Genomic DNA, 115343 nt, shown 5'->3' with positions numbered 1-115343 from the left:
AGTTTCAGGTCGCGCCTGTCAGGGCTTGTAGTGCTCCGTGACTTGAGCCGTTTGATCATCAGGCACCACTTGCGTGGTTCGCTGATCCTGATTCGCCTCCTGGCTCAGCCGCAGGCTTTCGTAGTAATAGCGCATGCGTTCTGCGCCACCCTCAGCCAATGCGACCGTCGAGCCCAACATCATCAAACTTGCAACGATCAGGGTTGTACATTTCATGGTGTGCCTCCCACTACAGATTTCGGGTGCCCTTTCATCCATGAAGCAATGTTGAAAGGGCATTATCCGCCGAATCCGTTATTTGGGAATTGCCACCGGTTACAACGTCCAGTCCAGACTCAAGGTGACTGTGCGCGGGTCGCCCCAATAGTTGCCGTTATAGAACCCGACGTTCTCGTAGTACTTCTTGTCGAACAGATTGTTGACGTTCAACGAGGCCGACAGGTGCTTGTCGAACTCGTAGCGCGACATCAGGTTGACCAGGGTGTAGTCGTCCTGACGGATATTGGTGCGCTCGGTGATGATGTTTCCCGCAGCGTTACGTCCGACTGGGCGGCTCGCGGCGCGGTAGATGTCGCTCTGCCAATTCACCGCACCGCCTACGGTCAGTGCCTGCCAGTCGCCCGGCAAGTGATAAGCCGTGGAGAGCCGGAACATGTTCAGCGGCGCGGTGGTGTTGGTTCGGTTTTTCTCGCCATTGACCGAGTGGGTGTAGGTGTACCCGGCTGTCATGTTCCAGCCCGTCATGACTTCGCCCGACAGTTCGGCTTCGAAGCCACGGACCTTGGTGCCTTTGCCGCTGGCCTTGAAGAACTCCTCACCGGTCACCGGGTCCGGCGGCACCGAGTCGTCCAGCTCGGCGACGTTGTCCTGATCGCTCCAGAACAGCGCCGTGGCGAGGTTCAATTGCTCCTGGAGCAAACTGCCCTTGAGCCCCAGCTCATAGTTACTGCCGACCACCGGTTCCAGGTATTTGTGGTTGGCGTCTCGATTGGACTGCGGCTTGAAAATATCCGTGTAACTGACGTAGGCGGTGTACTCCGGGGTCAGGTCGTAGAGGAGGCCCGCGTAGGGCGTCCACATGTCATTGTGTTGCTGGCTGGTTTTTTCCGATCCGGTCAGTTGCAGACTGTCGTCGTCATAACTGTTGGCTGTTTTCGAGGATTTCCAGCTGCCATAACGGCTGCCGAGCACCGCGTGCAAATCGTCCGTCAGGCTCAGGCGAGTGGCCAGGTAGCCCGCTTTCTGGCGCGTACTGTCTGTCGAGCCCGTCACGCCCGTGACGGTATCGGGGAATTTCCCGATGTTGCCCATGTACTTCCAGTCGGGCACGTTTTCGTAATCGTCAGCGCGGGGCCCGTCGACGGTGTAGGGGTTTTTTTCACTACGCTCTGCCTCGCCATAGCCAATCATCAGCTCATGTTCACGCCCCAACAATGAATAGGGCCCGGCGACGTTGAAGTCATAGGCTTTCATTTTCTGCGTGCCGATCATGTGGCTGACGTTGGCGATCATGCCGCTGCGATCAGGCTCGGGAAAACCGCCACCGGCGTAGTAGATCTTGCCGTCGGTGTCGCTTTCGCGGTGGGTATACGCGGCTTTGAGGTGCCAGCCAGCACCCAGTTGATGGTCCAGGTTGGCGAACGCCGTCTTGTCCTTGATCGGCCACGAACTCCAGGACGTCGCCATGTTGGTCGACCGTCCGAGGTTGGCCTTGCTGCCATCGGCGTTCCAGTAGGGCACCGTGCCCCAGGACGTGCCCTGGACGTGCTTGTTCTGATAGTCATAACCCACGGCGAGCACCGTGTCGTCGGTCAGGTCCGCTTCGAGAATCCCGTACCCGACTTCCCGTTGCTGCTGGTACTTGTCGCGGAACGAATCACTGTCGCGGTAGGCCAGCACGCTGCGCCCACGCAGGCGACCATCGAACGCCAGCGGACCGCCGACATCCACGTAACTGTAGTAATCGTCATAGCTGCCGGCGCTGACGCCGGTCTTGGCTGCCCATTGTGCCGTCGGCCGTTTGCGCACCATGTTGATGGTCGCAGACGGGTCGCCCGCGCCGGTGGTCAGGCCGGTCGCGCCGCGGACCACTTCGATGCGGTCATAGATGATGGTGTCGGAATCGGACTTCATGTAACTGAAGGTATTCAACATCCCGTCCACCTGGAAGTTGGTGATCGAGTAGCCGCGGGAGGAGTAGTTGACCCGGTCGGAGTCGTTGTGCTGAACCACGATACCGGTGGTCTGGCTCATGGCTTCGGACAGCGTGCCGAGTTTGAAATCGTCCATCTGCTGACGCGTCACCACGGATACCGATTGCGGTGTTTCCTTGATCGACAGGTTCAAGCGGGTGGCGCTGCTCATGGCACCGGTGGTGTAGGAATGGGTGTTTTCGGTGGTGTTGCCCAGCCCCTGTGCGGTGATGCTGGTGGAGGTCAATTCGAGGGTGCCGGTGACGGGTTCCTTTTCCGGATCGGTTTCAGCCAGCAGCTCCGGGCTCAGTGCAAGGCTGCACAGGCCGAGGGTAAAAGTCATGGAACGGGTGATGGGCGCGAACATCGCAGCCGACTCCTTGTCGTTGAGGGAAAATTTCCGTTTGCTCAAAGACGAAGGAGGGCGGTGAGATTTAGTCTTAAACGAGAATAAATATCATTTTAAGGGGCGACTGTTGGAGCAAAGCTTGCTCGCGATAGGGGCGGCACATTCAGCTACGTTGTCGGCTGACCCTATGCAATCGCGAGCAAGCGCTGCTCCCACAGGTGTTTTTCACAAGTATTGCTGGGTTATTTCTGCACGACTTCCGCCACTTTGGGCTTCATCAGGCTGAAGTCGATCAAGGCACGCTGTTGACGCTCGTAAGGGTTACCGATCATCAACGGACGAGCCTTGAAGCTGTCGCTGACCAGACTCTTGGTGCGATCCAGTTCATCGAAATTCAAACCAGCCATGTCCGCCCAGGTGTGGATCAGGTGTGAGCTGCTATATGGACGGCTCAAATCCTGGGCAAAGTTCCAGTCGTGGGTTTCCCGCCATTTTGGCGAGGCCCAGGCCATGAACGGGATGGTGTACATCGGCGCCGTCGGTTTGCTTTCGTTACGACCCAAGGTGTTGTGGCCAGCGGAGTCGAATACGTCTTCACCGTGGTCCGAAAGATAAAGCAAGAAGCCGTTCGGATCGGTTTTGGCGTAATCCTTGATCAGGCTCGACACCACGAAATCGTTGTACAGCACCGCGTTGTCGTAGCTGTTGTACGTCGGTACCTGATCATCGCGGACACCGGCCGGGACGCCCTGGCGGTCCTTGAACTTGTCGAAGGTCGACGGATAACGGTACTGGTAGCTCATGTGCGTACCGAGCAGATGCACGACGATCAGCTTGCGCGGCGCAGTATCGGTCAGTGCCTTGTTGAACGGTGCGATCACATCGCCATCGTACTGCGCGGCATTCTGGTTACGGTTGTTGTTCAGGTACACCTGTTCGTCGGCCTGCTCGGAGAAGGTCGTCAACATGGTGTTGCGCTTGGTCATGGTCTGCTGGTTGGTGATCCAGAAGGTCTTGTAACCCGCCTGTTTCATCATACTGACCAGCGATGGCGTCGACAGGTAAAGCGCCGGATTTTCTTCGTCGGCGAAGGTCAGTACCTGTTGCAGCGCCTCGATGGTGTACGGGCGCGGGGTAATGACGTTATCGAAAACCGCGAGCTGATCCTTGAGTTTGTCCAGTTCCGGGGTGGTTTCCCGCGGGTAACCGTACAGGCTCATGCGCTGGCGGTTGGTGGACTCGCCGATGACCAGCACCAGCGTCGAGGGCTGGTTGGCCGACGCGTCGGTGAGGTTTTTCAGCGGCGGGATTTTGCTGGCACTGTGCAACATGTCCTGCATGCCCGCCAGGGTGTCGAGGTAGCGGTGATACGCCACCGCCATTTGCCACGGCACTGCAGGCTCAATGCGGGTTTCGAATTTTTCGAAGCCTTCGGCCAGGCTGCCGGTACGCATCGTCTGCTTGACCAGCGGATACCCGATCACGGCAACAACGATGACGGTTGCGGCGATCCACGCGCGGCCACGGGGCATGTATACCGGGCGCAGACGGGTCCAGAGGAAGTACGCGAACAACGTGTGGGCAAGGAACGCCGCGACCATCCACCAGGCGAAATACTGGGTCATGTACTCGCCAGCTTCAGAAATGTTCGACTCGAACATGATGAAGATGACGCTTTGGGAAAATTCCTGCTGGTAGATGAAGAAGTAACCCAGACTCGCCATGGAGCAAGCCCACAGCACCACACCGATTACTGCCGCCACTACCCGGGTTTGACGGGGGAACAGCAACATCGGCGCAAGCCAGATCGCACTCATCACAAAGGCCTGACGGAAACCGGTGAAACCGGAAGTGCCCGTGAGTTGGATCAGTAGTTGCGTAATACCGGAGAAGTACCAGAAGAAAACAAACAGCCAGAGAAATCCGGCCCAATCAAAACCTTTCGCAGTCGGGTTGCTGCGTTCAAACGTCGCCATTCAGCGCTCCAGCCTATTAGTTCGGGGTCGCTGGCACACAGAGGCGTCAGCGAATGACGGCCACACAGAGCTCAGCGGGCGGCCACAATAAACTGAAGTATCGCTAAAAGGGTGTGAAAAGTTTGTGAGTTAGCTCGATCAGGGACAGCAGTGGCGGTGTTCGTGGACCGCACACGCTGGCTTGGCATCCAGTTCGGATGCCTGAAGCCTGGTTCCCGGTTAATTCTGTAACGCTTTCTTGGTAGTCGTTGGCAGGCGATATTCTGTCGGTAGCGCCTGCTGCAAGCGTTCTTGCAGGTGAGCGACTTCGCGCATGAGCAGCTCGCGTTCTTCACGCAGCTGGCGCAGTTCGTCGCGACGAATCGTCACGTAAAGTGTTTGGGGAGGACGTGCGGTCATTACTGTGTCCATTGCTCACCTCGCGAATGGCATGCATCAACTGTGAATTGGCCGTTTCACGAACGGCGCAAAACACTATCGGCAGCAATTTTGATTTCTTTTGCGCGGGAAGGGAACTTTTTTATTTTTTACGGTCGGTGTGTCTTCTCGACGTTTCCCGACGTTATCAGTCTGGATCGGGCACAATGCCCGGAAACTTCATGCCATCGCTCTGGACTAAGCTTCATTGGTCGCGTTGGGCTATAACCTTTGACACACATTATTTGCAGTAAGGAGCATCAGCACATGCAACTCGGGATTATTGGACTGGGCCGCATGGGCGGTAATATTGCGCGGCGCCTGATGCTCAATGGGCATACCACCGTTGTTTACGACCGCAATACCGCCTTTGTCGACAACCTGGCGGCCGAGGGCTCCAAGGGCGTCATCGACCTGCCAGCACTGGTGGCGGGTCTGGCCAAGCCGCGTGCGGTCTGGATCATGCTGCCGGCCGGCGCGCCGACCGAAGATACCATCGAGACCCTGAGCAACTTGCTCGAAGCCGGCGACACCATCATTGATGGCGGCAACACCTTCTATAAGGACGATATCCGCCGGGCGAAAACCTTGTCGGAGAAAGGTCTGCACTACATCGACGTTGGTACCTCCGGCGGCGTCTGGGGCCTGGAACGCGGTTACTGCATGATGATCGGCGGTGAAGCCGAGGTGGTTAAACGCCTTGATCCGCTGTTTGAGAGCCTCGCACCTGGCTTGGGCGACATCCCGCGTACCAAGGACCGCAAGTCCGATGACGACCGTGCCGAGCGCGGTTACATCCATGCCGGCCCTGCAGGTTCCGGGCATTTCGTGAAGATGATCCACAACGGCATCGAGTACGGAATGATGCAGGCCTTCGCCGAAGGCTTCGACATTCTCAAGACCAAAGGCAGCGAAAACCTGCCGGAAGACCAGCGTTTCGACCTGAACGTCGCCGATATTGCTGAAGTCTGGCGTCGTGGCAGCGTGGTGTCGTCCTGGTTGCTCGACCTGACTGCCGATGCGCTGGCCAGCGATCCGAAGCTAGACGGCTATTCCGGTTCGGTTGCCGACAGCGGTGAAGGTCGCTGGACCATCGAAGCGGCCATGGAGCAATCGGTGCCCGTGCCGGTGCTGTCGAACTCGCTGTTCTCGCGCTACCGTTCCCGCGGCCAAGGCACTTTTGGCGACAAGATCCTGTCGGCTCAGCGCTTCGGTTTTGGCGGCCACGTAGAGACTTCGAAAAAATGACCCACACGATCCGCAAGAAATCCAAGGCTGAACCAGCACCACCGACCACGCTGTTCCTGTTCGGTGCCCATGGCGATCTGGTCAAGCGTCTGCTGATGCCGGCGCTGTATAACCTGAGTCGCGATGGCCTGCTGGGGGATGGATTGCGGATCATCGGCGTTGACCACAACGCCATCAGTGACGAGGCCTTTGCGCAGAAGCTCGAAGATTTCATTCGAACCGAAGCGGCCACCAAAGTCGGCAAGGGCGATGACGCCCTTGATCCGGCGCTGTGGGCCAAGCTGGCCAAAGGCATCAGCTACGTCCAGGGCGACTTCCTGGACGACAGCACCTATCAAGCCCTGGCGGCGAAAATTGCCGACAGCGGCACCGGCAACGCGGTGTTCTACCTGGCCACCGCGCCACGTTTTTTCAGCGAAGTGGTGCGCAGGCTCGGCGCGGCGAAACTGCTGGAAGAAACCCCCGACGCCTTCCGGCGTGTGGTGATCGAAAAGCCTTTCGGCTCCGACCTGCACACCGCGCAAGCGTTGAACACCTGCCTGCTCAAAGTGATGTCGGAAAACCAGATCTATCGGATCGATCACTACCTGGGCAAGGAAACCGTCCAGAACATTCTGATCAGCCGCTTTTCCAATAGCCTGTTCGAAGCGTTCTGGAACAATCACTACATCGACCACGTACAAATCACCGCCGCCGAGACCGTTGGCGTGGAGACCCGTGGCAGTTTTTATGAACACACCGGCGCCCTGCGTGACATGGTGCCCAATCACCTGTTCCAGTTGTTGGCGATGGTGGCCATGGAGCCGCCGGCGGCGTTCGGAGCCGATGCGGTCCGTGGCGAGAAAGCCAAGGTCGTCGGCGCCATTCGCCCCTGGTCGGTGGAAGACGCCCGCGCCAACTCGGTGCGTGGCCAGTACAGCGCGGGCGAGGTCGACGGCAAGTCGTTGCCCGGTTATCGCCAGGAAGGCAATGTTGCGCCTGACAGCACCACCGAAACGTACGTGGCACTCAAGGTCATGATCGACAACTGGCGTTGGGTGGGTGTGCCGTTCTACCTGCGAACCGGCAAGCGCATGAGCGTACGCGACACCGAGATCGTCATTTGCTTCAAACCTGCGCCTTATGCGCAGTTTCGCGATACCGAAGTCGACGAGCTTCAGCCGACCTACCTGCGCATCCAGATTCAGCCCAATGAAGGAATGTGGTTCGACCTGTTGGCCAAGCGTCCCGGTCAGGCGCTCAACATGGCCAACATCGAGCTGGGTTTTGCCTACAAGGACTTCTTCGAGATGCAGCCGTCGACCGGCTACGAAACGCTGATCTACGATTGCCTGACCGGCGATCAGACCTTGTTCCAGCGTGCGGACAACATCGAAAACGGCTGGCGTGCCGTGCAACCGTTCCTGGATGCCTGGCAACAGGATGCCAGCGTGCAGAGCTACCCTGCAGGTGAAGACGGTCCGCCGGCAGCCGAAGATTTGCTGGTCCGCGACGGTCGCGTCTGGCACAGCCTGGGATGAGTGACGCAACGCAATCTCCCATCCGGTTCCTGCTGTGTGACATGGACGGCACGTTGCTGTTGCCCGATCACAGCTTGAGTCAGCGCACCATTGATGCCGTCCGTTCGTTGCGCGAGGCCGGCATCTTTTTCAGTCTCGCCACCGGGCGCCCGCCCAAGGCCATGTTGCAGCAGATCGAAGCCCTGGGCGTCGATCTGCCGACAGCGGCGTTCAATGGCGGCACCCTGGTCAATCCGGATGGCAGTATTCTGGCCGCCTACCATTTGCCGGCGACGGCCGCCTTGACGGCGTTGGCGCTGTTTGCCGATCGGCCGGACATCGAAATCTGGGTGTTCAGTGGCGGTGACTGGTTGTTGAAGGACCCGAACGGACCGATGGTGCCTCACGAGCAAAGCGGATTGGGCTATCCGCCCGTGGTGGTCGACAGTTTTGAACCTTATCTGGAACACATCGACAAGATCGTCGCCACCAGCAACAACACGGATCTGCTGATCGAACTGGAAGCGCTGTTGTTGCCCGAGGTCGAAGGCCAGGCGCAGGTCTCGCGTTCGCAACCGATTTATCTGGACGTGACCGCCATGCAAGCCAACAAGGGCGCAGCGTTGGTGACATTGGCCAGGCATTTGGGCGTGCCGCTTGAACAGACAGCGGCGATGGGCGATGGCGGCAATGATCCTGCAATGTTCCAGCGCGCGGGCTTGTCGATCGCCATGGGCCAGGCGCAAGAAACGGTGCAGCGCCAGGCTGATGTCATCACCGGGAGCAACACCGAAGACGGTGCGGCCCAGGCGATCGAGCGCTACATTCTCCTTCGTTAACCCTTGAACCCATGAAGCCCGGAGTTCCCCTGTGAGCGGTGTTTACAACCAGTAACTCACCGCGTACCAGCCCAGCGTACCCATCACCACCGTGTACGGCAGCGCCATCCACACCATCCGCCCATACGACAGGCGAATCAGCGGTGCAATCGCTGACGTCAGCAAAAACAGAAACGCCGCCTGACCATTGGGCGTCGCCACGCTTGGCAGGTTGGTGCCGGTGTTGATCGCAATGGCCAATGTCTCGAAATGCTCGCGGGTCATGTGACCGGAAATGAACGCCTGCTTCACTTCGGTGATGTAGATCGTCGCGACGAATACGTTATCGCTGATGGCCGACAGCAAGCCGTTGGCGATAAACAGCATGCCCGGTTGCTGGTCGGCCGGCAGCGCCAGCACCCACTGGATCAGCGGCGTGAACAATTGCTGGTCATGTATCACCGCTACTACGGCGAAGAACACCACCAGCAGCGCCGTGAAGGGCATGGCGTCCTTGAAGGCATTGCCGATGCGGTGCTCGTCGGTGATGCCGGTGAAGGCCGTGATCAGCACGATCACCGCCAAGCCGATCAGGCCGACTTCGGCAATGTGAAACGCCAGGCCGGCGATCAGAATCAGCGCTGCCAATCCCTGAACGATCAGCGCTGCACGCTGGCGTGAGGTGCGTTCGGCATTGTCCTGTGCGGCGTAATCGGCCAGCACCGCCCGCACGTTGTCCGGCAAGAGCGTGCCGTAGCCGAACCAGCGCAGTTTCTCCAGCAGCACACAGGTCACGAGGCCTGCCGCCAGCACCGGCAATGAAACCGGGGCGACCTTCAGAAAGAACTCGGCAAAGTGCCAACCCATTTCGTGGCCGATCAGCAGGTTCTGCGGCTCACCGACCAGCGTGCACACGCCACCCAGCGCAGTGCCCACCGCGCCGTGCATCAGCAGGCTGCGCAAAAACGCGCGGAATTGTTCGAGGTCTTCGTGATGCAGTTTCGGCAGGTGACGGTCGTCACTGTATTCGCTGTCCTGGCGAGGATCATTGCCTGAGGCCACACGGTGATACACCGAGTAAAAACCGACGGCGGCACTGATGATCACCGCCGTTACGGTCAGGGCATCCAGAAATGCCGACAGGAATGCCGACAGAAAACAGAACATCAGCGCCAACGCGGGCTTGGAGCGAACGCCCAGTAACAACCGTGAGAACAGAAACAGCAGCAGGTCTTTCATGAAGTAGATGCCGGCCACCATGAACATCAGCAGCAGGATCACCGGAAAGTTGTGCACCAGTTCGTCATACAGCGCTTGGGGCGTGGTCATCTTCAGCAGCAGCGCTTCGATGAGCAGCAGGCCGCCAGGCATCAGCGGATAGCACTTGAGCGCCATCGCCAAGGTGAAAATGAACTCCAGCACCAGCAGCCAACCTGCGGCAACCGGGCCCACCGTCCACAACACCAGTGCGTTAAGCACCAGAAAGCCGACGATGCTCGCCTTGTACCAGCGGGGCGAGTGCCCAAGAAAATTGTGCGCGAACGCCTGGGCCATTGAACCGGACATCGGCTGCTCCTTGTTTTAAGAAGCGCGCAACTTGCCGTAAGAAGAACGGAATATCAAGGGTAGGAAAAGTCTATCTCGCTAGTTCAAGTAGCGCGCCACGATGGCCCGGTAGTTTCCGTCCAGGGAATACCCCCCTACGACAATCGAGCCATCAGGTTGCGCGGCCAGTGAAGTGGCGGTGTCGAGGCTACGGCCGAAGCGGGTACGGACCCAGCCCATGCCGTCGCCGAAGCTGTCATCCAGTTGGCTGTCTGGCAGATGCCGAGCCAGAATAAAATCCGCCTCGACCCCGCCGATTGTCGCTCCGACGGTCAACACGCGACCATCGGGAACGGCGTGAGCGGCAATCCATTGGCAACCGCTGTGGCCTATGTCCAGCAATCGAGGGTGGCCGCCATTGCAATGGCTGACCGGGTGGCCATTGCCTTGTAGTTTCATCGACAGACAGCGCATGGGATCGCGCCGGCTACCCACGCAATACAGATCGCCAGTTGCCTGTTGGACGATATGACTGACTTGCGTGCTGCGTCCCTCCGAATTGAAACTCATGAACCCCTCGACGGCAAAAGACTCGTCGAGTCGCCCGTCAGGAAGATAACGGGCAACCAGTCCTTCTTCGGGAAAGTTGATCGCGCCACCCACCAGAATCCGTCCGTCCTGTTGCAGTAGCAGGCTGCTGAGCCAGGTATTCATCAGCAAGTGCCTGACCACCACAAAACCGCGACCGTTGAACGTGGCGTCCAGCGAGCCGTCGGTGTTTAGGCGGATCAGCATGCCGGCGTGATCGGCCAGTTCGAAATGATGATTGGCAACTACCAGGATCCGACCGTCCTCCTGCACCTGCACGTCACAGGCTTCAGCGCCCGGCACTCCCGGCGGCAGCCAGGCGTCGCGCAACCCCACGGAAAGATTGCCCGGCAGTTGCACAATGCAGCGTCCATTGTCACCAAACGCCTGAACTGGCGTGCCGTGCTGATCAAAGAGGGCGAGGGCAGGGAGGGTTCGGTTGGCGTTAAGGTAGTGAAGGCCGGCCAGCAAAACATGCCCATTGGGCAAGACCAGGACTTTGCCGGCCATGGCCTCGAATCCGTACTCGAACTGACCAATGACGCTGCCCTGTTTGCCAAACGTCAGGTCGGCAGACCCGTCCTCAAGCAGGCGCGCCAGACCAAAACGGCTACCGCTGGACATCGTGACTTTCGCGGCGACCAATATTCTGCCGCATGCATCAATCGCGACGCCGTTGGCCATGCTTGAGAGGCTACCGGCAAAGTACACCTGTGTTTTGCCTGCCCCGCCAAAGGATGTATCGAGACTTCCGGCGTCGCTGATGGGGGGTGGGTAGGCAAAAGCGGTCTGGCTTGACATGCACGCGTCTCCTTGCGAGTCATCAGGGTCCAGTAGTTGGGCGGCGACTTTGTAAGGAAAACATTCAACGCCTGAATGATCCGGCGCACAACTGACAGAACTAACAAGTGGAGGGTCGCTGTGTGCCAGAACAGTGTCTTTTCGAACCAGTGGCAAGCGTGCCAAGTAGTTGAAGTGTTAAAGCACAAGTAAAGAAGTGCGGCGAAATACAGGTAAGCGTTTGAACGTGCTAACTAATTACGCAAAAAAAAGCGGATTGCTGTAAAGCAATCCGCCTTTTTGTAATGTTTAGTGCGGCATTGACCAGGACTGCAGCGTGTAACCTTCCTGGCTCAACTCTTCACGCGCTTGTTTGAGCACGCGTTCAAGTTGCGCCGGGTCGGTGTAGGCGCTGCTGGGGATCTGCTTGCGACCTATACTGGAATTGGTGCGGTCGATGACGGTCAGGCTGAGTTCGCCGTTACCGTCTTGCAGGGCCCAGGCGACGCATTGAAAAGGCTGGAATGCGCGGTCGGCAATCAAAAGAGCTTCGTTGATACGGAGCGGGGCGGTCATGGGATTCTCTCTCTTATGCCCAATCAAGTGATAGGCCGACGGTTGGGCGTCCCGTGCGGCTGGTTACTTGTACTGATGTCCTCAACCGGGGTATGGGTCACACACAACACGCAGAAATTTCGATTTTCTTTTAAAAAGTCCGATAGTCGACCGTTATTGAAAGCTTAATGAAAGGTTGAACTCGTTAGGTAACTAACAGAGTCGTTACTTATAACTGAATAAGCGATAACCCTATAGTCAAACGGTACAAGGCCCCGTCAAATTATTGCTAATGTTACAGCCAGGTCCGCCAAATGACTGTTTTTCCTAATAATTCAACAAATTTGGCGTCAAGGAACAGTCATGATCGAAACGCCTGCCTCACGACGTTTGTTAGTAGTAGATCCCTGCGACGATTGCCATCGTCTATTGCCGGGTTTGCGATCTCTGGGCTGGGAGGTCGACAGCTGCACGCTGGAGAATGCCGGCGACAAAACCTGTGATGTCGGACTGCTGCGTTTGCAACCTTTTCACCTCGATCATCCCGAGGCTGTTAAAGAGTTGATCAGTCGCAGTGGTGCCGAGTGGATCGCCGTGCTCAATCAAGAGGTCCTGCGTTTACAGAATGTAGGGGACTTCGTCTGTGAGTGGTTTTTCGACTTTCATACGTTGCCGTTTGATGTGTCACGGGTCCAGGTGACCCTGGGACGTGCATTCGGTATGGCGCGGCTTCGTGGACAGGGAACGGTGCACATTGATCAGCCTGAACATGAGTTGTTGGGCGACAGCAAACCTATCCGGGAACTTCGCAAATTATTGAGCAAGTTGGCGCCTACGGAATCCCCGGTATTGATTCGTGGCGAGAGCGGGACGGGTAAGGAATTGGTTGCCCGGACGCTGCACCGACAATCCCAACGGCACAGCAAACCTTTTGTCGCGATCAATTGCGGCGCGATTCCTGAACATTTGATCCAGTCAGAATTGTTCGGCCATGAGAAGGGCGCGTTCACCGGTGCCCATCAACGCAAGATCGGGCGTATCGAAGCGGCCAACGGTGGCACTTTGTTTCTTGATGAAATCGGTGATCTGCCGCTTGAGCTGCAAGCCAACCTGTTGCGCTTCCTGCAGGAAAAACATATCGAGCATGTCGGCGGCAGCCAACAGATTCCAGTCGATGTGCGGGTACTGGCGGCGACTCACGTCGACCTCGAAGCCGCGATCGAAAAGAAACGTTTTCGCGAAGATTTGTATTACCGCCTGAACGTGCTGCAAGTCGTCACTGCGCCCCTGCGTGAGCGCCACGGCGACCTGTCGATGCTGGCCAACCATTTCTCCCACTTCTACAGCCATGAAACCGGCCGTCGTCCTCGCAGCTTCAGCGACGACGCATTGATCGCCATGGGCAAGCACGACTGGCCCGGCAACGTTCGCGAGCTGGCCAACCGTGTTCGCCGCGGCCTGGTATTGGCCGAAGGCCGGCAGATCGAGGCGCGAGACCTGGGGCTGATCAGCCAGCATGCCCAGGTTGTACCCATGGGCACGCTGGAAGACTACAAAACCCGCGCCGAACGCCAGGCGCTGTGTGATGTGCTCAATCGCCATAGCGATAATTTGAGCATCGCCGCCAAAGTTCTGGGGATATCCAGGCCTACGTTCTACCGTTTATTGCACAAGCACCAGATTCGTTAATCACAGCATAAAGATCGCAGCCTCGTTTCACTCGACAGCTCCTACACGGCGGCCACATTTAAATGTGATTCGCTGTAGGAGTGGTCGCCACGTCATCGACGCCGCGCTGTCCCGCAAAAAACCGGGTGCTCGCTGCATTGTTAAAATCAATGGTTTAACGTTCGTTCTATAAGAGCACGCTCGCGATGACGGCCTCACAGCCGACTCATATCTCCCAGATACACCCGGATCAAACTGTAGGAGTGAGCCTGCTCGCGATGGCGGCCTGATCGGCGGTGAAATTCTTGCAGGTGTACATATCCATTCCTGGGGTCACGGCAGCTATTGGTTTCGCTCTTACAGCGAGTCACTTTGAAGAGCCCCAAGTAACAAAACGCTCTTGCCCCTTTCGTACGGTACCTCGCCCAGGCTCGGCATACCCTCGCTCCGGTCCTGCTCCGTGGGCCCGCCGCAATCTTTTGATCTTTCCTCTTGATCCAAACCCAAAAAAAGCCCCGTTGCCATCTCCATGGCACGGGGCTTTTCTGTCACTGCAGATCAGAAGTAGTAAGGGAATTTCAGGCTGAAGGAAAAGTCCGGAGAGTCCTCGGTCAAGCCAATCGCCAGGTTGGGCACGATCGTCAGTTTATCGGTAGCGGCCAGAGTCATGCCGATGTTGAAGTTGGCTGAGTTGTAATCGCTGTTGCTGATTGACTGCCAATCGCCACCGTCCGGTTTGATCTTGCTCTTGCGGGCGAACTGATCGGTAAACGAGAAGGACATACTCATCTTCTCGTTCAAGGCGAATGCAATACCGGCGCCGATTTGCCAGGAATCGCCCAGTTTCACATCGCCTTTGACCTTGGAGCCGACCTGCGGGCTGATGTCGCTGAAAGAGTCCTGCATGTTGTAGGTGTACGCCAGGCTGCCGAACAGCACGGCCGGGTCAAAGGTCTTGACCAGCGAGATACCGGGAGTGATCGCCCAGACGCCGTTACCGGTAGGCAAGTCTTCAGGTACCGCGAGGTTGTCGTTGGTCGGATCACTGATCAGCTTGATGCCGTAAGGGTCTTTGCCGGTTGGCGCTTTGATGCGCAGCGTCGCGACCGCGTCGGGCAGGCTGGCCGACTCATCCAGGAACTTGTAAGCCACGCCAACGTTGACATCGCCAATGGTGGGGTCGCGGGTGACGGATGCGTCAGACGTGACCGGTCCGGCGCCACCTGCGCCTCCCGAGGAGTAAGTCGATTCGCGATAAACCACGGGGACGTTAATGTCGAACTGCCAACGTTGCGCCACGTTGTAACGGGCGGTCAGGTCCAGCGTCCAGTTATCCGCCTTGATGCGGTCGAGGTTGATATTGCCGAGGAAAATCGAGTCCAGTGCCAGGAAGCCGTTGAGCGTTAGTGCCCGGGTATCGTAGTGGGTGTAGGTCAGGCCGGTCTCGACGCTGAACTTGCCGCCACCAAAGAAGCCGCTGGCTTCGTCATACAGGTTGGAAACGCTGGGCGCTGGCTCCGAGTCATCTTTGAGCGACTGGCCATATGAACTGCCCGTGGTTCCCGGCGCGCCGGCCGCCACCGACTGACCACCCCCCCTGGCCGGATCGGCGGGGGATTTGGTCAGACGTTTGGGCGCCGGGCTGGCAGGTGTTTCTTCGACTTGGCGAACCCGTTGCTCAAGTACCATCAACGCGTTCTGTTGTGCTTCGTAACGCTGTTTCAACTCCATGAGTTCTTGTTTTAGGATTTCGACCTGGGGGTCCGGCGCTGCATACAGCAGTGAGGCTGGAGCCAGGCTACTCAAACAAACAATTGCGTTGAACGTCAACGATCGGTGCATGGGTTAGCCGTCCCTTCTGACTACTTCTGATGAGACTGAGCGTAGATCAGAATCCGGCAGTGCGAAGACCTTTGAGCTGGTCCAGATTGCCGGTCAAAGACCTGCCTGTAGCCACGTTGTCACGCAGTACTACATTGAGGGACGTCAGGTTGCGTACCTGATTACTACTGCCGAGCAACGTTGTGTTCTGCAACAGTCCGCCCTGAGCCAGGCGTTGAACGGTACTGCCCTGATTGTTGTTGGCCACAATGTTCATTTGCACACCGGTACCGGTTGAGGAAACGCTCATCGAGCCCGCGCCATTGTTGCCGGTTAACGTAGTGCCCGAGTCCAATACTTGCCCCTGCGGTTGCACCGTCGGCGCCTCGTTCCCCTTGGTGACATTCAGATCGACATTGTTGTAGGCAATATTGTTGTCGCCGGCTGCACGCACTACTTGAGTCACACCTTCGGTGGTATTCAGGCCAGCGCCGCCGGTGACGGTACCGGTACCGGTACCTGGCGTTGTGCTTGCGCTACTGCCCGTACTGGCAGTGCTGGCAACTTGCGAAGAGTTTGAGTTGGTGCTTTTTTCGTCGATCATCGACACATAAAATTGTGGCTTGATGGTCGATGCTTTTACTTGCATGGAGGACATTGCCCCGATGACTTCGCCTTTTGCATTTTCCCAAGTACTGGACATGGTGATGCCGAAACTGACAATCCGTCCCGGCATGACATAGCGGCCTCGCAGGTTCGCCAGTTCCTGATCCTTCAATTCAATCGGTTTGAACGTTTGTGCCTGGGTTGGCAGGCTGGCAGCCAGGCAGACGACGGCCAGCCAGATTGACGTATTCATTGGATGCTCCCGGAGCTTCATGCTCCCTTGTTATTAGAAGAAGTCGCTTTTTATAAACCCGAAATCCATCAGGTCTGCGTCTCGCACCGGGCTGAAGGTGTCAATGCGGTTCTTGGCAGTGAGCGGTACGGGGGGATCCAGTAGCGCATTGGACTTGTCATAGCCCTGACCGATAACGGCAAAGATGATGCCGTTCCAGCCTTTGACAAAGTCATCGACTTTGAAACGTTTGTGTCCGAGTACCGGGTCGCCGATGTATACCCAGCCATCATGGACACGTTGCATGACCACGAAGTGTTTGTAGCCGCGTATATCCAGGAGGACCACAACCGGAATCTTGATGTCGGTCAGCGTTTCCGGCGCTACACGGTAGCCACGGGCCCGCATGCCAATACTTTCTACGTAACGCTTCATATCAAGCATGGAGAAACCCTGGACCCGAACAAGATTCTGATCGGACTGTGCCAGCATGCCTGTAATGATCTGTTCTTCATCGACGTCCAGCCAATAGGCTTGACGCAAGATGGTAGCTAGCGCAGCTGCGCCGCAACTGAAGTCGGTTTTCTGTTGCACCAGATCCTCGAATTTGCGCTCGCGCACACTCTGGATTGGCTTGTAGATCACTGCGCCTCCAGGCAGAACGGCAAGCGGCATTTGTGCAGCCTCGATCACGCCGGCTACGCAAAGCAGAAATGCCAAGGCGATAATGCGCATGGTAGGACGCCTTCTGGTTGTGTTGAAAAAGGCCCCCAGAAGGGGGCCTCCACAGACAACAATTAGAACGACTGGTTGGAGATGGCCAGCGAGTTGCTTTGTTGGTTGCCCACACCAGCAGCTACGTTGACGCCCAGGTTGCCGCTGCCGCCGTTAACCGAACCACTCAGGGTTGCGGTGTTGGTCACAGGGTTAGCCCAGCCAGTTGGAGTCAGCACTTGATACGAGTAAGTATTGCTCAAATCAAATGAACTGCTTTCGCTGTAGCTTTTTGCTTTTTCGTACTCGGATTGGGCGGCTTTGCTGCCCGATTTTTCGTACGCAGAAGCAGCCGCTTTGTCGTAGGACTTGTCGTACGATTTTTCGAACGAGGAACTGTTCGAGTTCGAGTGCGACGTGTTGACAGAAGCGTCAAGCGTTGCGTCGAGCGATGCATTCAGCGATGCGCTGGATTCAGAGCTGTGGCTACGTTCGCGGCGGCCTTCAGTCCAGGTAGCGCTTCTGGCCGCTTCTGCAGCTGCGTCCAGGGTGGCGCTCAAGGTAGCGCTCAGAGAAGCGCTTGAAGAGCCGTTCGAGTTACTGTTGTGAGAGCCACTGGCATTTGCGCTGCTGGAACCGCTGGCTGCGAAAGCCTTGGAACCGGCCAGGTCGAAGCTCGAAGACGAGCTTTTGCTGCCGCTGGCGTTGGATGCATAGCCGGCAGAAGAACTACCACTCGCCGAATTGGTGACGGTGATGGTATCCAGACGGTAAGTCCGATCCGCATTGTTGTTCACTGTCAGGCCAGGACCTTGCTGGTCGGCAGTGGCGGTAGCGGTTGCATTGCCCAGTGGAGCATTGGCATTAGCAATGGCCATGGTGTTTTTCTGTTGGTTCAGGTCGCCGCCGGCAATGTTGACACCCATGTTGCCGCTGCCGCCGTTACCCGATGCGCTCATCACAGCAGAGGATTGGCTACCGAAGTTGTTGACGACGTTGTTGTTGCTGGTTTGAGTAACAGTCGATGTTGCGGCGGCAGTGCCGAACACGAAACTGTTATCGAGGCTGGAGTCCGACGCAGCGTTGGCGATGGCCGCCGCGTTGTCTTGTTGGTTGCCATTACCTGCCGCCACGTTGACGCCGACGTTGCCGCTGGTGCCTGTCGCCGAGCTGTTCATTTCAGCGTTGTTGATGGTCCCTTCGTTGCGGATGCGGTTATCGGTGCTGCTTTGGTTATCCCAAGCATTGGCCGTTGCATACACAGGGATCATTGTTGGTGGTGGTGGAGTTTGTGGGCCGCCGCCACCACCGTGGTGATGGCCATTGTTATGGCCGTTGTTGTGACCATTGTTATGGCCATTATTGTCGTTTTGCCCAGCGTGTACAGCAACAGCCATGACCGCAGCAATTGCGAAAACCAGAGGCTTTAGTGCCATCGAAGGTTTCATGGTGATTCTCCGTACTTATATTAAGGTTAAGTGTTGTTTTTTTACCCTTTTTGGGTCAATCCGCGACCCGTATGCTCAGGGTGTTTCCCATGCGATTTCCCACCCCGGCACTCTGATTCAACTGAATAACCCCGCGACTACCGGTGAAGGCCTGGTCACTCGTAGAGACCTGGCGATAGCCTGTTGCAGAGACAGTTGGATCGGAGTTGTTGATCAACGCTACGTTCTGTTGAAGAAGGACGCTGTCGTCGATCGTTTGCGGCTGAGCACTGACGCTGATGCGCAATGCGTTTGCTTGTTGCGTGCCGGCCCCGGCGCTCTGGTTAACGCCCAGCGCGCCGTTGCCGTTACTGAAAGAGTTGCCCCCGATGCTGGACGTCGCATCCATCAAGGGGCTGCTTGGGGTGCCCAGGGCTTGGCGAATCTGGGTGGTGGCGCTAGCACCGTGACCGATAGCGATGGCCCGGGCGTTGGCTTGTTGCTGCTGATCGCCGGCCGCCTGGTTGACGGTGAGGTTGCCTTGATATCGAGAACCCGAGTCGTCGATGTCGGCTTTGTTGATCACCGGAGATTGGGCAAAGGTTGATGCACTGCAAAACATAGCGAGAACGAGCAGTGTGCGATTCATCCTAACGGTCTCCCGTTATGATTTTCAGCGTACCCAAGCCTTGCGCCATGCTTGAGTTGACCATGTTGGCGATACCACCTCCCGAGTTGCCCGAACGTCCGGCGGGTTGGTTCGACAGCTGGTTCTGCGTGGAAATGTTCGCGCCCAGGTTATTGGTGTTCTGCGTGACCATGCGGGAAATGCTGGCGCCACTGGCAACGTTGGCGAAGTCGCCGTCACTCAACTCGTTAGTTTGTTTGAGGATCTGCTGCGACGGGTTGGCGTTGACGGTTGTTGGATTCGGATCGGGAATAAGAGGCGGGGTGACCGCATTACGGGTCTGGACATCACGCTTGATGGTAATGATGCCGTTATCCGCCTGCACTGGAAGGCAGACACTTGAGCCGAGTGCGCATCCGATCAACAACAGACCAAACGCGCGTTTATCAAATATCCCCACGGCGGCAATTCCTTCTGTAAGTGAAACACTGCCCTTATCAGCGTTGCGGGGAAGAGAGCAGAAGGTGTGCCGCTTTTTGTTTTTCTATTAAAAACAGAGGGTTGGGGTTTTTCTTCGGGGTTAGCAGAAATATTTTGTAATATCGGTGAGACAGAGGCACGCGAAAACGCCGTCCATGTTGGCGGGAATGCTTGCTACAGGCGCTGATGAGAAGGTGTATCAGTCACGTAACACTTTCGCCTTGGTGTCCCCAAGACGCTTTAGCGCGAGGGTTTGCGCCGAAGGAAGTGTTTCAGGAATGGACACTTTTGACAGGGGCAGACAGCCCCTTTCAGATATCCAGCAGGCGGATTACTGACTCAAACGCCGCATCCTTGCGCTGTTGCCAGTCACCTTGAAGTATTTGGCAAGGCTGGCGATGCAGTTCAAGCCATTGGAGGCTCGCCTGGAAAAACGCACGGCGTTCGTCCAGCTGCGGTTGGCATCGCTGTCCGTCGTCGTGCCAGTCGACGGTTTCAGGGCTTAACAGCAAATGCAGGTCGTAGCGCCGGGCCAGCAAGGCTTGCTCGATCCAGGCCGGGCAATCGCCAAACAAGGTTCGGCTCCAAAGGATGTTGCTCAACAGATGGGTGTCCAGAATCAACAGGGAAGGGCGCCTGGCGCGCGCCTCATCTTCCCAGGTCAGTTGGCCTTGTGCGATGGGTGTGATGTCGTCGTAGCAGGTATCGCGGGCTTCACGGTCGATGAAATGCCGCACGTATTCACCGACCAACAGCCCGCCAAAGCGCGCCTGGATTTCGCTAGACAGCCAGCTTTTTCCGCTCGATTCAGGCCCGGTCAGGACCAGAACCTTCATGCTCGCAATGCCAGGTCGGCGCGCCATTCGCGCCAGCCTTGAATGGCGATCACAGCGAAAAGACCGTAGAGCCCGGCAGTCAGGTACATGCCTTTGTAGATGAACAGCCCGACGAAAATCACGTCTAGCACGAGCCACAGTGGCCAGCATTGCACGCGTTTCTGTGCCATCCACCATTGGGCCACCAGACTGAAACCAGTCAATGCGGCATCCAGCCAGGGTTGTGCGGCATCGGTCCAGTGCGCCATGGCGGCTCCCAATGCCAGGCTGCCAACAGCGCCCAGCGCCAGACTCAAGGCAATGGTGGAAGCCTCAAGCTGGCTGACCCGCCGTCCCTGCCGCGCCTCACCCCCGCGAGTCCATTGCCACCAGCCATAGAGTTGCAGCGCCGCGTAAATAATCTGCAGCAGCATGTCGGAGTAGAGCTTCACTTCGAAAAATACCCAGCTGTACAGCAACACCATCACCAGGCCGATCGGCCAGCACCAGGGATTCTGTTTGACCGTCAACCAAACGGCGATGACACCGAGGGCGGCGGCAAACAGTTCTAGCCCGGACATGGCGATTCCTTGGGGAGTTGGCGAGGGGAGCGGATTGTACCGGCAGGTGCGGCCAAGTAGAACCGCCCTGCACGTAAGTAAATGCTAACTTTCTCGGATGTACTTTGGTCCCCTGCGCCGAAACCTGGCCCCTGTGGCGAGGGGATTTATCCCCGTTCGGCGACGCAGTCGTCGCAGAACCGGTGCACGCGGTATGCCTGATTTATCTAGGTCGCCTGATTTTGGGGTTGCTTCGCAACCCAACGGGGATAAATCCCCTCACCACAGGGGCCGGGTTTTGCCAGCTGCCACAGGAGCCAGGCTCGGCAGCTGGTTAAGGGGGCCGGTTTTGCCCTGAGGCCTACACCCGAAACTGCTTCAACAAGCTGTTCAGTTCGACACTCAACGCCTTCAACCGAACACTCGCCACGCTCGACTGTTCGGCCGCGAGTGCGGTGCTGTGGGACAAGCCGGCCGCCTGGGTCACGTTCTGATTGATGTCTTCCACCACGTGCGCCTGCTGCAAGGTGGCGCTGGCAATTGAGGCATTGAGCCCGTTCAGGTTGCGTAACGCCTGACCAATCGCACTCAGACTGGCTCCAGCAAGACCCGCCTGTTCGATGGTCAGTTGCGAAGCGCGGCTGCTGTCGCCGATCACTTTGACCGCCGCTTCCGAATGATTTTGCAGGCGCTCGATCATCGACTGAATCTCGGCCGTGGATTTTTGCGTGCGCTGAGCCAGCAGCCGCACTTCATCGGCGACCACTGCAAATCCGCGACCTTGCTCGCCCGCTCGCGCTGCCTCAATGGCCGCGTTGAGGGCCAGCAGGTTGGTCTGCTCGGCAATCGACCGGATCACCTCCAGCACCGAACCGATCTGCGTGCTTTCGGCCGCCAGGGTGCGTATCACGTCCACCGCCTGATCGATGGTGTCCGACAGCTTGTCGATCTGCTGCAGGCTGCTATCGATGTTGATCTGGCCTTGCTGCGCCTGGGACTCGGCATCGCGCATTTCGCTCGCGGCGTGTTCGGCGTTTTTGGCCACGTCCTGAACCCCATAGGTCACTTCATTGATGGCGGTGGCCACCAGTTCCATCTGCTGGGATTGCTGTTGGCTGCGCTGTTGCGCCTGGGCGGCGTCGTTCCCCAGTTCACTTGAGGAGTCGCCCAAGGCGCTTGCAGAGACCTGCAACTGGCTGATCACCAGGCGCAGTTTGGCGGTAAACGCGTTGAAATGCCGCGCCAGTTGCGTGACCTCATCCTGGCCATGCGTGTCGAGGCTGCGGGTCAGGTCGCTCTCGCCGCTGGCGATATTGGCCATGGCGTTGACGGTTTCCTGCAACGGTCGAACGATGCTGCGTGCAATCAGCATCACCAGCGCCGCCATGATCAATGCAATCAACACTCCCAACGCCAAGGCCTTCCAGACTTGTACGTAGAACTCGTCCTGCATGTCATCGATATAGATGCCTGAACCGATCACCCAGCCCCAGGGTTCGAACAACTTGACGTAGGAGGTCTTTTCCACTGGCTCGCTGGCACCCGGTTTAGGCCAGCGATAGTTGATGCTGCCGGCGCCCTTGGATTTAGCCACGGCGACCATTTCATTAAACAATGCAAAACCGTCCGGATCGCGGATGGCGGCCAGGTTCTGCCCGTCGAGTTTCGGATTGGCCGGGTGCATGACCATGACCGGGGTCAGGTCGTTGATCCAGAAGTAATCGTTCTGGTCGTAACGCAAACCGCGAACGGCCGTTAGTGCCTGTTTCTGCGCCGCGTCGCGGGTCAGCGTTCCGGCGGTTTCCAGCTCATGGTAATAGCTCAGGATCCCGCTGGCAGTCTGCACCACGTGCTGGGTCTTCTGCGCTTTGGCTTGGTACAGGTCTTCGTGAATCTGCTTGAGCATCAACACGCCTAACGTCATCAACATCATGACGGCCACGATCAGGATCAGCCAAAGACGGCGGCTGATCGACATATTGCGCAAGCTGTTCATAACGCTGTCACTCCGGTTTTGTTCTTGTCATGAAGGATCGCCAGCATCCCGTCACGCTTGATGAGTCTTCTGTAGCGGCTCAAGCCCAATACTCGGCAGCGTAAAAGGGACTTGTCTGATAGGATTTCGGCCCCGCGCGGAAAAACCTGAATCCAGCTTGAATTTTCACGAGATTCTCACGGTTTCGTCTGGAGACTTTTGCGCGGGGTCAACAGCCAGGCTGATTGCAAAAACGTTCTGAAAAAATATTAACGGGGCATGCCCGCGTGCATCGCTTCTTGGGGGATTGATGGATCTTTGGACCGCCTTTCAGGCATTGATACTTGGCGTTGTAGAAGGGCTGACGGAGTTTCTGCCCATTTCCAGTACCGGCCACCAGATTATTGTGGCCGACTTGCTCAACTTCGGTGGTGAGCGGGCCATGGCCTTCAACATCATTATTCAGCTCGGGGCAATCCTGGCGGTGGTGTGGGAGTTTCGCCGCAAGATCCTCGACGTGGTCATCGGGCTGCCGACCCAGCCCAGCGCTCGACGGTTTACCGCCAACCTGTTGATTGCGTTCATGCCGGCGGTGGTATTGGGCGTGATCTTCGCTGACATGATCAAAGAATATCTGTTCAACCCGATCACCGTGGCGACGGCACTGGTTATCGGCGGGGTCATCATGTTGTGGGCCGAGCGCCGCGAGCATGAAGTGCACGCCGAGACGGTCGACGAGATCACCTGGAAAGACGCCCTGAAAGTCGGTTTTGCCCAGTGCCTGGCGATGATTCCGGGTACTTCGCGCTCCGGATCGACCATTATCGGTGGCTTGCTGTTCGGGCTTTCCCGCAAGACTGCGACGGAGTTCTCGTTCTTCCTGGCGATGCCGACCATGGTCGGTGCGGCCGTTTACTCGGGGTACAAATACCGGCACTTGTTCGTGCCTGCGGATTTCCCGGTGTTTGCCGTCGGCTTCGTCACTGCGTTCATCTTCGCGATGATTGCCGTGCGTGGCTTGCTCAAGTTCATCGCCAGCCACAGCTATGCGGTGTTCGCCTGGTATCGCATTGCATTCGGTCTGCTGATCCTCGCCACCTGGCAATTCGGCTGGGTTGACTGGAGCGCAGCCAAGCCATGAATGACAGCAGCGCACGCAACCGCCCGGAAGGTAACTCTGGGGGCAAGATCCAGAACCTGCGGCTGAAATGGCTGGTATTTGCGATCGTGTGCGCGCTGCCGTTGGTGGGCTCGCTGTCGATGTGGTTGCAGGGGATCTCGCTGATTCCCCTGTCGGCCTACGGGATCGTCAGCGTGCTGGCGTTCTTCCTTTATTGGAGCGACAAGCGCAAGGCGCGCACCGCCCGTTGGCGCACGCCCGAGAACGTCCTGCACGCGGTAGAGCTTGCAGGCGGTTGGCCGGGCGCCTTGGTGGCGCAGCAAGTGTTTCGCCACAAAACCCGCAAGATTTCCTACCAGGTCCTGTTCTGGGCCATCGTGTTGCTGCATCAGGTGTTCTGGATTGACCAGTTGTTCCTCGGCGCTCATGTGTTTGCGCTCTTCTAAGCGTAAGCGCGTGCACTAAAGCAGCAGGCCGATCTGGGTGCGTTTGGGCAACTTGCTCACCACCAGTTGGTGGGAACGTTGCAGCAAGCCTTGCAGCTCATCGGCGCCCAGCGGGTAGGGCGTCTCCATGATGATCCATTGGGCCCGCGCCAGATAAGGTGCCGGGTGTATGCCCGGTCGATCGCAGTGGCCCAGAAACAGATCTTTATCGACCTTGAAGGCCAGCGAGTCTCCTCTCAAGCCCTGCAGGGCAAACATCTTGTTTCCCGCAATCGAAAACACCCGCACGCCACCCCATTTGTAGTCCTCCCGCGCACCGGGCAGGGCGAGGCAAAATCGTGCGACATCCTCTTCGCTCATCCGTCGAGCTTTCATATCAGTCGGTCCCCACACGCGTCGAATGATTCGATCAAATGGTCCATCCAGGCGCGAACGGCCGGCATTACACCGCGTCGATGAGGGTAGACCGCCTGTAGCCAGCCGCCGGGCAGCGACCAGCCTGGCAGCAGTCGAACCAGCGAGCCCTCTTCGAGTTCCTGTTCGCAAAACATCATCGGTAGCAGGGTAAAACCCTGGCCCGCGAGGGTGCAGGCCTTGCGCACGATGAAATCGTCGATGCCCAGGCGCGGTTCCAGAGTGAGTTCGTAGCTTTTGCCGTGTTCGTCAAGCAGTCGGATATGCATCATGCGGTCGGCTTCGAGGGCTCCCAGAACTGGTAGGCTTTTCAGATCTTCAGGGTGGTTGATCTCACGTCCCAGCAGGAACTCAGGGCTGGCCACCAGCGCCGTTTGCGCCTGGCGCAGGCGCCGGGTGACCAGCTGCGGGTCTTCATCGCCCAGTTCGCGCACGCGCAAAGCCACGTCAATGCCTTCGGTCACCAGGTCGACGCGGCGGTTCAGCAGCATGACTTCGAGCTGCACCTGGGGAAATCGCTCAAGGAAGCTGCTGATCACCCCGGGCAGGATTTCGTGCGCCAGGCCGACCGGGCACGACACCCGCAGGCGTCCCCGAGGTTCACTGGACATACTGGCCACGGCTTCGTCGGCCATTTCGGCCTCCAGCAACATCGCCTGACAGTGGCGCAGGTAGCGCTCACCCACGGCAGTCAGATTGAGCTGGCGGGTGGTGCGTTGCAGCAATCGCGCGCCCAGGCGTTCTTCCAGCTCGGCTATACGCCGTGACAGCCGCGACTTGGGAATCCCCAGCAAACGTCCCGCAGCGGCGAAGCCACCGGCTTCGACTACTTTGGCAAAATAGTAGAGATCGTTGAGGTCTTGCATGGTGATATCCGATTGTTCTATCAGTGAGACGAATAATCGCATTATCGACGACTACTCGGCTATTGGTTTCATCGGTAGGATTCTCTCCATCAGGTCGCCCTTGGCGATCCTCACCTTGGAGATCTTCTTATGAAACTTTTGCATATCGATTCGAGCATTCTGGGTGACAACTCGGCTTCCCGTCAGTTGAGCAGCGAAGTCGTCAAAGCCTGGCAAGTGGCCGACCCCAGCGCCGTGGTGACCTACCGTGACCTGGCCGCTGATGCCATCAGCCATTTTTCTTCCACCACACTGGTTGCCGCCGGTACGACTGCCGAACTGCGCAACGCCGCACAACAGCACGAAGCTGACCTGAGCGCGCAGACGCTGGCTGAATTCCTCGCCGCCGATGCTGTGGTCGTTGCTGCACCGATGTACAACTTCACGATTCCGACCCAACTGAAGGCCTGGATCGACCGCATCGCTGTTGCCGGTCAGACCTTTCGTTACACCGAAGCCGGTCCTGAAGGTCTTTGTGGCGGCAAGAAACTGGTCATCGTCTCGACATCCGGTGGTTTACACGCCGGTCAAGCGAGCGGTGTCGCTCACGAAGAATACTTGAAGCTGGTGTTCGGCTTCCTCGGCATCACCGATATCGAGTTCGTCCGCGCCGAAGGCCTGGCCTATGGTGACGAAGTGCGCACCAAAGCGATGAACGATGCGCACACGCACATCAGCCAGCAGTTGTTCGCGGCCGCGTAAGGCTTGCGTAAAGACGCCAAAACAGCTTGAGGCAACACCCTGAAAACTCTGTATTCTGGTAGCGCAAGCTCCAGGTACGGAGTTTTTTGTTTCCGGCTATGTCGGGTAATTGTCGGACATGGCCTGGCTTATGCAATCAAGCAGTATCGTCTTTGATCAAGTAACAGGTGGCGTTCCATGGTGCGTCTTTGTGCAGCATTACTGATCTGCCTGCTCAGCAGCCTGAATTCAGTGCACGCCGCGCCTGCGCCTCATCCCCACTGGAGCGTCGGCTTCCACGAGATGAGTTTTCTCGATCCGCTGGACCTGCAACCCATGCGGGCCATTGCGTTCTATCCCTCCAGCGACAAGGAGCACACCAGCAAGCTTGAGGGCTACAGCGTCGAAGCAGGCGAAGATACGCGGGTCGCCATTGGCCGTTTCCCGATGCTGATGCTTTCCCACGGTAATACGGGCACTCCGCTGGCCTTGCATGACCTCATGACTTCATTGGCGCGCAAGGGTTTTGTGGTGGTGGCAGTGATCCATCCCGGTGACAACTCCAAAGATCACAGCCGCCTGGGCACGTTGAGTAACCTTTATGGCCGGCCGATCCAGATATCCGAAGCGATCACCGCAACCCTCGGCGATCCCATGCTGGCGCCGTTCGTCAATGCCGATCAGGTGGGTGTAATTGGCTATTCGGCGGGCGGCGAGACAGCGTTGATCCTCTCCGGTGCAACCCCTGATCTGGATCGCCTGCGCCGTTATTGCCAGGAACGTCCGGACGATCGCGATGCCTGCAACACCAAGGGCGAACTGATTGTTGATCGTGACGATTTGCAACCGGTAGCCGATCCCCGTGTGCATGCCTTGCTGCTGATGGCGCCACTGAGCCTCAAGTTCGGTCGCCATACCCTGGCCGATGTGCACGTGCCTGTGCTGCTTTACAGCGGTGACGGCGACAAACTGGTGGCCTTCGACAAAAATGCCGCAGCGCTGGCGCGCAAACTGCCGATTGCACCGGACTTCAAGTTGCTGGCAGGGGCAGGGCACTTCGTGTTCATGGCGCCCTGCAATGAAGAACAGATCCAGGCCATGCCGGCACTGTGTACCGATGCTGATGGCGTGGATCGTGAGGACATTCACCGCAACATGATTTCCGAGGCGGGGCGGTTCTTCTCCCATGCGCTGGGCAAATCGACCCGTGCCGGTATGCAAACAGCCGATCAATAAGCGACCACGGCCCGCATGACTTTGTACCGAAGAAACTGTAGGTTTTGGGTCAAGCAAATTAATGCGCAGCGTTTCAGTATGAGTGTCAATCAGGCCATCGCGCGGCGTTTCAACAGGAGCGTCAAGCCCAGACCGGTCACCGACAGCAATGCAGCGGTAAAGAAAATCCACGAATAGCCCAGATTCAGCGCTACCGCCCCCATCAGCGGCCCGGCAATCGCCAGTGCCAGATCAAAAAACACCGCATACGCACTCAGCCCCGCACCGCGACTGGTGTTCGGCACCTGCTTGATCGCCTCCACGCCCAGCGCCGGGTACACCAGCGACAGGCCGAACCCGGTCAAACCGGCGCCTAACAGGGCATAACCGGTTGAGGGGGCCAGCCACAGCAGCGTCAGACCCGCCGTTTCGATGCACATGCAGGCAATCGCCGAGGTGAACCCACCAAAACGGTTGATGCTCGAAATAAACAGTATCCGCGCCAGAATGAAACAGACACCAAACACGGTCAGGCAATACGCCGCACCGGCCCAGCCTCGGTTAACGTAATACAGGGCAATAAAGGTCGTCAGCGTGCCGTATCCGATGGACGCCAGGCTCAGGCTCGCACCGTACGGCGCAATTCGCCCGAAGACTGCCCAAAACGGCAGACGCTCGCCACGAATGACGGGCACAGAAGGTTTGTTGCGAATCAGCAACAGTGCGCCCGCGGCCATTAACGACAAGGCGATCCCCAGGCTGGCAAACCCCAGCTCGCTGACCATCACCACGCCCAGCGGTGCGCCAATGGCGATGGCGCCATAGGACGCGATTCCGTTCCAGGAAATCGAACGGGCGGTGTGTTCCGCGCCGACCTGTCCCATGCACCAGCTGATGGTGCCGACGCCGATCAAGCCTTGAGCGATACCCAGCAACAAACGACCGACGATCAGGATCAGAAGGCTCAGGAGCGGCATGCTTTGCAGCAGCGTTGACAGCAGGGTCAGCGCGCCGCTCAACACAATCCCCGACAAGCCGTAGACGATCGCCCGTTTGGTGCCGACGGTGTCCGACATGCGCCCGGCCATGGGCCGGCTGAGGAGGGTGGCGAGGTATTGGCAACCGATGGTCAACCCCGCCACGATGGCGCTGAACCCCAGTTGATCGTGGACATAACCGGGCAACACTGCGATCGGCAGGCCGATGCAGAGGAATGCAATAAAGGTATAGAAAACGATAGAGACGATCTGCAGGGTGATCGCTATGGAGCTTTGTGGTGGCAGTTGCTGCACAGACATGAGGTCTCGTTCGCGGGCGGCGGTGGGAGAACTGCATCATGGCGCGGGCGTATAATAAAAGAAAGCAGGCTAACGAAAATCAAAAGATCACAGCCTTCGGCAGCTCCTACCCTGAGATGCGTACCCTGTAGGAGCTGCCGAAGGCTGCGATCTTTTGATCTTCAGGCAATAAAAAGCCCCGTCACATGGACAGGGCTTTTTAGGCTGGCAGTCGCTTAAAACACAACACCCTGGCTACGCAAGTAGTCGTCATAGGTCCCGCTGAAGTCGATCACGCCGCTTGGGCTCAACTCGATGATGCGGGTGGCCAGGGACGATACGAACTCACGGTCGTGGCTGACGAAGATCAGCGTGCCCGGGTAGTTCTCCAGCGCCAGGTTCAGTGCCTCGATGGATTCCATGTCCAAGTGGTTGGTCGGTTCATCCATGATCAGCACGTTCGGCTTTTGCAGGATCAGCTTGCCGAACAGCATGCGACCTTGTTCACCACCGGAGATCACTTTGACCGACTTGAGGATCTCGTCGTTGGAGAACAGCATGCGACCGAGGGTGCCACGAACGATTTGCTCGCCGCCCTGGGTCCATTGGCCCATCCAGTCGAACAGGTTGCAGTCGTCTTCGAAGTCGTGTGCGTGGTCCTGGGCGTAGTAGCCCAGTTCCGCGGCGTCGGTCCACTTGACGGTGCCGGCATCCGGGGTCAGTTCGTTGACCAGGGTGCGCAGCAGGGTGGTTTTACCGATACCGTTCGGGCCGATGATCGCCACGCGCTCGCCCGCTTCAACCTGGAAGCTGAAATCCTTGAACAGCGGCTTGCCGTCGAAGCCTTTGGCCATGCGCTCGACGATGACCGCCTGACGGTGCAGCTTCTTGGTTTGTTCGAAACGGATGAACGGGCTCACACGGCTCGAAGGCTTGACCTCGGCCAACTGGATCTTGTCGATCGCCTTGGCGCGGGAGGTCGCTTGCTTGGCTTTCGAGGCGTTGGCCGAGAAACGGCTGACGAACGATTGCAGTTCCGAAATCTGTGCTTTCTTCTTGGCGTTGTCCGACAGCAATTGCTCGCGGGACTGAGTCGCCACGGTCATGTACTCGTCGTAGTTGCCCGGGAACAGACGCAGTTCGCCGTAATCCAGGTCAGCCATGTGGGTGCACACGCTGTTCAGGAAGTGACGGTCGTGGGAGATGATGATCATCAGGCTGGAGCGCTGGGTCAGGATGTTTTCCAGCCAGCGGATGGTGTTGATGTCCAGGTGGTTGGTCGGTTCGTCGAGCAACAGCACTTCAGGATCGGAGAACAGTGCCTGAGCCAGCAATACGCGCAGTTTCCAGCCAGGAGACACTTCGCTCATCGGGCCGAAGTGCTGCTCGATGCCGATACCCAGACCCAGCAGCAGTTCACCGGCACGGGATTCGGCGGTGTAGCCGTCCATTTCGGCGAACTCGGTTTCAAGCTCAGCTACGGCCATGCCGTCTTCTTCGGTCATTTCCGGCAGCGAGTAGATGCGGTCGCGCTCGGCCTTCACCTTCCACAGCTCTTCGTGACCCATGATCACGGTGTCGATCACGGTGAATTCTTCGTAGGCGAACTGGTCCTGGCGCAATTTACCCAGACGCACGTTCGGCTCGAGCATGACCTGGCCACCGGATGGCTCGAGATCGCCACCGAGGATTTTCATGAAGGTCGACTTGCCGCAACCGTTGGCGCCGATCAGGCCGTAACGGTTGCCCGCGCCGAATTTGACCGAAACGTTTTCGAATAGCGGCTTGGCGCCGAACTGCATCGTGATGTTAGCTGTAGAGATCAAAGGTTTTTCCTGCGAAGCATTCAGAGTAGCTAGGGTTGCGGCAGTACCGATTCAGTACCCGTTTCCGTTATTCAAACCACGGGACATACATCCCGGTCAGAAGCGGAAGGTCCATCTGGCAATAAGTGGACAGCAGCATATGGAGCGCTTGGCCCGAGTCTAAGTGCGCTGAGGCGGGGTTCATTCCCGTCATCAACCAAGGGGGGCGCGTAATGTTTGGCGGCGATTGTACTGGTCTGGCTCTTTAAACGATAGGGCGTTGAGGCCGCACGGGTATTTTGGCGGTATCAGCGGACATATTTTCACATCTCAATGCTAACAACTGGTTACAAGGCGTGGCTAAAATGCCCTGTCAGCCTATGCCGACAGGTATGGACTACGTTTGTTCACTTCTGGCGTGTGACGATTCCGTGAAACTCATTATTGCTGCCATCTACGTGCTATCGATTGCCTACGTGCATCTGCGCGGGCGGGTGCGCCACAAGTTGGGGCGCCAGCTGAGCGATCATTCAACGTTTCTGGCGCCGGTCAATTGCTTCCTTTACCTGTGTTCGAAAATCCCCAACAAACCTTACCTCAATCCGGCCGATTTCCCTGATCTGAGTCCTTTGCAGGCGCATTGGGAAGAGATTCGCGAAGAAGGGCGCAACCTGATCAAGGCTGGGGAGATCAAGCGCTCCCAACAATACGACGATGTGGGTTTCAACTCATTCTTCAAGACTGGCTGGAAACGCTTCTACCTCAAATGGTATGGCGACAGTCATCCTTCAGCGATGAAACTCTGTCCCCGCACGACCGAACTGGTACAGAGCATCGGTTCGATCAAGGCTGCGATGTTCGCGGAGCTGCCACCGGGCGCGAAACTGGTTCGCCATCGCGATCCCTACGCCGGGTCGTACCGTTATCACCTGGGACTGGAAACACCCAATGATGCGGGTTGCTACATCAATGTCGACGGTCAGAACTACCACTGGCGCGATGGCGAAGCGGTGATGTTTGACGAGACGTTCATTCATTACGCCGAAAACACCACCCAGCAGAACCGCATTATCTTGTTCTGCGATGTCGAGCGGCCAATGAGGTATCGCTGGGCCGCTGCGTTCAATGGCTGGTTCAGCCGTCATGTGATGTCGGCCGCGGGCGCGCCGAATGATGCGGGCGACAAAACGGGCGGGATCAACCGGTTGTTTGCCCGGATCTACAAGATTCGACTTCGAGGCAAGGCGCTGAAGAAGCGCAACCGCAAGCTGTATTACCTGGAGAAGTGGGCGGTACTGGGTGGGTTGTTGGCGGTGTTTGTCTTGATCTGACTGATGTGTTGCAGCCCTTGGCCTCATCGCGAGCAAGCTCGGCTCCCACAGCTGACCGGGTTTTAACAGTAGACACCCGTCACCTGTGGGAGTCGAGCTTGCTCGCGATGGCGTCAGTCACATCACCCACAACCTGATAGAGATGCTTGAATTAATCAGCCACTGGAACGCTTCGTGGCTTTTTTCGCCGTAGCGGTCTTCGCGGCAGGTTTTGATTTCGCCGCAGGCTTGGCCGCCGCTTTCCCACCCAGGCTCCGTTTTAGCAACTCGGTCAAATCGATCACATCCGCTGTCTTGCGCTCTTCCTCGCCCGTCGCCGTTTCCACATCCTCGATCTTGCCTTCATTGGCTTTCTTCTCGACCAACGACATGATCTTGTCCTCGAAGCTGTCGCGATAATCCTCGGGCGACCAGTCACCGCTCATGTCCTGCACCAGGCGCTTGGCCATGTCGAGTTCACCTTTGGCCAGTTTCGGCTCAGTGACTTCGCTGCCCAATTCAAGGGTGTCGAGGCTGCGTACTTCTTCCGGCCAGCGCAACATCACCAACACCATCGCCGATTCAAGCGGCATCAGCGCCGCCAGATGCTGACGGGTGTGCAGGACCACGTGAGCGAGCGCCACTTTGTTGGTTTTGCTGAGGGTCTCGCGCAGCAATGCGTAGACCTTGCCACCGCGTTTATCGGGCGCCAGGTAGTAGGGCGTGTCGATGTTCTGCAGTGGAATCTGGTCGCTGTCGACAAAGGAAAAAATGTCGATGGTCTGCGTGGACAACGGGTGCGCGGACTTGATTTCTTCTTCGCTCAAGACCACATAACGGCCCTTTTCGTATTGCACGCCTTTGACAATGTGCTCCTTGGTCACTTCCTTGCCCGTGACCTTATTAATGCGTTTGTAGCCCACGGGATCCATGCTGCGACTGTCGAGCCAGTCGAAATCCACCCCCTGGGAAGACGTCGCCGAGACCAGCGCTACAGGGATATGCACCAGACCGAAACTGATTGCGCCTTTCCAGATTGCCCGTGCCATGGTCGTCTACTCATGAGTGATGTTCAGGTGACCCGTGACGCTGAGCAAAAGTTTCAGCGCGTTGAAGCCCGGCCGGTGTACGGATCAATCACACCGTCAACTCGTGTTACATGTTCTGAAAGAGGTTTTAGTTAACAAAACAGAACCCCGGGCGTAGCGTGACATCGAAGACCCTATCTACGAACACGTCGAGAGGTTCACCTCAATGAACACGATTGCGTTTGGCGCCACGTTGCTGTTGTTGAGCGGCGTGCTGGGCAATATGGCCCAGGCCGACGTCGCATTGTCCTCGTCACCGCTGCTGTTGGCCCAAAGCCCTACGGGTACGTCCAGCAATCCTTACAACAGCCCGATTCGCCGGGCGAACCCCAATAGCATGCAAGGCACACAGCCTGCCGCACCGGTCATTCGCGGGCCCAACACCGTGCCCGTGCCGCGTACTCCGACACTGGATAACGGTGGTATCGGTAATGGTTATCCGAATAGAACCGTGCCCGGCAGCCCACCCAAATTCATACCCAACCCACCGCATCGGGATGCCGATACCAGCAATCGCTGAACGGCCGGGCTGAGGTATTGCCAGTTTTTTTTACGACATAAGGAATTGTGCATGTTGCGAAAAACCCTCCTGGCGACATTTTGCGCCAGCGCGATACTCACCACCGCATCGCCTGTCATGGCGGCGCCGACCCAGGAACTGAAGAGCGAGCAAGGCACACTCGAAGTCACGACCATCACTCAAGGGCTGGATCATCCCTGGGCACTGGCCTTTCTTCCGGATCGGCAAGGCATGCTGGTGACCGAGCGACCCGGCAACCTGCGGGTCGTCAGCGCCGATGGCAAACTTTCGTCCCCTATTAATGGCGTTCCGAAAGTCTGGGCCAAGGGGCAGGGCGGCTTGCTGGATGTGGTGCTGTCACCTGACTTCAAGCAAGACCGCACGGTCTACCTGTCGTATGCAGAAGGCGGGGGTGAGGGTGACAAGGCCGGGACGGCGGTTGGTCGCGGTCAACTCTCCGAGGACCTGACTACCCTGAAGAACTTCAAAGTGATCTTCCGCCAGGAGCCAAAGCTGTCGGTGGGCAACCACTTTGGTTCGCGACTGGTGTTCGACCGTGACGGTTATTTGTTCATCACCCTGGGTGAGAACAACGACCGGGCAACGGCCCAGGACCTCGATAAACTGCAAGGCAAAGTGGTGCGAATCTACCCGGATGGCAAGGTGCCGGACGACAACCCCTTTGTCGGGCAATCTGGCGTTCGCCCGGAAATCTGGTCCTATGGCCAGCGCAATCCGCAAGGCGCTGCGCTCAATCCCTGGACGGGCGTCCTGTGGGAGAACGAGCATGGGCCACGGGGCGGTGACGAGATCAACATCATCGAGCGCGGCAAGAATTACGGCTGGCCGATGGCAACCCACGGCATCAACTATTCAGGCCAGCCGATTCCGGAATCCAAGGGCAAGGCCACTGAAGGCACCGTGGCGCCGCACCATGTCTGGGAAAAATCCCCGGGTCTCAGCGGTATGGCGTTCTACGACGCCGACCGTTTCAAGGTCTGGCAGCACAACGTGTTTATCGGAGCGCTGGTGACTCAGGAGCTGATCCGGCTGCAATTCGATGGCGACCGGGTCGTTCACGAAGAACGGTTGATGGGGGAGCTTAACAAGCGCATTCGTGATGTGCGGCAGGGGCCCGACGGTTATCTGTACGTACTGACCGATGAAAGCGATGGAGCGCTGTATAAGGTTGGATTGATGTAACCCTGCATAACGAACTTTGTAGCAGCAGGCGTCCGGCTGAGGTGTGGCGAGGGGATTTATCCCCGCTGGGTCGCGCAGCGGCCCCAAAACTATACGACTGCTTCGCAATCGAACGGGGATAAATCCCCTCGCCACAGGCTTCGCTAGCTGCTACTAGGTTTTGCGTTTAACCGAGATTGAATTGGCCATTGACTTGCCATTAGCGGGCAGCTAATTTCCGTACATGACTTTTACCGTATTGCGTTGCCAGCCAAGCATTATTACCGCCATTCCTTATTTGGCGGGCTAGCTCACGACTGCAGCACCCAACCCGCCCTAGAGGCGGGTTTTTACTTTCTGTCTCCTGGGTTTTGAATCAACACGGTCGGTGTAGGAACTGCCGCTCCTACGTCGGCCTGTGTACCACAGGAGATAACAATGAACAGCACTCCCTGCCAGCAAACCCTGCTTGAGCGCTACGTAAAAAAGATCCTCGCCGCGCCCGTCTACGAGCTGGCTGTGCGAACACCCTTGCAAGTTGCCCCGGCTTTATCCGCAGCGCTGGGCAATCAGGTCCTGCTCAAGCGGGAGGACCTGCAACCGACCTTCTCCTTCAAGATTCGCGGTGCCTATAACAAGCTGGTGCAGTTGAGTGATGAGCAAAAGGCTCGGGGAGTGATCACCGCCTCTGCCGGCAATCATGCTCAGGGCGTTGCACTGGCGGCGCTTGAGCTGGGGATCGCCGCAACCATCGTGATGCCCTGCAAGACTCCGGAGTTGAAGGTGCTTGGCGTGCGCAGTCGAGCGGCGGAAGTGGTGTTGCACGGGGAAAGTTTTCCATTTGCCCTGGCCCACGCGTTGCAATTGGCGGAGGAAACCGGGCGCACCTTCGTTTCACCCTTCGACGACCCGGACGTGATTGCCGGGCAGGGCACGGTTGCCATGGAGATCCTTCGCCAGCATCAGGGTCCGCTGGACGCGATATTCGTTCCGGTAGGCGGTGGAGGGTTGATCGCCGGGATCGCGGCGTATGTGAAATACCTGCGACCCGAAGTGCGCATCATCGGCGTCGAATCCGAACATTCTGCGTGTTTGGCCGCGGCATTAAGCGCGGGCACACGTGTGGTGCTACCGAGCGTCGGCACCTTTGCCGATGGTGTGGCCGTGGCGCAGATCGGCGCTTATGGATTCGAGGTTTGCCGGTTTTGTGTCGATGAAGTCATCACCGTCAGCAACGATGAACTCTGCGCCGCGATCAAGAACATCTACGACGATACCCGCTCGATCACCGAACCTTCCGGTGCGCTGGCGGTGGCCGGTATCAAGAAGTACGTGGCGCAGACACGAGCAAAAGGAAAGACGCTGATCGCCATCGACTCCGGCGCCAACATCAATTTTGACAGTTTGCGGCATGTGGCCGAACGCGCCGCGTTGAACGGCGCGCCGGCCTGAGGCGACCTTTACTCTTGAACGGCTTTTTCGACTTTGCTCGATGCAGACCAGACCCGATAGCGGACGTCGACGTCTTCAGGCACGTAGAGCACGATAGGCAGCTTGCTGTTGTACCGCAGGAGGAATCCATCGCCTACGACCGGTACAAAGTCTTGTTTCGACTTGCCATCCGGACAGGCCATCATCGTGCTCATCGGGCCGATGACTTTTTCGAGTCGGTAAAACGGATAACCCCATCCTTCGAGATTCTTCTCCTCAAGAATGCCGCCCAGGCGCTGACGATTGCAGTCCACCGTCAGCGTCTTGCCGGCGAGGATTTCAACCTGGAAGTTCTCTTCCTGAGGGTGGGACGGGAGATGAATGACCTGCCGGGTGAAACCCTGTTCAGGTTTCGGGAACGGCGCGACTTCTTCGAGTTTGGCAGCGTGTACAACGGTGGACAGCCCGGCAATTATTAGCCCGACGGTCGTGTTAAAGGTCACAGAACCCATGATGCCTCCTTGCTTGTGAGTGGGGTGAGCGGATACTGGATGTATTCCCCGCATTCTTGCTTTCGTCGCCGTTTATAGCAAACCTGTTATGAGAGGGTTGCGTTCTGCATGTGCCCAAACTGGGTTTCTTGCAAATTGCATGAGGCTTTTTTCAGTCGGGTTGCTAACGCATTGATTTGCCGATGAGCTGCACGGCGAACTTCAAGGCATGAATTATGCTGTATCTACTCCTAAGCCGACCGTGCAGTTTATTGAGTCGGTGTCGAGTTTGATTGGCTATCTCAAAATTAAGGAGAGGGTCGCCATGTTTTTGTCTGCCTTGGAACTTCGTAACATTATTGAAAGCAGCTTTCTGCCGAGACGCTGCCAATGCACGCTGACACCCGATCTTTCGATGACCATAAAAGTTTATTCCGACGGTGCAACGGATCAGCTCGATCTGTGCAAAACCGGGATAGACGCCAAGCAACTCAATGGGAGCCGGGAGATCAATGACCTGATCGCGGGGTTGCGTTCGGACATTGACCATCGAACGCATCTTCAGACACTCCATCCCGATCGAAAAGCCCTGTAGTTGCTCGCCGTAGAATCCCACACCTCAATGTCTGGCCTGGCAACCAGGCCAGACATTGCTTCAATTCTGATAGCTGCACGCATCGGATAATTTGCGATAGGTGATTTCTGCGGGTTTGCCCGTGTTGTCGATGTATTTCATTTCCGCCGTCACCACTTTGCAGTCCAGTGTCGAAGGTTCGGTCAAGGCGACCACCTTGGACACGTGCAATGGCATTCCATAGTGATAGGGCACGGCTTGCGTCTGCGCGGAGTCGCTGGCGTTTGCGATTCCGGTAAATGCCGTAAAGGCGAGGGAAGAAGCGAGCAGTACAGTGCGCACGTTCATGAACTTTCTCCAATGCAGAAGGCTGTCAACTCGACGAGACGATCGTCGGGCCTGCCGCACTGGGCGTCAGAGAAGTCTGAGGGCGTGCGGTCCAGTAAAGTTTTGGACCGCAGTGTTAAGGGATGGTTAACCTGCTTGAGCGCCGCCTGTCGGCTGGTAGAGAGGGATAGATATTCAACATTGCTACCGCCTGATAATCCGCTATCGCGAGCAGGCTCACTCCTACAAGGGTTTGAGGTTATATCGAGCTTTTGGCCGACACGCAACGAATGTGGGAGCGAGCTTGCTCGCGATGAGGCCATGGCTTCATCAAAGATCCAGTTGATGCCGATACGGCAGATCCGGCCCCGTCTTGCTGCAGGTCAACGCCGCCGCTTGCACTGCAAATTTCAGCATCGCCTCAATCTGCTCACGCGGCAGCCGCTGCACCCCTTCCACCGAATCCATCTGCTGCTCGGTCAGCCACGCAATCAACGCGGCCTGAAAGGTATCGCCTGCGCCCACCGTGTCAGCAATGTCCACCGGGCGCGCCGCCACCGACCATGAACCGTGCTGCCGACTGAACACCGTCGCGCCTTCGCCTCCGCGCGTCAGGAACACCAGCTGGCAGCGATGTTCCAGCCAGCCCTCAATCACCCGTTGTGGTTCTTGTTCGGGGTACAACAGGCTCAGGTCTTCGTCGCTGACCTTGATCAGGTCGGCAAGCTCGACCAACGTCGCGATGCGCGAACGCCACAGCTCAATGTCGGGCTCAGGATTCAGCCGCACGTTCGGGTCCAGGCTGATCAGACGCTTGCCACTTTCACGCTGCACCAGCGCCAGCAGCGTGTCGGCAATCGGCTGCACCACCAGCGAGAACGAGCCAACGTGCAAGCCCTTCACCTCAGATCCCAAGGGCGGCAAATGTTCCAGTTTCAATTGTCGATCCGCACAGCCTTCACCCCGAAAGCTGTAGTGAGGCGAGCCGTTTGCACCCACGGCCACCATCGCCAGGGTGGTCGGTGCGGCGAAATCCACCAAAAATTCCGGGCGCACCCCTTCGTCTCGCAGTACTTGCTGCAGGCGCCTGCCCAGATAGTCGGTGGACAACCCAGCAAACAGCGCGGCTTCCACGCCTAAACGGCGCAAGCCTACTGCCACGTTGAACGGCGAGCCGCCAGCGATGGCCTTGAAATTAACCTTGGAAGCCGGACCGCTGGCATCGTCTTCGCTGAAGAAATCGAACAGCGCTTCACCACACACCAGATACATAATTGTTCGCTCTTTAAAGTGTTGCGACATGCCGTTGATAGCGCTCATAAGCCTGCTCGAACGCTGCCACATTGGCGGCAATCGGCAGGGTTTCGCTGGCCAGGTCGAGCTTTACACAGCGCTCGCACAGATCCGCCAGGCTGTCCTCGTGTCCAGTTGCCCAGGACGTGCACCAAGCCGCCTGAATCGCCGCGCCGAGCGCTGCGGCTTCACTGTGCTCGGTGCAGATCACTGGCGTGTTCATGATATCGGCGACCATCTGCCGCCAAACCGGGCTTTTCGAGCCGCCGCCGATCAGGCAGATGCGCAGGCTTTTTAAGCCATTGTGGCGTAACAGGTCCAGCCCGTAACGCAAACCAAAGGTGGTGCCTTCGACAACGGCGCGACACAGATTGGCCTGGGTCAGGTTGGTCATGGTCAGCCCCAGCAGGCTACCGGTGGCATGGGGCAGGGCGGGCACCCGTTCGCCGTTGAGAAACGGCAGCATGCAAATGCCATCGGCGCCGATCGGAGCTTGTGCAATTTTTTCGTTGAACTGCTCGATAGTCAGGTCGAACAGCTCACGAATCACCCCAGTGGCGTTGGTCAGGTTCATGGTGCAAATCAGTGGCAACCACCCACCGGTCGAGGAGCAGAACGTCGCCACCGACGCATCCTTGCTGACTTTCGGCTGATCGGCGTAAGCGTAAACCGTCCCCGAAGACCCCAGGCTCATGGTGATGGTGCCGGGCTTGATGTTGCCGGTGCCAATGGCGCCCATCATGTTGTCACCGCCACCACTGGAAACTGTTGCGTTCGGATTGATGCCCAAGCGCTCTGCGATGCTCCCAAGGACGGTACCGACCGCTTCATGAGCGTCTATCAACTCCGGAAGTGCGGCTTGCAAACGTCCGGTGGGATCAATGTCGCGCAGCAGCTGCAAATCCCACTGACGGGTGCGCACGTTAAAATAGCCGGTGCCGGATGCGTCGCCGTATTCGCTGCAACTGCGGCCAGTGAGCCAGTAATTAAGGTAGTCATGGGGCAACAGGATGCGTGCGATTCGGGCGAATATCTGTGGGTGCTGTTCCTTGGTCCAGAGCAGTTTGGAAACGGTGTAGCCGGGTGCGATGACGATGCCGAGACGTTCCAGGGAGCCTTCTTCACCGCCCAGATGAGCCAGCAGGCGTTCATTCTGCGGGGTGGATTCGGTGTCACACCACAACTTGGCCGGACGCAGTACCTGACCTTGATCGTCGAGCAGGACCAGGCCGTGTTGCTGCCCGGAAACACCGATGCCGAGGATGTCCTGACCGTCGACATTGGCCGCGAGCAGCGCACGGCGAGTCGCCAGGCAAAAGGCCTCGGTCCATTCATTTGTGTCTTGTTCACGCCGGCCATTGGCGCCGCTGATCAGCGTGTGCGGAGCGGCTCCCTGGCCTATGACCTGACCACTGACAGCGTCGAGGATGATGGCTTTGGTGCCTTGGGTGCCGCAGTCGATGCCCAGGAACAGGTGTTGGTTTGCCATGGGAGATCCTTGGGTCTTCGAGTCGATAGGAATACACATTCGATGTCAGTGGTGCCTGTCAGAAAGCTATCGCCAGCAGGCTAGCTCCCACACTGGGTTGTGGCGTTCGCAATGCCCCTGTGGGAGCTAGCTTGCTAGCGATGGCGGCAGCCGGTTCACCGCCGCACTCAATCCAAAATCCGCTCCAACGTCCGCGACACCCCCACCTCGCGCAAACTGTTGCAGCACCATTCAAACGCCGCCACAAATTCGGGAGAGTTCGGAATCGCCGTGCCAAAAATCTCCTCGACCGCCAACAACCGCTGCGTGATCAGCGCATCCTCCGCCACCAGCGCCTGGCAATACACCGCCCGCGGATCGGGGATTGAAAACGTCTCCCCATGCTCATCGACACCCTTCAGATACAACGCCCAGGCCGCCACCACCAACGCTGCACGCCGTGTGTCCCGACCATCGGCAATCAACCGATTGATGGTCGGCACGGTGAACTTGGGAAACTTCGACGAGCCATCCGAACAGACCCGCTCCAGTTGGTCGGCAATCGCCTGATTGGAGAACCGCTTAACCAGCGTGTTCTTGTAATCGGTCAAGTCAATTCCCGGCACGGGTGAGAGTTGCGGCGTCACGTCCAGGTCCATGTAGGCACGCATGTAACGCACAAACAGCGGATCGTTCATGGTTTCGTGAACGAAGCGGTAGCCCTTCAGAAACCCGAGATACGTCAGCGCCAGGTGGCTGCCGTTGAGCAGTTTGATTTTCATCTCTTCATAAGGCGTCACGTCGTCAGTGAACTGCACGCCGACCTTCTCCCAGGCCGGGCGTCCGTTGACGAACCGGTCTTCCAGTACCCACTGCACAAAGGGTTCACAGACCACCGGCCAGGCGTCGTCCACCGCGTGTTTGTCAGCCAGTTGCAGGCGATGTTCGGTGCTGGTCATCGGCGTGATGCGGTCGACCATGGCATTGGGGAAGCTCACGTTGTCAGCGATCCAGTCGCGCAGATCAGCATCACGCAATTCGGCGAACGCCAGCAGGGCTTTACGGGTGACGGCGCCGTTGTGCGGCAGGTTATCGCAGGACATCAAGGTGAACGCCGGGATGCCGGCGGCCCGCCGTCGGGCCAGCGCGGCGCAGAGGAAGCCGAACACGGTTTTCGGATTGTCCGGGTTCGCCAGATCATGCTGGATCTGCGGCAGATGGGCCATGAACTCGCCGTTACTGTCATCGATGCAGTAACCGCCTTCGGTGATGGTCAGCGAGACAATACGAATCTGCGGGTTCGCGAGTTTGGCGATCAGTGCCTCGGCGCCATCTTCAGCCAACAACATGTCGCGTATCGCGCCGATGACCCGGACTTCAGTGTCGTCGGTGTCGCCCAGTTCAAACAGTGTGAACAGGCAATCCTGCTCCTTGAGGTCATCCCGGGCGCGACGGTCTTCGGCACGCAGGCCTATCCCGCAAATCGCCCAGTCCAGACCTTCGCCGGTGTTCATCAGCGCGTCGGTGTAATACGCCTGGTGCGCACGGTGAAAACCACCGACGCCGATATGCGCGATACCCTGGCGAGTGTCGCTGAGCGTGTAGGAAGGCAAGACCACCTCAGGAGCGAGGCGATGCATATTCTGTTTATTGAGTTTCATCACAGGCTCTCTAAGATCAGGCCGCTGCACGCAACGGGCGCGTCAACGCCACGCCGTTGGCATCGAACAAATGGCAGTGTTGAGCATCCAGGTGCAGGCTCAGGGCCTCGCCATAACGGCTGGCCAGGTCGCCGCGAACGCGCATCGTCAGTGCTTCACCCGAGGAGGTGACGACGTGGCAGAAGGTGTCGCTGCCCAGGCGTTCGCTGACGTCGGCGGTGACGTTGAGTGTGCAATCACCGGTTTGCGCCAGTTCCAGATGTTCTGGGCGAATGCCCAGGGTCACGGCGCCACCGACGCTCAGGTTCGCGCCGGACAGTGGCAAGGTAATACGCGTGCCCGCGTCCAGCAGCACTTCGCAGCCCTGGCCGTCGGTGCGGGTGATCTTGCCTTTCAGGAAGCCCATTTTCGGCGTGCCGAGAAAGCCTGCGACAAACAGGTTGGCGGGCTGGTGATAGAGGTCCAGTGGCGAGCCCACTTGCTCGATCTTGCCGCCATTGAGCACAACGACTTTGTCAGCCATGGTCATGGCTTCGACCTGGTCGTGGGTGACGTAGATCATCGTCGCTTGCAGGTCTTTATGCAGTCGCAACAACTCCAGACGCATCTGCACCCGCAGTGCGGCGTCGAGGTTGGACAGCGGTTCGTCGAACAGAAAAATCTTCGGGTTGCGCACGATGGCCCGGCCGATGGCCACGCGTTGACGCTGCCCGCCAGACAATTGTTTAGGCTTGCGTTCCAGCATCGGCCCGAGTTCGAGGATGCGGGCGGCTTCACCGACTTTCTTCTCTACCTCGGCTTTAGATACACCGGCCAGGTCCAGGGCAAACGACATGTTTTTGCGCACGCTCATGTGCGGGTACAGGGCGTAAGTCTGGAACACCATCGCGAGGTCGCGCTTGGCAGGGCTGACTTCGGTGATGTCACGGCCATCCAGTTCGATGGTGCCGCCGCTGACTTCTTCCAGACCCGCAATCAGGCGCAACAGGGTGGATTTGCCGCAACCCGACGGGCCGACGAACACCACGAATTCCTTGTCGTTCACTTCCAGGTCGATGCCCTTGATGATGGAAAAGCCTTCGAAGCCTTTTTGCAGATTCTTGATTTTCAGGTTGGCCATGATGATGGGCCTCCGCAGTATTGTTATTCGTTTGAGCCGGGCGAGCTTTTTTGTAGGAGTGAGCCTGCTCGCGATAGCGGAGTGTCATTCAACAATGATGTCGACTGACACGGCCTCATCGCGAGCAGGCTCGCTCCTACAGGGAATGGCATTGGGTTCGGGATGTTCATTTCACAGCGCCAAACGACAGGCCGCGCACCAGTTGTTTCTGGCTGATCCAGCCAAAAATCAGGATCGGCGCGCAGGCCAGCGTCGAGACTGCCGACAACTTGGCCCAAAACAGACCTTCGGGGCTCGAGTACGAGGCAATCAGCGCGGTCAGTGGCGCGGCTTTCGACGAGGTCAGGTTCAACGACCAGAACGCCTCGTTCCAGCACAGGATCAGCGACAGCAGTACCGTGGACGCCAGGCCGCCCTTGGCGATCGGCAGCAGCACGCGGACCATTTCCTGCCACAGCGTGGCCCCGTCCAGACGCGCGGCTTCGAGGATGTCTTTGGGGATGTCTTTGAAGTAGGTGTAAATCATCCAGACCACGATCGGCAGATTGATCAGCGTGTAAATGATGATCAACGCGATGCGCGTATCCAGTAGCCCGAGGCTCTTGGCCAGCAGGTAGATCGGCATCAGCACGCCCACCGGTGGCAGCATTTTGGTGGAGAGCATCCACAGCAACGTGCCTTTGGTGCGTTGGGTTTCGTAGAACGCCATGGAATAGGCCGCAGGCACCGCGATCAACAGGCACAGGGCGGTGGCGCTGAAAGAAATCACCACCGAGTTCCAGGCAAAGCTGAAGTAATCGCTGCGCTCATTGATGTGCAGGTAGTTCTCCAGCGTCGGCGTGAAAATGAACTGCGGAGGCGTGGCGAAGGCGTCGATTTCGGTTTTGAAACTGGTCAGCACCACCCAGAAGATCGGGAAGAAAATCAGGATCGCGATGGCCCAGGCCAGGGTGCCGAGCAGCAGGCTTTGCAGGCGACGGGATTGTTGAAGAGTCATGGCAGGCCTCAGGCTTTGTCTGTCAGGTTTTTGCCGATCATGCGCACCAGGATGATCGCCGCGATGTTGGCAATCACCACCGCGATCAATCCGCCCGCCGATGCCATGCCGACGTCGAACTGCACCAGCGCCTGGTTGTAGATCAGGTACGCGAGGTTGGTCGAGGCATAGCCGGGTCCACCGTTGGTGGTGGTGAAGATTTCGGCGAACACCGAGAGCAGGAAGATGGTTTCGATCATCACCACCACCGCAATCGGCCGAGCGAGGTGCGGCAGCGTCAGGTGCCAGAAAATCGCGATCGGCCCGGCACCGTCCAGGCGTGCGGCTTCTTTCTGTTCCTGGTCGAGGGACTGCATGGCGGTCATCAGGATCAGGATCGCAAAGGGCAGCCATTGCCAGGACACGATGATGATGATCGACAGCAGCGGGTAGTGCGCCAGCCAGTCCACCGGTTGCGCGCCGAACAGTTTCCAGACGTAGGCAAGAATCCCCGAGACCGGATGGAAAATCAGGTTCTTCCAGATCAGGGCGCCAACGGTGGGCATGATGAAGAACGGCGAGATCAGCATGACCCGAACGATGCCGCGACCGAGAAACTCACTGGCCTCCAGCAACGCACTGATCAGTACGCCGAGTACGACGCTGATCAGCAGCACACTGCCCACCAGCAGCAAAGTATTGGTGGCCCCGGGCATGAACCCCGAGTCGGTCAGGAAATAGGTGAAGTTCTCCAGCCCCACGAACTCGTTTTCGCCCGGATTGAGCAGGTTGTAGCGAATCACCGAGAAATAGACGGTCATGCCCAGCGGCACGATCATCCAGAGCAGCAACAAGGCTACGGAAGGGCTGACCAGTAACCAGCCGGGATTGGCCAGCCGGCTTTTACGCACCGGCTGGGGAATGTCCATGTGAGCTTTGGCAGTTGAAATATTCATGGCATTAGAACCAGTTAAGAACAGGTGCATGACGATCAAATGTCGGAGCAGGCTTTTGTGGCGAGGGAGCTTGCTCCCGCTGGGTTGCGAAGCGACCCCATAACTTTTGCGACTGCTTCGCAGCCGAGCGGGAGCAAGCTCCCTCGCCACAATCACCATCCCAAGGGGAGTGTGCGGATTACTTGGGATAACCGGCGCGCTTCATCTCTCGTTCAGTAGTCTGCTGGGCGGCGGCCAGGGCCTGATCGACCGTGGTCTGACCGATGAGCGCTGCCGAGAACGACTTGCCCACCTGGGTGCCGATGCCCTGGAACTCGGGAATCGTCACCAACTGAATACCGATGTAAGGCACAGGCTTGAGCGTCGGCTTTCTTGGGTCCGCCGCTTTCAGCGACTCCAGCGTCACCTTGGCGAACGGCGCGGCGCTCATGTACGCCTCGCTGTAGGTCGAGGCCCGAGTGCCTGGTGGCACGTTGGCGATGCCGTCGGTTTTGGCGACCAGTTCACCGTATTCCCTGGACGTGGCCCAGGCGCTGAAGGTTTTCGCCGCGTCTTTCGCCTTGGAACTGGTCGGAATCGCCAGCGCCCAGGAATAGAGCCAGGCCGAGCCTTTGTCCGTCACCTGATGCGGGGCATAGGTAAAGCCGACGTGGTCTCTGACTTTGCTCTGGGTCTTGTCGGTGACGAACGAACCGGCAACGCTGGCATCGACCCAGATCGCGCATTTGCCGCTGTTGAACAGCGCAAGGTTTTCGTTGAAACCGTTGCTCGACGCGCCCGGCGGGCCGGATTTTTTCATGATGTCAACGTAGAAATTCAGCGCGTTTTTCCACTCCGGTCCGGTGAATTCCGGCTGCCACTTTTCGTCGAACCAGCGCGCACCGTAGGCGTTGGCCAGGGTGGTGATCTGGGCCATGTTCTCGCCCCAACCGGCTTTGCCGCGCAGGCAGATGCCGTACTGTTCTTTGTCTTTGTTGGTGAGTTTGCTGGCGAACTCACCGATCTGCTCCCAGGTCGGACGCTCGGGCATGGTCAGGCCGGCATCCTTGAACAGGTCGGTGCGGTAATAAGTGATGGAGCTTTCAGCGTAAAACGGCAGGGCATACAACGAACCCTTGACCGAGAGGCCTTCACGCACGGAAGGAAACACGTCGTCGAGCGCATACGCGGCGGGCAAATCCTTCATCGGCTCCAACCAGCCCTTGGCGCCCCAGAGTGCGGCTTCGTACATGCCAATAGTCAGAACGTCGAACTGACCGCCCTGGGTCGCAATGTCCGTGGTCAGGCGTTGGCGCAGGACGTTTTCTTCAAGCACCACCCAATTGAGCTTGATCTCCGGATGCTCGGCTTCGAAGGTTTTCGAGAGCTTTTGCATGCGGATCATGTCGCTGTTGTTGACGGTGGCGATGGTCAGGGTCTGGGCGCCAAGGCTGACGCTGCTGAAGGTCAGGCAGGCGAGGGCAAGCAGAGCTTTTGCAGAAGGTTGCATCGTGCACTCCTTTTCTGCACCCGAGGGGGGACAGAAGGACAGTTATTGTTTTTGTGTCTGCCGGAGACCGGAAGAATGTGCACTGATTACAACGTTCAATCGAGCGCGTGACAAATTGTTCATCGCACTCAAACCGATACTATTTTGCACTGACAGGCGGTTGCGAAGATGCCACGTCGGATACTTCTGTAGCAGCTGCCGAAGGCTGCGTTCGAGTGCGCAGCGCTCGCCGAATGTGGGTCATACGGCGAATCCAGAGTTTAAAAAACGGAAACGATGGCGCCTGCTGCGCAGGTGAACGCAGCCTTCGGCAGCGGCTACAGGGGAAAGCGTCAGTGCTGGTTTTGCTCAGTCAAACGCTGCACCGCCAACCGCCGATAATGCGAAGGCGTCATGCCCTTGAGCTGTTGAAAGCGTCGATTGAAATTGGAGATATTGTTGAAACCCGACTCAAAGCAGACATCGGTCACCGGCTTGTCGCCGTCCGCCAGCAATTCGCAGGATTTGCTGATGCGCAAGCGGTTGACGAACTCGATGAAGCAGCGCCCGGTGGCTTGCTTGAACACACGGCTGAAATACGTCGGCTTCATCCCCAGGTGCGCGGCGACTTCTTCCAGGGGCAGTTCCCGTGCGTAATGGGCAAAGATGTAATCGACCGCGCGGTTGGTGCGGTCAACGTTATGCTCATCGGCCAGTTGCGATGTGGTAGCGCCGGACAGCAATTGGTAATCGTCCGAAGCGGCCAGCAACTCCAGCAAAATGAAAAAATGCCCGAGACGGGTCACGCCTTGGGTGTCGGCGATACGCTGCATCAGGCTCATCGCCTGGCGGATCGTGCGCTGGCAGCGGAATTCGATACCGTACTGCGCACGCTCAAGCAGTGGCGCCAGGGCCTTGAGCTCGGCGAAGACCAGGTGACCACTGTCGAACAATTCATCCGTGAAATTCACCAGCATGTCGCGCTTGGGCACCACCTCGTCTTCGGCGACCTGGCTGATCCAGTTATGGGGCAGGTTGGGGCCAGTAAGAAACAGGGTTTGCGGGTAAAAATTGCCGATGTAATCGCCGATGAACACCTTGCCGGAGCTGGCAACGATCAGGTGCAGTTCGTATTCCTTGTGGAAATGCCAGCGCACTAAAGGGCAGGGGAAGCCATGCTGGCGATAGATGATGGACAGACCGTTGTGGTCGTCCATCAACTCGTAGGAGGGGTCGGTAACTCTGGCTGCTCGGCTCATGTCAGGGCGCTTTTATTGTTCTCGCACGCTGATCATGCCTCGTTACGGGTGGTTCGTGCCACCCGTAGGAAGGGTCTGACGGTTTTTTGCTTCAATCCACTGCGCCATGTATTGCGTGCTCTTGTGGTGATGGTGGCGCAGCATGCTCCCGGTGAAATTGTCCCTTCTGATCGTGTTCATTTGCTGCTGACAGGCCTGGAGGTGGGTGATCAGCGCCGGGCCATGATCGGTCTTGAGGTAGCGGCGCGACAGCAGTTCCACGCCTGCGGCCTGTGCGTCAAGCCAGGTTTTTTCGTCCTTGTAGAGTTGTACTGCGCTGTCTGCAAATTGCTGTGCGGTGCGGGTTATCGCGCCTGGCCAGGGTTCTTCGCCGTGCATGCCTTCTGCACCGACGGGCGTGGTGACATTGGGCGTGCCGCAGAGCATGGCGTCCACCAATTTGCCTTTGATGCCCGCACCGAATCGTAGCGGCGCGACGCACACCCGCGCCGCCGACATGACTTGCAAGGCATCTTCAGCCCAGTTCATGACATGAAACCCTTGCGCGGCATTGTGTAACGCCGTCGCTTTGGGCGGTGTATAGGCGCCGTAGATGTGGAGTTGGGCAGTGGGCAATTGCTGACGAATCAACGGCCAGATCACCGTTTTAAGCCAGAGAACAGCATCCCAGTTCGGCGCATGGCGGAAGTTACCAATGCTCAGGAAATTCGCCCGCTCTTCGAAGGGTAGGAATGACTGAGGCGGCAAATCGACCATCAACGGGCACCAGTGCAGCAAGTTGCGAGGCACGTTGAACTGCTCAACCAGTAACTCGATTTCCACTTCGGAAATCATCAGCGTCAAGTCACAACGATAAATCGCTGCCAGTTCCCGTTTGGCCAGATCCGTATCGGCCATGTGCTCAAACTCTTCACGCAACGCGGGCGCGAACAGTTCGTTGAAATCGTGGTTATCGTCGCTGACCTTCAACCGGTCCTTGAGTCGTTGGTGCCGGGCGTGTCGCAGACTCTGCAGGTCCGAGGTTTCGAGCACGCGCAAGGCATCGGGGCACTGTTGCTCAACGCGCCAGCCAAACTGTTCTTCCATCATGAATTGATCGAACAGCACGATGTCCGGGGCCAGTTCGCTGACAAAGGTGTCAAAACTGCTGTTGTTCAACTCGATCGGCACTTGGCGAATGCCCAGTGCCGTCAGGTCTGCCGGATGTTCGCCCGCGCCGGCGGGACTGCTGAACGTGATATCCCAGCCTTGCTGCAAGAACGCCTCGAGGATTTGCATGACATGACCGCTGGCCGCCGAAGAACGGGGCTCGGGCCAGACGTAACCAATGACCAGGACTTTGGTTGCGTGGGGATGACTCATGAGGCATTCCTTGAACAGGAGGGAAATGTTAGGCGGGCAATTAGACCATAGGTGATAGAAATCAGGCGCGGACCTAATGGTCAGTACGCCACACGGCTGACGCCCCCGAGTAGGGGCGTCGCGGTCATGTATAACGCGCAATGAGCGTCTAAAAACGCCTTAGAAGCTTGGCGTTTTTGGAGCGTTTATCATTTCGCTCCATGCTGGATCAGTTGGACTCATCCATCGGGCAATGGGAGGGGAGGCCTTCCAGTCGGTCGCAATGATCATCTTTCCTTCGGACGCCCAGGAAGACATCTTGTCTTCAAAGGCCTTCATGTAATTTTTTGCATGGCAACTGATGCCAGCCCATGGATCAACGACCCAGGCGTCCTTGAACGCTGCCTCACTAAAGTTGATGGTAGAAGTAATAGGTCCTTTTTGCGGTACGCCGACCACTGCAAAGGTATGACCGGGCATTCTCCAAGTTGAGGCGGTGCCGCCGCTGTCCTGAACAATTCTAATAGCGGTGGCCGCCATATGGTCACAGTTTCCGGCGCCAGTTTTGACCACCATGTCAACGGCGTCGGGCGCGGTAAGTCTGGAGTATTGCCAAACAACAACTGGCTGTGTCAGCGCCTGCCGATGTATATCATTTAGATCACCTCGGTTCACCTGATTAAACGGCCCAAGACCGGTAGCGGCGATTTGAGCGTCTACTTGTTGCTTTGCCCCATTCGCATAGAGCCGGTTTTTATCGTACGGCGAGGCGCTTTCAAAAAAAGGTGGTTTTCTAATGGGTTCGATTTTTATGGCAGGAATGATCACTTCAAGGTCAAGCGGTGCCTCACTTTTTACAGCCGTTAAAATAAGTTCGCGTTTCTGCATCTCGGTCATTTTGTCCGTAAGTTTTCTGAAATTGTCAATGTCGTTACTGTCCCAGCCAAGTGATTCCAATTCTTTGTATAAAGAGCTCAGAGGGGGAAGTGCAATAAAATCATTGTTAGGTACCTTGCCGGCCGCACGAATAAACGGGTCTTTGATAGTGTGGTATGACTTTATGAGGGTGGCACCTAGACCGCCGTCACTCGGTGATATATTAGTAAAGGTGCCGCCAATACTTCCATTTTTGTTGTACTTTGTGTAGTAGAAAAGCCCGGTGTCTGCTTCTGCGACCAAGTAGCTGGACTTGCCAAATAAGGTTCCTGAAACATCTACGATGAAAGCTCTCAACTCTCGCGCATCGTCTTGCCCGTGAATGATTCCGTCAATTTTTACCACGCGGGTGGCGGCGTTGAGTTCTTCGTCGACAATCTTTCCGGCAAAACCGAAGTGTTCGTTTGGGATGATGCTGCCTGTGGTGGTCTTTTTAAATTGCAAGGGTACCGTCAATGGGTCCGGGATGCAGTTTTGAAAGGTGTTATCACATTTATATATGCGTCGTTCATGAATTATCCGCGGCTGTACACCTTGCTCTCCCTTGGATGGATAGAGGCGTTTGTGTTCAATTGCCTGAACCCTTTTTTCTTCGACAGTCATGAGGTTTTTGTCAAGCGTTTTTGAAAAGCAGTTTCCTGTGCGCTTGCCCTTTCCCCCTATGCTGCAAACCACATCGAATCCCTCGAGATCCTTGAAGTAAGCCGGAGAGGTGATGTCGTTCAGTTCGTCGGGATGTTGGGGATCAAATCGATAAACTTTATCACCCACCACGACATCGGTTCCCGATGAGCGCTTGATGGTGTGCGGTTCATCGGTGAACAGTTTTAAATTGGTGTAGGCCTTGGAACCGTCACCGAAGGTCGTGGGTTCAAGCGTCATCGCACTGTCAGGTTTGAAATTATCAAGAGGCGGGCCATATGCGCGATTATTCGTTACATCAAAGGCGTACCATTGTCCATTTTTGAACTTGGCAGTGACTTTAGTGGTTTGTCCCGCGACTGTCGCTGCGTCACAGACTCCTTCGGCGATATCGGCGTGTTTTAACACGTCGGCGTGGCTAATGGCTTTCGTACAGCCATACAGTTTCTTGATTTGATCAACACCCTTTTCGGCAGCCTTATAGGCAAGGGAACCTAATTTGCAAGCGGCATTTTTCCCAAATTTGGCAAAGTCGGCGATACCGTCAAAAGGATTCGCGGAGGTTACCAGGGTGCTGCCGCTGATCATGGTAAGTTTCAGGATTTTAGGTACGAAGTTACCACTTGATTTTAGGATTTGAGCGCCCTTGCCAACCGCTTTAGCGCCAGGAATAACGAACCCGGCAACATCCAGCGTACAGTCCAATGCAGCGCTATTTCCATCGCCTTTTACAATGTTTTCAATGCATGATTTAAAAGGTACCAAACCAAGGAAGAAGTCCGCCACTTTGTCCTTTAATATGGCCTCTTCTTCGGAGGCAGTCGAACCCTTCGCCAAGTCATGCAACGCTTCTCGTCCGGTAATGAAGTGTTGGTTTACAGCCATCGAGGCCATATTGTTGGTAGTCGAACTGGGCGAAAATGCATTAGGCACGGTATTGAAATCAAAGTTCTCAGGACGGGTTTTGGACAGTCGCGTGCGGGGCATTAATTGTTCAATGATAACGTCGGATGTTATTCCGTCTCGAGGCGCTGCACCTGTCTTGTATGCCTCCCAATCGAACGGGTGCGGTCTTCCACGCTCCGCCCGTTCTTCACCCGTCTCCAATGGCACTGTAAAGGTGCCGCCCAGAATTAGTTTATGGGGCAAGTCTGTTCGTTTTGAGATTTTTATCGCAGAGGGGAAAACTTCATAATAATTAACGGCTCCCTGATGCTCAGATCGTATCAATAAACCGTGACGGCCTTTGGCAGGCTCTTTTTGTTCGAGTATTTGCGGTAGGTCGTGGTTGAAGTCGATTTCACTGCGCAGTGTGTAGAAAGTATTTGTCCCGTATTCGAGGCTTTGTCGATCCTGCAGGGGTAACTGAGAGATTAGATGCTCGAATACCGATTTAGAGCCAGCGATCAGTCCGTCAAAAAAGCCGGTAAATTCTTCTTCGAATACCGATTCGACATTTTTTAGCTTTGAGATATTGTGTTCAATTGCAGTGATGTTTACTTTCGCATCTATCGAGTCGTAGATGCCGGGGGTTAGGTTTCCGGTCATGTAGCGATCAAGCATGGAATAATGCGTTTTTCTAACCGAGTCCGGGATGCTCTTCTTTTTCAGGGCAATGTTTTCGAAAGGGATATCCTTCCCGAACACCCGAGTCAGCTCAGCAAGAGCAATTGCTTTTCTTGTGGGGGGCGGGGCAGACAGAAAGTGCTGAGCTCGACCCAGTTCCTCTCGTACTTCCTGAAACTTTTCCCTGGCAATGGCGAGTTGCTGGTCTGAGTAAGTATCGTTGTCGGCTTTTACAATCACTCCGTAAGCGATTGCCCAATCGATAAGAGGATTGACAGACGCCATTTCCACCGCGACTTCCTGACCCGTGGAAATGGGTGATGTGTCGCCGTATAGCATCACCTGCTCAAACGTCATCCTGGATGTCGACCCCCGGGACAATTGCTCAAGGCGATTGACTGCGATCTGTAGCATCGCCCAGGTATGGGTACCGCAGACGAGATTGTCAGGGAAGTTGCGCACTAGAAACTCAGGCGCGATGTTCGACAGCAAATGACGCGCAGCGAATGGCGCTACCTTGGCGCAGGCTTTGCCACTGGCGAGGATATGAGTTTCAAGTTCGGCGATAACCGCTGACGGTTTAAGTCCCCAGTTGGTTTCTTTTGCAAGGTTATAGCCAGCGACATGATTACGTTTGCTGCCCTCCGGGGGATTCAGGTCGAGTACAAGGGCGGCCATGAGCCATTCCGCGTCACTGGTTGGGGTCGATATGGCGCCGAGTGCTGATTCCAGCGTTTTACCGAAAGCTTTTCCGTTTGTGCTGTCTAGGGCGAGATCCAACGCTGTATCCAGGGAGCTGCTCGAGATTGTTTGATGGTGCAAAAGGTAGTCGAGCAGTCCTGTATACCCGGTATTGTTCAGAAAACTGGCGGTCTGAGTGATGATCGTGTTTTGTTGGGCAGGGGTTAACGGGCGTGGATAGTCACTTGCGCCCCAATAGTTACCGCGGGGTTTTTCGACAAAGCCAAAACTCAGGACGTTAATCAGGTTGACGACGTCTGCCTTGGTTGTTGGCTCGGTCCAGCCGCTGGCACTGATGAGTCGTTGCGCGCTGATCGTTGTTCTTGCTTCAACAGGGTACCGGGCATAAAACGTTGAGTCTCGATGCACTGCGATCGGAACTGTTTCCAGGTTGATAGGCGAGCTGTCGGTTTTATCCTGGATGTACGCGTTCAACGCCGTCACAAGAGCGTGATGGTTGTAAACATCGCCCACACGTTTTTTCTGGCTATCAAGAACGTCCTCGGACCTCAACTCGGACGGTCTGAGTGGGTCGTCGTTCTTGATCTCGGGAAATGCCTTCGTCCGGTTCAGTTCTTCAGCACGGTTTTGGGCATCGACTTTGTCTAAGCACCGGGTCTCACCGTAGAAATCAGCGACCAGTGCAAAGGGGGCCTTGGAGCTTTGAGCGTTGTACCGCACGCCCTGAGCCAGTGGATCTAGTACTGTGGCTGCAGTCAATATAGGCGCTGCTACGTTGGCCCAACCGGAGTTATCAGTCAGAGTGAACAGCCGGCGTACGCCCTTGGATACTACGGAAATAGTGCTGTATTCAACGTCCACCCTCACTGTTGATAGATCGAGGCCTTTGCTGGTGGCCCAATCGTTAAAAAAGGGATTCTGTAAGGCTTTGATAAAGTTCAACCAGCACCGGCCGAAAGTGGAATGCCCGGGAACAACGATGTTTAAGTCGGCGCCCTGGTCAGAAGTGTCGGTCGATTCCACCAATGCCGCGGCATAGCGCGTCGCCAACTCACTATCACCGTTAGCCCGCGAAGCGTCCGCCCATCCAGCATCTCGTCTGCTGCGCAACAACTGAATGGTATGTTTTGCCGCATCATGCTGTGCATCGACAGGCAGTTCATTATCGATTTCCTCATCGACATCGATGTCGGAGACCGGCGGTTCATCCATTGTTTTCAGGTAGTTGGTAACAAGTAATTCTGGCGAGGGAGGGGACTCGTCGGCCTTGCGAGTTTGTGACAAGTCCTCTTTTGCCGAAGGCTGCGGCGCAGCCTGGACATATTTTTTTACTGAGTGCGAGGAACCAAGGATGACCTCTTTAGGCTGGTCGGATCGACCTTTGGCATGCGTATCCTCCAGGGCCGCTTCAATGAGCGTTGCATAAGCCTTATCGGGATTTTTTGTGCTGGGTTGCTGTAGAACGAAGGCCACTCTTTCTATCAGCTTCGCGTCCGTGAGCAAGTTATCTTCGGTGGATTCATACATCAGGCCAAGGATGAAGTCCGATACAAGCGAGTCCTCTGACTCGATGCGTGTGTCCAGAATGTTTTCTATCGAATCGTCAATCCGTTGCTGGTGCAGCGCCGGACTTTCGGGCAGAACTGGGAGATCGTCGGCTGTCTCATCGGGCTTGGGTTCGTTATCCTCGGTTTGTTTGAATTCGTTATAAAGTGCCGAGGCTGCTGCGAAAGCGACCGTAGCGGCACCTTTTGGATGGTTTCCTACTACCTGGGCTGTTGCGGCGAGGGGCGCAAGTGCGTAGTTGCCGTAGGTTGCAAGCACCGACGAAAGCTCGCCGAGCTTACTCTTCAACAAAGGAGCTGTTTTCTCCCACCATGAGCGCAAGTTGGCCCCTTCAGCTTGCTGCGTACTCAACATCTGGATTTCCGATTCTTCTACTCCCGCAACTTCCGGAAATCTGAAGGCAGAATCGACTTTACCCAACATTTCACCGACCGACCGGGTCAGGTGATCCAGGGTGTTTTCATCGACCTGTACGGATGACGAAGTAGCCAGAGGCCGCACCGGGTCACTAACGCTTACTTTTTTCGAACCTGATTCGGGTTGGCGTTTGATGGAGGACAGGAAGGCGTTGACCTCTGATTCGAGTTGAGCAACCTTATTTGTCATCTCGACCAGTATTACTTCGGGAGGCACAGTGATCTCGGGGACCACTTTAGGGACAGCGGGCAGGTGCGGCTTGACTCGCTCCCCGACCTGCAAAATTCCCCCTGTATGCAGTACGTTAGCAACATATAAAACCTTCCCCCAGAACCCTCCGGTGTAAGTCGGCCCCGACGTGACAACTTCTCCATAGAAACTTGAATTCTTTTCTATGGCTTGCAGTACTGACATTAACTCGGTCTGTGCGGCGGGGGCGGGGGCGGGGGCGGGGGAGTCGTCATCCGGGCCCGAGCCAAAAGCGAAGTAATGCGTCGTTTTTTCCAGGACTTCGCTCATTCCGCGTTGCAGTCCGGGCCCAATCTCGGCAAGAGGTGTTGAACCTAAAGCATCTAGCGTCTTGTTAATCGGGGTGGCGATCTTCGACAGCGCTTGCTGCAAAGCTTGAGGATCGACCATTTCTTCGAGCCAGCTCCGGTCAGGTCGATTGTCGACAACCTCAATGGACGCTAACAGGTTCTCTATTTGTTGCACATTCCTTGAGAAATCCTCCGGCCAGTCATCGCGGGGGCTTTCCTTGCTCTTGTCCTGAACGAATACGGCCATCAATGCTTTAGCTTCTTTGGGTGATGGCCTGACGTGGAGGTATTCGTCAAACTCAATCGCTTTTGTCAGCTCGCGCAGTTCCTTCCATGTTTCGTCGTCGAGCAGTTCTCCTGAAGCGATTTTTTCATCTCGCAGCTGACGAGAGGCCACCAGCTGGTTTTGTATGAACCCCCGAACCCCCAGGCCATCAAGACCTTTGGGGATGTTTACGTCTTCGCCGAGTGCGTCCGCCCATTTCTCCGGAGGGAAATGACAAACGATTTCTACAAATTCGCGAGACCGTTCGGGATTCAGGCCAGCCATCGGCCGGATCGAAAGCATGAGCGCTTCGACGAACAATGGTGCAAGTGCGCGGCCAGTGGCTGTCTGCAGAATGCCGGATTGCAGAATTTCTAATGCTTCTTGCTCAGATACCGATTGGGTTTGGAGTTGCTCGACGGTCCGCGACCATTTTTCTTCAAGTGAAGCCTGGTCAAATATGCAGTCTTTTTTCAATGATTCCGGAATGTCATTTCGGCCTATGAGGCCGCAATACACGGGGCATGAGAGCGTTGGCAGTGGATTGTCAGATACCGAACTTTCCCCTGCACCTGATTGATCAAGTAGCTGAAAACTCTTGGCGGATGAGGTATTCCGCACCTGCACACCCGCCAACGGACTGTCAGTCAGTGGCGGTAGGCATGGAATAAAAGTCGAGGGGGAGAGCGAATTAACGGACGTGGAATTGTTAGCGTGCACGAGAACCTTATCGATAGCTGAAATACCAGCGGACAATAAGTGATGCACTACTTTAAAAAATGATGGAAATATTCACTCTCAGTTCAATACGGCAGTCGCTATAAAACGAGCGTTAATTGATTGCTTTAAGCACCTTGCTTCGACTTTGGATCGAGCATGTTTGTGACCTTGTCGCGCAATTGATCAATCGAAAACGGTTTACCAATCACCTCCATCCCTGCCGGCACATCAATGCTCTCGGCATACCCACTGGCGAACAGAATCGGTAATTGCGGATGGAGCAGCCGAGCCTGCACAGCCAACTCCCGGCCGTCCATCCCCGGCAATCCGACATCCGTCATCATCAGGTCGATGTGCTGATCTTCATCGTTCAGACGCTCCAGCGCCTGCTCGCTGCCGTCTGCCTCCAGCACCTCGAACTCCAGTTCCTCCAGCACATCGACGATCAGCATGCGCACGATGTCATCGTCTTCTACTACGAGAATGATGGACGCGTTGGAGGACATAGTGGGTTCCCAAAGAATAAAAGTACGTTGGCCGGGCGATCAAATTCGCCGGAGTCTTGCTTGAGTAATCGACGGGACCCGAGAAGTTCCCGTGGTGACAGAAAAAGAATAGACCCGCAAGCGCGGCAAGGATAACCGGTCCGTTGCGCGGTAGCAGCTGAATGTAGGATTTTGCGCAAAAACGTGTCAGAAAATTGGATCAAAGCAGCCGTTTTGGGGCAAACTCCGTGGTTTTCATTGGTTCGACAAGGCTGCCCCATGACCTCTGCGTCCTCGGTTGATGAGCAACGTTTCCGTAAACTTCTGAGCCGTAACGTCAGCCTGCCGCTGGGCGTAGGCCTGGTCAGTGCTGTGTTCTTCATTTCGCTGATCACTTATCTGCTGTCGACCATTCAATGGGTCGAGCACACGGACAGGGTGATCAATAACGCCAATGAAGCGGTAAAGCTGACCGTCGATCTGGAAACCGGCATGCGCGGCTATCTGCTCAGCGGAGACGAGAAATTCCTCGAACCCTACGAAACCGCCCGCCCCAGACTCAAAGTCGCGCTCGATACGCTGCTGGAGCTGACCGCCGACAACCCGGTTCAGACCGATCGCCTTCATCGCCTCGAAGCGTTGCAGGGCGAATGGGCTGACTATGCACAGTCAATGATTGACATGCAGCGTACCAGTGGCGACTACCGCGGTGCGGTCAAGGCCGGGCGTGGCAAGCGGCTGACGGATGAAATCCGCAAGCAGTTCGAAGACGTGATCGACATGGAGCAGCAGTTGCGCACCGCGCGCAATAACGAGGTGAGCCGCACCACGATCTGGAGCATCACCCTTTACCTGCTGTTCGTCGCGGCGATCAGCGGACTGTTGGCCTACATCGGCCGGCGGGATCTGCTCAACCTGTCGCAAAGCTACGGTGCCAATCTTGCCGCCCAAGAGGCCAGCGCCCAACGCCTGGAGCAGCAAGCCTGGTTGCGCAATGGCCAGACCGAACTGGCAGAGCAGGTCCTCGGACAGCTCAGCCTGAATCTGCTGGGACGCAATATCCTGCAATTCTGTGCGCAATACCTGGGCACGGCGGTGGCAGCTATTTATGTTCGCGAAGAACACGGCGGCCTGAAGCGCGTCGCAAGTTACGGCTTTTCCCGGGAACAGGAAGCGCTTGATCAACATATTTACAGCGATGAAGGCATTGTCGGCCAGGTGGCGCAAACGGCCCGTCTGATTCGCCTCGACAGCGTCCCGAGCGACTTTTTCAAAGTCAGCTCCGGCCTCGGCGAAGGCTTGCCCCACAGCGTGCTCGTGGTGCCGACCAGTGATGACGAGCGAGTCAACGGCGTTATCGAATTGGGCTTTCTGCGCCCATTGAGCGACCGCGATGTCGAACTGCTCGAATTGATTGCCGGCAACATCGGCACTTCCATAGAAGCCGCACGTTATCGCCAGCGATTGCAGGAAGTGCTGGCCGAAACTCAACAGCTCAACGAAGAGCTGCAGGTCCAGCAGGAAGAGCTCAAGACTGCAAACGAAGAGCTTGAAGAGCAATCGCGAATTCTCAAGGAATCCCAGGCGCACCTGGAAACCCAGCAGGTCGAGCTCGAGCAGACCAACGAACAGCTCGCCGAGCAGGCACAGATCCTGTCGGATCAGCGCGACGCCATGGACCAGAAGAACACCGAGCTCAATCACGCCCAGACTCAGCTGGAAGAACGCGCCGATGAGTTGCAGCGTTCGAGCAAGTACAAATCCGAATTCCTCGCCAACATGTCCCACGAACTGCGCACGCCGCTGAACAGCTCGTTGATCCTGGCCAAGTTGCTCGCGGAAAACCCTCAGGACAATCTCAGCGCCGAGCAGGTCAAGTTTGCCGAGTCGATTTATTCGGCGGGCAATGACTTGCTGAACCTGATCAACGACATCCTCGACATTTCCAAGGTCGAGGCCGGCAAGCTTGAAGTGCGGCCGGAGAACACCAGCGTCGCTCGCCTCGTGGACGGTTTGCGCGGGATGTTCCAGCCGTTGGCAGCGGACAAGCATCTGGATTTCCAGATCGAGCTGCAGGCCGGGTCGCCGATGATGATCTACACCGACCGCCAGCGACTGGAACAGGTGATCAAGAACCTGTTGTCGAACGCAGTGAAGTTCACCGAGAAAGGCACTGTGACCCTGACGGTGGCGTCGCAGCCAAACGACGGCATCGCCTTTGTCGTGCGCGACTCCGGGATTGGCATTGCCGCCGATCAGCAGGAAAGCATTTTCGAAGCTTTCCGCCAGGCCGATGGCACCACCAATCGCCGTTACGGCGGCACTGGCCTGGGCTTGTCGATTTCTCGCGACCTGGCGGCATTGCTGGGTGGGTCGATCAGCGTCACCAGCGAACCAGGGCAGGGCAGTGTGTTTACCCTGGTGTTGCCTCAGCAGTATGTCGAGCCGGGTGAAATACCGGTCGAACCGATGAAGGCTTCACCCGTGACCATCACGCCGCAGGCCATTCCTGCTGCGTTGGTACCGCTGATTGCCCCGGTCGATATCCCGCGTTTCAACGATGATCGCACCAAGGCACCGTTCACCACGCGCTGCATTCTGGTGGTGGAAGATGAGCCGAATTTTGCCCATATCCTCTACGACCTGGCCCATGAGCTGGGTTACCAGTGCCTGGTCGCCCATGGAGCCGACGAAGGCTATGACCTGGCCAAAGAGTACCTGCCGGATGCCATTTTGCTCGACATGCGCCTGCCGGATCACTCCGGCCTGACGGTGTTGCAGCGCCTCAAGGAGCACGCGGAAACCCGGCACATCCCGGTGCACGTGATTTCCGTCGAGGACCGGGTTGAAGCGGCCATGCACATGGGCGCTATCGGTTATGCGGTCAAGCCAACGACGCGCGAAGAGCTCAAGGATGTGTTTGCCCGTCTCGAAGCCAAGCTGACCCAGAAAGTCAAACGCGTGCTGCTGGTTGAAGACGACGATCTGCAACGGGACAGCATTGCTCGCTTGATCGGTGATGAAGACATCGAAATCACCGCCGTCGGTCTCGCCCAGGAAGCCCTCGATCTGCTGCGCACGACCATCTTCGACTGCATGATCATCGATCTGAAGCTGCCGGACATGCTCGGCAACGACCTGCTCAAGCGCATGTCCACCGAAGACATCTGCTCGTTCCCGCCGGTGATCGTCTACACCGGACGTAACCTGACCCGGGACGAAGAGGCCGAGCTGCGCAAGTATTCGCGCTCGATCATCATCAAGGGCGCGCGCTCGCCGGAACGCCTGCTGGATGAGGTCACACTCTTTTTGCACAAAGTCGAATCGAAGTTGTCCCATGAACGCCAGCGAATGCTCAAGACCGCGCGCAGTCGTGACAAGGTCTTCGAGGGTCGCAAGGTGCTGCTGGTGGACGACGATGTGCGCAACATCTTCGCCCTCACCAGTGCGCTGGAGCAAAAGGGTGCAGTCGTGGTCATCGGCCGTAACGGTCGGGAGGCGATTGAAAAGTTGAATGAAGTCGAGGACATCGATCTGGTGTTGATGGACGTGATGATGCCGGAGATGGATGGTTTCGAAGCCACCATCGAGATCCGCAAAGACCCGCGCTGGCGCAAGCTGCCGATTATTGCGGTGACGGCCAAGGCCATGAAGGATGATCAGGAGCGCTGCTTGCAGGCCGGCTCCAACGATTACCTGGCCAAGCCCATCGATCTGGATCGCCTGTTCTCGCTGATTCGCGTGTGGTTACCGAAAATGGAACGCATTTAGTGGAACGCAATCATTCAGAGCGAAATAGCGAAATCGAACTGCGGTTGCTGATCGAGGCGATTTTCCTCAAGTACAGCTACGACTTTCGCGACTATTCCGGTGCTTCGATCAAGCGCCGGGTTCAACACGCGTTAGGCCAGTTCGAGTGCGCCACTATCTCGGCCCTGCAGGAAAAAGTCCTGCACGATCCGACGGCGTTCATGCAGTTGCTGCAATTGCTGACGATCCCGGTCAGCGAAATGTTCCGCGACCCGTCGCACTTCCTGGCCATTCGCCAGGAAGTGGTGCCGCTGCTCAAGACGTATCCCTCGATCAAGATCTGGATCGCCGGCTGCAGCACGGGCGAAGAAGTCTATTCAATGGCGATTCTGCTGCGCGAGGAGGGTTTGCTCGATCGCACCATCATCTACGCCACGGACATCAATCCGCGCTCGCTGGATAAAGCCAAGCAGGGGATTTTCTCGATGGAGAATGTCCGGGCGTACACGGCCAATTACCAGCAAGCTGGCGGCCAGCGCTCGTTCGCCGATTACTACACGGCGGCCTATGGCTATGCCATTTTCGACAAATCGCTGTGCGAGAACGTGACCTTCGCCGACCACAGCCTGGCGACCGACAGTGTGTTTTCGGAAACTCAATTAATTTCATGTCGTAACGTGTTGATTTACTTCAACAAAAAGCTTCAGGATCGAGCGTTCGGTCTGTTCCACGAATCACTTTGCCACCGCGGCTTTCTGGTCCTCGGCAGCAAGGAAACACCGGAGTTTTCAGGCTTTGGCAGGCAGTTCGAACCCTTGGTCAAACAAGAACGGATTTACCGCAAATCATGAACGATGCCCTGCAGCTGCCTACAATTAAAGCCATCGTGATCGGCGCCTCGGCGGGCGGTGTGGAAGCGTTGCTGAACCTGCTGAGCCCGTTGCGCGAAGGTTTCGTGCTGCCGATCATCGTGGTGCTGCACCTGCCTGACGCACGTCGCAGCCAGCTGGCTGAAGTGTTCGACCGTCGGGTCTCGATGCGCGTGCTGGAAGCCGATGACAAAACGCCGATTGAAGCGGGCACGTTGTATTTCGCTTCGCCCGGTTATCACTTGTCGGTCGAGCAGGACCGCAGCTTTTCCCTGAGCCTGGAAGACCGCGTTCATCATTCGCGGCCCGCGATCGATTACCTGTTCGAGTCCGCCGCTGACGCCTATGGCGAAAACCTGGCTGCGGTATTGCTGACGGGCGCCAACCGCGATGGCGCGAATGGGCTGGCCAAGGTCAAGTACCTGGGCGGCCTGACTATCGTGCAGGACCCTGACGAGGCCCAGGTGGCGACCATGCCATTGGCTGCACTGGATGTGCACCAGCCGGATCACATTCTCCCCCTACGCGGCATCGGCCGTTTGCTTGTCGAGCTGGAACGAATCGCATGCTAAGTAATATCCAAGCCAAACTGCTGATCGTTGACGATCTGCCGGAGAACCTGTTGGCGCTCGAAGCGCTGATCAAGCGTGAAGACCGCATGGTCTACAAAGCCTTGTCCGCGGACGAAGCCTTGTCGCTGCTGCTGCAACACGAGTTCGCCATGGCCATCCTCGATGTGCAAATGCCGGGCATGAACGGCTTCGAGCTGGCCGAGCTGATGCGCGGCACCGAAAAAACCAAGAACATTCCGATTGTCTTCGTCAGTGCGGCGGGCCGTGAGCTGAACTATGCGTTCAAGGGCTACGAAAGCGGGGCCGTGGACTTCCTGCACAAGCCGCTGGACATCCATGCGGTCAAGAGCAAGGTCAATGTGTTTGTCGACCTGTATCGGCAGAGCAAGGCCATGAAACAGCAGGTCGAAGCCCTGGAGCAGAGCCGTCGGGAACAGGAAGCACTGCTCGTTCAATTGCAGAGTACCCAGCGGGAACTGGAGCAGGCGGTGCGCATGCGCGATGACTTCATGTCCATCGTTGCCCACGAAGTACGCACGCCGCTCAATGGCCTGATCCTTGAAACCCAGTTGCGCAAAATGCACCTGGCCCGGGATAACGCCGCTGCGTTTACCCTGGACAAGATGCACGCCATGGTCGACCGCGATGAGCGGCAGATCAAAAGCCTGATCCGCCTGATCGAGGACATGCTCGACGTTTCACGGATTCGTACTGGCAAGCTGTCGATCCGGCCGAGTCGATTTGACCTGGCGGCGCTGGTGCGTGGCCTGCTGCAAAATTTCGCCCCGCAGATCGACGCTGCCGAATCCTCGGTCACTCTGGACGCCGAGGAATCGGTCATCGGCCATTGGGATGAATTTCGCATCGAACAAGTGATCTCAAACTTGTTGACCAACGCGTTACGGTACGGCGCGAAGAGCCCGATCAGCGTGAAGGTGTACAGTGAGAACGGTCAGGCGCGGGTCGAAGTGCGGGATCAGGGGATCGGTATTGGTGAGGAAAACCAGAAGCGAATCTTCCAGCAGTTCGAGCGCGTCACGGCCAAACACGCCGTCGCCGGATTGGGCCTGGGATTGTTTATTTCCGAACAGATTGTGACTGCCCATGGCGGTACCATCACCGTCGAAAGCCGGATTGGCGAGGGCGCCCTGTTTCGCGTTTGTCTGCCGCTGTAGGAAAACAGCCAGATAAACGCAACCTCTGATCGACCCCACGGTCGTATCAGCAGCTATTGACCGAACAAAGGCTTCCCCATGAGTGAAGATGCGCAAGACGTAGTACTGGTCGTCGAGGATGACCCCTCGATTTTGATGGTGTTGTCCGCCTATCTGGCCGGCGAGGGCTACCGCGTGCTGCAGGCCGAAAATGGCGAGCAGGCGTTCGAAATCCTGGCGAGCAAACCGCACCTGGACATGATGATTACCGACTTCCGCCTGCCGGGTGGCATCTCGGGCGTGCAGATTGCTGAACCCGCGGTGAAGCTGCGACCGGAACTCAAGGTGATTTTCATCAGCGGTTATCCGCAGGAAATCCGCGAGACCGACAGTCCGATCACCCGCAAGGCGCCGATTCTGGGCAAACCGTTCGATCTGGATGTGTTGCAGGAATTGATGCAGGAAATGCTGTCTTGAAACACCGCGAACCCTGTTGAAATGCCGCAAAAATCGCGGCATGCCCTGTAGGAACTGCCGAAGGCGGCGATCTTTTGATCTTGCTTTTATAAAATCAAAAGATCGACGCCTTCGGCAGCTCCTACAGGGTCATCTCGGCTTATCGGCATAATGGGTCAGATCCGGATCATTTCCCGCACCTTCGCCGTCAACAGATCGAAGGTGAAGGGCTTGGTGATCATCTGCATGCCGGGGTCAAGAAATCCGCCGCGCACCGCAGCGTGCTCGGCGTAGCCGGTGATGAACAGGACCTTGAGTTCCGGTCGGTATTGCCGACCTATTTCCGCCAGTTGTCGCCCATTCATACCCGGTAACCCGACATCGCTGATCATCAGGTCAATACGCTGGACCGAGTCCAGGATAGGCACCGCGCTGTTCGCATCACCCGCCTCGACAAACGCATACCCCAAGTCACTTAACACTGAACTGACCAGCGCCCGAACGGCAGGATCATCTTCAACGATCAGGATCGTTTCGCCGTTCTGGGCAAAGGGCGCGTAGGGCGTTTCTGCCGGCGAATCAAACGGCAAATCGCCGCCGAATCGCGGAAGGAACAGGGTCACGGTCGTACCTTTGTCGACCTCGCTGTCGATCACCACATGCCCGCGTGATTGCTTGCTGAAGCCATAGATCATCGACAACCCGAGGCCGGTGCCCTGGCCAATGGGTTTGGTGGTGAAAAAGGGATCGAAAGCACGGTTGATGGTGCTTTGGGGCATGCCACAGCCCGTGTCCGTCACACTCAGCACCACGTAATCGCCGGGTTCGAGATTGCTATGGGCATCGGTAAATGATGCATCCAGATGCTGATTGGAGGTTTTCACCACCAGCTTGCCGCCATTGGGCATCGCGTCCCGGGCATTGATCACCAGATTGAGCAGGGCGCTTTCCAATTGATTGGGATCGGCCTCGGCCACCCACAACCGATCGCTGAGCTGCATGTCCAGGTAGATGCTCTCGTCGATGCTGCGCTGGAGCAATTCGCCCATCGACACCACCAGGGTATTCATCTCGACCGGTTTTGAATCCAGGGACTGGCGTCGGGAAAACGCCAGCAGGCGGTGCGTCAGACCAGCGGCGCGGTTGGCCGAGGTCACACCCAGATCGATCAAACTGTCCAGATCATCCACACGGCCACGGGCCAAACGCCGGCGCAGCAGCTCCAGGCTGCCGATGATCCCGGTCAACATGTTGTTGAAGTCGTGGGCAATGCCCCCCGTGAGTTGTCCAACCGCTTCCATCTTCTGGGATTGGCGCAGCGCTTCTTCATTGTGCCGCAGCTCGGCGGTGCGTTCCTCAACCTGTTGTTCCAGGGTTTCGAGGGTGTTTTGCAGGCGCAATTCGCTTTGACTCAAATCGATCAAGCGGTCCCTGGCTTCATATTGTCGTCGCCGGCCGCGCAGTGCGGTAGTCACCAGGCTGATCAAGGTCACGGGGTGAAAAGGGCGCTCGAGAAAGGTGACGTTGCCCAGTTGCGGGCCGAATCTGGACACCGGGTTTTGCTCGGGGCCACCGTGATAAGTCAGCAACACGATGGGCAAATCGGACCAGGCCGGCTGTTGTTCGATCAGCTCCAGCAACGGATCAAGATCGCCCCCCATCAAAGCCTCGGAGGAAATCAGCAACAGGCCTGCGCCTTTTGCAATCTCGCTGCACAGCGATGGCAGATCCCGCGTGATGATGCCGTCGAAACCGGCTTCGTTGAGCATCATCAGAGCAATTTGGCTATCACGTCCCAGCGGCGCGAGGATGATCGCGCGCTCGGACATTGCTTCGCGGACCGTCAAGGGAGTTCATCCCCGAGCAGTGGTTTGCTCGCGCCCATGTAGGTAGGGACGCCGCGCAATACGCCCTGGAACGCGTCCAGTGGTTCGCCGATGGTCATGCCTTTTGCACTGATGCGGTATTCGCGAATGGTCGATTCATGGCTGCCGGTACGTTTTTTGATGATTGAGATGGCTCGGCGAACCTTGCCCAGTGCTTCGAAGTAACGCAGCAGAATCACGGTGTCGGCCAGGTAGGTGATGTCCACCGGAGCCTGCATGTCACCGACTAGGCCATGCTGGGCGACCGTCATGAAGGTCGCGGCGCCTTGGCGATTGAGGTACAGCAGCAGTTCGTGCATGTGCAGCACCAGGGCGTTTTCTTCAGGCATCGCTGCCTGGTAGCCGTTGATGCTGTCGATGACGACCGTCTTGATTCCGCGTTCATCTACACAACGGCGAACCCGGTGCGAAAACTCGCCTGGCGAAAGTTCTGCGGCATCGACTTGCTCGATCAGCAGGTTGCCGGTGGCTTGCAGGGCTTGCAAATCGATGCCCATGTTTCTCATGCGCTCGAACAGCAGGCCGAGTTCTTCGTCGAAAATGAACAACGCAGCCTTTTCGCCCCTTGCCACGGCGGCTGCGGCGAAGATCATCGAGATCAGCGACTTGCCGGTACCGGCGGGGCCGAGGATTAATGTGCTGGAGCCGGTTTCTATGCCACCACCGAGCAGGGCATCCAGCTCTTTAATGCCGCTGGTCAACTGCGTACGCACGTATTTGCCGCGATGTTCGGCAGCCACCAGCCGGGGAAACACGTGCACGCCGTCACCCATGATGGTGAAGTCGTGGAAGCCACCCCGGTATTTCTGACCGCGGTACTTCACTACGCGTATCCGCCGACGTTCAGCGCCGTAGTTGGGCGTCAATTCTTCAAGGCGAATAACGCCGTGAGCAACGCTGTGCACGGTTTTATCAAGGGATTCAGTGGTCAGGTCATCCAGCAACACCACCGTGGCGTCATAGCGCACGAAGTAATGTTTGATGGCGAGAATCTGACGGCGATAACGCAGGGAACTTTGGGCCAACAGACGGATTTCGGAGAGGCTGTCGAGCACGACCCGGGTTGGTTTTACCCGTTCGACCACTTCAAAAATCTGTTTGGTCGCTTCGCCTAACTCAAGGTCGGAGGAGTACAGCAGGCTCTGTTGATGTTCCGCGTTAAGCAGACTTTCCGGCGGGGTCAGTTCGAAGATATGGATATGCTCATCGAGCTCCCAACCATGGGACAGCGCACCCTGGCGCAATTCACGCTCGGTTTCCGAGAGCGTGATGTACAACGAGCGCTCGCCGGCTCGTGCGCCGGCCATCAAAAAATGCAACGCGACGGTGGTTTTACCGGTACCGGGTTCACCCTCCAGCAAAAACACGTGGCCGCGGGACAATCCGCCGGCCAGGATGTCATCCAGACCATCAATGCCAGTGGCGGCTTTTGCACTGAACAACTCGTTAGATGTAGACAAAAAATGCCCTCTCATGACTAGGGGAAGCGAGGCAGCAGGCCTGAAGTGCCTGAATGGACTGCCTGTTCACTTGACCTTTTGCCGTTGCGGCGGTTCCACACAATTTGTGTGCACACCGAATTGTAGGCGTCATGGGGCAGCGTAAATGGCTTATGCACGATCTCAGCAGGAGCAAAGCTTTATTGGCGATCGCTCAAAGCCCTTGCTGCAACGCCGGATCATCGGGATTCATCTGTTCAAGCTGTGCCAAAAGGATCTGCACATTCTGCAGTTGCCCGCTTTCCTTCCAATAGTTGATCAGCAGTACACGGGCCTTGCGATCAGCCGGGTGGCGCTGGACGATCTCCTGCAGCTGCTTCTGCGCCGCCTCCAGCTCCTGCTCATCGTGGAGGGTGGTGGCGAGGTCGTAACGGTAATCCTTGTTGTCCGGCTCCAGCTCCACAGCCTTGGACAGACCGAGCACGGCGTATTCGCTTTGCCCGTGATGCAGCAGCCACATCCCCAGGGCATGTTGCAGATACGCCGAGTCCGGCTGGGCTTTCAACTGCTTGGCCAGCAGAAGCCGGGCCGCATCGCTCTGTCCTTGCCTGTCCAGCACATCGATCTGCATCACGAGCGCCGGCAGGTTTCCCGGGGCCAGGCGCAAAGTGTTGTCCAATGCCGTTTGCGCCTCTTTCAGTTCGGCGTTGTGCACATGCAAACGGGCCAGCTGATACTGATTGTCAACGCTTTGGGGCTGGCTCTTCAGGTCTTGTTCCCAGGCATCGATGGCTTGCTCCAGGGGGCCGAAATACAACCCGAGGTCATCCGGCGAAAGGCCCAGCAATGCATTGACTGCAGCGTAACGCACGTTTTGTTCTTCGTCGTCGAGCAACAGCCCGAGCAACAGGCTGCGCTGGCCATTGGGGACCAGGCCGCTGATGCTTTTGATCGCCGCGATGCGCACGTCGGGCGACTCATGCTGCAAGTCCGCATCCGCCAGCTTCAGGGCCACGGAACTTGGGTAGTTAGGCAACTCGGCATGCAGCCAGATACGGCGTTTAGGGGAAATATCAGGACGGGCCAATTGCTGATAGAGCACGCGCGCTGCGCCGGGTTTTCCGGCGCGAGCCTGGTCCAGCGCTTCGCTGTAGCCGCGTTTGATCGCTTGTGGCACGACAGGGGTAGTGTTGCGCAGGAAAAACCAGGCAATCACGAGGGCGAACAGCACGCAGAGGCTGATGATCAGGTAGCGGCGAGACTGGGGCATGCAGAAATCCGTTGCTGGCAAGCGAGTGCAAAGTCGCCAGCTTCGGTCAGGCAGGGCCCTGAGTCAAACCCTGGCTCAGTTCAGCACATACTCCACCGGTTCGAGCGCTGGCGGCAGGTCGGTTTGCCGCTTTCGCAGCGGTTGCAGTGTAGAAGTATGGCGAGCGTCCAATCGCCAGGATTGACGGGGTCCTCAATGGTATCCATCGCTATCACTGTCGTTCAGCCAGGTAGTCAGTCGTCACAGCAATAATGGCGTTTTTTTGAAAGAGGTAAAAACAGCAGCATTTTAGGCTTGTTGAAATGAACCTGCCTGGACCGAACAATCTGATGCTTGCCCCTCGTAACACCACCACTGTCGGTGCTTCGCCACAGCTACCTTTCTCCAACCCCATTGGACGACTGCAAACCCGGCTCTCCAGTACGGTTTTGAACACCGAGAGTAGCCCTGAACTGATGCGCCTCCCGAATATGGGTATAAGCGCAAAGAAGAATGCTGAAATACCTGCGCCACAATTGGACGTTTCGTGCCATTCCTTCAAGCCGGAATTCATTTCTCAGGGGGATGTGGATACTCGATGGACTGCGCTCAAGGAATACTTGACGGGTGCAACCCTGCAGGAGCAGGAAATACTGGAAGTCCTGAGCAGTGGCATTCTGCAAACGGACACAGGCAGGGCCATTAGCGAGCTGTTTGAAAACGCCTTCATTCGCTCGATCAGGTCCCGGGGAAACTTGAGTGAAGCACGACTCAAAGTCATCGTAGATGTCCTGTGCCATTTACCACCTGGCCAATGGCAGGCAGCGCTGGGAGAACAGGCAAGGTTTTCAAGTGATCATCGTGCCGATGGTGTGATGGGGTTTATCCAGTCCAGACTGGATGCTTCAAGCGCTGAGCGGGACGAGAAAATTGCCCACCAACACCTGGTCTCCGATGAACAGTGGGACGCCATCAAGAACATAATCCAGGACGTCGGGCGATATGTTCGTTCCAGCAATAAGATGCTTCACAGCGCCTTTCAGGTGCTCCAGGACCACCGAGACCTACGTCCATCTCCAAAGGATGCACAAAACCATTTGGAGGACGTAAAGCATGCACTTCGTGATTCATCATCCGGCGAGCGCAGGCGTTGGGATGATTCCCTTATTGATAAGGTCGAAGCCGTCTACGATCAGCTCAAACCCGGGTATCAGGGAGCGCCTGCGGAATCGGAGGCAGTAAACACGGATGAATTGATATCGCTGAGGTTTTTCAACACGCCCACACCTGTCGTGAAGGGACAATTCTCACTACTGGAAGAGCTGCAAGGCTTTGAACGTCACGCCAACTTTTACACGTACGTCAGCACGACGGGGCCGGTTATTGCGGAGGGTTTTTTTGCCAGGTTCCTTTACGCCTGCAATGCACTGGATACGTTCGGGGCCTTGAGGCTGGACGCTAGTCATATAACCACCAGGCCCGCTTCGATCCCAAGTAGTCACGCCTGGAAAAATGGTGAGTCCGATCTTCCCAAGTCACCGCTTACGCCAGACCCGGAACAGCCCCAAGCCGACGCCATGGATCCTTTGGCCGGGGTAGGCCAGTTCGCGGCACAAGTGGATGAATTGCTGAGCCGGTTTTTCCGCAATGCTGTGCCTTGGGACAGCGCCCATGCCCAAGAGGAGGTGGAGCTGGAGACCATGCTTGAACCGTTTGGAGAGACGCCTTATCAGCCTACAACGACTGGTTTGCCTCCCGATACGTTCACACGCATTTCAGCGGATATGGAAGTTCTCAAGGAGCAGCTGGGTAATTGGCTCTCCCGCATGAGCTCCAGCTTGCTCGGCACGGGTGCCGCGGTGTTAAGTCGAACGGGCGATTTGATAGAGCAAAACCCAGGTAAAGCGGTGGGAATGTTTGCGGCCTACATGGCGGTCAGTAACTTTTATGCCAGCTGGTTTCTGCCTGAACCGGAGGAAGCGGTGGATCCTTTACGGGGGCTCGACATCCATCCAGAACCAGCGCCTGACGAAGAAGCAGTGGCCCATGAATATGCCATAGAGGGCATTGAGGATTTATTCGAGATTTTTCCGGAATTTGCAGCTGAAGTAAAAAAATTGATCAGCAAGACTGATTACTCCAATCCCGTCGATGATCCGGAGTTGGTTGAAAAACTGGAGGCCCTTTCGCTACGACCCGTACCAGGTGACCCAAATGTGATCTATCGGGATTATCTTTACGAAATCATCGGACAGGCAAAGTTAGACGCTCATGAAGAGTTCGAGGCTGACGCGATCAGCGAGCCAGCGGTCGAGACTCCCGTCTACGCTGAGACCAAACTGTTTGTGGCAGACAAGGCGTCACACGCTATTGAAAAGCGCAGTTTGGATTTTGGGGGGGACATGCTCTTAAACTTAATACCGGGAGTCGCAGCAGCACGCCCGTTAGCACGTTTAATCATTCATGCCGGGCAGCGCTCGTCAGATGCTGAGATCTCCATCGGGCCGGGTGAAGAAATTGCGCCTGGTTTCACGATAAGCCAGGCGGCCCGCACGTTTGTCGATGATTTTGTGGAGCTGCAAATATTATTGGATTCTTCATTGTTTATTCTATCGGAGGTGGAGAAATTAGTTTCCGAATCAGATATATCTGATCATCTAAAAAAAACAACAACCGCTACATCGACTTTCCGTGTTGAATATGTAACCCCGCTTCCAATAGGTAAACATGTCGATATTTTTCAGGAGCATATAAGGGATGAAAGATTTACCCTGGCGGGGTTGATGGCGGGGCAGCATGATAAAGCAAAAAAAGACCTTGAACGGATGACGGTTCATTGGCCCTCTGGATACACCCAGCATTTCAAGGATGCTGTAAATAATATTAATCTTGCAGCAGAACACAATAAGCGTTTGGACAGAATGCTTTGGAAGCCACACACCTATAAGCTTTGGAAAGCTGCATTCGATGTTAATTTGAAAAAGCTGTTGACTGAATATCTCGAAAGCCCAGCGGCGTCCGAGGACGCAATAAAAATTATCAAGAGTTTTTTGAAGGGGGAAACCCGGGTCAGACCTATTGCTATTAAAAATGGTGGGTTTAGTGATGAATTCCATGTGTCTGATGCTGTTTTTTTAACGAGTGAGGGTAAGAGGACGGAAGGGTTATTTGTTTTTCTGGGCGGGAACGCAACGGTTATCGAGAGCCCCGTTGAGCTATTTAGAGAAGGTGGAAAATCAATAGAGGAGTTCCCACAGTTAAGCAGTGAACTGTCGAAACGAATCCCCCTGAAAATCCTGCTGGGTCGCGACGAGGACGATTTTAAGTACAGTCAAGGACGATCTGTCTGGAGTCATGGTATAGATTATAAATGGCCATATGACCCCATCATTATTGGTCGTAAAGATGGTCCTAATCGCTATGGCGAGCAATACGATGTTTTCAAAGTTCTATTCTATAGTGCGACTGTCAAAGCCCGGGAGAATATGGACACCAGGACATCCACGTGGGATGAGCGATTCGTTGACAAACTATTGGAGGTATTAGCAGATACATTAAGGTATTGCGCAATTTTATCGGGTTTGCCAGGGGCACCTACCGCAGGGCTTGCTTTCTTGTTGGGGGCGGGTGCTTCAGCAGTTAAATACACGCAAGGAGAATTGAATGATGACCCCTCGGAGGGCAATCGACTCAAAGCCGCGGCGATTAAGGGGCTTGTTACGCAAATCGCTGCTCCCTACATAGGCCAGATTTTTGGGAGAGTGCCTAATCAAGCAGAGCTGTTTCGAATTACTCTTAAAGTCTATCAACTATTAGAACTAACGAGCTCCTTGCCAAAAGAGATCACTGATTTCCTTCCCGCGTATGGCCATGACTCAACGCCGCTAGGGCCGGGCGCTAGACATATAGAAAAATGGATTGCCCCACGCGTCAGAAACCCTTTGCTTGTTCAGGAAAAATTGACCCGAAAGTTCACCAATAAGCGGGTTTCGGCTCGGCTTAAATCCCTGAGCAAGAAGGGGCCGGAAGCTGCACAACGTCTCATGGATCGCTCGCGCGTCCTGTATTTTAGCGGCCCGAAAGAGGGTTTTGTCTATCGCGGGTTCACGTTATGCGGGAACCTGAGATCTCCTCAGGAGGTGTTCGCTCAGGGTTTTAAAATGAATGCGCCGGTGAACATCATTCAGGACATCAACGGTATGAACGCCAACAGTGGAGTCGATTCCGGCTTGAAAGCGTCCGGATATTACGATAACAACGGTATGGGTGCTTTTCACCAGGGTGGAAAGTCAGGCGGGTACACCTATTTGATCGATGGCAGAGCGATGAATGGTTATGACGTCGCACGCAACAGGAACTGGCAGGCTGACTCCGGATCGCGCACGGGTAATGACCCTTATCAAATAGTCTATGCGCAAGATATTCCAGGTTCGATGATATTGGGCGCCTACGACAGCGCTGGTAAGTTCATACCCAATCAAAGCGCATTGAATCGTGCCATTGGAAAGAGCAGTCCCGGTTCCAGTGCAGACGAAATTCCATTTCCTTTAACGCCATTGGTTCACGCCAATAACGCCACTCAAACACCTCTAAAACCTCAGGCATATTAAATGTAGTCAATGCAGCGACGGATATCCTTTACCGGGTAATCCGTCACGTGTAGCAGGCGGTTAGGGCGGGTGCACAAACACATCCCGTCCGTCCATGCAGTGACTACGCTTGCTGGGAGATGACTCAATGAGCGTTCCCATGCAAGCGTTGCTCCTGTACTTCAAGGCGATCCTCAATCCCGGGCCCAGCGTGTTTTTGTTTGCCCTGAGAACCGTCGCCGCCGGGTTGCTGACGTTGTACCTGGCCTTCCTGTTCGATCTGGACCAGCCCAAGTGGTCAATCATGGCCGTGGTCATCGTCAGTCAGCCGCTCGGCGGCATGGCGCTGGCACGCAGTTTCGGTCAGGTCATTGGCGCCACCTTGGGTGCCATCGTCGCGGTGGTGATCATGGCGATATTTCCCCAGGCGCCACTGCCTTTCATTCTGACCCTTGCCCTGTGGCTGGCCCTGTGCACGGCCGGCGGCACCCTGTTGCGCTACACCAGTTCCCAAGCGTTTGTGCTCAGCGGCTACACCGCGGTGGTGGTGGCTTTGCTGGCGGTGCCGGATCAGGACGGTACGTTCCTGCTGGCGGTGACACGCGTGACGGAAACACTGTTGGCGGTGGCCTGTGTGTGCGTGGTCAGCCTGCTGACGGCGCGACCGGAAACGGTGGCCAGGGATTACTTCACTCGCATCAACCAAGTGATCAAGCTGCTGGCGACCCATGCTGCGGCGGTCATTCGCACGGAAGAAAGTGAAGAAGAATTCCATGGGCGGCAAATGCAGCTACTGGGCGAAATCAGCGCCCTCGAAGGCGTGCGTCGGCACTTGTATTTCGACGCGCCACGGCTGCGCAGTGCCAATGGACTGGTGCAGTTACTGGGTAATCAACTGGTGCTGTTGACCTCACGGCTGATGGCGTTGCGGCATCAGCGCCAGTTGCTGACTGAGCGCCTGGAAGGAGAGTTGACCGAAGAGATACAACTGATTCGTGCTGAGGAATTGCGTTTTCTCGATGAGCTGGCGCAGGAGGGGCGTTCGCTATCGACTGAGTCCCGCCACCACTTGACGGTGTTGCAGCAACGGTTCGATGAACTGGCCTACAGGGCTGAGCAGTTGACCGAAACGATGCCGGCCACCGTGCGCTCGCTGGCGTGGGCGCTGCGCTGGGAGCAGGCGCGGTTGCTGGAACAGTTGGGGCAGATTCTGGAACTGAGTGACGCGATTCAGGAAGAACGGCAAGCCAGTTCGGTATTTCGCGGCCAGGACAATCCCCTGCACCTGGATTTCACCTTGGCGGCGATGAACGCCACCCGGGCCTTTACGGCGTTGGTAGTGGCCGGTCTGATCTGGATCGAGACCGGTTGGGACGGGGCGCGGGGCGGGATGATTCTGGTCGGTATCTTGTGTTCGCTGATGGCAACCTTCCCGCGACCGTTGCTGGCTGCGCAAAGTTACGCCAGGGGCCTGGGCCTGGCGTTGGTGGTATCGGCAATCTACCTGTTCATGCTGGTACCCATGATCAGCAACTTCGAGCTGTTGGCCTTGTTGTTGGCACCGTTGCTGTATGCCGTGGCCGTTGGGCTGGCCAGCCCGGCCACTACGGGAACGGGTATTGGCCTTGGGCTGTCGACGTTTTTGATGGTGGGCCCGCAAAACGTCGGGATCGGCCAGAATTCTGCGATCCAGTGGTTCGAATTTGCCGGTGCGTACATCTGTGCGACGACACTGGCGCTCAGCGTCTATGCGCTGATTTTTCCGTTCAGGCCCGCTCTGCGGATTCGCCGTCTGTACCACGAAAACCGCGAGCAGGTGTACGCCTTGCTGAAAACCCCGGCCACCGATGAGCAACAGTTTGCCTTCGAAAGCCGTATGGTCGATCGGTTGACCATGATGCTGGGTTTGCTGCCTGCGGTTACCGACAAACAGTCCCGAACATTGTTCGAATTCAGTCTGGGGTGCATGGCAGTGGGCGTGGCGTTGAACCAGCTCAGGCAACAAGCCCTGCGCAACACCTTATTGAGTGCCGATGTGCAGCACCGCTTGCTGGCGACCGTTCAGGACACCGGGCGTTTGCTCGCGGGTCGGCCTGGCCTTGCGCTTGATCCGGTGCTCAGCGCCTTGCGTCATCTGGGCGATCATTTGGATACCTTGCACGCTGGCGTCCATGAACACCTCTGGACGGTGTTTCGCATGCGCGTGGCGTTGCTGATCGTCGTGTCGTTCCTGGAACGACACAGGGAACACTTTCAACCTGTCGACCCGGAAGGAGTAGCCGACTTTGCCCATTGATCTGGAAATAGGGGGCGTCTACTTACCGCCCATTGCGCAGGCCCTGTTGCTGGCCTTGCCAATTTTCTTGGCCGTGGACTGGATGCTGCGGCGCATCGGTGTACTGCGTTTCGTCTGGCACGAAGCCTTGTTTGAAGGCGCGCTCTACGCCTGCGTCTGCGCGACGCTGATTCTGCTGATGGGAGCCTGGTGACTTGAAAAAACTACTTCCCCGATTGACGACCGTCGCAATTGTATTGCTGGCCTTCGTGCTGGGCTGGTTCGCCTGGGAGCACTACACGCGCGCGCCGTGGACTCGAGACGCGCGGGTGCGGGCCGATGTGGTGACCTTGTCTGCCGATGTGTCTGGGCGCATCGTCAGCCTTGTCGTTCAGGACAACCAGCACGTCGAAAAGGGCCAGGTTTTGCTGGAGATCGACCCGGCGCGTTACACCCTGGCGGTCGAACATGCCCAGCGCGCGGTGGAGGTGTCCAAGGCAACGCTCGGTCAGTCCGAAGCGACGATTGTGTCCAGTGAAGCCTTGCTCAGACAGCGCGAAAGCGAAGAGCGCCGGCGGCGTACGCTCAAACAGGGTTTCGCGATCTCGGGCGAAGAGTGGGAGAAAGCCAGTACCGAGGTGGCTGTTGCCAAGGCCGAGTTACTGCGCAATCAGGCCAATCTGGGGTTGGCTCAGGCCAACGTGCAGTTGGCCATTGCGGCGCTGACTCAGGCCGAACTGGACTTGCAACGCACCCGAGTGGTGTCCCCGGTCACTGGCTATGTCACCAATCTGCTGACCCGTGAGGGCGACTACGCGACGGCGGGTGGAGCGCTGCTGGCGCTGGTCGACAGCGATTCGTTTTATGTGAGCGGCTACTTCGAGGAAACCAAGCTGCCGCGCATCGAGGAGGGCGATCGCGTGCGGATCGAGTTGATGAGTGGCGAGAGGTTCGGTGGCACGGTGCAAAGCATCGCCTTTGCCATCGCCGACCGGGAAAACCTGCCGGGCGGCCGTTTACTGGCGAATATCAATCCCAGTTACACCTGGGTGAAACTGGCGCAACGGGTGCCGGTGCGGATCCGGATCGACGCGGATTACGCCGCGAAACACCGCTTGCGTGCCGGGACCACGGCCACTGTTACCGTCATGGAAACCCGAGACGCTCAAAATCAACACTAACCCCTGTAGGAGTGAGCCTGCTCGCGATGGCGTCATACCTGTCGACGTCATCGTTGCCTGACACACCGCCATCGCGAGCAGGCTCACTCCTACAGGGGATGTATGTCCGGCGCAGATTTTGTTTTCACCGCTGATCAAAGGTGGGATTGTGGTGAATTCAATAATCGTGCAGACAAAAAAAGCCCCGCGACCGAATGAGACGCGGGGCTGAAAAATGGTCGGTTGCAACCAACCAAAGGGGCCTTTGAAACGGTTACTTCGAGGCGACTGTTTCCGGTGCCCAGCCGCCGCCGAGGGCTTTGTAGATGGCGACGATGCCCCGGTACAAATCGACTTCGGCCTGAGCCTGGGTGTCTTCTGCGGCCAGTCGTTCACGTTGGGCGTCGAGCAGGACGAGGAAGTCCGCCGTGCCTTCGCGGTAGCGAATCTGCGCCAGGTCGGCCGCCGCGCGGCTCGATTCACTTTGACGAATCAGCGAAATCAGGCGTTGCTGGCGTTTGCCGTAGTCGCTGAAGGCATTTTCAGATTCTTCCAGCGCCAGCAGCACTTGCTGCTCGTAGGTCGCCAGGGCGCCTTCGGCATCCGCATCGGCACCGCGTAAACGGGCGCGCACGCTGCCCAGGTCGAACGCCGCCCACGTGATGCTCGGGCCAAGTGCCCAGGCGTTGGCCGCCGAGGAACCGATCTGCGAACCACGCCCGGCGGTGAAGCCAAGGAAGCCGCTGAGGCTGACCCGAGGAAACAGGTCCGCCTTGGCCACGCCGATACGCGCCGTGGCTGAAGCCAGTTGGCGTTCAGCGCTCAGGATGTCCGGACGCCGCTGCAGCAACTCGCCCGGGTTGCCAATCGGCAGCGCCTTGGCAATGGCCGGCAAGTCTTTCGGGCTCAGGTCCACGGTCAGTTTGTCCGGGCGTTCACCCAGCAGCGTGGCAATGCGGTTTTTCTGCCGCACCTGTTCCGCCTGCAATTGCGGCACGCTGGCTTCGACCGACGCCAGCCGCGCATCGGCGCGCTCCACGTCCAGCTGATCGCCCACACCGGCGTCACGCAGGCTGACGGTGATCTTGCGCGACTCCTGCTGATTATTCAGGTTGGCCAGGGCAATTTTTTCCCGCAGCTGTGCGCCGCGCAATTGACCGTAGGCATCCACCAGTTCGGCAATCATGGTGACTTGCAGTTGGTACAGATCCGCCTCGAACGCCTGCTGCTCGGCGTCGGCCGATTCCAGGTTGCGCTGGATACGGCCAAACAGGTCCAGCTCCCACGCCATGTCCAGGCCCAGGTCGTAGCGTTCGCTATTGACCCGTTGGGTGGTCTGGCCTGGAATCTGCCCCTTGGCCAGGTCACTGCTGACCCGGCTGGTGATGGTCGGCATGGCGTCATTGCTGACGTCATCACGAATTGCCCGGGCGGCTTTCCAGCGCGCGAAGGCGACGCGCAGATCGCGGTTGCCTTGCAGCGATTGAACCACCAACTGGTTAAGCGTCGGGTCTTCGAACTGCTGCCACCAGATGCCTTCGAAACGCGAACGGTCGTAGTTCTTCTGACCGGCCGCGCCGTCGGTGGCGGTGGTGATGTTGGCCGGTTCGGTGGCCGGGGTCTTGTAGTCCGGGCCGACGGCGCAGGCACTCAGGGCCAGCACCAGAAGGCTCGGAAGGAAGGCTTTCAGGCTCATTAGTGCGCCTCCGGTTGCTGTTGAAGATTCAGCGCCTTGGCGGCTTTACGCTTTTCACCGCGCTCCACGAAATTACGGATCAACACGTAGAACACCGGCGTCAGCAACAGACCGAAGAAGGTCACCCCAAGCATCCCGGAGAACACGGCGACACCCATGGCGTGGCGCATTTCGGCACCGGCACCGCTGGAGAACACCAGTGGCACAACACCCATGATGAACGCGAAGGAGGTCATCAGGATTGGCCGCAGACGCAGACGGCACGCTTCGAGCACCGCATCGAGCGGGCTCATGCCTTCGTCCTGCTGTTTATCCTTGGCAAACTCGACGATCAGAATCGCGTTCTTACAGGCAAGCCCCACGAGCACAATCAATCCGATCTGGGTGAAGATGTTGTTGTCGCCTCCCCAGGCAATCACACCGGTGATGGCCGACAGCAGGGTCATCGGTACGATCAGGATCACTGCCAGTGGCAGGCTCCAGCTCTCGTATTGAGCGGCGAGTACCAGGAACGCCAGCAGTACACAGAGCGGGAACACGAACAGCGCGGTGTTGCCGGACAGAATCTGCTGGTAGGTCAGGTCGGTCCACTCGTAGACCATGCCATTGGGCAATTCGTCCTTGAGCAGTTTCTCGATCGCTTGTTCGGCCTGGCCGGAGCTGTAGCCGGGGGCTGCCGCGCCGTTGATTTCAGCAGTAATGAAACCGTTGTAGTGCATCACGCGGTCCGGCCCCGAGGTGTCGCTGACCTTGATGAAGGTCGCCAGCGGGATCATCTCGCCCTTGTTGTTGCGCACTTTCAGCTGGCCGATCTGGTCCGGCTCGAGACGGAACTGCTGTTCTGCCTGAACGTTGACCTGATAGGTGCGGCCGAAACGGTTGAAGTCGTTGGCATACAGCGAGCCCAGGTAGATTTGCAGGGTGTCGAAGATGTCGCTGACGGCCACGCCGTGGGTCTTGGCTTTTTCTCGGTCGATAGCCGCATCGACCTGGGGCACGTTCACGGTGTAGCTGGTGAACAGGCCGGCCAGTTCAGGCACGTTGTGGCTCTTGTTGATGATGTTCATGGTTTCTTTGTACAGCTCGTCGTAGCCCAGGTTGCCCCGGTCTTCGATCTGCAGGCGGAAGCCACCAATGGTGCCCAGGCCTTGTACCGGCGGTGGCGGGAAGATCGCCATGTAGGCTTCCTGAATCCCGGCGAACTGGCCATTCAACGCACCGGCAATCGCGCCGGCGGACATGCTCGGGTCTTTACGCTCGTCGAACGGTTTCAAGGTCACGAACACGATGCCGGCGTTAGGACTGTTGGTGAAGCCGTTGATCGACAGGCCCGGGAAGGCCACGGCGCTTTCTACGCCAGGCTGTTTCAGGGCCAGGTCGGACATACGCTTGATCACGTCTTCGGTACGGTCAAGACTCGCCGCATCCGGCAGTTGGGCGAAGGCCACCAGGTATTGCTTGTCCTGGCCAGGCACGAAACCGGTCGGGGTGTGGGCGAAACCGAAGAAGGTCAGCACCATCAGGCCGGCGTACACCAGCAGGGCGATACCGCTGCTGCGGATGACCCGGGCGACGGTCCCGACATAGCCATGGCTGGCGCGTTCGAAGAACCGGTTGAACGGACGGAACAGCCAGCCGCCCAAGAGCTTGTCCAGCACTTTGGTAAAGCGATCTTTCGGCGCGTTGTGGCTCTTGAGCAGCACGGCGGCCAGGGCAGGAGACAGGGTCAGCGAGTTGAACGCCGAGATCACGGTCGAGATGGCGATGGTCAGGGCGAACTGTTTGTAGAACTGGCCGGTGAGGCCGGAAATGAACGCCGCCGGGATGAATACCGCACACAGCACCAGCGCCGTCGCGATGATCGGCCCGGTCACCTCACGCATGGCTTTCTTGGTGGCTTCTACGGGCGTCTCTCCCAGCTCGATGTGCCGTTCAACGTTCTCCACCACTACGATGGCGTCATCCACCACGATGCCGATGGCCAGCACCAATCCGAACAGGGAAAGGGCGTTCAACGAGAAGCCGAACAGGTGCATCACCGCGAACGTACCGATCAACGACACCGGCACCGCTACCAATGGAATGATCGAGGCACGCCAGGTTTGCAGGAACAGAATCACCACCAGGACAACCAGAATCAGTGCTTCGAAGAGGGTGTGAACCACCGCCTCGATGGAACCGCGCACGAAAATGGTCGGGTCATAGACGATGCTGAAGTCCATGCCTTCCGGGAAGCTCTTTTTCAGTTCGGCCATCTTGCCGCGCACTTCATTGGAAATGTCGATGGCGTTGGAGCCTGGACGCTGGAAGATCGGAATCGCCACCGCCGGTTGGTTGTTCAGCAACGAACGCAGGGCGTATTGGCTGGAACCCAGCTCAATGCGGGCGATGTCCTTGAGGCGCGTGATTTCACCGTTGTCGCCGGAACGAATGATGATGTTCTCGAACTCTTCCTCGGAAACCAGACGTCCCTGGGTGTTGACCGACAGCTGGAACGCGGTGGCATTCGGCGCAGGAGGAGCGCCCAGTGCACCTGCAGCGACTTGACGGTTCTGCTCACGAATCGCACTGACGACATCGGTGGCGGTCAGGTTGCGCGAAGCGGTCTTGTTCGGATCGAGCCATACACGCAGCGAGTAATCGCCCATGCCAAACAACTGCACGTCGCCGACACCGCCCAGACGTGCCAGCTCATCCTTGATGTTGAGCAAGGCATAGTTGGACAGGTAGAGCATGTCGTAGCGTTTGTCCGGCGAGGTCAAGTGCACAACCATGGTCAGGTCGGGCGATGCCTTGTCGACGGTGATGCCTATGCGCGTCACTTCTTCTGGAAGCTTGGGCTCGGTCCGGGTCACGCGGTTCTGCACCTGCACCTGAGCGTTGTCCAGGTCAGTGCCCAGGGCGAAAGTGATGGTCAGGGTGATCTTGCCGTCAGCGGTGGACTGCGAGGACATGTACAGCATGTTCTCGACGCCAGTGATGGCTTGCTCCAGCGGAGCGGCCACGGTTTCACCGATGACTTTAGGGTTGGCTCCCGGGAAGTTGGCGCGGACCACAACGGTCGGCGGCACGACTTCCGGGTATTCGCTGATCGGCAACTGGAACAGCGAGATGGCACCGGCGATCAGGATCAGCAGCGACAGCACTGCTGCGAAGATCGGCCGCGAAATGAAGAATTGGGAAAAATTCATCGGAGTTGTCGTCCCTTAACCGCGTGGAGTCGCGACAGCCACTTTCACAACCGAACCCGGCGCGACCTTGGCAGGTGCGACTTGGGGCAGGTTGCTGGCTTCCAGCGCTTGTCGTTGTTGAGCGAGAGCCGCGAGGGTTTGTTCGCTGGCCATAGGGATCACTTCAGGGGAGACCGGAGAACCAGGACGCACCCGTTGCAAACCTTTGACGATGACGGTGTCATCCTTGGACAGGCCGTTACGCACGATGCGCAGACCTTCGATCTTCGGACCCAACTCGACGGCGCGGTAGGCGGTTTTGTTGTCAGCGTCCATCACCAGCACGAACTTTTTACCCAGGTCGGTACCGACTGCTTCGTCGTTGATCAGCACGGCGGAATAGGTGCCGCTGCCGACCAGTTTCAAGCGTGCGTACAGGCCAGGGGTGTAGGTGCCGTCGGTGTTGTCGAACACTGCACGACCGCGGATGGTGCCGGTTTTCGGGTTGACCTGGTTGTCGACGAAGTTCATCACGCCCTGATGCGGGTTACCGTCTTCGTTGGACAGGCCGAGGTAAACCGGGGTGGATGCGCCGCGTTTCCCCTGACGAGCCAGTTGGCTGTATTTGAGGAATACACGCTCGTCGGCGTCGAAGTAGGCGTAGACCTTGTCAGTGGAGACAACACTGGTGAGCGCTGTGGTGTCGGCGGTGACCAGGTTACCGGCGGTGATTTCCGCACGGCTGACACGGCCGCTGATCGGCGCGGTCACGCGGGTAAAACTCAGGTTCAGTTTGGCGAGGTCCAGTTGCGCCTGAAGGGCACCGACCGCCGCGCGGGCTTCCTGGGAGGCGCTGGTGCGCGAATCGGCCAGCTCGGCGGAAATCGCATTGCTGGTACGCAGGCGCTCACCGCGTTGGGCTTCGTTTTCGCTGCGGGTGGCGTTGGCGCGGGACTGGGCAACCAGGGCTTCGAGGCGGCGGACCTCGGCCTGGAACGGACGCGGATCGATCTGGAACAGCAGGTCGCCTTTCTTGACCAATGCGCCTTCAGTGAAGGCCACTTCGTCGATCTGCCCGGAGACCCGAGGGCGTATTTCTACAGTTTCCGGGGCTTCGAGGCGGCCGGTGAATTCGTCCCATTCGTTGACGGGTTGTTCGAGCACCTTGGCCACGCTGACCTTGGCAGCAGGCATGGCGGCCGCCGTATCCGGAGTCTTGCCGCAGGCGCTCATCACCAGTACGGCCAACAAGGCCAACGGGAAGCGCAAATGTTTAAGTGACTGTTCCATGGATGCATCCGCCAATGTATTGAGAATGGACGGATGATGCTCGGCAGGGTTGTATCGCACGAATCGAATGAAGCAAAGGTAACTATCATTCGGAATGATATAAGACCGAAGTTAGCCCTCTAGTCTGCACCTTTCGTTAGGGGGCTATCAATTGGTTTGATGACAATTCAGTGTTGCGGGAAGTGCAAAGGATGGGCTGGAAACCGAGGCGCGGCCATCGCGGGCAAGCCACGCTCCCACAGGGGCGAGAAAACTACGCGAAACGGTCTGGATGCATCACTCTTCGCCGGTTTCCACTTCCCGTTCTTCGAATGCAGAGCGCACGGCTTCCACCACACGTTCCGCCCGGTGAGCGTCAGCCAGTTGCGGATACGCTTTTTTCAATTTACCGGATACCTGCCAGCCTTGTTCCTTGAGTGAGCGAATGATGCGGTTGGCGTCCTGATCCGGCATTTCCAGCACCTCTTTGAGTCGCTCCTGGGCGCGCTGGAAAATGACCAGCACGCGTGCTTCCTCGACCATCTCGGTACGGACCGTATGCGCCACGACCTGCGCCGTGTACAGGACATGCTCCGTCAAATCGGGATAGCGCCCCGCGAATTGCGCATCGGCGTAGTCATCGAAGACGAGGTTGCTGCGGGTGCCGTCCTCGTAGACGACTAGTTCGCCAAACCGATAAGACGCTGCATAGCGTTGCATGAACGGTCGTGAAAACACCTCCAGCGTACGATCGTAGCGCGCCCGGAAATCAATCGAACTTGTAATGGTGGCCGACACCGGCAGGATCACGCCATCAGGCACCGCCCGGTCACGGATCAGGCTGTCGTTGATCAGGAAGCGATGAATCCGGCCATTGCCGTCGCGCATCGGATGGATATACACAAAGGCGAAGGCGATTGCACCTGCTCGAGCCAGCGGCTCGGCGCCACGTGTTGCGTGCTCGAATGCTTTCAGACCGTCGAGCAGTTGTGTCACTACCTCAAATTGCGGCGCAATGTAGTGCACGAAGTCCTCGCGTATGGTCGCCTGTCCCACGAAGACTGGGGAGCGCCGCAGGCCCAGCCCTAACGCCTCATGACCTAAAATACCGGCTTGCAATGTGTGCAGGCTGTCGTTGCTCAACGGGTCTTCGATGTGGCCACAGTACTGGGCAATCACATGGGCAAACCGCTGAATCCTGTCGGCCTTGTCTGCCTCTCTCTCGATCAGGAAGCTCGCACGAGACTCCTTGAATGTCAGCCAGCTGGCGGTGCGCATCAGGATATCGGCACCAAAGGTTTGATTCAGCTCGCGAAGTGCCGCATCCAGGTCAAATTGCAACGCTTCCTGCACGGTCTCGGTACGGCGGACCAAGGGGCAGAACTCCGCCACGCCGGGCAGATTATCGTTGATGCGCCAGCGCCGTATCCGCCGTGGCTCGACTCGGGTGAGGTATTTCTTTGACGAGATGGCATCGACATAGCCGCCATTGGTGACATCTGGCACATCCAGATGCGCTCCAGTCAGCCACTCATAAAGGAATCCGGTGCGGCGGGCGTATTGGCCAAAGGGCGATTGTCGGCACCAGGTTTCGATGGGCTCTGGGCCAACAACAGCAAACAGGCGGGCGAAAAATTCGAGGTGAATTTCCTCGTATTTGAGCCCAAACTCGAAATGCCCCGCGAAGTCGTCAGCAGGCTGGTAGCTGGCGGGATACTTGCTCTCGACATGCCCGTTGTTCTCGCGGCTCATGCGTGTCGTACCCATCACCGATTCGACACGTAGGGGTTGTGCAAGCGCGATACCGTAGCGATCCGCGAGTGCCTTGAAGCCTACTTGCATGGTTGAATCCCCTAACGAGCACTAAAAAATGATAGCCAGAAGGGGATACTACGCGAAAACGATAATTTGATGGGCATGAAGACTGTGCTTACGTGTCCTCGAGAACCCGCACAGTCAAAGACTGTCCGGATCCCCAAAGAACATTTGACTGGGCTCTAAAACGGTGTTTTCAGGTCGTTAAAAACTAACGATGCCCCCATATTTGCCCCCAATGGTGCGAGATGCGCGAGCGATTGCGAACGGCGATCTTTCAACTAAGCGTATGAGTGGAGGAGGTTACCTTCGATCGGATGTGGTCGCGCCCCTACCACAATCCTGCCTAATGGCCCTTCTAGGAAAGCCGCAAAACACTCCTTGATTCATATGCCGAGGTATCACTGATCCGGTCAGCCTCTTGCTAGCCACTATCTTTGCTGATCCTGGTGTGGCCACTTTTCTAAGATATCAAAAGCGCCCCTCTGTCTTTTGTACTGACGGGGCAGCAGAGCTTTTACGTATCGTCAGTTCAAAAGGCAGGATCACATGCTGCTGAAGATTGGTTTTTTTCTCGATCAGGTTGATCAGCATCTCCACGGCCCTGCGCCCAAAGCCTTCGGCGGGCTGGGCGATGGTGGTCAGCGGCGGATCACTGTAATGCGCCAACGGAATATCATCGAATCCCACCAAAGAGATGTCTTCAGGCACGCGTAGGCCTGCTTCCTTGATGCGCTTGAGCGCGCCAATGGCCATCTCGTCGTTCTCGCAAAACAGCGCAGTAGGGCGATCGGGTAGCGTCAGCAGGGTGGCAGCACCGTCATAGCCGGCGCGCAAGCTGAAGTCGCCATGGCAAATAATCGCCGGGTCGCTGGTGAGGCCTGCCTGAGCCAATGCCGCCTGGTAGCCCGCCACTCGATCCTGGGTCAGTGGACTGCTTTGAGGGCCCTTGATCAAGCCAATCCGACGATGCCCCAAACCGATCAGGTGTTCGGTCATCGCTTTGGCGGCTGCCTGGTTATCGAGGCTAATGGTGGGATGGCGTCCGCCCTTGATCACTTCGCAGGCGTTGATCATCGGCGGCGTGTCTGCGCGGTCTGCCGGAAAAGGATCGTAGGCACGCAACTGAATCACGCCATCGGCCTGATGGGCGTCAACCAGTTCGGCAAACTCGCGCTCGATGTCTTCGCGGCCCTGGGTGTCGCAGAGTAACAGTCGATAACCCGCGGATTGAGCGGCCTGTTGTGCGCCGCTTATCACGCGCGCAAAAAACGTGTTGGCAATTTTCGGGACGAGGATGACCAGGTTGGCGGTGCGCCGAGAGCGAAACTGGACTGCCATCAAGTTGGGGCGATAACCCGCCTGTTCGACGGCCGCGTTGACCTTGTCGCGAGTGGCCTGACGTACGCGGTCGGGTGATGTCAGGGTGCGCGATACGGTAGCCACCGAAACGCCGGCGAGCCGGGCGACTTCACGAATATTGGACAAAATCACCTCATGTTTGAACTGAGCGTCGGGCGAGCTTACAGCAGGTCTGCCTGCGCTTGAATCCTCGCGACCGTGGATTATCGATTTGACAGCTTACTCTCCAGCGCATAAATTCCAGTTGAAATGTATCCGGTTACATTTTGATGGAAACAGCTTTCAACCGAACCGGACAGAGAAGGTCAGCGATGAACACAGTGATACCCAAAATAAGAATGGGCTTTGTCGGTGGGGGGGAGGGTTCGTTTATCGCCCAGGCTCATCACCAGGCCGCGGGGCTCGATGGGCGCTTTGAGCTGGTTTGCGGTGCGTTCAGTCGCGACGCGCAGAACAACCTGCGTACGGGCAGCTACCTGGGCCTGGCGCAATCACGCTGCTACAGCACATGGCAATCAATGCTGGAGGCCGAGCGCGCGCTGCCGGCCGAACAGCGCATGGAACTGCTGGTGATTGTCACCCCCAATCATCTTCACGCACCGGTGGCCAGCGAAGCGCTGGCCGCCGGTTTCCATGTGTTCAGCGAGAAGCCCGCGGCCTTGAACCTGGCTGAGCTGCAGGCCCTGAAAACCCGTTTGCACAGCAGCGTTGGGCTCTATGGCCTGGCCCACACCTACCTCGGTTACCCCATGGTCTGGCAAGCGCGGGAAATGGTGCGCAGTGGCTTGATTGGCGTGGTGCGAAAGGTCCTGGTGGAGTATCCCCAGGGCTGGCTCAGCCAGGATGTGGCCGGGCAGGGCAACAAGCAGGCCGAGTGGCGTGGGCAGCCGGAACTGTCCGGAGTGGGCGGCTGCATCGCCGATATCGGCACCCATGCTTTTTCCCTGGCGGAGTTTGTGGCTGATCAAACCGTCACCCACCTGTGTGCCAGTCTGGGTGTGCACGTCGAAGGCCGTCAGTTGGATGACGACGCCGCGATGCTGCTAAAGATGGAGCAGGGCGCCAGTGGCGTGCTGATCGCCAGCCAGGTCTGCGCGGGGGAAGAGAACCCGCTGAGTATTCGTGTCTACGGTGACAAGGGCGGCCTTGAATGGCGCCAGGAACAACCCGCCAGCCTGATTCATCGTTCATTGGAGCAACCGATGCGCGTCTTGCGCTCCGGCACCGGGCAGCCGTGGTTGTGCGAGGCCGCGACCCAGCGTATGCGCTTGCCCGCTGGTCATCCCGAAGGTTACCTGGAAGCCATGGCCAATCTGTATGGCGATTTTGCCCAGGCTATTCGCGGCGAGGTTGAAGGCCACACCGCGCCGGGTGTGCCGGGGATCGAGGTGGGCCTGCGTGGCATGGCCTTTATCGAAGCGGCCATCGCCAGCCACACCAGCGATGCCAAGTGGACCCCGCTGGAGTGCAGCCGATGAAACCGCAGACGGCTGCCGTGCCCCCGAATGCCCTTGCCCCTCAAGGCCTGCGTGGCCCCGGGATATTCCTGGCGCAGTTCATCACCGATGAAGCGCCTTTCGACACTCTGGCCAATATCGCCCAATGGGCAGCGTCCCAGGGCTACATAGCCATTCAACTACCGACCCTGGGCACGCGCTACATCGACCTTGAACGCGCAGCCGAAAGCCAGAGCTATTGCGATGATCTGAAGGCCGTCTGCGCCAGCGCCGGGGTTGAAATCAGCGAACTGTCCACCCACCTGCAAGGGCAGTTGGTGGCCGTGCACCCGGCGTTCGATGCGCTGTTCGATGACTTCGCGCCGGCTCATCTGCGTGGCCAGCCCCAGGCGCGTACCGAGTGGGCGATCGAGCAATTGAAGCTGGCAGCACGGGCCAGCCAGCGTTTGGGCCTGACGGCACACGCAACGTTTTCCGGGGCCTTGCTCTGGCCCTATATGTACCCCTGGCCACAGCGCCCGGCCGGTTTGGTGGAGCAAGGTTTTGCCGAACTGGCCAAGCGCTGGCTGCCGATCCTCGACTGTTTTGATCAGGCCGGCGTCGACTTATGCTACGAAATTCACCCGGGTGAAGACCTGCACGACGGCGCCTCATTCGAGCGTTTCCTCGAGGCGGTCAATCATCATCCCCGTGCGGCCATCCTCTATGACCCCAGCCACCTATTGCTTCAGCAAATGGACTACCTGGGGTTTATCGACCGTTATCACTCACGCATCCGCATGTTCCACGTCAAGGACGCGGAGTTCCGTCCCGATGCGCGCTCCGGTGTCTATGGCGGTTACCAGGGTTGGGTCGAGCGCCCCGGGCGTTTCCGCTCGTTGGGTGATGGGCAGATCGATTTCAAGTCGATCTTCAGCAAGCTCAGCCAGTACGGCTTCAGCGGTTGGGCGGTTCTGGAATGGGAATGCTGCCTGAAGGACTCCGCCCAAGGCGCCGCCGAAGGTGCAGGGTTCATTCGCGAGCACATGATCACTCGAAGCCAAAAGGCCTTTGACGACTTTGTCAGCGTGGCCAGCGATACGGCGTCCAACCGGCGTTTGCTGGGATTACCCGACGCCTGAGCTTGACCTTTTTCCTTCGATAACAACCTTCAATAAAAACAAGACGGTGACTGTTATGACGTGGATGAGTGCGCGCTTGAGCGCCATGATGTTTCTGCAGTTTTTTATCTGGGGTAGCTGGTTCGTCACCCTGGGCACTTTTCTGTCCAGCCAACTGGGCGCCAGCGGTGGCCAGATCGGCATGGCGTTCTCGACTCAGTCCTGGGGCGCGATCATTGCGCCGTTTGTGATTGGGCTGATCGCCGACCGTTTTTTCAATGCCGAACGCATTCTGGCGGTGCTGCATCTGGTGGGGGCGGTGTTGCTCTATCAGCTCTACCAGGCGCCAGATTTTGCTGCGTTCTATCCCTACGTGCTGGCCTACATGATGATCTACATGCCGACCCTGGCATTGGTCAACTCGGTGGCCTTCCGGCAGATGCGCGACCCGGCGCTGGAGTTTGCGCGCATTCGTGTGTGGGGCACCGTGGGCTGGATTGTCGCCGGTGTGGTGATCAGTTTTGTCTTTGCCTGGGACGCCAAAGCCGCGATTGCTTCCGGTGCGCTGCGCAACACCTTCCTGATGGCGGCCCTGGCGTCTCTGCTGCTGGGCGTCTACAGCTTCACGCTGCCGAGTACGGCACCGCTGAAAGCGGCGCAAACTCGAACCGGTATGAAACAGATCCTCGGCCTGGATGCCCTGGGCCTGTTGAAAGACCGCAGCTACCTAGTGTTTTTCATTGCCTCGATCCTGATCTGTATCCCGCTGGCGTTCTATTACCAGAATGCCAACCCATTCCTTGCCGACATCGGCATGACCAATCCCACGGCAAAGATGGCCATCGGACAGGTCTCCGAAGTCCTGTTCATGCTCCTGCTCCCGCTGTTCATTCACCGCTTCGGTATAAAGATTGCCTTATTGATGGGCATGCTGGCGTGGGCTTTGCGCTATGTGTTGTTCGCCTACGGTAACAACACCGACCTGGCTTTTATGCTGTTCACCGGTATCGCCCTGCACGGTATCTGCTACGACTTTTTCTTTGTGTCCGGGCAGATCTATACCGACGCGAAAATCCCTGAGCGTTTCAGAAGCTCGGCCCAGGGCCTGATTACCCTGGCCACCTACGGCGTTGGCATGCTGATCGGTTTCTGGGTCGCAGGCCATGTCTCCGATTACTACGCCACCCCTGCGGGTCACCAGTGGCAGAGCATCTGGTTGTTCCCGGCGTTCTTTTCCCTAGGTGTCGTGCTGGTGTTCATGTTTACCTTTCGCGATGCGTCACGGTCAGAGTTGGCACCTGCCAAGGCTTGAGCGGCTGCGACTTGATAGCAACCCATCAGGAAATGGCGATGCGCGGGGCGGGCAAAAACTGAATGGCGAACCGAATGCCTTTCAGAGCCCCGCGTTGGACAGTGCGATATCAGTCGTGAGCGGGTGACACCGAGAGATCACGCCACGCAGCCAGTTCCTCATGACGCTTCTGAAGTTCGTCTTCAAAAGTCACGTGTAAGCCCAAGGGGGCAACCTCAAGTGCCAGGCATTCAGTGATGCCCTCGACCGCATGTTTGGTCGCACAGCAGGCCGAGACAACTCACCCTCTGTAACGACCGCGTGGTCGGCTGACTGTCTGAAATGCTCAGAAGAATCCTTGGAATAGGCAGTGATGCCGACAAAACGGGCAAATGATCCCGGCAGGTGCGCCGCATACTGAAGCCAGGATTTACCCGGGGGTATCGACGGGTTTAACCAACGTCTATCCCATCGCAGCAATTTACAGATAGGGCGCGATCATGCAGCAGGATAAGAGAGGCACATCAGAAAACGCATTCCAGGATCACCCAGGCTTCAGTCGCCGTGACGTTTTGATTGGCGGGGCGGTCGTAGGGGCCGGGTTGAGTGTTGCACCCCTGTCCTTGGCAGCCTCGCCGGATAGCGCAAAAGTGAGCGGAGCGCGGGTTACAAAAACGCGCAAGCTGGGTTCGCTGGAAGTCTCGGAACTCGGTGTCGGGTGCATGAACATCAGCGCCAATTACGGCGTACCTGCAGGCAAGGAGCAGGGCATCAAGGTCATCCGCACGGCCCATGAACAGGGCGTCACTTTTTTTGATACGGCCGAAGTGTATGGGCCGTATACCAATGAAGAATTGGTAGGTGAGGCGCTTTCGCCGTTTCGCAACGCTGTTGTCATCGCGTCAAAATTCGGTTTCGACATGGATGCCGGTGGCGCACTCAATAGTCGTCCGGAACATATCCGTAAGGTGCTTGAGGGCTCGCTGAAGCGGCTGCGCACCGACCGTATCGATCTCTACTATCAACACCGAGTGGATCCAAATGTACCGATCGAGGATGTCGCGGGTACGGTCCAGGACCTGATAAAAGAGGGCAAGGTGTTGCACTTCGGTCTCTCGGAGGCAAGTGCAAGCACCATTCGCCGAGCGCATGCCGTTCATCCAGTGACGGCGGTCCAAACCGAATACTCCGTGATGGAGAGAAGCGTCGAGCACAACGGAGTCCTTGAGACCTGTGAACAACTGGGTATCGGTTTCGTGTGCTGGGGCCCGCTGGGCATGGGCTTTTTACCCGGCACACTGAATGGCAGTACACGGTTCGACGCCAACACCGATTTACGTTCCGGGTTTGAACGATTCACGCCTGAGAACCTGTCAGCAAACGAGCCGATCATTACTTTGCTCAGGAAGTTCGCACAGGAAAAGCATGCCTCTCCTGCCCAGATATCGCTGGCGTGGTTGCTCGCGCAGAAGCCCTGGATCGTCCCGATTCCAGGCACGCGCAAGCTCGATCACCTACATGAGAACCTGGCATCCGTCAGCGTGAAGCTGACGGCCGCAGAACTGGTGGAAATGGATGCAGCTCTGGCAAAGCTAAAAGTGCACGGTGGTCGAATGAGCCCAATGCATATGCGTGCCGTCGACGTCACCCAGTGACCGTCAGAATGTGAAAGCCGCTGAAGGCGTCCAGTAGCGATTTTCCTCCAGCCGGCGCGTTTTGGCGCGGGGTAGAGAAGGGCGTCATTGATCAAACCATTTGTATCAGGTACTCAAATGAATCAGGTTACGCGTAAGGTGTTCGAGCCGTTTGTGTTCGACAACGGAATCGAGTTGCGCAATCGCGTGGCGATGGCCCCCATGACAACGTGGGCCGGCAACGCGGACGGTACAGTCTCCGACGAGGAAATTGCTTATTACCAGCGTCGGGTAAACGGTGTCGGTCTGGTGATCACCGGTTGCACGCACGTACTCGCCAACGGTATTGGATTCACCGACGAATTCGCAGCGTTCGACGATACATTCGTTCCCAGTCTCAAGCGATTGGCCAAGGCCGCGAAGAGCGGTGGTGCAACGGCTGTTCTGCAGCTGTTCCACGCAGGTAACAAGGCCGTTTTGGAGTTGGTGCCAGACGTTGTCAGTGCCAGCGCAGTGAGCATCGACGCGGGAGCGTTCAGCGTTAGCGCTACCCCGCGCGCAATGACCCCGGAAGAAATCCACGACGTGATCCTCGCGTTTGGTGAGGCGACGCGTCGTGCCATCGAGGCGGGATTTGACGGCATAGAACTGCATGGCGCCCACGGATTTCTGATCCAGAACTTCTTCTCTCCGAAGTTCAACCAGCGCGATGACGAGTGGGGCGGCTCACTCGAGAACCGTCTGCGTTTTCCATTGGCGGTTGTGCATGAGGTTCATCGAGTCATCAAGGCACACACTGATCGACCGTTCCTGTTCGGCTATCGCATTTCGCCAGATGAATCTGGCGAAAATGGATTGCGCATAGACGACACCTGCGTGCTTGTCGATGGACTGATCGAAAGCGGTATTGACTATCTCCACGTCTCCTTGGGGAGCGTGCTGGAAACGGTGCCTGTCGACGGACAGGGCGACCAGACTACGGCGAAGGTGATTCTGGATCATGTCGACGGGCGCATTCCAGTGATTGCCGCCGGGCAGATCAAGACGCCCCGCCAAGCCGAGGAAGCGCTTGAACTCGGCCTGTCGCTCGTCGCGGTTGGACAGGGCCTTGTCATAAATCCTGACTGGGTGGAACTGGCAGAAAAAGGCCACGACGATCAGATTCAAACGGCGCTGAACCCGGCACGCGTTTCGCAGATCGCAATTCCGCCAAAACTGTGGGGCGTAATCGAGGCCACCACGGGTTGGTTCAAGCTCCAGGGCGCACCGTAACGAAGGTTTGGCCGTGGTGCGCAGCTGCGAACCTCAGTCAGCGTGCCTCAGCCACATGGGCTCGCCTAGGCTCATTTCTGACACCAGCCCCACCCTGAGAAAGGCAATCCCGCCGCTCCTCAGTCTCCCGTATTTGAGAACGCTTGAATCGAGCAACGATGCCACTCGATCGAGCAAACGCAGCCGCTCTGCATTTCACATACTCCCAGGGTGCCTCAAGACCTGCCTGCGCTGTAGGCGGGTGGCAGGTGTTTCTGTGGACAGTCGAACATACAGGCGAGTAGCGATATGCAAAACAACAGCATCCGGTTTGCGTGCAATGGCTGCGGGATCTGCTGCAAGGGGCGGTTGGTTCCACTGACGTTGAACGAGACAAGGCAGTGGCTGGAAAGAGGGCATGAGGTCGCGATCATACTGGAGGCGTTTGAGCAATCCATCTGGACTGCTGGGCCGCAACAGTTTGCCCACGCCGCAGGACGCGCAGTCGAGGTGCCTTGCGGTAATTCCCATGTGCGGGCCGTTGCAGTGTTTGCGGGCAATGCGCTGGAGCAATGCCAAAGCCTCGGCGATGACGGTTGTTGCGGTATCTACGAAGAACGGCCGCTGGTGTGTCGTATATATCCGGCGGAGATCAATCCGTTAATTGCCCTTGATCGGGAAAACAAGATTTGCCCGCCCGAAGTCTGGGAGGAGGGTGAAGTGTTGTTTACAGATCGGATCGTTGATCCGGTTCTTGCTGATCAGATTGAACGCTCCCGCCAGGCTGACAGAGAGGATGCGCAGGCAAAAATTGCGCTGTGTGAAGCCTTGGGGAGCCGGAAAATTCCCGTTGGTCATTTCAGGCGCTGCTCGATCCTGGCGTTGCGGGCCCCCGCGTAGCGTATTCAACCGCTTGCTCACATGGGTTTGAAACTGGAAGTGTCGATGTGCTGTGTACTCCCGCGTTGCGCTTTGCGGTGTTTGCCGATGCGCGCTCCGTCGACCACCCTCGGTAAGCACTGAAAGTACACGTCGACCGTACGATAACTTTTTTGGAGAGCCTTCATGACCTGGTCAAGCCGAAACTGCGGGTTCAGTCACGTCGTTGAATTTACCGTCGATCCCATCCACATGCCGGAGTTGGTGGCGTCGTTGATGAGCCGTATCGAACGCTTTACCTGCTCATGTCCAGGGTTCATCAGAGCGTGCGTGCAGGTGAGTGACGAAGGCGATCGCGCGCTCATGCAGCTTCTGTGGTCCTCCAGGGAATACGGGGAGCAAGCGCTGGAGAGGGCACAACGCTTGGAACTCGATCTGTTTCACATGGCGTGCCAACCGTCGGCCAAAGCGCTGCTCTTCAGCTCCTTCAATGTCGTCGCGCAGGTGCAAGCGCAGCGCTTGTCGACGTGAGCAATACGAATGATTTTCAGGGGGGGCGCTGTGTCCATTGCCTTCAGTATTGCCGGGATTAACGCGTGACAATGACGTTCGGGGTGCACAAATGGGTACATGTATTGCCGAGCGAGCGGGCGGCGCTGCGCCTGGAGTTTGCCTTTCATTTTTGCGTGCTTGCCAGCTATATTTTCCAAGGCGGATGCCACGCAGCGACGGCTATTGTCACCTTGACTCATGATCCTCGACTTGACGACCTGACCTTGCTCGAAGCCGTCAGGACACCCGCATTTTATATCGGCGCCATCGGCTCCCAGCACACCAGTGAAAAGCGCATGGAAAGGGGCAAACGAATCGGTGGGCTGGACGACGATGCGCTTGATCGCATCCATGCGCCGATCGGACACAAACTGGGAAGCAAGACCCCGGCTGAGATCGCACTTGCGGTCATGGCCGACATTGTTCGGGTGATTAACGGCGTGAGCCGTGCCCATCTCTAAGTCTGTTTTTTCTGGGATTTGAATGTGAATAGCGATGTGTCAAACGACCAAGTCATGACTGATGTCACGCGTCTCGCCAGATCGGTTAGCCAACTGGTACCGGGCGATGGTGACCGCATCACCGACATTCCCGGCCTGAGCCTGCATCGGCGTAAAGCCGTTACGGCGCCCATGCACTGCATCTACGGACTGGGAATTGGCGTAACCTTGCAAGGCGGCAAACAGGTGATCGTCGGCAGTGAAGTCCTTCCCTATACACCCGGCGAGTCGATGGTGACCAGTGTCGATCTCCCGGTCACTTCCCATGTCACACAAGCCAGCGTGCTCAAGCCATTCCTCGGCATGATGCTGGCACTCGACAGCGCCACCGTGATGCAGGTCGCCGAGCGTATGCGGTTATCGCAGCGTATGCGAGATGACGCGTTTCGTCCCGTGACCGTACAGCCTTTGGATGTGGGGGTGCTGGATGCGCTGAGGCGCTTGGTGGACCTGCTCAAAGAGCCCCACTGGATTGAGACCCTCGCACCGCTGATCAAGGAAGAGATCATTGCCCGGCTGTTGAACGGAACCCATGGCCCGCAGTTGTTGCATGTGATTGCCGCCGGTTCACCCAGTCAGCAAATTGCCAAGACATTAGCTTGGCTCAAAGTTAATTTCCGTCAGGCGTTGCGCATGGATGATCTGGCGGCACAAGCGCATATGAGTCCTTCCACGTTTCGCCAACACTTTCGGGCTGTGACCGGGATGAGCCCGCTGCAGTATCAGAAGCAGTTACGGCTACAAGCAGCTCGACAGTTGATGCTCAGCCAGAATATCGATGCAAGCAACGCGGGCGGGCTGGTGGGGTATGAAAGCTCATCGCAGTTCAGCCGCGAATACAGTCGCCTGTTTGGTGAGCCACCTCAGCGCGATATCAAACGGATTCGCATGTGACGGAATCAGTGGTGTGTGAGAGGAGCCTATAACCAGGACGTTTGCAGCGTCCTGTTCGGCTCCCTCGCGCGTATCCACTGGCAGGCACATAACCCCCTCTTTCTCCTGGCCAACGCCCCCACCTCGAACCGCTGGGTGACGTTGACCGGGTCTGGCTTCGCTTCGTCGATTTATGCCAGCTTGAAAGGCAGTTCGCGTATTGGCTTACCCGTCAGACTGGCGATGGCGTTTGCAAAAGCGGGGGCCAGTGCCGGCAAGCCAGGCTCGCCCATGCCGGTGGGCGGTTCGGCGCTTGGCACTATATGGACCGCGAACTCGGGCATGTCGGTGATGCGCGGAACGCTGAAGTCTGCAAAGTTGCTTTGCTGCACGACGCCGTCTTTCAGGGTGATGGCATTGCCTGGCAAACACATCGACAAGCCCATCAGCGCCGCGCCTTGCACTTGGGCCTCAACGCTGCGTGGGTTGACGACCAGGTTGCAATGGACACCGGCGGTCACGTGGTGCAGCACCGGGCGACCGCTCTGCACTGAGGCTTCCACCACATAAGCCACTACCGAACTGAAACACTCATGGACCGCAACGCCCCACGCGTGTCCGGCAGGCAGTTGACGTTTGCCATACCCGCTCTTGTCCACCGATAATTGCAGCGCTTCGCGATGGCGCGGGCTTTGCTCGCCAAACAGCTTCATTCGGTATGCCACCGGGTCTTGCTTCGTCGTTCGCGCAATCTCGTCGAGCAATGTCTCCATCACAAAGGCCGTGTGGGTAGAGCCCACGCTGCGCCACCACAGCACAGGTACGTTGAGCTTGGGATGGTGGACTGTCAGCCGCATCGGTAGGGGATAAGGGTCTCGCATGCCTTCTGTCGCCGTCGGGTCAATGCCGTTCTTAATCTGGCCTCCAAACATCGTGTCGGTAAGGATCGATTGCCCGATCAAGACATGGTCCCACGCCACCACCGTGCCGCTGTCGTCAAAGCCTATACGCGCGCGATGCAGGTGCATGGGGCGGTAATAGCCGCCCTTGATATCGTCTTCGCGGCTCCAGAGAGTCCGTATGGGGACATTCAGCCCGACTGACCGTGCGGCTTTAGCGACTTCACACGCCTGCACGATGAAATCACTGGTGGGCACGCCACGCCGGCCAAAACCACCGCCGGCCGTTTGCACGTTGATTTGAATGTGCTCGGGTTTCAGATTCAGGACCTTGGCCGCTGCGGCACTGTCACCCCCCGGAAACTGAGTGCCAACCCACAGTTGTGCGCCCTTATCGGAAATCTGCACGGTGCAGTTCAGCGGTTCCATGGGCGCATGAGCCAGGTAGGGAAATACGAACTCTGCCTCCAATTGATGCTTGGCTGTAGCAAGCGGTGCCATGTCGGCATCAAAGTGGACCAAGCCCGGTTGACCCGCTAGCGCCCGGTACTGGATCAGTTGCTGTTCGCTGTCTACCTTCTCGACGGTGGCCAGGTCCCATTGCAGCTTCAATGCGTCGCGTCCTAGCTTCGCCTGCCAGTAGCCATCGGCAATCACCGCGACACCTTCGGCGCCGCCGTCCAGAGGTACTCGCAACACGGCTTTTACCCCCTTGATTGCGCGTGCGGCGCTGTCATCCAGGGAGGCGATTTTTGCACCGAACACCGGTGGCCGCGCAACGACGGCAGTGAGCTGTCCGGGCAAGCGCATGTCGATGCCGAAATCCTGCTGGCCACTGCTCTTGGCCTTGGCATCGATGCGCGTAGTGGCCTGGCCAATGATGCGGAAATCCCTGGGATCCTTGAGTGTGACCTTGTCGGGCACGGGCAACGCCATCGCAGCCTCTGCCAGTTCGCCGTAACTCGCTTTAAGGCCTGCCGGGCCAAGCACCATGCCCGCTTGAGTGCGAAGGTGCGTAACCTCCACGTTCCAGCGTGCGGCCGCTGCCGCGAGCAGCATGGCCCGAGCGCGGGCACCCAGTTCGCGGTACTGGGTGAAGCTGTTCTTGATCGAATTGGAACCGCCGGTTAGGTGTATGCCGAAGATCGGGTCTTGGTAGGCATTGTTGTTACTGCCGTTGCGGCTTCGCACAAGACTCCAGTCGGCATCGAGTTCCTCAGCGAGAATCATCGGCAGTCCGGTCTGAACACCCTGACCGAACTCTAGCCGGTTGATCGTCACCGTGACTTCTCCGTTGGATGCGATCTGCACGAATGCAGAGGGTTGCTGACTCGGTTTGAGTAGCGCGACGTCGCCGCTGGTAGCCTCTTGCGCCAGCGCCAGGTGAGGAAATGCACCTAAGGCCAGGCCGCCAATGCCGACGATTTTAAGGAAGCTGCGGCGTGGAAGTGTGAAGGCACCGTCGGCTTGGTCGCGTTCGAGTAGGTGTTGCAGGGAACGCGGAAGCTCTTGGGAAAAGATTTCGTTCAGCATGGTGAGCTCCGGTCAGGCAAGGATTTTGGCGGCGTCCGCTACCGCCGCGCGAATACGGGCGTAGGTACCGCAGCGGCAAATATTGCCCGCCATGGCTGAATCGATCTCGGCAGCGGTGGGTTGCTTGCCTTTGGGTTGGACTTTCAGAAAAGCCGTCGCGCTCATGATTTGACCGCTCTGGCAGTAGCCACATTGCGCCACGTCGTGCTTGACCCAAGCCTCATGCACGGCAGCACCGACCGGGTCGCTGCCATTTGTCGCCGCTTCGATGGTGGTGATCTTGCGACCCTCAGCCGCTGCTATTGGCGTCACACAGGATCGAATGGCCTGACCATCCAAGTGAACAGTGCAGGCGCCGCACAGCGCCGCGCCGCAGCCAAACTTGGTGCCGGTCATCCCCAAGGTGTCACGCAGGGTCCAGAGAATGGGGGTGCTGGGATCTACGTCAACCGTGTATTCACGGCCATTGATGGTGAGGACGCTCATGATGGGACAGCTCTCCGGAATGTGTGAGCAGCAGCTTGCTCTCAATAACGGCTAACTATAGAGCTGTGTCTGCGGGCCTGATTGCACAATCCGAGCAAATAATTGCCCAATCATTGACCTTGCTGTGCGCTGAGTTGCACCGGGTCGGTTTCGATAAGCGTTCTGGACACGATCATGGACTTTGTCGTATTCACGTATTTCTGAAAATGGGCAGAGGCGATGTGGCTTTTGTAGGCCGCTTCGTTTGCATAGATTTCGAAGAAGTGAAGGCGGTTCGGGTGGTCCTTTTCCGCCACCGAATAAATCGCGAGCACGCCTGGCTCAAGGCGAACAGAGTCAGCCATTTCCTCCTTGACCGCCGTTTGGTAAGCCGCCAATTGAGCAGGGTCTATCACGAGTTGTGCAATGCGCACGACTTTTTCGGTCGGCTCGGCGGCCAACACCGAACTTACCCAAATGCTTCCAACTACAACAGCTATACGCAGGACCGACATGTGCAGTAATTCCAGATAGTGGGGCATCCTTTTCAAACCATCCAAAGCATGCCCTCAGATGTGCCCCCAATGTAGCAATCCACTGGAAGTGAATGGATCTCCATGGTTTGTGAAAAGGCAAAAATGATCAGATGAACAGCATGCCAGAAGAAGTCTAGAGACTGTCCGGATCCCCAAAAAACATCTGAATCCGCGACCGTAACCAACGCTCGCCCGGATCATTATCCTGCGATCCGCGCCAGGCCATGTGCAATTCAAAAGTGCGTGTCGGCAACGGCGGATCTTCCGCACGTACACCCCCAGCCGCCGTCAACGCCTCAGCCGTGTAATCCGGCACGGTCGCGACAATATCGGTCCCGGCGAGCAGGGTGCTCAACCCGTTGAACTGCGGTACCGCGAGCACCACATGGCGTTTGCGCCCGAGCTTCTCCAGCTCTTCATCAATAAAGCCGCTCAGGTCGCCAGCGAACGACACCAGCGCATGAGGCCGCGCGCAATAATCATCCAGGCTCAACGGGCCCGGCACGGTGTCGGCGCGCAACAGCTTAGGCTGGCTGCGTCGAAGTACCTTGCGCTTGGCATTGGCGGGGAGATCGGTGGTGTAGCTGACGCCGATGGAGATCTCACCTGAAGCCAGCAGTCCCGGCATCAGGATGTAATTGACACGACGCACCACCAGCACGATGCCGGGGGATTCGGCGCGCAGGCGCTTGAGCAGCATCGGCAGCAGGGCAAATTCCACGTCGTCCGACAGGCCGATACGGAACACCGCCGTACTGGTCGCAGGGTTGAACTCGGACGCACGACTGACCGCAGTGGAAATCGAATCCAGCGCCGGGGAGAGCAGGGCGAAGATCTCTACCGCCCGCGCGGACGGTTCCATGCTGCGCCCGGTGCGCACGAACAACGGATCATCGAACAGCCCGCGCAGGCGCGAGAGCGCCGCGCTGATCGCCGGCTGGCCGAGGAACAGTTTTTCCGCAGCGCGGGTCACACTGCGTTCGTGCATCAATGTTTCGAATACGATCAACAGGTTCAGGTCGACACGACGCAGGTCATTACGATTCATCTGGAGTCCTGGCAGAGTCTAGGCTTGACGAGAGCGGTCATATGAGAACAATGGCCGGCATGAATCTTACGGGGAAAGGCTGGTACTCTGCACCGAATAATTCAGTTTACGTGCAACGGCCTTCCAGCTTTCACGACAACCGTTGATCCTGTCGATGCTGCGGAATCAATGACAGGCATGTCGACTATTAATAGCCACTGATAGTCTTGGGTACAAAGCCCAGATAGAGTTCAGGGCATTAGAGGTTTCTTTGACGAGGTTTGCGATGTCACGCACGATCCGTTTTCACAAGTTTGGTCCAGCCGAGGTGCTCAAATGCGAAGAGCATGCGGCAGCACTCCCTGCACCGGGCGAAGTGCAGGTGCGCGTCGAAGCGATTGGCATCAGTTGGTACGACATTCTATGGCGCCAGAACCTGGCGTCGTCCCATGCCAAGTTGCCTTCGGGCCTTGGCAGTGAAATGTCCGGCGTCGTCACCGCAGTAGGTGAGGGCGTGGATGACTTGGCGGTGGGTGACAAGGTCGCCAGCTTCCCGGCCGAAAGTCCCAATGATTACCCGGTCTACGGCGAACAGATTGTTCTGCCGCGCACAGCATTGACCCGATACCCGGATGTGCTGAGCCCGATTGAAGCCAGTGTGCATTACACGCCGCTGTTGATTGCCTATTTTGCCTACGTGGATCTGGCACGGGTCAAGCCCGGGCAGTTCGCCCTGGTGACTGACGCCAGTCACTGCGCCGGTCCGTCATTTGTCCAGTTGGGCAAAGCGCTGGGCATCCGGGTGATTGCGGCAACGAAGAGTGCAGATGAACGCGACAACCTGCTGTCCCTGGGCGCCGAGAAAGTCATCGTCACCGAGGAACAGGATCTGCTGATGCAGATCAACAAGATCACCGATAACCGCGGTGTCGATGTGGTGTTCGATGGCCTTGGCGGGCCGCAGATGTCTTTGCTGGGGGATGTGCTTGCCCCGCGTGGCAGCCTGGTGTTGTACGGACTGCAAGGGGGTAACCAGACCCCGTTCCCGGCATGTGCAGCGTTCCAGAAGAACATTCAGTTCTTCGTGCACTGCATCGGTAACTTCACCGGCAAGCCGGAGTTGGGGATTATCCAGGATCAGGTGGCGCTGCAACGGGCGTTGCGTGATATCAACCAGCTGACCGCAGACCGTGTGCTGCTGCCGCTCAAGACCCGGGTCTTTCCGTTTGCCGAGTTTGTCGAGGCTCACCGCTACATGGACGAATGCCCATGCCGCGAACGAGTAGCCCTGCAGGTTGAGCCGGCGTAAATTCGGCCCAATGAAAAGTCCGTGCTTGCACGGGCTTTTTTTTGTCCGTCGCACGTAAAACGGGACAACCATTCAGTACTGCGCTTACCGGCCAGGTAACTGAACTGGTTTTTGCTCTTGATCTGTATCTTCTAATCAGTCTGTAAGCCTTGATAATTGAATGATTGCTTTCATCTCAAGGAATGAGTCATGACTGAGTGTCAACTCAATACTTTTAACCACGTTATTTTGATATATGCCGAACATTCTGTTCGTCGTTCTCCAGTTGCCGAAAAAACACGGGTGACTTTCTTCCTTATTTCTTGTGCTACCTGTCTGTGGGACGCTGTCGGAAATTTCCTAAGATATCTGAAGACATCTCAAGCCCGCGCCCTTGCGGGGTATTCGGGCCATTCGCGTTCAAATAAAGCTTGTTCGAGCTTTATTTATTTCAAGTAATGCCACAAACCTTAAGTGCTAGCATTTAGTAATAAACCCTGTCTTCGAATCAGGGCGGGCAAGGCACGTCGTAAAAGTTATCGCGCTGCGTGCGATATCGAACTTACAAGTATCAGGTACATAAATATGACCAGCATCCATGATCAAGCCATGAACCATGTCTACCAGCAAATATTGCAACGGTTGATGGGATTCTTCTCTCGCGCCGAACGTACGGCATTGCAGCTTTTGATCCAGCGCTTGATGGTGGCAGCGGGGGGCACAGAGCGGATTGGCACTTACAAGGTGCTGGCGATCCAGTCCGGGTCTCGCGACAGCTGCTACACCCTTGCATTGCTGCGTGCCGCCCAGCTGAGTATTGCCGGTCGGTCGCCCGCCACGTTTCAATTGAGGGTGGCGTCGTTACAGCTGAACGGCACCAGCGCGACGTCGCTTGAAAACATCCACCGCAGCTACAGCGCCTTGTTCCTGTACGACGATCCTCGCGTCGAAGTGCTGATGGTCGATAATCGCGAGGTCCTGCCATTCAGTCATCCAACGCCGTTCTCCGATGCGGGCTTTGAGGCCAATCGACTCAATTTTCTGATGGTGGGCCATCGTCGTCCACGTGAAGGCGCGCTTGACCTGTGGGATAACGGGTACCTGGCCACTGGCGAGTTCTATGGACAGATTGCCCGCTGGGACAGTGGTGTCGATGCATTGATCTGCAGCGAAACGCCTCGCCAGCAGAAGCAATTTCTCGAAGGACTGAAACGGGCGACGACCAAAGCGGGATGCCGTCCGACCATTCACCATGAGCCCAGCTACGAGGCATTGTTTGCAATGCTCGATGAGCTGCGGGGTGACTGCTACCGCGCGTTCTATCCGGAGCTTGATCAGGTGCAATGGCGACCTGCGCAACATTTTGAATCCTGTCGCCGAACCACCTTCATTGACACCAATGACCTGTTGATCAGTGACCTGGAAGAACGCTGGCCGCTGCTTACCGAGTTTCTTGGCTATCGACCGGACGCGCTGCCGGCACCGTTTGCCGAAAACGAATACGTCAGCCTCGGCATATCCGCTCACCTTCGGGGCTTGCAGGAGTGTTTCATGCACGGCGGAAGCTATGACGCGGGCGTTACCGAGCTCTTGCAGCGGGCATTGGTGATGATGCGTCGCAAGCAGGCTCCGGACAGTGCGTGCCAGCAGGCAGAAAAACTGTTTGGCAAGCTGGCGACTCAACCAGATCAGCGTGAGTTGGCAGCGGCAGAGGCGCAAAAAAGCCACGGCTTGAGCGAGGCCCAGCTGGTGTGCCTGCTTTTTGCGCCTTTTGTCGACAAAGGCAAAGGGCTTGAGCACTTTCTGCGTCGGTGTCATCCGGGAATGTTGGTGGCCATGCCGGATTTGCACCGGGCAATGCAAGGCGAACCGGTGCCCGAGCAGATTCTGCAATGGATGATCGACGTCAGCGGGTTACCCATCAGTCTGATTGGCAAGCTTTATCGCATGGCACCCCTGGCTGACGATACATCGAACGTTCACGCAGCAACCAGCGACGGTAGCATCGCCTTGGCGGGTGAATGGTCCGCAGGACGTTGAGCGGGGTGCGGGAAACCGGCTTTGCCTACCAGGCGGTGTACCGGTACTTGACTCATCTGATCAACGAGTCTGCCAACGACGAGCGCATCCGGCTCCCATCGCTTCGTCAATTGGCAGACCGTCTGAGCGTGTCGATTTCGACGATTCAGTACGCCTACTCGCTGCTGGAGAAGGAAGGGCGGGTTTACTCGGTTGCCAAATCGGGCTATTACGCGCTGCCGGTGTCCTCGATTGACACGCTCGTGGGCGGGCGCGATTTGCTCGAAACCGTCTACGTCAATGCCAGGCGTCCTGCAATGCTTGTCCTCAGTGCGGATGAGCCGACATTGTTGCAGCCCCTGGACAGTCCACTGTTGCTGCTGGAGAGAGAGCTGCTGCGGCAATATCCGCGTCAGCCGCAATCTTGTGTGCAGCCTTGCGGTGAGCTGGAACTGCGCGCGGCGCTGGCAGCGCGTTACACCACCTCACCCCAGCGTTGCTGGCACGCGGATGAAGTCTATATCGGAGCGGATCTTCGGGGTGTGCTGGAAATTCTGATCGCGGTTCTGGGCCTGCGGCACAAGACGGTGGTAGTCGAATCACCGTGCGACTGGACCATTCTGCGCTTGCTCCAGGCCGCTGAAGTACAGGTGATCGAACTACTGGTGCGGGCAGATGGCAGTCTGGATGTTGACTCGCTCAAGCAGATCCTCGAGATGAAAAACGTTCAGTTGGTGCTGTTGTCCTCAAGGTTGAATATGCCGCGAGGCAGTTTGGCGCCCGACGACAACCGCCAAGCCATTGCGCAGTTGCTTGAGCAGCATGGCAGCTGGGTGCTGGAGAACGATTGTCACGGCGAGCTCGGTTTCGAACCGGATGGTCTGCGTTTTCGCGATCTGCTGAATCCAGACCGATTGATCGTGTTTTCCACGTTCGAGAAAGTAATTGGCCCGGAAGCACCTTATGGCTACGTGCTTTCCCGGCATTTGCGCGACGAACTGCAACGGCAATTCCTGTTGCGCTCGTTTCGCCTGTCACCGTTTCGCCAGAAAGCAATTGCGCGCTTGTACAGTAACGGGCGCATCGATCAGCACCTGCAGGTGCTGCGCCGGTTGCTCAAGGACCGTTCCGTGCAGATGACTCAACTTCTGCGCGAGCGCTTGGGTGATGCCTTGCATGTTGTCGAGCCACAAGGCGGCGCGACCCTGTGGGTGCGCTCGTTGCGTCAGGTCGACATCAGGCGCGTGTTTCAGCGATTGCTCCAACGGCATGTGCTCATTGCGCCGGGTGAGCTGTTCAGTCTTCAGGATTTGCACGGGCAGCACCTGCGCCTGAGCCACACCTTTGGCGGCGACCATGACCTGCCCGCCGCATTGGGTCTTCTGGGCGATGCGCTGCGTCTGGAATCGATCGACTGAGCAGGGCGGTCAACCCTCTTCGAATGGCCGTGGATCGATCCCATCGCGTTGTGGTCAAACTGCCAGTAAACTGCGATCCAATTCCTGAACCAATCGATTCCAGAGGTTTTGCATGACACTCAGTCCTTTTGCGGGCAAACCGGCACCGGCAGAACTGTTGGTCGACATCCCGCGACTGGTTACGGCCTACTACACCGGCCAGCCTGACGCTGGCATTTCCACCCAGCGCGTGGCTTTCGGCACGTCAGGGCATCGGGGCAGCTCGTTCGATTTGAGTTTCAATGAATGGCACGTCCTGGCCATCAGCCAGGCGATCTGCCTGTACCGCGAAGCGCAGGGCATCGATGGCCCGCTGTTCGTCGGGATCGATACCCACGCACTGTCCACCCCTGCAGGGGCCAGCGCCCTTGAAGTGCTGGCAGCCAACGGCGTGACGGTGATGATCGCGCAGGGCGACGAGTACACCCCGACGCCCGCCATTTCCCACGCGATCCTCTGCTACAACCGCGGCCGTACCTCGGGGCTGGCCGACGGCATCGTAATCACGCCGTCGCACAATCCTCCGCAAAGCGGCGGCTACAAATACAACCCCACCAATGGCGGTCCGGCTGATACCCACATCACCAAGTGGATCGAAGCCAAGGCCAACGAACTGCTGAGCAACAAGCTGGCTGGCGTCAAGCGCATCAGCTACGAGCAGGCGTTGAAAGCCGGCACGACCCATCGCCACGATTACCTCAATACCTATGTCGCCGACCTGATCAACGTAATCGACTTCGATGCCATTCGCGATGCCAAATTGCATTTGGGCGTTGATCCGCTGGGCGGAGCAGGGGTGCGTTACTGGTCGGCGATTGCCGAGCATTACAAACTGGATCTGGAAGTGGTCAACCAACAGGTCGATCCGACATTCCGCTTCATGACCGTCGACTGGGATGGCCAGATTCGTATGGACCCATCATCGAGCCATGCCATGCAAGGTCTGATTGGTCTCAAGGAACGCTTTGATGTGGCGTTCGCCTGCGACCCTGACCACGACCGACATGGCATCGTGACCCCCTCCGGTGGCCTGCTGGCGCCAAACAGCTACCTGGCGGTCTCGATCGATTACCTGTTCCAGAACCGCCCGCAATGGCGCGCCGACGCCGCCGTGGGCAAAACCGTTGTCAGCAGTGGCCTGATCGACCGCGTCGCCAAGCGCCTGGGTCGTCGTCTGTACGAAGTGCCGGTCGGCTTCAAATGGTTTGCCGACGGTTTGTTCGATGGCTCCCTCGGCTTTGGTGGGGAAGAAAGCGCCGGTGCTTCGTTCCTGCGTAAGGACGGCGGCGTCTGGAGCACCGATAAGGACGGGCTCATTCCTGCGCTGCTGGCTGCAGAGATGACGGCGCGTACCGGCCGTGATCCGAGCCAGGCATATCGCGCCTTGACCGACGAACTGGGTGAGCCGTTCTCGGTACGGGTCGATGCCAAGGCCAATCCTGAGCAGAAAGCCTTGTTGAGCAAGCTGTCACCCGATCAGGTGACGTCGACCCAACTGGCGGGCGAAGCCATTCAAAGCATCCTCAGTCACGCACCGGGTAACGATCAGGCGATCGGTGGTTTGAAAGTCATGACCGAAAACGGCTGGTTCGCCGCACGTCCATCGGGTACCGAGGACATCTACAAGATCTACGCCGAGAGCTTTGTCAGTGACGACCACCTCAAGCAATTGGTGGCAGAAGCTCAGACGTTGGTGGATGGTGCTATTTCCACGAAATAAACGCGGCTACGGTGTAGAGGGATGTTATTCGGGCATGAAAAAGGGCGACCCTAACCGGTCGCCCTTTTTTTGCCTTGCCTTCAAGCAATCAAGCCACATCCACCAGCACCACTTCGCTGTCCTCAATGGCCGTCACGCGCAGGACCTGTTCATCCGCAATTGCCACACCGTCTCGAGCTTTTGCGCGTAACCCGTTGATTTCAATGAGGCCGGTTGCCGGTACCAGATAAGCCCGTCGCCCTGCGTCCAAGTGGTATTCGGCAGACTCGCCGGCTTTCAAATTCGCTGCCACCAGGCGGGCGTCCGCACGGATTCGCAGACTTTGATCGTCGCCGGCCTTGCCGCTGGCCAGGGTCACGAAACCTTCACGCTGACCTTTAGGGAACGGTTTGGCTCCCCACGACGGGGCTGAACCGGCTTCATTCGGAATAATCCAGATCTGGAAAATCCGCGTCTCGCTCGATTCCAGGTTGTACTCGCTGTGCGCGATCCCGGTACCGGCGCTCATTACCTGCACATCGCCGGCCTCGGTTCGGCCCTTGTTGCCCAGATTGTCCTCATGGGTGATCGCACCTTCACGAACATAGGTGATGATTTCCATGTCCCGGTGAGGGTGTTTCGGGAAGCCCGTTCCCGAAGCAATCACGTCATCATTCCAGACCCGCAAGTTGCCCCAGTTCATGCGCTTGGGGTCATGGTATTCGGCGAATGAAAAGTGGTGATGCGCATCCAGCCAACCATGATGGGCGCCGCCCAGGGAGTTGAAAGGTCTGAGTTCGAGCATGGTCGTCTCCGGAAAGGGTTTGTTGATGGCGACCATCATCTACGAGCAACGCATCGATAAAAAGCGTAAAAAATGCCTCATTACAATCGAATAATTCGATGCTGTTTAAAATGGAAAATAGCTCATCCAACCTTCACTTCACTCTACAACTCGATGACCTGTAAGCATTTTGCTAGAACTCAATGGCAAATGAAGACACCATAGCGCTCAACAGCCTCACACCCTGGAGTCAGTCCGCGTGCCGCAACACACCCCCGATCTCCCCCCCGAACTTCGTCCCCTGGCAGAGATGCCTTTGCTCAAACGCCTGGCCGCCCGGTTTTTTGGACATGGCCTGACGCGCTTGCGTGCTCAGCACCGTGCCTCGTGGTTGCATGGGCAGGCAGATGGCTTTCGCAGCGGCCACAGCGCGGGTGTGGATTACGGCTACAAGGAAGGCAAACTCGAAGGTCTGGAGGAGGGGCGACAGGTCTTGCTGATCCGCGACTCGCGCTCCACCGAGCATCGCGCCCCGAACGTGGACGACAACCTGTTCGACGATTGGCGCCTGCCTCTGAGTGCCGAACTCAAGAAGCGCATGAAGGCCGATGTTGCCCGATTACTGCCAGCGCATGCCCAGCCAAGTGCTGCGCAGTGGAAAATGATCTTCAGCGACACGCCCTCAACGTCCGTGATAGCCGGCGCGGGCGCTGGCAAGTCGACGACGCTGGTGTTGCGAATCGTGCTGCTTGTGCACTATCTGGGTTTCGAGTTGAACTCCATGACCGTAGTGACCTTCACGCGGGAATCGCGCAAGGATTTCATCAATAAACTGGTCGAGCTGTTCGCCCTGTGGGGCCGGGCGCTGAGCGTAAAAGAGGCGCGAGAGCTCGTTCGTACTTTTCACTCGCGAATCCTGCCGATGGTGCGCAGCCTGCCAGGCTTCGAACGCCTGCAAGCTTTCGAAAACCTTAGCCATCGCACGCAAAATGCTGATGAGGATGTCGACAGCAACCCCTTCGACCTGCGCATCAACGATGCTCAACGCCAGCAACTGAATGCGTGCTATCACGGCTTGCACACGCGCGATGAACGTTTTCGCGAGTTGATCAGACCTCTGTCTCGCCATGCCCTGCAGCTCAAAGAGCTGGAACGCGATCACCCGGACGTGCAAAAGCGCATGGCCGTGACCGAATTGGCCGCCAAGCGCGACGAAGAACTGTGCGATGCCATTGAAGATTTGTGGTTTCGCGCAGGTGCCTGGCCGATTAAAGGGATCGAACCCAATCGCCAGTCGTTCGATATCAACGGATCAACATTTCATTGCCACGGCTACATTCCGAGCCTTGATGCCTGGGTGGTGCTGGGATTCGACCCAAAGGAAAACCCGCAAGTCAGCCGCCCCGGCGCCAAGCTGAGCGTACGGGCGGAGTGGGCAGTCAAGCGCACCCTGTTTCAAGCTTTCTGTCGTAAACCGTTGATATGGTTAGATAACTACGAATCATCGAAACGCGTGTTGGCGTCCCTTGCCGGTGACGCAAGTGCCGGGCCGGGCTTTGACTACAAGGTCAAGGGTGAGCTGGGTTCAGCTCCGTTACTGGACTGTTTTGTCGCTGCCGCAGGGTTTATCGAAAACCTGGGGCTGGATGTGCCGACGGCTGTGGGCCAGATGAGTTTCGCCAAGGACGACCCGGACCGGTTTTTCTTCGAGGCGCTGAGCCTGTATTGGCGAGCACTGGAAGACCATCTGCTGGATCAGAAACCACCGGTCATGACTTATAACCGGATGTTTGCGCTGTTCAGTGAGCATTCACCGGAAAACCTCAAGTTACTGAGCGATGAACTGCTGCGGCCAATGTCCCACCTGATGATCGACGAATTTCAGGATGTCTCGCCGCAAATCGTTTCCTGGATTCGCGCAAGCCTCGCGCAGATCCGCAGTCGAGGTCCGGCGATGCACGTGGGGCGCGGGGCGCAACGCTCGTCGTTGCTCTGCGTGGGCGACGACTGGCAATCCATTTATGGATGGCGCGGCAGTTCACCCACGTATTTCATGGAATTCGCCAAAGAGTTCCCGTCGCCAAGCACGACGAAAGTGATGCTGAGCGACAACTACCGCAGTCATCAAGCCATCATCGATGCCGCCGAACATATCGTCCGTGCCGCGCCCGCGATTGCTGGAAAGAAGGCCAAGGCCAGTGGCGAACCCAAAGAACTCGTCCCCGTGAGCGTCTTCGATCGGGATGATCAGAGCATGGCCAGTCGGCTGAATGAGCATTACAGCAAGGGTGATTCAATCTTGATGTTGTATCGAAAAAGTAGCGATAAGCTATTGATAGAGCAGCATATTCAGTCGGTAGTTAATGTGGATTCTAGCTTGCCGTATGAGTCGAGGCGATTGAAGCAGCTCACGTATCACAGCGCGAAGGGTCTTCAGGCCGATGCGGTTTTCCTGCTGGGTGATTGTCAGCACCTAACCAGTTCGCCTTACAAGAACCAGGTCTATCGCATGGCGGGCCTGGGCAAGGCCGGCGACAGTGAGGCGTATGACAACGCACAAAAAGACGAAATCCTGCGCCTGGCTTATGTCGGCATCACCCGGGCGGTGAGCCATTGCTATTGGTACGTCGATGCTCAGGACACTCAGGCAGTGAACATGCCAAAAGCCTCCGACCGGATTGGCAAGGGCAAGGCATTCTTCGCCGATCACCGGGGATAACCTGTAGGAATCCGTAGGAGCTGTCGAGTGCAACGAGGCTGCGATCTTTTGATCTCCTCTCATTAAAAGATCAAAAGATCGCAGCCTCGTTGCACTCGACAGCTCCTACAGGTGCAGCGGTTAACCCTCGATCGAATCAAAAAAAAGCCCACAATTGTGGGCTTTTCAAACACGTTCAACACTTCACGCATAACTCCTGAACGCCGCCGGCGGAATAAAAGCCTCAAGCTCATCCTCCACCGCTTCGATGATTCTCTCCACATCCGCCGCATTCATCACCGTTGCGCAAGGAATGCCGGCAATGGCGATCATGGTCTCGCCACTCGCTCGATCAAACAAACGGGCAATCATGCTGCCCGGCGCATCCATGCTCGCCTCGAATCCCATGGGATGAAAATGCCAGCGCATCAGCTGGCAGGCGTTTGGAAAAGTAACCTTGCTAAAACCTCTATTCATGTGTTGCCCGCCTTCTTAATCGAGCGCTTCCGTTAGCTCATGTTAGGAGGGTAGAGCCTTCATTGGCTCAACCGGTGATGACATTAAAAGTAGCATCCAGATGTGAAAACCTCGTGGTTTTTTCAAACCGTTTGGCGATTGCTTTCGCTTTTTTTGACACAGGTCACGCATCATCGATCATTGGGCGATATGCCACTATTGGCCTATCCCTGCATTTGTCGTTGAAGCCCAGTCCGAACTTGGGCAAGCTCGGCTTTTTCCCGTTGAGACCCCCTATGCACGCCGACGATGACGGCCCACTGCAAACCCTGACCACCGGCGAGACGGTGATGCGTTACCACTTACGCTGGAAACACCGGGACCTGGACGGCGTCATGGCGCTGTATCACCCGGACGTTCAATACAGTGATTTTTTCCAGAACCGTGTGATGGGCCTGGATGAATTGCGTGATTACGTGCGCGATAGCATGCCCCGTGACCCGGACGAAGCCCTGGAGCATTCGGACCGTATCCGCCTGGATGGCAACACGGCGTTCATTCAGTACCGCATCACACTGCGCGGCGGTGAGGGGCTGGTGTCGTTCAGGGCAAGTGAAGCGATTACGGTTCGGGACGGATTGATCTGGCGAGTCAACGAATACGCCTCGCTGGTTCGCGAGCAGGTTTCCAGTCAAGCGGTCGCCAGCAAGCGCGCGGCGGTCAGCCGGTTGGGGTTGTCACCACGCCAGCTGAGCTTCATGGCCGAAGACCTGCAACAGTACTTCCAGCGTCAGCAACCTTACCTGGACCCTGAGCTCGACCTGCAACGGGTAGCGCAGGAATGCGGGTATAGCCGTAACCAGATCTCCTATCTATTGAATCAAGTGCTTGGCCAAAGCTTCTACCGGTACGTCAACCAGGCGAGATTGCACCACTTGCTGGCGGCGCTGGATACCGCGACGCCCCCGCTGCGTGTGGATGAGCTGGCCTTTGCCGCAGGGTTTAACTCGTTGTCGGCGTTTTACAGCTGTTTCCGCCAGCACACCGGGCAATCGCCGAAGGCCTACGTCAAACAAATTTCTTTGCGTGCACGCGCGCAAGACAGCCACTGAGACCACGCACTAGGATCAACGCCATCGAAGTTTGAGTGGCGGAGTCTTGTATGCCGGCGTGGCGCACTATCAGTTTGTGGATGGATCAACTGGACGATCCCCTGTTGCCGCGCCCCGCGCTGGAACAGGACCTGGACGTCGACGTGGCGATCATTGGCGCCGGGTACACCGGGTTGTGGACCGCCTATTACCTCAAGCGCCTGGCGCCGGGGTTGAACATCGCCATCGTCGAAGCGCAAACCGCCGGTTTCGGCGCGTCCGGGCGCAATGGCGGTTGGCTGATGGGCAATCTCCTGGGCGAAGACCGTTTACTCGCCGCCTCATCGCCGGAACAGAGACGGGCATCGTTCGATTTGCTGCACAGCATTCCCGATGAGGTCGAGATCGTCATCGAACGTGAGGGCATCGATTGCGATTATCGCAAGGGTGGTGCGCTGTATTGTGCCGCGCGTTATCCGGAGCAGGAAGCCAGCCTGAGGCACTATCTGGACAGCCTTTATCGCCAGGGACTGACTGAAAAGGATTACCGCTGGCTCAGCCCTGAGCAGCTGGCCCAACAGATCCGTGTCGCCAAACCCTACGGTGGAATCTACGCACCGCATGTCGCGACCATTCACCCGGCCAAACTGGTCCGTGGCCTGGCCCGGACGGTTGAGCGCATGGGCGTCAGCATTTATGAGAACAGCCCGGTTACCCAGTGGCAGTCGGGCTCACTGCGCACGGCCAAAGCCCAGGTTCGCAGTCGGTGGATCGTGCCGGCGGTTGAGGGGTACTCGGTTACCTTGCCGCCGCTAGGCCGTTATCAATTGCCGGTACAAAGCCTGATTGTCGCCACCGAACCGCTGTCTGCCGCGACCTGGGACGAAATCGGCCTGAGCCGTGGCCAGGCCTTCAGCGAAAGCAGCCGCCAGGTCACTTATGGTCAGCGCACCGCCGACAACCGCCTGGTATTCGGTGCACGGGGTGGCTACCAGTTCGCCGGCCAACTGCGCCACAACTTCGACCTGACCACCAGCGAAGTGGAACTGCGGCGTTACCTGTTCGGCGAACTCTTCCCACAACTCAAGAACGTCCAGATCACCCATGGCTGGGGCGGCAACCTGGGCATGTCCCGACGTTTCAAACCGCACATGCTTTGTGATCAGGCCAGCGGCATTGCCTTGTCCGGTGGCTATGGCGGGGAGGGCGTGGGTGCCAGCAACCTCGGTGGTCGCACGCTTGCCGACTTGATCCTTGAGCGCGACACCGAGCTGGTTCATCAGCCTTGGGTCATTCCCCAAGGCGGTCTCGACGCACTCCGGGCGTGGGAGCCCGAACCGTGCCGCTGGCTGGGCTACAACGCGATCATTCGCAGCTTCGTCCACGAAGACCAGACCCTGGCCAATCCGGCCACTGCGCCATGGCGTCGCAAACTGGCGAGCGGCGTGGCGGGGTTCATGGAAGGTTTCATGCACTAAACGGCGTTTTTCAACGACAGGTAATCCCATGAGCATCACGCAATTCAAGAACACCGCAGCACTGATACTCGAAGAATCCAATCCAGTTGCCGTACCGCTCGGAACACCCGTGGCGGTAGCCTCGACCACCAGTGTCGAGCGCGACGACGGCGTCGAAACCGGTGTGTGGGAGTGCACCCCAGGTCGCTGGCGGCGCCAGATCGTCGCCCAGGAATTCTGCCATTTCATCCAGGGGCGCTGCACCTTCACCCCGGACGACGGTGAGACCTTGCACATAGAAGCGGGTGACGCACTGATGTTGCCCGCCAACAGTCTCGGCATCTGGGATATCCAGGAAACCGTGCGCAAAACCTACGTTTTGATTTTTTGATCCTTTGATTGCCTGCCAATAACAACAAGCCCCTACAGGAATCGACTCATGAAGCGAAAGACACTGGCCCTGGCGCCCCTTGCACTCGTCGCGACCCTCAGCCAGGCGGCGGAGACGGTGAAGATCTACAACTGGTCGGACTACATTGCCCCCGATACCACGAAGAACTTCCAGAAAGAAACCGGCATCGCGTTCACCTACGACGTGTATGACAGCAACGAGACGCTGGATGGCAAGTTGATGACCGGCAAATCCGGTTACGACGTGGTGTTCCCCTCCAACCATTTCATGGCGCGGCAAATTCAGGGTGGGGCGCTGAAAAAGCTCGACAAGAATCAGCTGCCGAACTGGAAAAATCTCAATCCGGTGTTGCTCAAGGCCCTGCAAACCAATGATCCGGGCAATGAACACGGCTTCCCGTATCTGTGGGGAAGTACGGGGATCGGCTACAACGTCGCCAAGGTCAAGGCGGTGCTGGGCGACAACGCACCGGTGGACTCCTGGGACCTGATCTTCAAGCCCGAGAACATGGAAAAATTGCAGAAGTGTGGCGTGGCGATTCTCGACAATGGCCCAGAACTGTTGCCTGCTGCCCTTAACTACCTGGGCCTGCCGCACCACAGCAAGAACCCTGAGGACTATAAAAAAGCTGAAGCGCTGTTGTTGAAAGTCCGGCCGTATGTGAGTTATTTCCATTCATCCAAATACACCAGCGACCTGGCCAACGGTGATATCTGCGTGGCAGTGGGGTTCTCCGGCGACATTCTCCAGGCGGAAAATCGCGCCAAGGAAGCCAACAACGGCATCGAGATCGGTTACAACATTCCCAAGGAAGGCGCCGCGATCTGGTTCGACATGGTCGCCATGCCCGTCGATGCACCGGATGAAAAGGCCGGCTACGCCTTCATGAACTACCTGCTGCGCCCGGACGTCATGGCGAGCATCAGCAACTATGTGCATTACGCAAACGGCAACGAGCAAGCCGATAGCCTCATCGAACCGGCGATCAAAAACGACACCAAGGTTTATCCAAGTCCGGAAATGATGGGCAAGCTGTTTGCGTTGGAAGCGATGCCGTTGAACATCGACCGGATCCGTACGCGGGTGTGGAACAAGATTCGGACGGGGAGTTGAGGGGTCATATTTTGTAGTTGATCGTGGCTAACTTGTGCGCAGGGACGCGGTAAGTTCCGAGCCTCTTTCACAGTTGAGGGGCAAGGAATGCCTTACTGCTTGAATGCGGGTCGGTTACGCACTGGCCGCTTTTCAGAACCCGGCCGAATCTATCTCATCACCGCTGTCGTCGATAAACGGCAGCCGGTTTTCTCTGATTGGCGGGTTGGACGCCTGGTTGTCTCGCAATTGCGTCAGGCACAAGAAGCGGGATGGGCGGACTTTTTAACGTGGGTTGTGATGCCGGATCATATGCACTGTCTGGTGCAACTCCGGGACCAAACCTTGGCCGGGTTGATGTGCCAGGTAAAGTCGCGCAGCGCCGCCGCCGTCAATCGCGCGTTAGGCCGAAAAGGACGCCTTTGGCAGAAGGGCTACCATGAGCGTGCGGTTCGACGTGAGGACGACGTGAAAGCGCTGGCCAGGTATGTCGTTGCGAATCCGATCAGAGCAAAGCTTGTTTCACGCGTTCATGATTACCCGCTGTGGGATGCGTGCTGGCTATAGCAATCACGACCGCTTCGCCGTCGAACGCAGCCTTCGGCAGCTGCTACACAGAGCTCGAGTACACAACGCCACATGTAGCAGCTGGCGCAGCCTGCGTCGGGGCGCGAAGCGGCCCCCGATTTTCAAGGAGATATCAAAGCGCCTTGAATGCGACCGCTTCGCCGTCGAACGCAGCCTTCGGCAGCTGCTACACAGAGCGCGCTTACACCACGACCCTGTAGCAGCTGGCGCAGCCTGCGTTGGGGCGCGAAGCGGCCCCGATTTTCAGGGAGATATCAAAGCGTCCTGAATGCGACCGCTTCGCCGTCGAACGCAGCCTTCGGCAGCTGCTACACAGAGCGCGCTTACACCACGACCCCGTAGCAGCTGGCGCAGCCTGCGTTGGGGCGCGAAGCGGCCCCGATTTTCAGGGAGATATCAAAGCGTCCTGAATGCGACCGCTTCGCCGTCGAACGCAGCCTTCGGCAGCTGCTACACAGAGCCCGAGTACACAACGCCACATGTAGCAGCTGGCGCAGCCTGCGTTGGGGCGCGAAGCGGCCCCGATTTTCAGGGA

The 115343-nt window shown here is 57.4% G+C and carries 86 protein-coding genes and 3 pseudogenes; 41 read left to right on the top strand and 48 right to left on the bottom strand.

Annotated elements, in window-relative coordinates; translation table 11 throughout:
- Nucleotides 1-18 precede the first annotated feature (18 nt).
- The 4 genes from AC3ZVB_RS21410 to AC3ZVB_RS21395 all read right to left on the bottom strand — a co-directional run bounded on the left by AC3ZVB_RS21410 (nt 19) and on the right by AC3ZVB_RS21395 (nt 4928).
- On the bottom strand, nt 19-216 hold the full coding sequence (locus AC3ZVB_RS21410; RefSeq protein ID WP_194692138.1) for a hypothetical protein: 198 nt from the start codon (nt 214-216) through the stop codon (nt 19-21).
- Between the two features lie 99 nt (nt 217-315).
- On the bottom strand, nt 316-2559 hold the full coding sequence (locus tag AC3ZVB_RS21405) for a TonB-dependent siderophore receptor (protein ID WP_490147675.1): 2244 nt from the start codon (nt 2557-2559) through the stop codon (nt 316-318).
- Between the two features lie 224 nt (nt 2560-2783).
- Nucleotides 2784-4517: a phosphoethanolamine transferase CptA gene (locus tag AC3ZVB_RS21400; RefSeq protein WP_194692140.1), complete on the bottom strand. Its 1734-nt coding sequence runs from the start codon at nt 4515-4517 to the stop codon at nt 2784-2786.
- A gap of 219 nt (nt 4518-4736) precedes the next feature.
- The gene (locus AC3ZVB_RS21395; protein WP_194692141.1) at nt 4737-4928 is read right to left on the bottom strand and encodes a DUF6026 family protein; all 192 of its coding nucleotides are present in this window, start codon (nt 4926-4928) and stop codon (nt 4737-4739) included.
- 273 nt (nt 4929-5201) lie between these two features.
- Between AC3ZVB_RS21395 and gnd the strand changes: the two genes are divergently transcribed.
- Genes gnd through AC3ZVB_RS21380 form a run of 3 tightly spaced genes read left to right on the top strand, consistent with a single transcriptional unit; the run spans nt 5202 to nt 8520 of the window.
- Nucleotides 5202-6182, top strand: coding sequence for a phosphogluconate dehydrogenase (NAD(+)-dependent, decarboxylating) (gene gnd, locus AC3ZVB_RS21390; protein ID WP_194692142.1), 981 nt, complete (start codon nt 5202-5204; stop codon nt 6180-6182).
- On the top strand, nt 6179-7702 hold the full coding sequence (zwf, locus tag AC3ZVB_RS21385; RefSeq protein WP_490147674.1) for a glucose-6-phosphate dehydrogenase: 1524 nt from the start codon (nt 6179-6181) through the stop codon (nt 7700-7702). Before gnd ends, zwf begins: the two co-directional genes overlap by 4 nt.
- Complete coding sequence (locus AC3ZVB_RS21380; RefSeq protein ID WP_490147673.1) at nt 7699-8520, top strand: HAD family hydrolase; 822 nt, start codon at nt 7699-7701, stop codon at nt 8518-8520. Before zwf ends, AC3ZVB_RS21380 begins: the two co-directional genes overlap by 4 nt.
- A gap of 42 nt (nt 8521-8562) precedes the next feature.
- Here AC3ZVB_RS21380 and nhaB read toward each other — a convergent pair whose 3' ends face one another.
- The 3 genes from nhaB to AC3ZVB_RS21365 all read right to left on the bottom strand — a co-directional run bounded on the left by nhaB (nt 8563) and on the right by AC3ZVB_RS21365 (nt 11988).
- Nucleotides 8563-10065 (bottom strand): sodium/proton antiporter NhaB, encoded by a 1503-nt coding sequence (gene nhaB, locus AC3ZVB_RS21375; protein WP_162438169.1) that lies wholly within the window; start codon nt 10063-10065, stop codon nt 8563-8565.
- Nucleotides 10066-10143: 78 nt separating this feature from the next.
- Entirely contained in the window at nt 10144-11433 is a 1290-nt protein-coding gene (locus AC3ZVB_RS21370) for a hypothetical protein (RefSeq protein ID WP_490147672.1), read from the bottom strand.
- A gap of 288 nt (nt 11434-11721) precedes the next feature.
- On the bottom strand, nt 11722-11988 hold the full coding sequence (locus AC3ZVB_RS21365) for a hypothetical protein (RefSeq protein WP_162438171.1): 267 nt from the start codon (nt 11986-11988) through the stop codon (nt 11722-11724).
- Between the two features lie 342 nt (nt 11989-12330).
- Between AC3ZVB_RS21365 and AC3ZVB_RS21360 the strand changes: the two genes are divergently transcribed.
- Nucleotides 12331-13656: a sigma-54 dependent transcriptional regulator gene (locus AC3ZVB_RS21360; protein WP_162438172.1), complete on the top strand. Its 1326-nt coding sequence runs from the start codon at nt 12331-12333 to the stop codon at nt 13654-13656.
- A 537-nt stretch (nt 13657-14193) separates the two neighbouring features.
- On the opposite strand, the gene fapF is transcribed toward AC3ZVB_RS21360, so the two are convergent.
- From fapF to AC3ZVB_RS21315, 9 genes are all read right to left on the bottom strand, one after another.
- Nucleotides 14194-15477 carry a fibril amyloid transporter FapF gene (gene fapF / locus AC3ZVB_RS21355; RefSeq protein ID WP_490147671.1) on the bottom strand — a complete coding sequence of 428 codons (1284 nt, stop codon included), beginning with the start codon at nt 15475-15477 and terminating at the stop codon, nt 14194-14196.
- A gap of 46 nt (nt 15478-15523) precedes the next feature.
- Entirely contained in the window at nt 15524-16315 is a 792-nt protein-coding gene (gene fapE, locus AC3ZVB_RS21350) for a fibril amyloid subunit FapE (protein WP_490147670.1), read from the bottom strand.
- A 33-nt stretch (nt 16316-16348) separates the two neighbouring features.
- Nucleotides 16349-17029, bottom strand: a complete 681-nt coding sequence (fapD, locus tag AC3ZVB_RS21345) for a fibril amyloid maturation endopeptidase FapD (protein ID WP_162438175.1) — start codon at nt 17027-17029, stop codon at nt 16349-16351.
- A 62-nt stretch (nt 17030-17091) separates the two neighbouring features.
- Nucleotides 17092-18456, bottom strand: a complete 1365-nt coding sequence (gene fapC, locus AC3ZVB_RS21340) for an amyloid-like fimbrin subunit FapC (RefSeq protein ID WP_162438176.1) — start codon at nt 18454-18456, stop codon at nt 17092-17094.
- A 55-nt stretch (nt 18457-18511) separates the two neighbouring features.
- Nucleotides 18512-19084 (bottom strand): fibril amyloid subunit FapB, encoded by a 573-nt coding sequence (gene fapB / locus AC3ZVB_RS21335; protein ID WP_162438177.1) that lies wholly within the window; start codon nt 19082-19084, stop codon nt 18512-18514.
- A 1-nt stretch (nt 19085) separates the two neighbouring features.
- Nucleotides 19086-19523 (bottom strand): functional amyloid chaperone FapA, encoded by a 438-nt coding sequence (gene fapA / locus AC3ZVB_RS21330; RefSeq protein ID WP_162438178.1) that lies wholly within the window; start codon nt 19521-19523, stop codon nt 19086-19088.
- A 331-nt stretch (nt 19524-19854) separates the two neighbouring features.
- Complete coding sequence (locus AC3ZVB_RS21325; RefSeq protein ID WP_490147669.1) at nt 19855-20379, bottom strand: AAA family ATPase; 525 nt, start codon at nt 20377-20379, stop codon at nt 19855-19857.
- Nucleotides 20376-20939: a nicotinamide riboside transporter PnuC gene (gene pnuC / locus AC3ZVB_RS21320; protein WP_162438180.1), complete on the bottom strand. Its 564-nt coding sequence runs from the start codon at nt 20937-20939 to the stop codon at nt 20376-20378. The genes AC3ZVB_RS21325 and pnuC overlap by 4 nt, the downstream gene beginning before the upstream one ends.
- Before the next feature lie 340 nt (nt 20940-21279).
- Entirely contained in the window at nt 21280-22914 is a 1635-nt protein-coding gene (locus tag AC3ZVB_RS21315; RefSeq protein ID WP_490147668.1) for a methyl-accepting chemotaxis protein, read from the bottom strand.
- Between the two features lie 289 nt (nt 22915-23203).
- On the opposite strand from AC3ZVB_RS21315, the gene AC3ZVB_RS21310 reads away from it, so the two are divergent.
- Entirely contained in the window at nt 23204-24034 is an 831-nt protein-coding gene (locus AC3ZVB_RS21310; protein WP_162438182.1) for an undecaprenyl-diphosphate phosphatase, read from the top strand.
- Nucleotides 24031-24459: a DUF1294 domain-containing protein gene (locus AC3ZVB_RS21305; protein WP_162438183.1), complete on the top strand. Its 429-nt coding sequence runs from the start codon at nt 24031-24033 to the stop codon at nt 24457-24459. The genes AC3ZVB_RS21310 and AC3ZVB_RS21305 overlap by 4 nt, the downstream gene beginning before the upstream one ends.
- A 15-nt stretch (nt 24460-24474) precedes the next feature.
- Here the strand turns inward: AC3ZVB_RS21305 and AC3ZVB_RS21300 are convergent, their stop codons facing one another.
- Together AC3ZVB_RS21300 and AC3ZVB_RS21295 are read right to left on the bottom strand one after the other, a co-directional pair.
- Entirely contained in the window at nt 24475-24834 is a 360-nt protein-coding gene (locus AC3ZVB_RS21300) for an MmcQ/YjbR family DNA-binding protein (RefSeq protein ID WP_162438184.1), read from the bottom strand.
- Nucleotides 24831-25739, bottom strand: a complete 909-nt coding sequence (locus AC3ZVB_RS21295) for a LysR substrate-binding domain-containing protein (RefSeq protein ID WP_490147667.1) — start codon at nt 25737-25739, stop codon at nt 24831-24833. Before AC3ZVB_RS21295 ends, AC3ZVB_RS21300 begins: the two co-directional genes overlap by 4 nt.
- A gap of 129 nt (nt 25740-25868) precedes the next feature.
- Here AC3ZVB_RS21295 and AC3ZVB_RS21290 point away from each other — a divergent pair, with 129 nt between their 5' ends.
- Together AC3ZVB_RS21290 and AC3ZVB_RS21285 are read left to right on the top strand one after the other, a co-directional pair.
- On the top strand, nt 25869-26480 hold the full coding sequence (locus AC3ZVB_RS21290; protein WP_490147666.1) for an FMN-dependent NADH-azoreductase: 612 nt from the start codon (nt 25869-25871) through the stop codon (nt 26478-26480).
- 177 nt (nt 26481-26657) lie between these two features.
- Nucleotides 26658-27695, top strand: a complete 1038-nt coding sequence (locus AC3ZVB_RS21285; RefSeq protein WP_490147665.1) for an alpha/beta hydrolase family protein — start codon at nt 26658-26660, stop codon at nt 27693-27695.
- An 89-nt stretch (nt 27696-27784) separates the two neighbouring features.
- Here the strand turns inward: AC3ZVB_RS21285 and AC3ZVB_RS21280 are convergent, their stop codons facing one another.
- The gene (locus tag AC3ZVB_RS21280) at nt 27785-28972 is read right to left on the bottom strand and encodes an MFS transporter (RefSeq protein ID WP_490147664.1); all 1188 of its coding nucleotides are present in this window, start codon (nt 28970-28972) and stop codon (nt 27785-27787) included.
- A gap of 215 nt (nt 28973-29187) precedes the next feature.
- Nucleotides 29188-30777 (bottom strand): ABC-F family ATPase, encoded by a 1590-nt coding sequence (locus tag AC3ZVB_RS21275; protein WP_010460520.1) that lies wholly within the window; start codon nt 30775-30777, stop codon nt 29188-29190.
- Nucleotides 30778-31187: 410 nt separating this feature from the next.
- Between AC3ZVB_RS21275 and lpxO the strand changes: the two genes are divergently transcribed.
- Entirely contained in the window at nt 31188-32087 is a 900-nt protein-coding gene (lpxO, locus tag AC3ZVB_RS21270) for a lipid A hydroxylase LpxO (protein ID WP_194692158.1), read from the top strand.
- Nucleotides 32088-32242: 155 nt separating this feature from the next.
- Here lpxO and ku read toward each other — a convergent pair whose 3' ends face one another.
- Nucleotides 32243-33115, bottom strand: a complete 873-nt coding sequence (ku, locus tag AC3ZVB_RS21265; RefSeq protein WP_162438190.1) for a non-homologous end joining protein Ku — start codon at nt 33113-33115, stop codon at nt 32243-32245.
- A gap of 205 nt (nt 33116-33320) precedes the next feature.
- Here ku and AC3ZVB_RS21260 point away from each other — a divergent pair, with 205 nt between their 5' ends.
- The 3 genes and pseudogenes from AC3ZVB_RS21260 to ilvA all read left to right on the top strand — a co-directional run.
- Nucleotides 33321-33674, top strand: a complete 354-nt coding sequence (locus AC3ZVB_RS21260) for a hypothetical protein (RefSeq protein ID WP_490147663.1) — start codon at nt 33321-33323, stop codon at nt 33672-33674.
- A gap of 51 nt (nt 33675-33725) precedes the next feature.
- Nucleotides 33726-34877, top strand: a complete 1152-nt coding sequence (locus AC3ZVB_RS21255; RefSeq protein WP_490147662.1) for a PQQ-dependent sugar dehydrogenase — start codon at nt 33726-33728, stop codon at nt 34875-34877.
- Between the two features lie 417 nt (nt 34878-35294).
- Nucleotides 35295-36290, top strand: a pseudogene (gene ilvA / locus AC3ZVB_RS21250) (threonine ammonia-lyase, biosynthetic); the annotation flags it as partial.
- A 26-nt stretch (nt 36291-36316) separates the two neighbouring features.
- On the opposite strand, the gene eco reads toward ilvA, so the two are convergent.
- Complete coding sequence (gene eco, locus AC3ZVB_RS21245; protein WP_490147661.1) at nt 36317-36799, bottom strand: serine protease inhibitor ecotin; 483 nt, start codon at nt 36797-36799, stop codon at nt 36317-36319.
- Nucleotides 36800-37103: 304 nt separating this feature from the next.
- Here eco and AC3ZVB_RS21240 point away from each other — a divergent pair, with 304 nt between their 5' ends.
- Complete coding sequence (locus tag AC3ZVB_RS21240; RefSeq protein WP_162438220.1) at nt 37104-37373, top strand: DUF1652 domain-containing protein; 270 nt, start codon at nt 37104-37106, stop codon at nt 37371-37373.
- Nucleotides 37374-37433: 60 nt separating this feature from the next.
- On the opposite strand, the gene AC3ZVB_RS21235 is transcribed toward AC3ZVB_RS21240, so the two are convergent.
- The 12 genes from AC3ZVB_RS21235 to AC3ZVB_RS21180 form a co-directional block, all read right to left on the bottom strand.
- Nucleotides 37434-37700, bottom strand: coding sequence for a DUF2790 domain-containing protein (locus tag AC3ZVB_RS21235; protein WP_490147660.1), 267 nt, complete (start codon nt 37698-37700; stop codon nt 37434-37436).
- A gap of 309 nt (nt 37701-38009) precedes the next feature.
- Nucleotides 38010-38951, bottom strand: a complete 942-nt coding sequence (locus AC3ZVB_RS21230; protein ID WP_490147681.1) for a carbohydrate kinase family protein — start codon at nt 38949-38951, stop codon at nt 38010-38012.
- A 13-nt stretch (nt 38952-38964) separates the two neighbouring features.
- Nucleotides 38965-40461 (bottom strand): xylulokinase, encoded by a 1497-nt coding sequence (xylB, locus tag AC3ZVB_RS21225; protein WP_490147659.1) that lies wholly within the window; start codon nt 40459-40461, stop codon nt 38965-38967.
- Between the two features lie 167 nt (nt 40462-40628).
- Nucleotides 40629-42101 (bottom strand): mannitol dehydrogenase family protein, encoded by a 1473-nt coding sequence (locus AC3ZVB_RS21220; RefSeq protein ID WP_490147658.1) that lies wholly within the window; start codon nt 42099-42101, stop codon nt 40629-40631.
- A 16-nt stretch (nt 42102-42117) separates the two neighbouring features.
- The gene (locus AC3ZVB_RS21215) at nt 42118-43221 is read right to left on the bottom strand and encodes an ABC transporter ATP-binding protein (protein ID WP_490147657.1); all 1104 of its coding nucleotides are present in this window, start codon (nt 43219-43221) and stop codon (nt 42118-42120) included.
- A gap of 166 nt (nt 43222-43387) precedes the next feature.
- Nucleotides 43388-44218 (bottom strand): carbohydrate ABC transporter permease, encoded by an 831-nt coding sequence (locus AC3ZVB_RS21210; protein ID WP_490147656.1) that lies wholly within the window; start codon nt 44216-44218, stop codon nt 43388-43390.
- 8 nt (nt 44219-44226) lie between these two features.
- Nucleotides 44227-45126: a carbohydrate ABC transporter permease gene (locus tag AC3ZVB_RS21205; protein ID WP_490147680.1), complete on the bottom strand. Its 900-nt coding sequence runs from the start codon at nt 45124-45126 to the stop codon at nt 44227-44229.
- 205 nt (nt 45127-45331) lie between these two features.
- Nucleotides 45332-46642, bottom strand: coding sequence for an ABC transporter substrate-binding protein (locus AC3ZVB_RS21200; protein ID WP_490147655.1), 1311 nt, complete (start codon nt 46640-46642; stop codon nt 45332-45334).
- A 332-nt stretch (nt 46643-46974) separates the two neighbouring features.
- Entirely contained in the window at nt 46975-47880 is a 906-nt protein-coding gene (locus AC3ZVB_RS21195; protein ID WP_162438203.1) for an AraC family transcriptional regulator, read from the bottom strand.
- A gap of 42 nt (nt 47881-47922) precedes the next feature.
- The gene (locus AC3ZVB_RS21190; protein ID WP_490147654.1) at nt 47923-49242 is read right to left on the bottom strand and encodes a glycosyltransferase; all 1320 of its coding nucleotides are present in this window, start codon (nt 49240-49242) and stop codon (nt 47923-47925) included.
- A gap of 159 nt (nt 49243-49401) precedes the next feature.
- The gene (locus AC3ZVB_RS21185; protein WP_490147653.1) at nt 49402-56475 is read right to left on the bottom strand and encodes a hypothetical protein; all 7074 of its coding nucleotides are present in this window, start codon (nt 56473-56475) and stop codon (nt 49402-49404) included.
- A gap of 224 nt (nt 56476-56699) precedes the next feature.
- Nucleotides 56700-57080, bottom strand: a complete 381-nt coding sequence (locus tag AC3ZVB_RS21180; RefSeq protein ID WP_490147652.1) for a response regulator — start codon at nt 57078-57080, stop codon at nt 56700-56702.
- 258 nt (nt 57081-57338) lie between these two features.
- Between AC3ZVB_RS21180 and AC3ZVB_RS21175 the strand changes: the two genes are divergently transcribed.
- The 5 genes from AC3ZVB_RS21175 (at nt 57339) to AC3ZVB_RS21155 (ending at nt 63881) form a co-directional block, all read left to right on the top strand.
- Nucleotides 57339-60830 (top strand): response regulator, encoded by a 3492-nt coding sequence (locus AC3ZVB_RS21175; RefSeq protein WP_490147651.1) that lies wholly within the window; start codon nt 57339-57341, stop codon nt 60828-60830.
- Complete coding sequence (locus tag AC3ZVB_RS21170) at nt 60830-61660, top strand: CheR family methyltransferase (RefSeq protein ID WP_162438207.1); 831 nt, start codon at nt 60830-60832, stop codon at nt 61658-61660. Before AC3ZVB_RS21175 ends, AC3ZVB_RS21170 begins: the two co-directional genes overlap by 1 nt.
- The gene (locus AC3ZVB_RS21165; RefSeq protein ID WP_162438208.1) at nt 61657-62250 is read left to right on the top strand and encodes a chemotaxis protein CheB; all 594 of its coding nucleotides are present in this window, start codon (nt 61657-61659) and stop codon (nt 62248-62250) included. The genes AC3ZVB_RS21170 and AC3ZVB_RS21165 overlap by 4 nt, the downstream gene beginning before the upstream one ends.
- A complete protein-coding gene (locus AC3ZVB_RS21160; protein WP_194692173.1) occupies nt 62244-63425 on the top strand; it encodes a hybrid sensor histidine kinase/response regulator in 1182 nt (393 codons plus the stop codon). The genes AC3ZVB_RS21165 and AC3ZVB_RS21160 overlap by 7 nt, the downstream gene beginning before the upstream one ends.
- A gap of 78 nt (nt 63426-63503) precedes the next feature.
- The gene (locus AC3ZVB_RS21155) at nt 63504-63881 is read left to right on the top strand and encodes a response regulator (RefSeq protein WP_162438210.1); all 378 of its coding nucleotides are present in this window, start codon (nt 63504-63506) and stop codon (nt 63879-63881) included.
- Between the two features lie 155 nt (nt 63882-64036).
- Here the strand turns inward: AC3ZVB_RS21155 and AC3ZVB_RS21150 are convergent, their stop codons facing one another.
- The 3 genes from AC3ZVB_RS21150 to AC3ZVB_RS21140 all read right to left on the bottom strand — a co-directional run bounded on the left by AC3ZVB_RS21150 (nt 64037) and on the right by AC3ZVB_RS21140 (nt 68455).
- Nucleotides 64037-65707, bottom strand: a complete 1671-nt coding sequence (locus tag AC3ZVB_RS21150) for an ATP-binding protein (protein ID WP_490147650.1) — start codon at nt 65705-65707, stop codon at nt 64037-64039.
- Nucleotides 65704-67206: an ATPase domain-containing protein gene (locus AC3ZVB_RS21145; RefSeq protein ID WP_162438212.1), complete on the bottom strand. Its 1503-nt coding sequence runs from the start codon at nt 67204-67206 to the stop codon at nt 65704-65706. Before AC3ZVB_RS21145 ends, AC3ZVB_RS21150 begins: the two co-directional genes overlap by 4 nt.
- Before the next feature lie 193 nt (nt 67207-67399).
- Nucleotides 67400-68455: a tetratricopeptide repeat protein gene (locus AC3ZVB_RS21140; RefSeq protein ID WP_490147649.1), complete on the bottom strand. Its 1056-nt coding sequence runs from the start codon at nt 68453-68455 to the stop codon at nt 67400-67402.
- A gap of 302 nt (nt 68456-68757) precedes the next feature.
- Here AC3ZVB_RS21140 and AC3ZVB_RS21135 point away from each other — a divergent pair, with 302 nt between their 5' ends.
- The 4 genes from AC3ZVB_RS21135 (at nt 68758) to AC3ZVB_RS21120 (ending at nt 76479) form a co-directional block, all read left to right on the top strand.
- Entirely contained in the window at nt 68758-73044 is a 4287-nt protein-coding gene (locus tag AC3ZVB_RS21135) for a hypothetical protein (RefSeq protein WP_490147648.1), read from the top strand.
- Between the two features lie 127 nt (nt 73045-73171).
- Nucleotides 73172-75319 (top strand): FUSC family protein, encoded by a 2148-nt coding sequence (locus AC3ZVB_RS21130; RefSeq protein WP_490147647.1) that lies wholly within the window; start codon nt 73172-73174, stop codon nt 75317-75319.
- Nucleotides 75309-75512 carry a DUF1656 domain-containing protein gene (locus AC3ZVB_RS21125; RefSeq protein ID WP_490147646.1) on the top strand — a complete coding sequence of 68 codons (204 nt, stop codon included), beginning with the start codon at nt 75309-75311 and terminating at the stop codon, nt 75510-75512. Before AC3ZVB_RS21130 ends, AC3ZVB_RS21125 begins: the two co-directional genes overlap by 11 nt.
- A 1-nt stretch (nt 75513) precedes the next feature.
- Complete coding sequence (locus AC3ZVB_RS21120) at nt 75514-76479, top strand: HlyD family secretion protein (protein WP_194692178.1); 966 nt, start codon at nt 75514-75516, stop codon at nt 76477-76479.
- Between the two features lie 253 nt (nt 76480-76732).
- On the opposite strand, the gene AC3ZVB_RS21115 is transcribed toward AC3ZVB_RS21120, so the two are convergent.
- The 5 genes from AC3ZVB_RS21115 to AC3ZVB_RS21095 form a co-directional block, all read right to left on the bottom strand.
- Nucleotides 76733-78154, bottom strand: a complete 1422-nt coding sequence (locus AC3ZVB_RS21115; RefSeq protein WP_194692179.1) for an efflux transporter outer membrane subunit — start codon at nt 78152-78154, stop codon at nt 76733-76735.
- Nucleotides 78154-81345 (bottom strand): efflux RND transporter permease subunit, encoded by a 3192-nt coding sequence (locus AC3ZVB_RS21110; RefSeq protein WP_162440028.1) that lies wholly within the window; start codon nt 81343-81345, stop codon nt 78154-78156. Before AC3ZVB_RS21110 ends, AC3ZVB_RS21115 begins: the two co-directional genes overlap by 1 nt.
- 15 nt (nt 81346-81360) lie before the next feature.
- Nucleotides 81361-82614 carry a multidrug efflux RND transporter periplasmic adaptor subunit MexE gene (mexE, locus tag AC3ZVB_RS21105; protein WP_490147645.1) on the bottom strand — a complete coding sequence of 418 codons (1254 nt, stop codon included), beginning with the start codon at nt 82612-82614 and terminating at the stop codon, nt 81361-81363.
- A gap of 276 nt (nt 82615-82890) precedes the next feature.
- Entirely contained in the window at nt 82891-84435 is a 1545-nt protein-coding gene (locus AC3ZVB_RS21100; protein WP_490147644.1) for a Fic family protein, read from the bottom strand.
- 444 nt (nt 84436-84879) lie between these two features.
- Entirely contained in the window at nt 84880-85896 is a 1017-nt protein-coding gene (locus AC3ZVB_RS21095) for a LacI family DNA-binding transcriptional regulator (protein WP_490147643.1), read from the bottom strand.
- 185 nt (nt 85897-86081) lie between these two features.
- Between AC3ZVB_RS21095 and AC3ZVB_RS21090 the strand changes: the two genes are divergently transcribed.
- The 9 genes and pseudogenes from AC3ZVB_RS21090 (at nt 86082) to AC3ZVB_RS21050 (ending at nt 95328) form a co-directional block, all read left to right on the top strand.
- Nucleotides 86082-87248 (top strand): Gfo/Idh/MocA family protein, encoded by a 1167-nt coding sequence (locus AC3ZVB_RS21090; RefSeq protein WP_490147642.1) that lies wholly within the window; start codon nt 86082-86084, stop codon nt 87246-87248.
- The gene (locus tag AC3ZVB_RS21085; RefSeq protein ID WP_490147641.1) at nt 87245-88348 is read left to right on the top strand and encodes a sugar phosphate isomerase/epimerase family protein; all 1104 of its coding nucleotides are present in this window, start codon (nt 87245-87247) and stop codon (nt 88346-88348) included. The genes AC3ZVB_RS21090 and AC3ZVB_RS21085 overlap by 4 nt, the downstream gene beginning before the upstream one ends.
- Before the next feature lie 55 nt (nt 88349-88403).
- Nucleotides 88404-89639 carry a nucleoside permease gene (locus AC3ZVB_RS21080; RefSeq protein ID WP_490147640.1) on the top strand — a complete coding sequence of 412 codons (1236 nt, stop codon included), beginning with the start codon at nt 88404-88406 and terminating at the stop codon, nt 89637-89639.
- Nucleotides 89640-90118: 479 nt separating this feature from the next.
- Complete coding sequence (locus AC3ZVB_RS21075) at nt 90119-91273, top strand: aldo/keto reductase (protein WP_490147639.1); 1155 nt, start codon at nt 90119-90121, stop codon at nt 91271-91273.
- An 87-nt stretch (nt 91274-91360) separates the two neighbouring features.
- Nucleotides 91361-92524, top strand: coding sequence for an NADH-dependent flavin oxidoreductase (locus AC3ZVB_RS21070; RefSeq protein ID WP_490147638.1), 1164 nt, complete (start codon nt 91361-91363; stop codon nt 92522-92524).
- Between the two features lie 288 nt (nt 92525-92812).
- Nucleotides 92813-93337: pseudogene (locus tag AC3ZVB_RS21065) on the top strand (YkgJ family cysteine cluster protein); the annotation flags it as partial.
- Nucleotides 93338-93568: 231 nt separating this feature from the next.
- Nucleotides 93569-93913 carry an antibiotic biosynthesis monooxygenase gene (locus tag AC3ZVB_RS21060; RefSeq protein ID WP_490147637.1) on the top strand — a complete coding sequence of 115 codons (345 nt, stop codon included), beginning with the start codon at nt 93569-93571 and terminating at the stop codon, nt 93911-93913.
- A gap of 161 nt (nt 93914-94074) precedes the next feature.
- Nucleotides 94075-94395, top strand: a pseudogene (locus AC3ZVB_RS21055) (XdhC family protein); the annotation flags it as partial.
- Between the two features lie 54 nt (nt 94396-94449).
- Nucleotides 94450-95328, top strand: coding sequence for an AraC family transcriptional regulator (locus AC3ZVB_RS21050; protein ID WP_490147636.1), 879 nt, complete (start codon nt 94450-94452; stop codon nt 95326-95328).
- Nucleotides 95329-95498: 170 nt separating this feature from the next.
- On the opposite strand, the gene AC3ZVB_RS21045 is transcribed toward AC3ZVB_RS21050, so the two are convergent.
- The 4 genes from AC3ZVB_RS21045 to AC3ZVB_RS21030 form a co-directional block, all read right to left on the bottom strand.
- Nucleotides 95499-97739 carry a xanthine dehydrogenase family protein molybdopterin-binding subunit gene (locus AC3ZVB_RS21045; RefSeq protein ID WP_490147635.1) on the bottom strand — a complete coding sequence of 747 codons (2241 nt, stop codon included), beginning with the start codon at nt 97737-97739 and terminating at the stop codon, nt 95499-95501.
- A 12-nt stretch (nt 97740-97751) separates the two neighbouring features.
- The gene (locus tag AC3ZVB_RS21040) at nt 97752-98225 is read right to left on the bottom strand and encodes a (2Fe-2S)-binding protein (RefSeq protein ID WP_490147634.1); all 474 of its coding nucleotides are present in this window, start codon (nt 98223-98225) and stop codon (nt 97752-97754) included.
- 110 nt (nt 98226-98335) lie between these two features.
- Nucleotides 98336-98719 carry a putative quinol monooxygenase gene (locus tag AC3ZVB_RS21035; RefSeq protein WP_490147633.1) on the bottom strand — a complete coding sequence of 128 codons (384 nt, stop codon included), beginning with the start codon at nt 98717-98719 and terminating at the stop codon, nt 98336-98338.
- Nucleotides 98720-98873: 154 nt separating this feature from the next.
- Nucleotides 98874-99788: a LysR family transcriptional regulator gene (locus AC3ZVB_RS21030; RefSeq protein ID WP_162440031.1), complete on the bottom strand. Its 915-nt coding sequence runs from the start codon at nt 99786-99788 to the stop codon at nt 98874-98876.
- Between the two features lie 265 nt (nt 99789-100053).
- On the opposite strand from AC3ZVB_RS21030, the gene AC3ZVB_RS21025 reads away from it, so the two are divergent.
- From AC3ZVB_RS21025 to pgm, 4 genes are all read left to right on the top strand, one after another.
- Nucleotides 100054-101076 carry a zinc-dependent alcohol dehydrogenase family protein gene (locus tag AC3ZVB_RS21025; RefSeq protein WP_490147632.1) on the top strand — a complete coding sequence of 341 codons (1023 nt, stop codon included), beginning with the start codon at nt 100054-100056 and terminating at the stop codon, nt 101074-101076.
- A 564-nt stretch (nt 101077-101640) separates the two neighbouring features.
- On the top strand, nt 101641-103095 hold the full coding sequence (locus AC3ZVB_RS21020) for a hypothetical protein (RefSeq protein ID WP_490147631.1): 1455 nt from the start codon (nt 101641-101643) through the stop codon (nt 103093-103095).
- Nucleotides 103092-104492, top strand: coding sequence for an aminotransferase-like domain-containing protein (locus tag AC3ZVB_RS21015; RefSeq protein WP_194692236.1), 1401 nt, complete (start codon nt 103092-103094; stop codon nt 104490-104492). Before AC3ZVB_RS21020 ends, AC3ZVB_RS21015 begins: the two co-directional genes overlap by 4 nt.
- Before the next feature lie 112 nt (nt 104493-104604).
- Nucleotides 104605-106251, top strand: a complete 1647-nt coding sequence (pgm, locus tag AC3ZVB_RS21010) for a phosphoglucomutase (alpha-D-glucose-1,6-bisphosphate-dependent) (RefSeq protein WP_162440034.1) — start codon at nt 104605-104607, stop codon at nt 106249-106251.
- An 88-nt stretch (nt 106252-106339) separates the two neighbouring features.
- Here pgm and AC3ZVB_RS21005 read toward each other — a convergent pair whose 3' ends face one another.
- Nucleotides 106340-107035: a pirin family protein gene (locus AC3ZVB_RS21005; protein WP_162440035.1), complete on the bottom strand. Its 696-nt coding sequence runs from the start codon at nt 107033-107035 to the stop codon at nt 106340-106342.
- A 238-nt stretch (nt 107036-107273) separates the two neighbouring features.
- On the opposite strand from AC3ZVB_RS21005, the gene AC3ZVB_RS21000 reads away from it, so the two are divergent.
- Nucleotides 107274-109733, top strand: coding sequence for a UvrD-helicase domain-containing protein (locus tag AC3ZVB_RS21000; protein WP_490147630.1), 2460 nt, complete (start codon nt 107274-107276; stop codon nt 109731-109733).
- Between the two features lie 183 nt (nt 109734-109916).
- On the opposite strand, the gene AC3ZVB_RS20995 is transcribed toward AC3ZVB_RS21000, so the two are convergent.
- Entirely contained in the window at nt 109917-110189 is a 273-nt protein-coding gene (locus AC3ZVB_RS20995) for a DUF1652 domain-containing protein (protein WP_162440037.1), read from the bottom strand.
- 275 nt (nt 110190-110464) lie between these two features.
- On the opposite strand from AC3ZVB_RS20995, the gene AC3ZVB_RS20990 reads away from it, so the two are divergent.
- The 5 genes from AC3ZVB_RS20990 to AC3ZVB_RS20970 all read left to right on the top strand — a co-directional run bounded on the left by AC3ZVB_RS20990 (nt 110465) and on the right by AC3ZVB_RS20970 (nt 114787).
- Nucleotides 110465-111280 carry a helix-turn-helix transcriptional regulator gene (locus AC3ZVB_RS20990; protein WP_194692184.1) on the top strand — a complete coding sequence of 272 codons (816 nt, stop codon included), beginning with the start codon at nt 110465-110467 and terminating at the stop codon, nt 111278-111280.
- Between the two features lie 50 nt (nt 111281-111330).
- Nucleotides 111331-112737, top strand: coding sequence for an NAD(P)/FAD-dependent oxidoreductase (locus AC3ZVB_RS20985; RefSeq protein ID WP_162440039.1), 1407 nt, complete (start codon nt 111331-111333; stop codon nt 112735-112737).
- 28 nt (nt 112738-112765) lie between these two features.
- Nucleotides 112766-113107 carry a cupin domain-containing protein gene (locus tag AC3ZVB_RS20980; RefSeq protein WP_162440040.1) on the top strand — a complete coding sequence of 114 codons (342 nt, stop codon included), beginning with the start codon at nt 112766-112768 and terminating at the stop codon, nt 113105-113107.
- A gap of 48 nt (nt 113108-113155) precedes the next feature.
- Complete coding sequence (locus tag AC3ZVB_RS20975; RefSeq protein ID WP_162440041.1) at nt 113156-114241, top strand: polyamine ABC transporter substrate-binding protein; 1086 nt, start codon at nt 113156-113158, stop codon at nt 114239-114241.
- Nucleotides 114242-114328: 87 nt separating this feature from the next.
- Nucleotides 114329-114787, top strand: coding sequence for an REP-associated tyrosine transposase (locus AC3ZVB_RS20970; RefSeq protein WP_194692187.1), 459 nt, complete (start codon nt 114329-114331; stop codon nt 114785-114787).
- Nucleotides 114788-115343 lie beyond the last annotated feature (556 nt).

Source organism: Pseudomonas sp. MDV22-iso1, assembly GCF_058145095.1.
The sequence above is the reverse complement of the archived record's forward strand: the minus strand, read 5'-3'. Positions and strand labels throughout refer to the sequence as shown.

Excerpts from the sequence above, each read along its gene's own strand:
- AC3ZVB_RS21075 (WP_490147639.1), top strand. The coding sequence starts at position 90,119 with ATGCAGCAGGATAAGAGAGGCACATCAGAAAACGCATTCCAGGATCAC.
- AC3ZVB_RS21240 (WP_162438220.1), top strand. The coding sequence starts at position 37,104 with ATGTTTTTGTCTGCCTTGGAACTTCGTAACATTATTGAAAGCAGCTTT.
- AC3ZVB_RS21115 (WP_194692179.1), bottom strand. The coding sequence starts at position 78,154 with ATGAGCCTGAAAGCCTTCCTTCCGAGCCTTCTGGTGCTGGCCCTGAGT.
- AC3ZVB_RS21045 (WP_490147635.1), bottom strand. The coding sequence starts at position 97,739 with ATGCTGAACGAAATCTTTTCCCAAGAGCTTCCGCGTTCCCTGCAACAC.
- fapD (WP_162438175.1), bottom strand. The coding sequence starts at position 17,029 with ATGCGCATTATCGCCTTGGCATTTCTGCTTTGCGTAGCCGGCGTGATC.
- AC3ZVB_RS21300 (WP_162438184.1), bottom strand. The coding sequence starts at position 24,834 with ATGAAAGCTCGACGGATGAGCGAAGAGGATGTCGCACGATTTTGCCTC.
- AC3ZVB_RS21180 (WP_490147652.1), bottom strand. The coding sequence starts at position 57,080 with ATGTCCTCCAACGCGTCCATCATTCTCGTAGTAGAAGACGATGACATC.
- mexE (WP_490147645.1), bottom strand. The coding sequence starts at position 82,614 with ATGGAACAGTCACTTAAACATTTGCGCTTCCCGTTGGCCTTGTTGGCC.
- AC3ZVB_RS21025 (WP_490147632.1), top strand. The coding sequence starts at position 100,054 with ATGTCACGCACGATCCGTTTTCACAAGTTTGGTCCAGCCGAGGTGCTC.
- fapC (WP_162438176.1), bottom strand. The coding sequence starts at position 18,456 with ATGAAACCTTCGATGGCACTAAAGCCTCTGGTTTTCGCAATTGCTGCG.
- zwf (WP_490147674.1), top strand. The coding sequence starts at position 6,179 with ATGACCCACACGATCCGCAAGAAATCCAAGGCTGAACCAGCACCACCG.
- AC3ZVB_RS20975 (WP_162440041.1), top strand. The coding sequence starts at position 113,156 with ATGAAGCGAAAGACACTGGCCCTGGCGCCCCTTGCACTCGTCGCGACC.
- pnuC (WP_162438180.1), bottom strand. The coding sequence starts at position 20,939 with ATGTCCGGGCTAGAACTGTTTGCCGCCGCCCTCGGTGTCATCGCCGTT.
- AC3ZVB_RS20985 (WP_162440039.1), top strand. The coding sequence starts at position 111,331 with ATGCCGGCGTGGCGCACTATCAGTTTGTGGATGGATCAACTGGACGAT.
- AC3ZVB_RS21235 (WP_490147660.1), bottom strand. The coding sequence starts at position 37,700 with ATGAACGTGCGCACTGTACTGCTCGCTTCTTCCCTCGCCTTTACGGCA.
- AC3ZVB_RS21230 (WP_490147681.1), bottom strand. The coding sequence starts at position 38,951 with ATGTATCTGGTGTGTGGTGAAGCGCTGTTCGATTTCTTCAGCGAAGAC.
- AC3ZVB_RS20995 (WP_162440037.1), bottom strand. The coding sequence starts at position 110,189 with ATGAATAGAGGTTTTAGCAAGGTTACTTTTCCAAACGCCTGCCAGCTG.
- AC3ZVB_RS21215 (WP_490147657.1), bottom strand. The coding sequence starts at position 43,221 with ATGGCCAACCTGAAAATCAAGAATCTGCAAAAAGGCTTCGAAGGCTTT.
- AC3ZVB_RS20980 (WP_162440040.1), top strand. The coding sequence starts at position 112,766 with ATGAGCATCACGCAATTCAAGAACACCGCAGCACTGATACTCGAAGAA.
- AC3ZVB_RS21175 (WP_490147651.1), top strand. The coding sequence starts at position 57,339 with ATGACCTCTGCGTCCTCGGTTGATGAGCAACGTTTCCGTAAACTTCTG.
- AC3ZVB_RS21135 (WP_490147648.1), top strand. The coding sequence starts at position 68,758 with ATGAACCTGCCTGGACCGAACAATCTGATGCTTGCCCCTCGTAACACC.
- xylB (WP_490147659.1), bottom strand. The coding sequence starts at position 40,461 with ATGGCAAACCAACACCTGTTCCTGGGCATCGACTGCGGCACCCAAGGC.
- AC3ZVB_RS21315 (WP_490147668.1), bottom strand. The coding sequence starts at position 22,914 with ATGAACAGCTTGCGCAATATGTCGATCAGCCGCCGTCTTTGGCTGATC.
- AC3ZVB_RS21005 (WP_162440035.1), bottom strand. The coding sequence starts at position 107,035 with ATGCTCGAACTCAGACCTTTCAACTCCCTGGGCGGCGCCCATCATGGT.
- AC3ZVB_RS21210 (WP_490147656.1), bottom strand. The coding sequence starts at position 44,218 with ATGACTCTTCAACAATCCCGTCGCCTGCAAAGCCTGCTGCTCGGCACC.
- AC3ZVB_RS21260 (WP_490147663.1), top strand. The coding sequence starts at position 33,321 with ATGAACACGATTGCGTTTGGCGCCACGTTGCTGTTGTTGAGCGGCGTG.
- AC3ZVB_RS21190 (WP_490147654.1), bottom strand. The coding sequence starts at position 49,242 with ATGAGTCATCCCCACGCAACCAAAGTCCTGGTCATTGGTTACGTCTGG.
- AC3ZVB_RS21360 (WP_162438172.1), top strand. The coding sequence starts at position 12,331 with ATGATCGAAACGCCTGCCTCACGACGTTTGTTAGTAGTAGATCCCTGC.
- AC3ZVB_RS21305 (WP_162438183.1), top strand. The coding sequence starts at position 24,031 with ATGAATGACAGCAGCGCACGCAACCGCCCGGAAGGTAACTCTGGGGGC.
- AC3ZVB_RS21405 (WP_490147675.1), bottom strand. The coding sequence starts at position 2,559 with ATGTTCGCGCCCATCACCCGTTCCATGACTTTTACCCTCGGCCTGTGC.
- AC3ZVB_RS21255 (WP_490147662.1), top strand. The coding sequence starts at position 33,726 with ATGTTGCGAAAAACCCTCCTGGCGACATTTTGCGCCAGCGCGATACTC.
- AC3ZVB_RS21205 (WP_490147680.1), bottom strand. The coding sequence starts at position 45,126 with ATGGACATTCCCCAGCCGGTGCGTAAAAGCCGGCTGGCCAATCCCGGC.
- fapB (WP_162438177.1), bottom strand. The coding sequence starts at position 19,084 with ATGAATCGCACACTGCTCGTTCTCGCTATGTTTTGCAGTGCATCAACC.
- AC3ZVB_RS21040 (WP_490147634.1), bottom strand. The coding sequence starts at position 98,225 with ATGAGCGTCCTCACCATCAATGGCCGTGAATACACGGTTGACGTAGAT.
- AC3ZVB_RS21085 (WP_490147641.1), top strand. The coding sequence starts at position 87,245 with ATGAAACCGCAGACGGCTGCCGTGCCCCCGAATGCCCTTGCCCCTCAA.
- AC3ZVB_RS21290 (WP_490147666.1), top strand. The coding sequence starts at position 25,869 with ATGAAACTTTTGCATATCGATTCGAGCATTCTGGGTGACAACTCGGCT.
- AC3ZVB_RS21155 (WP_162438210.1), top strand. The coding sequence starts at position 63,504 with ATGAGTGAAGATGCGCAAGACGTAGTACTGGTCGTCGAGGATGACCCC.
- AC3ZVB_RS20990 (WP_194692184.1), top strand. The coding sequence starts at position 110,465 with ATGCACGCCGACGATGACGGCCCACTGCAAACCCTGACCACCGGCGAG.
- AC3ZVB_RS21395 (WP_194692141.1), bottom strand. The coding sequence starts at position 4,928 with ATGGACACAGTAATGACCGCACGTCCTCCCCAAACACTTTACGTGACG.
- AC3ZVB_RS20970 (WP_194692187.1), top strand. The coding sequence starts at position 114,329 with ATGCCTTACTGCTTGAATGCGGGTCGGTTACGCACTGGCCGCTTTTCA.
- AC3ZVB_RS21060 (WP_490147637.1), top strand. The coding sequence starts at position 93,569 with ATGACCTGGTCAAGCCGAAACTGCGGGTTCAGTCACGTCGTTGAATTT.
- AC3ZVB_RS21365 (WP_162438171.1), bottom strand. The coding sequence starts at position 11,988 with ATGACCGCCCCGCTCCGTATCAACGAAGCTCTTTTGATTGCCGACCGC.
- AC3ZVB_RS21370 (WP_490147672.1), bottom strand. The coding sequence starts at position 11,433 with ATGTCAAGCCAGACCGCTTTTGCCTACCCACCCCCCATCAGCGACGCC.
- fapF (WP_490147671.1), bottom strand. The coding sequence starts at position 15,477 with ATGCACCGATCGTTGACGTTCAACGCAATTGTTTGTTTGAGTAGCCTG.
- AC3ZVB_RS21160 (WP_194692173.1), top strand. The coding sequence starts at position 62,244 with ATGCTAAGTAATATCCAAGCCAAACTGCTGATCGTTGACGATCTGCCG.
- AC3ZVB_RS21200 (WP_490147655.1), bottom strand. The coding sequence starts at position 46,642 with ATGCAACCTTCTGCAAAAGCTCTGCTTGCCCTCGCCTGCCTGACCTTC.
- gnd (WP_194692142.1), top strand. The coding sequence starts at position 5,202 with ATGCAACTCGGGATTATTGGACTGGGCCGCATGGGCGGTAATATTGCG.
- AC3ZVB_RS21035 (WP_490147633.1), bottom strand. The coding sequence starts at position 98,719 with ATGTCGGTCCTGCGTATAGCTGTTGTAGTTGGAAGCATTTGGGTAAGT.
- pgm (WP_162440034.1), top strand. The coding sequence starts at position 104,605 with ATGACACTCAGTCCTTTTGCGGGCAAACCGGCACCGGCAGAACTGTTG.
- AC3ZVB_RS21030 (WP_162440031.1), bottom strand. The coding sequence starts at position 99,788 with ATGAATCGTAATGACCTGCGTCGTGTCGACCTGAACCTGTTGATCGTA.
- AC3ZVB_RS21280 (WP_490147664.1), bottom strand. The coding sequence starts at position 28,972 with ATGTCTGTGCAGCAACTGCCACCACAAAGCTCCATAGCGATCACCCTG.
- AC3ZVB_RS21090 (WP_490147642.1), top strand. The coding sequence starts at position 86,082 with ATGAACACAGTGATACCCAAAATAAGAATGGGCTTTGTCGGTGGGGGG.
- fapE (WP_490147670.1), bottom strand. The coding sequence starts at position 16,315 with ATGAATACGTCAATCTGGCTGGCCGTCGTCTGCCTGGCTGCCAGCCTG.
- AC3ZVB_RS21140 (WP_490147649.1), bottom strand. The coding sequence starts at position 68,455 with ATGCCCCAGTCTCGCCGCTACCTGATCATCAGCCTCTGCGTGCTGTTC.
- AC3ZVB_RS21110 (WP_162440028.1), bottom strand. The coding sequence starts at position 81,345 with ATGAATTTTTCCCAATTCTTCATTTCGCGGCCGATCTTCGCAGCAGTG.
- AC3ZVB_RS21400 (WP_194692140.1), bottom strand. The coding sequence starts at position 4,517 with ATGGCGACGTTTGAACGCAGCAACCCGACTGCGAAAGGTTTTGATTGG.
- AC3ZVB_RS21100 (WP_490147644.1), bottom strand. The coding sequence starts at position 84,435 with ATGCAAGTAGGCTTCAAGGCACTCGCGGATCGCTACGGTATCGCGCTT.
- AC3ZVB_RS21020 (WP_490147631.1), top strand. The coding sequence starts at position 101,641 with ATGACCAGCATCCATGATCAAGCCATGAACCATGTCTACCAGCAAATA.
- AC3ZVB_RS21380 (WP_490147673.1), top strand. The coding sequence starts at position 7,699 with ATGAGTGACGCAACGCAATCTCCCATCCGGTTCCTGCTGTGTGACATG.
- AC3ZVB_RS21310 (WP_162438182.1), top strand. The coding sequence starts at position 23,204 with ATGGATCTTTGGACCGCCTTTCAGGCATTGATACTTGGCGTTGTAGAA.
- AC3ZVB_RS21410 (WP_194692138.1), bottom strand. The coding sequence starts at position 216 with ATGAAATGTACAACCCTGATCGTTGCAAGTTTGATGATGTTGGGCTCG.
- AC3ZVB_RS21130 (WP_490147647.1), top strand. The coding sequence starts at position 73,172 with ATGAGCGTTCCCATGCAAGCGTTGCTCCTGTACTTCAAGGCGATCCTC.
- nhaB (WP_162438169.1), bottom strand. The coding sequence starts at position 10,065 with ATGTCCGGTTCAATGGCCCAGGCGTTCGCGCACAATTTTCTTGGGCAC.
- AC3ZVB_RS21295 (WP_490147667.1), bottom strand. The coding sequence starts at position 25,739 with ATGCAAGACCTCAACGATCTCTACTATTTTGCCAAAGTAGTCGAAGCC.
- AC3ZVB_RS21165 (WP_162438208.1), top strand. The coding sequence starts at position 61,657 with ATGAACGATGCCCTGCAGCTGCCTACAATTAAAGCCATCGTGATCGGC.
- eco (WP_490147661.1), bottom strand. The coding sequence starts at position 36,799 with ATGGGTTCTGTGACCTTTAACACGACCGTCGGGCTAATAATTGCCGGG.
- AC3ZVB_RS21080 (WP_490147640.1), top strand. The coding sequence starts at position 88,404 with ATGACGTGGATGAGTGCGCGCTTGAGCGCCATGATGTTTCTGCAGTTT.
- AC3ZVB_RS21220 (WP_490147658.1), bottom strand. The coding sequence starts at position 42,101 with ATGAAACTCAATAAACAGAATATGCATCGCCTCGCTCCTGAGGTGGTC.
- AC3ZVB_RS21325 (WP_490147669.1), bottom strand. The coding sequence starts at position 20,379 with ATGAAGGTTCTGGTCCTGACCGGGCCTGAATCGAGCGGAAAAAGCTGG.
- ku (WP_162438190.1), bottom strand. The coding sequence starts at position 33,115 with ATGGCACGGGCAATCTGGAAAGGCGCAATCAGTTTCGGTCTGGTGCAT.
- AC3ZVB_RS21050 (WP_490147636.1), top strand. The coding sequence starts at position 94,450 with ATGACTGATGTCACGCGTCTCGCCAGATCGGTTAGCCAACTGGTACCG.
- AC3ZVB_RS21195 (WP_162438203.1), bottom strand. The coding sequence starts at position 47,880 with ATGAGCCGAGCAGCCAGAGTTACCGACCCCTCCTACGAGTTGATGGAC.
- AC3ZVB_RS21285 (WP_490147665.1), top strand. The coding sequence starts at position 26,658 with ATGGTGCGTCTTTGTGCAGCATTACTGATCTGCCTGCTCAGCAGCCTG.